Source organism: Desulfovibrio psychrotolerans, assembly GCF_013340305.1.
In the GTDB taxonomy this organism is placed as follows: domain Bacteria; phylum Desulfobacterota; class Desulfovibrionia; order Desulfovibrionales; family Desulfovibrionaceae; genus Halodesulfovibrio; species Halodesulfovibrio psychrotolerans.
The window spans coordinates 57,290-172,632 of sequence record NZ_BLVP01000043.1; the positions used below are offsets into that span (position 1 = coordinate 57,290).

Below are 115,343 nucleotides of genomic sequence, written 5' to 3' on the forward strand. Positions count from 1 at the left end.
CCAGTACGCGTTTTTCCATTACGGCAAGCGCCGCCGCAAGGTTGATGGAGGTGGTGGTTTTTCCCACCCCGCCCTTCTGGTTGGCTACAGCGATGATTCTGGCCACATCGACCTCGTTGTTAACGTTTGGGGGTGCACACCTGTTTCATGTGAAACATGAACGCCGGATTTCATTCTGCCGGAAAACACGTCAAAACGATTGTACCTGTTTGTGCTAGATAATGGTCCCGGTTGTGTCAACCAGGGGCGGGTGACCGATGCAGTGAGGTTTTGCAGAAAACCCTTTACAGGTAAGGGCTGAGCGGTGGATGCACGGCAAAAACTTTTTTATGAGTTTTTTGCGTTTTCCTGACGGGAAGACCTCATGTTTCACGTGAAACATTTCAAACGTTAACTTGAAGTCGATTTGTATTACGTTTTCCTGACAGGATAGGTGTGCCTGCGGCAACCGATACGGCTACAGATGGGCCGCGTATGGAAACACCATGAGAGCCTGATAAGGACACGACGAAAAACTGCCCTGCCCTATCTCGTTACGATAGGGCAGGGCAGTTTGTGGTGTGAGCAGGCGGAAAAAGGGCAGGCAGGCCCGGAACCGGCAGATGCGGACGAGGTGCACCAGCCATGTTGCAAAGCGTATTACGCCTTGTAGTATTCGCGGTACCAATCCACAAAGCGGCTGATGCCCTCTTCTATGGACGTGTTAGGCTTGAAGCCTGTGTCTGCAATGAGATCATCCACATTGGCATAGGTGGCAGCCACATCACCGGGTTGCATGGGCAGCATGTTGCGGGTGGCCTTTTTGCCCAGCTTTTCTTCCAGCACCTCTATGAAGCGCCCGAGTTCCACGGTGTTGTTATTGCCGATGTTGTAGAGGCGGTACGGGGCGGGGCTGGTGCAGGGGTCCGGCGACATTCCCGACCAGTTGGGGTTTGGTTCCGGGGTGCGCTTGGTGACGCGGATTACGCCTTCTACAATATCATCTATGTAGGTAAAATCGCGCTGCATTTTGCCGTGGTTGAACACGTTTATGGGCTTGCCTTCCAGTATGGCCTTGGTGAACAGGAAGAGAGCCATGTCGGGCCTGCCCCACGGTCCGTAAACGGTGAAGAAGCGCAGGCCCGTGGTGGGAAGGCGGTACAAGTGGCTGTAAGTGTGGGCCATAAGCTCATTGGCCTTTTTGCTGGCGGCATAGAGGCTGATGGGATGGTCTACGTTATCATGCACGCTGAAGGGCATGGTGGTGTTCAGCCCGTACACGGAACTGGAAGAAGCATAGACGAGATGCTGAACCTTATTATGACGGCAGCCTTCCAGCACGTTGCAGAAGCCCACGAGGTTGGAATCTACATAGGAATGCGGATTTTCGATGGAGTAGCGCACGCCTGCCTGAGCAGCGAGGTTGACCACGTGGGTGAACTGCTCTTTGGCGAACAGGTCCGCCATGGCGGGCCGGTCTGCAAGATCGATATAGGCGTGCGAGAATCCGGGTTGCTGTTGCAGGATGGCGAGGCGCGTTTTTTTGAGATCGACACTGTAGTAGTCGTTGAGATTATCCAGACCGACCACGGTGTGCCCTTCCGCAAGAAAGCGGCGGGAAAGACTGAATCCTATGAACCCGGCTGCTCCGGTTACGAGAATATGCATCTATGCGTCCTTTGCGTTTTCAGGATGGGCGGCATGTGCCGCTGAAGACTTGCGGAAGCGGATGCCCGCGTGCCGCGAAAGACTGTGTAGCATCATCGGGGACAGGATGCCAGCATCGGGAACGATGACGCCGGAATGAAACGGAACGGTATGACGCAGAAAAGCAGGGGACGGGAAACGGTGCTGCGTCCGAAGAAAATGGAGGAAGAATACTCCCCTGCCCTTCCCGGAAGCGGAAAAACCACAGATTGAGAATATGTCGATGGTCTTACAAAGGCAGGTGGCCCGAAATGGGCTGGAAACGGGGTTTTGCGCGCAAGAGAGACGCTGCGCGGACATTGAGCCGGAAAAGAAGAAAAAATGGCTCAGAACGGCGGATACGGGAGGGCTGAAACCAGAGTTTGGAGCGGAATAATTCGGGTAAAAAAATCGGGGGGGAAAATTCGGGCAGAAAAAAAACCGTGGATAAGGAGATGGACGATGAGAGGTCAGTCCCGCGATGCCGGAGTGATGAGGGCATTGAGATTGACCGGCGGTGGCGGGTTGGCGATGAACATGCGCAGGGCGCGTTCGATGGCTTCTTCCGCCACGAGGGTATCGAGGCAGGGACCGTTGGGACGTTCGTTCAGCACGCCGTAAACAGGCAGGGGGTAGGTATCCTGAATGCCGGAGGTGAGGTCGCGTTCGCAGGCAACCGCAATGATCATGCGCGGACGTTTTTGCACCACAATGCGGCGTGCGATGGTGCCTCCCGTGGCAATGGCGAACTGAACACCGTAATGATCGCGCAACCGCAACAACATGCTTACGGGACATTTGCCGCACCGGGCACAGTGGTCCACATCGTAGGACAGGCGGAGCGTGCAGGTGCTCGATTGCAGGCAGTGGGGGGTGAGGATGAGGATATCTTCCGGGGCGAAGGTATCGTTTTCTGACCGGACGAGCTCGTTGTTCACCTTGATGAAGGAATGGCGCACGTTTTCTTTGGGGATGCCCAGAAAACGGGCGAGCAGCACCATGAGGGGCAGAAAAAGCTTGATGGTGAGCCCGCGGATGCGCTGTGTGCCCAGCACCGGCCTGCCCTTGAGGATATGCAGCACAAGCCCGAGAGATGCCCACGCAATGACCACAATAAGGACAAAGAGGAAGGCCCCGCTCACATAGGGGAGGATGGGATGGATATTGCCGAGGCCGATGTACGGAACCACCCAGAAGAGAAGCAGAATGGTGCAGATGAGAAAAGACGTGCCGGTGATAAGACCTATGAACAGGCGTTTGCGCGCGCCGTAGTAGGATTCTGCCTCTGCCGCGCGGGGGGTGGCAGGGCCCTGAGATGGAGTGCCGGAAGCGCTGTTGGGTGAGGTATCCATAAATGGTTCCGGGCTATGCTTCCTGAGAGAGTGCAGCGGCAGCGGAGACGTATCCGGCAGGGGAATGCATCGGGGGGTGCCGCAAGCGCATGCCTACAATCCTTCGCCGGAGCAGGTGGCCTCTTCGCAGGCGCACAGGTAGCCGCAATGAAAGGCTGCTGCGGACATGGGCTTTTTGCTGGCGGGACGCAGGGTCGAAATATAGTACACCCTGTCGCGGGTGGCGATGGCCAGCTTGTCGTCCACGAGGCCGAGCACCGTGCCGGGAGCGGGGGTGCCTTCCAGCGCGGGGCCGATTTCGCCGGGTTCAATGGACACGCGGACAGGCTTGTGCCCTGCCCTGTGCATCATGAAATAGGCACCGGGCCACGGCGTTACGCCACGGATGCGCGCATGCACGGAAATGGCGGACTGGTTCCAATCCACAACGCCTTCCGGTTTGGTGAGCTTGGGGGCGTGGGTGGCCAGGGCATTGTCCTGCGGTTTGGGGCGCAGGCCGCCAACGGGGAGCAGTTCCAGTGCCTGAACAAGCATACGGCCGCCAAGGTCGGCAAGCTGGTCATGAAGGGTGCCTGCGGTGTCGAAAATGCCGATGGCAAGGGCCTTCTGCAGGAGGACGGGGCCGGTATCCAGCCCCTGCTCCATCTGCATGATGGAAATGCCGGTAACGGGGTCACCGTTCATGATAGCCCGCTGGATGGGGGCGGCACCACGGTACCGAGGCAGGAGAGACGCATGGACGTTTATGGCGCCGTGCACGGGAATGTTCAGGACAGCGGGCGGAAGAATGAGGCCGTAGGCGGCGACGAGGAGCACATCGGGCCTTAAGGCGCGCAGCTGCTCCACATCGTCGGGATTGCGGAAATTGACGGGCTGGTACACGGGCAGGCCAAGCTCCAGCGCCAATTCCTTGACTTCGGAAAGCTTGCAGGTTTGGCCGCGTCCGCAGGGGCGGTCCGGCTGGGTGTAGACGCCCACGATTTCGCAGCCGCCCCACTCTGCCACATGCCGCAGGATGGTGGCGGCAAATTCCGGTGTTCCCATGTACACGGCGCGCATAGGTGCAGAGCCTCCCGCTATTTCCTGAGCCATTTTTTGACCTTGCCGTCGTACATGGTGCGCTTGAGGCGGCTGATCTTGTCGATGAACAGGGTGCCGTCCAGGTGGTCGATTTCATGCTGCAGGCAGATGGCGAGAAGGCCGTCCGCATCCATGCAGACTTCCTTGCCGTCGACATCTTTGGCAAGGAGGCGAACCTTTTCGGCGCGTTTGACCTTGGAGCGGTAATTGAGAACGGAGAGGCAGCCTTCTTCGGTTTCCACTTCGCCCTCGTGGTTGACGAGGCGGGGATTAACCAGCTTCATCAGTCCCTTGCGCTCTTCCGGGCCGGTAACATCCACCACAATAAGGCGGCAGTGCTCGCCGACCTGCGGGGCGGCAAGACCTATGCCCTCTTCCTTGTACATGGTTTCGGCCATGTCTTCGGCAAGCTGGCGTATTTCTTCCGTAATCTCGCATACCTCTGTGCATTCAACGGCAAGGCGGGCATCCGGGTATTTCAGAATCTCACGAATCATGTTTCATCACCAAATAGATTGAAAACAACGAAAATTGAGGGAAAACGCGCTGTTTTCCCCTGCGTGCGGAGAACATAAGCACTTTGCGGGGATATGAAAAGGGGAAAGGCTCAGGGCTTTGGGCCCGCAGGATGCCTTTGCTGAACGGGACAGCGGGATACGGGGGACACTGCGAAGCGTACACCGAACAGTGCCGGAGAACGAAGCCGCCCGGAGACGCAGTGGCTCAGATGCCGGAATAGGGATCATTATCCTTGGAGGATTCCGGCACGTGCTGCTGTTCCGTTTCCAGAATCGGGTCGTTGCGTTCAATATCCGAATCCTTTACCGGCGCAGTCCGTTTGACAACCACCCCTAGGCGCTGCCCAAGATATTCCAGCCGCTTTTCCACCACCATGGGATTGGGGTATTCATCGCGGATGCCCTGCAATAATGAAACAGCCTTTTCGGGCATATCCAGATGGTCGAAGACATCTGCAAGCAGGAGGGTGGCGATCATGCGCAGGTCCTGCTCTATGCCGGAAGATGCGAGCACCCCTTCCAGCATGGATTCGGCCTTGTCGTAGTTTTCCAGAAAGAAATGCGTCTGAGCGAGCCCGTACAGACACAGGGCATGTTCCGCGGGCGGGGCATCGGTCTCCACACAGGAACGCAAGGCATCCAGTGCAAGGTCGTAGTCGCCGGTGGCAATATAGGCTTCACCTATGTTGCGGTAGGCAACGGCATGGTCGAGAGAAGTGGTATCCGGGGCGGTGAGGAGCCGTTGCCAGACCTCCACTGCCTTGTCGAGCACGCGGTTTTCCATGGCAAGGGTTCCGAGGCGGTGGAGAATGGACCGGGCCTTGTCTTCATCATCGGCGTATTCCAGATACATGGCTTCCAGAAGGTCGATGGCATCGTGCGGATTGTTGCGCACGGCAAGGGCCATTTCCACAAGGCGGTTCCAGACCTCCCAGCGCGCTTCTCCGTCCTGATGGGCTTTGAGATAGCGCTCGTAGAGGCGTTCGGCTTCCAGATACTGCCTATCAACATAGGCCCTGCGGGCCTGTGCAAGATCATCCTCGGCCTCCGGCATGCCGGAGCAGCCGGAGGCGAGGATGATTATAAGCACCAGTACCAGAACGGTTGCGCGGGTCATCTATTCCTGTTCGTCCTGTATCAGTATCACATCGCGTTCCTGGACACGGTCGAACCCGACAACGCTGCCGCCCTCGTTGAGGGCAACCAGCCGCACGCCCTGCGTTGCACGGCCGACGCTGCGGACTTCGCTGATGTTCATGCGGATGATCTTGTTGTCTGAGGTAAGAAGGATGAGCTCATCCTCCAGCTGCACAGGAATGGCACCAAGCACGGGGCCGGTTTTGGGCGTGACCTTGAAGTTGATGATGCCCTTGCCGCCACGAGACTGGACACGGTACAGCTCAAGCCGGGTACGTTTGCCGTAACCGCCCTGAGAAACGGTCATAATCTCGTTGGTCGTATCCTGCGCCAGAGTGACGCAGGCCACTACCTCATCATTGCTGCGCAGGGCAATGCCCTTTACACCCGTGGCACCACGGCCCATGGGACGCACATCGTTGCAATGGAAGCGGATGGCTATGCCGTCCTGCGTGGTGAGCACCACATGGCAGTGTTCGTTTACCTCGCGCACCATGATGAGTTCGTCATCTTCACGCATGCCCACGGCAATGATGCCTGTGCGGCGTGCCTTGCCGTAGAGGTCTGCGCTGGACCGTTTGACCATGCCGCGCTTGGTGGCGAAGAGGAAGTACTTGTCTTCGTCAAAGGCACGCACAGAGAGCACGGTGGTAACAAATTCGCTCTCTTCCAGCGGAAGCAGGTTTGCGATGTGCATGCCACGGGCCGTGCGGCCGCCCTCCGGCACCTGGTAGACCTTGAGCTGGAACATGCGGCCCTTGTTGGTGAAGAGCAGCAGGAACTGATGGTTGGTGGTGGTAAGGAAGTCCTGCACGAAGTCGCCGTCGCCGGTGTGCAGTCCGGCAATACCCTTCCCTCCCCTCTTCTGAGCCCGGTAGGATTCCAGCGTGGTGCGCTTGATGTAGCCACGGCGGGAAAGGGTGATAACCACGTCTTCATCCGGGATGAGGTCTTCTATGTCTATGCCGTCCAGTTCCGCCTCTATGTCCGTGCGGCGCTGGGTGGCGAACATGGACTTAAGTTCCGTGAGTTCATCGCGGATAACGCCCTGCAGCACGTCTCTGTTATCCAGAATGGAATTGAGCCACGTGATCTGCTTGAGCAGTTCTGTGTACTCGTCCACCAGTTTTTCGTGCTCAAGGTTGGTGAGGCGTTGCAGGCGCATATCCAGAATGGCCTGAGCCTGAATTTCGGAAAGACCGAACCGGTCCATGAGACCGTCCCGTGCGTCCTGCGGGGTGCCGGATGCACGGATGATGCGCACTACCTCATCGATATTATCCAGTGCGATGCGCAGGCCTTCCAGAATATGGGCACGGGCTTCGGCCTTACGCAGGTCGTAGCGGGTGCGCCGTATGATGACCTCGCGGCGGTGATCGATGAAGTAGGACAGGGCACTCTTGAGGGTAAGCGTCTGCGGGCGGTTGCCCACAACGGCAAGCATATTAATGCCGAAGGAACTTTCCAGCGGCGTATACTTGTACAGGGCGTTGATGACGATATCCGGTATGGTTCCGCGCTTAAGGTCTATGACCACGCGGATGCCCTTGCGGTCTGATTCGTCGCGCAGGTCGGTTACGCCGTCTATCTTGCGGTCATTGACCAGCGCCGCGATCTTTTCCACAAGGCTGGCCTTGTTCAGGGCGTAAGGAATCTCGCGGATGACAATGGACTGGAAGCCCTTTTTGCGTTCCTCCACCTCCACCTTGCCGCGTATCTTCACGGTGCCGCGTCCGGTGGTATACGCATCGCGCAGTCCCTGCCCGGCGTAGCAAATACCGCCGGTGGGGAAATCCGGTCCCTTGACGTGACGCATAAGCTCTTCAATGCTGCAGTCGCGGTCGTCCAGAAGGACCAGAAGAGCGTCCACCAGTTCGCCCAGATTGTGGGGCGGAATATTGGTGGCCATGCCCACCGCAATACCGGACGAGCCGTTAAGCAGCAGGTTGGGCACCTTGGTGGGCAGAACCGAAGGTTCCAGGAGCGTGTTGTCGTAGTTGGCTTTGAATTCGACGGTTTCTTTGTCGATATCGCTGAGGAATTCCCCTGCGAGGCGGGACATGCGTACTTCCGTGTAACGCATGGCTGCCGCGGCGTCGCCGTCTATGGAACCGAAGTTACCCTGACCGTCCACGAGCAGGTCGCGCATGGAAAAGGGCTGGGCCATGCGGACAATGGCATCGTACACGGCGGAATCACCATGGGGGTGATATTTACCGATGACGTCACCGACCACGCGGGCGGATTTTTTTGGCGCCCGGTTCCAGCCGTTGCCGAGTTCATGCTGGGCAAACAGTATGCGCCTGTGCACGGGCTTGAGCCCGTCGCGTACGTCCGGAATGGCGCGACCTATGATAACACTCAGAGAATACTCAAGATATGACTTCTTGAGTTCCTTTTCTATGCTTATTTGATTGGACACGTTCAGCCTCGCGTTAAATATCCAGATCCTGCACACTCAGGGCGTTACGCTCTATGAATTCGCGGCGGGGTTCCACCCTGTCACCCATGAGCTGCTCGAATATGTCGTTGGCTTCCTGCGCATCGTCCACGGTTACCTGCAGGAAGACGCGGTTTTCCGGGTTCATGGTGGTTACCCACAGCTGTTCCGGGTTCATTTCACCCAGACCTTTGTAACGCTGTACGCTGATGCCCTTGCGGGCTTCCAGCAATACATGCTCAAGCACGCTGAAGATGGTGGGCAACTGCACCTGCGCATCCTTACGCACGGCAGTAAATTCCAGCCCGCCGAACATCTTGCGGATGTCGTCCATGGCGATGAAGGGCTGCTTGTAGAGCTTGGAATTGAAGAATTCGTTGCCAATGCGGGTGCGGCTGCCGTTCTGGTCTTCAAAGACCAGCCATACGCGGCGTTCCACCTCGTCCACTTCTTCCTCAGTGCGCACGTCATAGCCGCGCTCTGAAAGGAAGCTGCCGAAACCGTTGAGCCGCTCTTCCTCAAAGTTTTCCGGGAACAGGCGCACGGGATAATCCAGCAGGGTGAGGAACAGATCGCGGCTGACGTTGATGTTGTCCACCTCTGCCACCTTGTTCTGGATATTCTCTATGACCTTGAGCAACTGCTTGAGCTGTTCGCCAGTGGAGGTGACACCGTTGTTCCCATGCAGGACAATATCGTCCGCTATGCGGTTCATGAGGAAGGCGTTGAGTTCCGCATCGTCCTTGATGAACTTTTCGAACTTGGAAGAATGCGCCCGGTACAGAGGCGGCTGGGCAATATACAGGTGCCCCCGGTCTATCAATCCGGGATACTGACGGAAGAAGAACGTGAGGAGCAGCGTGCGGATGTGCGCGCCGTCCACGTCGGCGTCTGTCATGATGACGATCTTGTGGTAGCGCAGCTTTTCGTAATCCGTATCTTCTTCCCCTACTCCCGCGCCCATGGCGGTGATGAGGGCCTTTACTTCCTTGTTGGCAAGCATCTTGTCGAAACGGGTACGCTCCACGTTCAGAATCTTGCCGCGCAGGGGAAGAATGGCCTGTGTGGAAGGATTGCGGCCCTGCTTGGCGGAACCGCCTGCGGAATCACCTTCCACGATGTAAAGTTCGGATTCGCCAGGGTCTTTGGACTGGCAGTCCGCCAGCTTGCCGGGAAGAGAATTATCGCCCAGCGCGCCCTTGCGGCGGACAAGTTCTTTTGCCTTGCGGGCGGCATCACGGGCACGGGCGGCATCAACCGCCTTTTCGATGACCATCTTGGCGTCCTTGGGATTCTCGCCGAAGAAGGTCATGAGGTGATCGTAGCACAGGGTGGCCACAAGGCCTGCCACTTCGCTGTTGCCGAGCTTGGTCTTGGTCTGCCCTTCAAACTGGGGCTGGGGAATCTTGACGCTTATGACGCCGGTGAGTCCTTCGCGCACATCATCGCCCGAAAGCTTGATCTTAAGCTTCTTGGGCAGGTCTGAGGCCTGAATGTAGGTATTTATGGCCCGGGTGAGCGCGGTTTTGAATCCCTGAAGATGGGTGCCGCCTTCTTTGGTGCGGATGTTGTTGGCAAAGGTGAGGAAGTTTTCTTTGTATCCGGCGTTATACTGGATGGCGTATTCCACAAAGATGTTTTCCTGATCTCCGGTGCCGCTGCCGCTGCCGTAAATGATGGCGTGAATGCCGCCCTCACCGGAATTGAGATCACGCACGAACTGCTTGATGCCGCCTTCTGCGAAGAAGGTTTCGGAATCGCCGCTGCGCTCGTCGGTGAATTCTATGGTCAGGCCGGAATTGAGATAGGACAGTTCTTCAAAGCGCTTTTTAAGCACATCGTAGATGAACTGGTTAGTTTCGAATATCTCTTCATCCGGACGGAAACGTACGGTAGTGCCGCGTCTGTCGCTTTCGCACAGGGTTTCCACGCCCTTGACCGGAACACCGCGTTCATAGCGCTGATGATAGCGGTAGCCGTCGCGGTCTATGGTGACTTCCAGATATTCGGACAGGGCGTTCACGCAGGAAACGCCCACGCCGTGCAGACCCCCGGATACCTTATAGGTGTCGCTGTCGAACTTGCCGCCGGCGTGCAGCACGGTCATGACCACTTCTACAGCGGGACGACCTTCCTTGGGGTGGATGTCCACGGGAATGCCACGGCCGTTATCACGCACGGTGACGCTGTTATCCAGATGGATCTTGATCGTGATGCGGTCGCAGAAGCCTGCCATGGCCTCGTCGATGGAGTTATCCACCACCTCGTAGACAAGATGGTGCAGGCCGCGCACGTCTGTGCTGCCGATATACATGGCGGGGCGCTTGCGGACAGCGGAAAGCCCCTCAAGAACGGTTATGCTGTCCGCAGTGTACTGCTGTTTGCTTGCAGCGCTGGTCATTAAACTTCTTCCTCGCTGTAGTACGTCTCTTCCACTATCTTCATGGGCATGATGATGACCGTGTATTCGGGGTCATCTTTACCCTGCAGGCCGCACGGGCCTTCCGTTCCGGTGAGCAGGAAACGCAGGGTTTCGGACTGGTAGTGGTTGAGAATTTCGATCAGGTTGCGCGTGGGGAACGCGATGCGCTTGATTTCGCCCTTGTACTGCGCTTCCAGAGCTTCGTTGGCGGTGCCTACTTCCTGTCCCTGCGACGAAAGTTCGACATCTCCCCCGTTGAAGGTAAAATAGGTGCAGCGGTTGTTTTCCGTGTTGAAGATGTTCAGGCGGTCAAGGGCATCTATCATCTCCCTGCGGTCCACATCAAGCGTTGCCACGTCCGGAGCAGTGAGCTTGGAGAGGAAATTGTTGTATTCCGGGTACTGGTAGTAGGAAAGCGGCAGGCTGAAGGTTTCGCGCTTGTCGCCACGGCGGAAGAAGAGCCGCTTGTTGCTCATGTTCAGCTCAATCTCGTCGCCACCGAGCCACTTCTTAAGCTCGCCGAGATATTTTTTCTGTACCAGCATGCCTTCCTGCGGCAGCAGTGCGTGCAGTTCATCGTTCATGAACCGCTGCATGGAAAACTGATGACCGTTCAGACCGCAGGCTTCTATGGTGCCGTCGGGCATGGGCTTCATGCTCAGGCAGGCAATGGCTTCCATGGAGTCTTCATCGGAAATGCAGTAGGCGAGCTTGTCGATGAGTTCCTGAACAAAGTCGCCTGACCAGTAGACGGAGCCTTCTTCCGGAAAGTCCGAGAAGTTCTGGAACCAGCTGGTATCGTTCACGGGCAGTTTATATTTTCTTCTGCCCTGCTCGATCATGAGGTTGCCTGTGGCTGTATCCAGCCGGAGGGTGATTTCGCCGGAAGGGAGCTTGCGAAGAAGATCAACGAAGGCCCTGCCCTGAACACCCACGAGACCGTTTTCGGAGACTTCGCCGGGATAACGTCCCCGGAATTCTATGTTGGAGTCTGTGGAGAGGACATGGAGAGCACCCTCTTCGGCTTTAAGCCATAGAGACCGCAGATAGGCGGCACCTGTCTTGGCAGGGATGATGCTTGCGGCTTTCTGGAGACCGTCGATGACGTCTTCTTTAAATACTCTTAAATTCATAATGATCTCCTTGTAGTAGCAGTATAGGGTGTGCCTTTGTTGCTAGTGAAGGTATGTTGCTGATATTGTTTTAAAAATGTGGTGACAAATTGGAAGCATTTTAGGAACGCAAAATGCGTAACTTTATGGGTGCGGCTTATCCGTCTCTGGTAAGGCACTTTTTCTTCAGCTCGGTCACTAAAAGTTTCGTATCTTTGTTACTTTCCTGTAATTCTTTGACTTTTTTAACTGCATACATGGCTGTGGAGTGGTCTTTTCCTCCGAACAGGCGACCCAGCGAGGGGTAAGAGCTGCCCAGCAGTTGCCTGCATATGAACATGGCCAGCTGGCGTGCCTGAACGACCTTTTGGTGCCTTTTTGAGCCGGTGATGTCTTTGGCGGTAAGGCTGAAATGTTCCGCTATGATGGTGATGACCGTTTCGGGCGTAATGGAACTGCCCTGCCGGTGGTCGGTATGGGCAAGGATGTGCTCGAAGTCTTTGTCGGTGACATCTTTGCTCATGAGGTCGCGGAAGGCGGCCAGTTTGGTGAGCACCCCTTGCAGGTGGCGGAAATCCGGGAACCGCTGGCAGAGCATGAAAACCTGTTCTTTGGAAAGGCGCAGACGATCCTGCTTAAGCCGCTGCATGACAAAACGCACACGGATATCCAGATCTTGCGGTTTGATCTGGGCGATGAGGCCCCATTCCAGCCGGGAGCGTAGTTTCTGATCCATGAATTCGAATCCGGATATGGGACCGGACGAAGTGAAGACCATCTGGCGTCCGGCATCGTGCAGCATGTTGAACAGAAAAATCATCTCTTCCTGCAGCGCAGGGAAATCTTTGAACCGCTGGATATCGTCCAGAAGAAAATAGGCATGCCGGGCAAGGTGCCGCCGGGCGGCGTGGGTATCTGCCTGATAATCCGCCCCGTAGATGGCGGCAAGGTCTTCCACCGTGCCGAGGAAAATATATTCGGGATCGGTATGCCGGGCTATTTCATTGCCCATGGCGCGCAGCAGGTGGGTTTTTCCCGTGCCGCTGGCACCACAGAGGACAAAAGGGTTATAGCGGATAAGGCACCCGGGTTTGGATACTTCGCGCGCGCTGAGGACCGGGAATTCGTTCTTCCGGTTGTGGAGAAACGTGTCGAAGATGAAGTCCTTGCCGTAGGGGAGATCGAGATTCTTCAGCCGCTGCAAGGGCAGGGAGCCGAACCTGTTGTTCTGGCTGCGCTGCGCGCACTGGGTGGAATAATCGAGCCTGTATCCTTCGCCCAGATAATCTCTGAGGGAATGTTCGAACATGTTCTGTGCGTTCTGCTGGAACCAGTGGGCGAAAAAAGGGTGCGGGAAAAAAATGGACAGCCGTTTTTCGACGCTGCTCATGACAATGGACAGCGGGTCGAACCACTGGCGCAGGGCCTGCTCCGGAAAGCTGGCCGAAAGATGATCTCTGAGAGCCTTTTTTAGCACGTAACGTTCTTTTATGACAGCAGGTTCAAAATAGCGACACCGGATAGAAACAGGCGGAGCCGATGGGCGGCGACCGGTGTTTTCCACAGGCCGGACAGCGAGAACGGCAACCTCACATGCATAGCAGAAAAGGTCTGGCAAGCCAAGCGGAGAACCGATGACGCCGTGAATTGCCGGAAGCGGGCGCAGGTAAGGGATTGATGGATTTGTGAAAAAGTCTAGACTTTTTTAACAGAGCCGGATACCCTGACCGAGAGTGCCGGTTTTCTTTTGCCTGTTTCTGTGGTAGCGCAGAACGCGGCTTATCACACGCCGCAACCCGGCATTCGGCTGGCGATGCTTTCGCCAGAGGAAACGGCAGAACCTTCTGTCTGCAAGTAAAACATTGATAAGTGCATACGGTAGTTGAAAATATACTTTTCGACGGCCAGTTCTACGATGTGGCGTTTTTTTGGTCCATGCCACCGAGTAATCCGTTTAACCGCCTTTCCGGCGCATGGAACAGATGATGAGCAGATTGAACCGCAGAAGAATTTCCGGCATTGGCAAGAAACCCCTTATGGCGGCAGGTTTGTGCATTGCCGCAGCATTGATTGCCGGAATATGGGGTTTTTCAGGATCCGGGACGGATGTGCCCGCCGAACAGCCGGTAGCCATGGAAAAATCTGCGGCGCCTGTACCGGAGGAACCCAAGGGACCGTTGCTGGAAGTGGTGGCTGCCTCGGTAAACAACGGACAGACCGCTTCTACCATTCTTTCTGATTGGCTGGGTACTTCGGATATTCACAATCTGGCGGAAGCCTGCAAGCCTGTGTTTGATCTGTGCCGTATACGCGCCGGACAGCCCTACAGGGTGCATACGGAAGACGGTGCCCTGACCCGGTGGGAATATGAGATAGATAACGACAAGTTTCTTGTGGTGGACATAGCCGCAGACGCGGAGAATGGCTCAAAAAGCTATGTGCCGCAGGTGCATGATATACACTATGATATGGAAACCGTGAGTGTTTCCGGCATTATCAACTCCAACCTGTTTGAAGCGGTGGAAAAGACAGGCGAAAATGCCGCTCTGGCCATTACGCTGGCGGATATTTTCGGGTGGGAAGTGGACTTTATCCGCGACCTGCGGCAGGGAGACAGTTTTTCTGCCGTGGTGGAAAAGCGGTTTCGTGACGGGGAATTCAAGGGCTACAGACGGGTGCTTGCCGCATCGTTCACCAACCAGGGAACGAGACATGAAGGCTACCGCATGGAAGACGAGCACGGCGTGGTGCAGTATTATAACGCGGAAGGCGGCAACCTGCGCAGGGCCTTCCTTAAGGCACCGCTCTCGTTCACACGTATTTCTTCCAATTTTTCCCACAGCCGTCTGCACCCGGTGCTAAAGACCTACCGCCCGCACCACGGTGTGGATTATGCCGCCCCCACGGGCACACCTGTGCTGGCCATTGGTGACGGCACCGTGACCAAGGTGGCCAGCGACCACGCCGCAGGCAAGTATGTGATGCTGCGCCATACCAACGGCTATGAGAGCGGGTATCTGCACTTTTCCAGCTTTGCCAAAGGGATGAAGGTGGGCAAGCGCGTGCGGCAGGGAGAGGTGATAGGCTATGTGGGGGCAACGGGATATGCAACCGGACCGCACCTGGATTTTCGCATGAAGAAGAACGGTGCGTATGTGAATCCCACCAAGGTGATAAGCCCGCGTTCCGAGCCTGTGAGCAAGAAGAAGATGGAAGAGTTTGCGAAACTTGTGGAGGCAATGCGGCTCAAGCTTGACGCTGAGACCGTGGCAGCCGGAACCGAGACTGTTCCAAACAACGTTAATTAGCTGAAAGTAAAATGAAAAATGGAAAAGCCTGCCCCGTAACGGAGCAGGCTTTTTTTATAGGTAATTGTGCGCAGGCTTATCGGTAGCTTTTTGGTATGCTGTGAGAAGTGCCCGGCAGGCCGCCCTACTCCAGTCCGGCATCGTTAAATGCCCGGGCAATGGATTCTGCGTAAGGGGGGCGCAGGATGCCTACCTCGGTGATGATGCCCGCGATGAGGGCGGCGGGGGTGGCATCGAAGGCGAAATTGAATACGGGGACACCGTCGGGCGTGATCTGCGTATCGCCCACGTGGGTGACTTCACGCGGGGTGCGGTCTTCTATGGGGGTGTGGTCGCCGGTGGGGGTGTTGCGGTCTATGGTGGAAAGCGGGGCTGCCACATAGAAGGGGACGCCGTGTTCCCGCGCAAGCAACGCCACGGAATAGGTGCCTATCTTGTTCACGGCATCGCCGTTGGCGGCGATGCGGTCTGCACCGACAACCACCTTTTGCACCATGCCGCGGCGCATGAGCAGACCGCAGGCGTTGTCGCAGGCGACGGTGACGGGGATGCCGTCTTCCTTGAGTTCATAGGCGGTGAGGCGGGCACCCTGCAGGAAGGGGCGGGTTTCGTTGGCGATGACGGAGATGTTCTTTTTGCCCGCGTCTATGGCGCCGCGGATGACGCCGAGGGCGGTGCCGTATCCTGCTGTGGCAAGGGCACCGGCGTTGCAGTGGGTCATGACGGTGTCGTCATCGTCTATGACCGCCGCACCGTGGGCACCCATGCGGGTGTTTATGGCGATATCTTCCTTGTGGATGCGGGTGGCTTCCTGCAACCAGAGTTCGGCGAGGGTTTGCCTGTCTGCGGTGCTGTTGGCAGCCCAGAGCTTTTTCATGCGCTCCACACCCCAGCGCAGGTTCACGGCGGTGGGGCGCGCTTCTGCGATGCTCTCCAGCCTGTGGGAGAGGGCGGTTTTCCAGTCTGCCTCGGCTGCCACCTCACGCGCGGCAAGGGCGCATCCGTAGGCTGCGGTGACGCCTATGGCGGGCGCGCCGCGGACGACCATGGTTTGCAGGGCGTAGATGATATCCTGCGTGGTGCGGCACGGGAAGTCGTCTTCGCGGGCGGGCAGGTAGCGCTGGTCCAGCAGGATGAGGGCATTGTCTTGATGGGAATAGCGGATATGGCGTTCCATGGGGTTCCTCTTGGGGGTTGGCATGTGGGCGCCGGAGCGCAGGCAGTGCACGCCTTGGATAGCGTCTTGGCGGGGGTCAGGCAAGGGGGAGATGTGTGTGAATGTGGAATGAAAAGTGCATAAAAGGCTGATACCGGCTGTGCATAGAGAACGGCGAGAAGATGGTAGGCGCAACGGGGTTGCGATACGGACGGACAATGCTGGCTGCGTGCTCGGGAAAGACATTTCATCAAGCAGGGGCAGTACTGTTTACGATAGTGTGTTCAGGCAAGGAATGACGATGAAGATAGTTTATATTGCTTTTATTGAGCCGAACTATGCGCAGATATTTAAAAAATTTGCAGCGCAGGTTAATGGTCTTGAAAAGGCGGGATATAACATAACGGGGGTTGTGCTCGGATCTAAAGGAGCTGACTACTCCAGAGATAATATTATACACATTGTACATGAGTATGATAAAAAATATTATTTTTCCGCTTGTATAAGTATGTTGGAGGAGTTGTCTCCGGATGTTGTGCTGTTCAGATATCCAGTTGCAGATAAAATGCTTTATGATTTTATGTGCAGTGTGCGATGTAAGGTTGTTTTTGAGCATAATACTATTGAGGTTAACGAAGTTTCCGGCGCATCGCTTGAAGGTGAGTTGGTGTGGGGGGAGAAGTGTTTGAAGCGTGCTTCCGGCATTGTTGGAGTAACCCATCAGATTTTATCACATCAGATTGAACGTAGCGGGGGGGATACGCCTGGGGTTGTTATCCCGAATGGTTGTTCCCCTGAAGGATATTCCCTGTGCCATGGACCGGGAAAACGTGATGAAATACACATCTTTTGTGCGGCCCGGTTTTCCAAGTGGCATGGAATTGACAGGGTTATCCGGGGATTGGCTCACTATCAGTCTGACCCCCGAGTTGTTTTACATATTGCGGGGGACGGTGAAGAGATTTCGTCTTTGCTGCATCTTGCAGAGGATGTGGGGGTGTCGGCCAATGTTGTGTATCATGGCAAGCTTGCCAAAGAAGAGCTTGAGGCGTTGTCCGCAGGGTGCCAGCTGGGGATAGGCAGTCTGGCGTATCATCGGCTTGGTCTTACGGAGATATGCGCCCTTAAGCATCGTGAATATGCGATACAGGGGATTCCGTTTGTGTATGCCGGCAGTGACCCGGATTTTTCCGCTGAGCTGCCATTTGTGCTGAGAACACCGCTGGATGAATCGCCCATTGATATTGCCACGTTGGCAAAATTTGCTGAAAAGGTGAGCATCGCTGCGGGGATACGGGAGCAGGAGAGGGAGTATGCCCTGCATGTTCTCAGCTGGGATAGAAAAGCCGTAAAGCTAGGGGCGTTTTTACAGTCTGTTGCGCACGGCAGCAGTGTTGTCGGGGAGGCGTCTCCCATGGTTTCTGTTGTGCTATCATGCCAAAATGAAAGTATTCATTTTGCTGATGCATACAAAAGTGTTGCTCACCAGACATGGAAAGATTTAGAGATTATTGTTGTTCATGATGGAAACAATGATGAATTGCTGGATACCTATAAAAGTTTGCTTGAAAGATATCCTGATGTCGCATCGCGTATTATTCAGCAAAATGAACCGGGACTTGCCGGGTCATATAATTCAGGAATAGAATCTGCAAAAGGAAAGTGGATTGTACCTTTACAGGCAGATAATTTGATCAGGCCGTTTTTTGTCAGTCTGGCTATGGAACATGTAGTCAGGCGTCCTGAGCTTAATGTGGTCTCCTGTGCGGTGCAGATGTTCGGGCATGAAACTGGTGTGTGGACTCCCAAGCGCTACTCCCCTGATGTTCTTAAAGAGGAAAATACGTTTCCCGGCGCATCATTATTCAGGAAGAGTTTGTGGCAGAGAGCCGGAGGGTATGCATCTGGGCATCCGTGGGGGCTGGAGGAGTGGAATTTCTGGCTCCGGTGCATGCGTGTGGGGCTGGTAGCCAAGCAGCTGCCTGAGCCTGCCGCGCTGGTGCGTACGCATGCCGGCGAGAGCAGGACTGCCCGTCCGGACGTTCGCAGGGAAGAAAGCAGAGCCATGCATCAGACGATGCTGGCGGATATTTACGGCATTTTGCCGGTTATTGATGCCCACACCGTGCTGGCGCGTCTGTCTAAGGAATCCGAGGAGCGCATACGGGAACGGACAGAAGCATGTCCGGACCTGCCTTATCCTTATTTCTGGCTGGGGCTTGCCCACGAAGGGCGTGGCGAACTGCCTGAGGCATTGGGGTATTACCTGAAAGCGGCAGGCGTATCTTCTTTTGAAGAATGGCAGCCATATATGCGGCTTGTTCTGGTGAACCGGCATCTTGGGCGGAAAAAGGCGGAGGAAGCATCTCTTCAGGCACTCATGGAGCGATGCCCTGAGGTGGGAAGGCTGCTTGCCATGGTCGGAAAGACAGTTGACCGTCCCGGAAATGCATAAAGACGCCAGGGGGCAGAGGTGAAGATAGTATCGCTGGTCGGTGCACGGCCACAATTTATCAAAGAAGCCATTCTCAATGCTGAGGTAGTGGCAACGCATGCGTGGACGCATGTTCTTGTGCATTCAGGGCAGCATTACGATGCGCGAATGTCGGATGTTTTTTTTGATGAGCTGGGAATTCCCCCTCCGCAGTATCATCTTGGTGTGGGGTCGGGAAGCCATGCGGAAATGACCGCGGCAATGTTGCTTGGAGCGGAAAGAGTGCTCAAGGCAGAAGCGCCGGATGCCCTGCTTGTCTACGGAGACACGAATACCACGCTGGCCGGGGCGTTGGCCGCTGCCAAGCTGAATATTCCGATTATCCATGTTGAGGCGGGTATCCGGCAGCAGCCGGAAAGCATGCCCGAAGAAATTAACCGGGTGGTTACGGACAGGCTTTCTGCATTGTTATGCTGCTGTTCAACGCTGGCGGCGGAGAATTTGGCGCGGGAGGGCTGTAAGGCGGCGGTTGCGGTGACGGGCGATATAATGTGCGACCTGTATAAACGCATGGAGCCGCGCATTGCTGTTCTGGAACCGTGGCTTCCGCTGGGCGTGTCGCCAGAGAAGTTTATTGTGGCAACCATCCACAGGGATTTTAATACAAACCGCGCAGAACCGCTCAGGGAGATACTGGCAGGACTGAACCGGCTGAGCCGAGAGGCTGCATTGCCCGTTCTGCTCCCGTTGCACCCCGGCACAAGGAAGTGCATTGCCCGGTTTGATCTGGATGGACATGTAGGGGCACTGCAGGTGCTGCCGCCCCTTGGCTATGTGGAACTTATGGCACTGGTCAGGGCATCTGCCTGTGTTGTGACAGACAGTGGCGGATTGCAGAAGGAGGCGTATTACGCCGGACGGCGTGCGGTTGTGATCATGCCCGACACCGGCTGGCGTGAGCTGACGGACTGCGGGTGGAACATTTTGTCAAAACCCGACGCGGGCGAGATTGCTCTTGCAGGGGCAGCGGCTATGCTGCAGGCGCAGTACCCGGAAAACATGTACGGGGCTGGCGATGCTGCACGGAATATTGTGGGTTTTGTGAAAGACAGACTGGGCGGGAAACGATGAACGCGGAACTTCTTGAACAGGCTGTGAAGGGGCTGGAAAGCACCGGGAAGCGGCCGAAGAACCTGCATGCAGCAGTTATTGATTACCTGACAAATACGGGGGAATCGGCTGTTCTTGTTGATTGGCTTATGCAGTCACACCGTTCAGAAGGCTCTGTTAAGGCTCCTGAGCTTGATAAGCCCTTAATCTCTGTTGTTATTCCGTGCTACAACCATGCTGAGTATCTGCCTGATTGCATAAGAAGCGTTGTGAGCCAGTCTTTTTCAGAGCTGGAGATTATTGTCATAAACGACGGGAGTTCTGATAATACGGAGAGTGTGGCAAAGGCGTGCATAGATGCGTATCCGCAGCACAGAATACGGTATTATGCACAGCCCAACTCCGGGCTTGTTGCCTCGCGGAACAAAGGGATAACGCGGGCAAAAGGAGAGTTTATTCTCCCCCTGGACGCCGACGACCTGATTGCTCCGTCGTTTCTGGCACAGACGGTTCCCGTGCTCATGGCGCATGCTCATTTCGGGTATGTGAGCACCAAAGCGCTCTTTTTTGGGGATGTGAACAAGATCTGGCCGGCTCAGGAATTTAATCCGCTGTCGTTTTTCTTCATGAACCAGCAGACGTGCACGACATTATTCAGAAAAAGCATGTGGAGAGAACTGCACGGCTACCGTTCGGAAATGGTGCATGGGTATGAGGATTGGGAGTTTTGGATTCGTGCCACGCAACAGGGCTGGGCAGGAGCACAGATTGCTGAGCCGCTGTTTTTTTACCGCCGGAAGAAACAGTCTATGCTGATGGATTCCCGCAGCAAAGACGTTATGATCAAGGAACAGATCGTTCGCCTGAACCCCGCTGTCTATGATGCGTCTATTCTGCCGCAGGTACAGGACGAACTGACGCGTCCCAACTGGATTCCGCCCCGGCTCATCCGTGAGAATATTGCCATTCGCAGGCGGCAGGCAGCGGGAGAAGAACCGCTGAACCACAATGGGATTGCGGCGCAGCAGGAAGCATTGGCTGAGAGGGTGCGCAAGGCGATAGCCTACATTGTTCCGGAGATTGCCCCGTACATAGCGCAGGCAAAGCCGGCGGGGGCTGCTGATGCTTTTGCCGCACTTGCCCGGCAGATTATTGCCCGCACCCATAAGTTTTTTGAGCTTCAGAGTCCTGAGCGTGCCGTTGAAATGGCGGCAATACTGCTTGCCCAGTATCCGCTGGAAAAACTGGCGGTAACACATGCCATGCAAACGCTTGCCCGGGCAGGGAACATTGCGCCGGCACACGCACTGGGCGGCTTTTACCTGTCACTGTGGCACTGGGACAGGGATATCCTTGAGTTTTTTTCGCAACTGTTCAGCATTCAGGCAAGTATTGCAGAATCCCCGGCTCAGAAGCTGGGGCTGTATGAAGGGGCGGCCCTGTTTGCGCCCCACTCCTCACGGGCGTTCGGTGAACTGTATGCGTTTGAAGTGCAGGCGGGCATGCTGTCTGTTGCAGAGCGGACGCTGTGTCAGGCCATGGGCTTTTCTCATACCCTTACCGACCTTGCTGCCCCTTCTGCACCTGCCCCATGTTCCGCCACCCGGAATACGGCCCGCGAGCGGAAGCACATATGGTACGTCGCAGACGGATTTGGTGCCTCGAACAGCGGAGTGAACGGCGTGACTCAGGCAAGGTTTATGACCTTGGCTTCCCTGCTCTACAACGATGATCTTTGCGATATAACAATTATCACCCCCATGGATCTGGGGCTGCCCGGCGCCATTGCCGAATTTGCCCGTCATTGCCACGCCCTGAGAGACAAGCAGAATCCGCCATGGCCCGAATGGATACCCACGGTGCGCAGAAATGCTCATTCTGCTATGGGGATTACCGAGCAGTCCTTCATGCAGGGGGAATGGCTTCCCTGCAGGCTGCCCGGCAGCAAGCCGGACCTGATCATCATTGAAGGAGTGAGGAGGCTGCCCCATGATTATCTGCAGGAGCTGGGGCTGCCCTTTGCGTGTCCGACAGTCTATATGAACCACAACTCCCCGTTCCACTTCGCCGCCGATATTACGGACGACAGTTCTCTTGCCGCGATGGTGGATGCCTTGCGAAACTACACCGTGAATATCTGTGTGGCTGAAAACGTGACAAAGGAGTGGCAGGCTATTCCGGAGCTTGCACACAACAAGTCGCTGACCATTCACAATTGCATCCGGGAAGATGAGGCGGCCGAGGTTGCCGCCAAGTCTGCAGCGCAAACCCGTGCAAAGCTTGGCCTGCCGGAGAATGCCTTTTTGATCATATGTCTTGCGAGCATTCAGGTGCGCAAGGGGCAAGATATTCTTCTTGATGCCATGGGCGCAATAGTTGCGGAAATTCCTGACGCGCAGCTTCTTCTGGTGGGGCCGGTGCTTCCCGGTTTCGGAGGGGAGGGCATTGTGCAGCAGGCGCAGCGTTCACCGCATGCAGACCGGATTCATATTCTGGGCCCCCGTGACAATGCGCTGGAGTATCTCTACGCCGCTGACCTGTCTGTGCTCCCTTCACGGGGAGAGGCCCTGCCGCTCTCCATACTTGAAGGAATGGTGCTTGGCACTCCGTGTGTGGCTTCTGATGTAAACGGGATCCCTGAGCTTGTTGTCCATGGAGAGACGGGCTACATGTTCCCGCTTGCTCAGCCCCATATGCTCGCGGAGTATGTGATTGCCCTTGCAAGAGATTCTGCAAGCCTTGCATCTATGGCTGAAAAAGGGCGGGAGCGGTATTGGAAGCATTTTTCACGCGAAAAGCATGTGCAAAGATGGCGTGAAGTGCTCATGGAGATCTTTGCTTGTCATAGTTCCGACGCAGAATCCCATCAGAGGGATTGTGCGCAGCCGGATGCAAAGGATTTTTCTGCGCGTTTGCATCGCTGACGGGCGGGTGCGGGCGTACTACATACTTTTTGATCTCATGGCGTGTACTGCATGCAGGTGCAGTCTGAAGGACAAAGAACGCGATACGACAGAGAGGCTCACATGATTTCTATTCACCCCACTGCCTGCGTTGATGAGGATGTGACTATCGGCGAAGGCTGCCGCGTCTGGCATTTTTCGCACATCCTTTCAGGAAGCCGCATCGGAGAGAACTGCAATATAGGGCAGAATGTGGTTATCGGCCCGCGGGTGCAGATAGGCAGCGGGTGTAAGATTCAGAATAATGTGAGTGTTTACAGCGGAGTGACGCTGGAAGATGATGTTTTTTGCGGACCAAGCATGGTGTTTACCAATGTCTGGAATCCGCGGGCGCATATCCGCCGGATGGACGAGATGCGGCCCACCCTTGTGCGCAAAGGGGCGAGTCTGGGAGCCAACTGCACCATTGTCTGCGGGGTGACCATTGGGCGATACGCATTGGTGGGGGCAGGGGCGGTGATAACAAAAGATATTCCTGACCATGCGCTTGTGTATGGGAATCCCGGCCGGCACAAGGGATGGGTTTGCGAGTGCGGGGAAAAACTGGACACTAAGCTTGTTTGCCCGGTATGTAACTTGCATTTTAGAATGCGTGAAGCTGGGGAACATCATGGTCTGGAGGGTATTTGAGTATGGAGTTCATCGATCTTAGTCGCCAGCAGAAGCGCATTGCAGAAGCCATACGGCTCCGGACAGAGGCGGTGTTTTCCCATGGGCATTATATCATGGGGCCTGAGGTGAAGGAGCTTGAGTCCCGATTGGCAGAGTATGCGGGAAGCAGGCACTGCCTGTCGTGTTCATCCGGCAGTGACGCGCTGCTCATGCTGCTTATGGCGTGGGAAGTGGGGCCCGGAGACGCGGTTTTTGTTCCGGCATTTACTTTTTTTGCCACGGCGGAGATGCCCGCCCTGCTGGGCGCAACCCCCATTTTTGTGGACATAGACCCGGTAACGTTCAACATGGACCCTGCCTGCCTTGCCCGCGCGGTGCAGGCGGTGAAATTACAGGATGTGTCATTGCATCCGCTGCCCCCTGCGGCATTGGAAGCGGCGCCGTTGCGTGCCCGGTGTGTTATTCCCGTTGACCTGTTCGGGCAGGCTGCCGCGTATGAGCAGATTCTGCCCCTTGCCGAATCAGAAGGTCTGCTGGTGCTGGAAGACGGCGCACAGGCATTTGGCGGAACATGGATGGGGAAGCGCGTGTGCGGTCTTGGTTGTCACGGCGCGGCCACATCGTTCTTTCCGGCAAAGCCGCTGGGGTGCTATGGGGACGGAGGGGCCATTTTCACCGATGACGATGCCCTTGCCGCTGAACTTGCTTCTGTGCGCGTTCATGGCAAGGGAACGGATAAGTATGACAATCGCCGTATAGGCATCAATGGCAGGCTGGACACGATGCAGGCTGCCATTTTGCTGCCCAAGCTGGATATTTTTGCAGAAGAGCTGGAGCGCAGGGAACAGGTTGCGGCGTGGTATGCCCGGGGGCTTTCGGACGCTTGCGGCGTAACTGTGCCACGATTGGCAGGCGGGAGGACAAGCGTGTTCGCCCAGTATACCATACGTGTGCCACAGGGGCGGAGTGATCTGGCCAGTGCTTTGAAAGAGCAGGGTATTCCTACCAATATCTATTATCCCAAGCCGTTGCATGTGCAGGGAGCCTTTGCGGAGCACGGACTTGCCGCCGATGCGTTTCCTGTGGCGGCGCAAAGTTGCGAAGAGGTGCTCTCGCTGCCTTTCCATCCCTACATGGAAAGGGACGAGGTGGAGCGTGTGTGTGCTGTTATTTCGGACCATTGTAGTTAGCTGGAGGGGCGTATGCTGTACCAGAATATCAAGAACCGGAAGATCAAGGTGGCGCTGGTGGGCTGTGGGCGCATTGCGGGTAAGCACTTTGAAGCAATTGCGGCGCACTCTGAAGATTTGGAATTGGTGGCCGTGTGCGACGACAATCTGGAAACGCTTGAGGCCTATGCCCGGAAGTATCAGGCCCGGCCTTATGGCAGCTACGCCAGATTGGTGGCGGAATGTGACTGCGATATGGTGATCTTGTGCACGCCTTCCGGTTTGCATTCGCAGCAGACCATAGAGGCGGCGAGGCACAGGAAGCATGTCATGAGCGAAAAGCCCATGGCGACACGCTGGAAAGATGGTCTTGCCATGGTGCAGGCCTGCGATGAGGCGCGCGTGCGGCTTTTCATCGTGAAACAGAACCGCCGGAACGCCACAATTCAGTTGCTCAAGCGGGCAATAGACGAAAAGCGTTTCGGGCGCATTTATATGGTGCAGGTAAACGTGTTCTGGACACGGCCGCAGGCATATTATGATTCTGCCAAGTGGCGCGGCACGTGGGAAATGGACGGCGGGGCCTTTATGAATCAGGCCAGCCACTATATTGATCTGCTGGACTGGCTTATCGGGCCGGTGGCGGATGTGCAGGCCATGACCGGATCGCTTGCGCGGGACATTGAAGTGGAAGATTCCGGGGTAATTAACGTGCGCTGGCGTACCGGAGCACTGGGCTCCGTGGCCGTTTCCATGCTGACCTATCCCAAGAACCTTGAAGGCTCCATCACCATTATCGGGGAGAAGGGCACGGCGCGCATAGGCGGCGTGGCTGTGAACGAGGTGCAGCTGTGGGATTTTGCCGAACCCCGTGACTATGATGCCGACCTGTCCAGTGCCTCGTATGAGACGACATCTGTGTACGGCTTCGGACACCCTTTGTACTACAAGAATGTTGTTGATACGCTGCGCGGGAATGCGGAACCGGAAACCGACGGCAGAGAAGGCCTGAAGTCGCTGGAAGTGCTTATTGCCGCCTACATATCCGCCCGTGACAGAAGAACGATTTCTCTGCCGCTGGAGTATTGATTCTGCGAGTGTGGCCCGGACATGGGGGAAGTGTAAAAACCCCCACGTTGGTCTTGGATGAACAGAGAGATGTTCAGGGATATATTGCCAAGTGCTCAGTCGAAGGAACGTTTGCCATGATATATTGGTTTAATCCACAGTCCATACAGCTTGGAATGCGTGTTGAGCTGCCGATAGGCAGACGGGAAGAGCTTATACTCGATGGAGACTGGGATAAGGATGTGATGCCCTTTGAGAAATCTGTTAATTTTTATGGATCGTTCAAGCAGCGTCTTTCAGGAGTCCCCTGGGAGGAAACGGAATATTTTAAGAAAAATGTGGATCAGATTGAATCCGGAATGACCAAATGGGGCTGTAAAGACAGAGAGGAGTTTCTTACCAGGTGCTACAGTCTGGAAAAGGTATACGTTTCCATAAAAGACAATGGGTATATTCAAATAGGAGACGTAGATTGCATATCCATTGCATTGGATAGATATGGGAGGCCACTTTTCTGCAATGGCCGGCACAGGCTTTCGATTGCCAAATTGCTCAACTTGCCCTCCGTTCCGGTACGAATACTTGCTCGTCACCGGAATTGGGTTGATTTTTGTAACAAGGTGGATGCGTACGCCCAGAGTACGGTTGGAAAGGTTTATGCCCCTTTGGCCCATCCGGATTTGATAGACAGGGGCGCCCTGCACAAGGCGCGAACGCAGCATATCATTGAGAACATGCTTCCGTCCTCGCAGACGGTGATGGATATAGGCTCACACTGGGGCTATCTTCCGACTCTCATTGAGCAGACGGGAAGGCACTGTGTGGCTGTGGAGCAAAGCCAGCGGTTTCTCTATTTCATGAACGGGTTGCGTAAGGCGAATGGTCTTTCTTTTGATGTGGTTTCTGAAGATGTGTTTCGCTACGTGGGCACGGGGAAAAAGTTTGATACCGTGCTGGCCCTTGCCATTTTTCATCACTTTTTGAAAACCGAAGAGCAGCACGAAGCCCTGCGGACGATGCTGCGCAACCTTGAAATGGAAGAACTCTTCCTTTTAACACACGCCCATAATGAAGCGCAAATGCGCGGTGCTTACGTAAATTATGCCCCGGAAGAGTTTGCTCAGTTCATTGTGGACAATTCCTGTCTGGACTGGATTGTACCACTGGCCTCATTTGACGGGCGAGTTCTGTATCGCATAGGAAAGAAGGCGAATGAACATACCTATCTTAAGTATGATGATGATTTTAAGATTGTTTTTTTTGCGTTTGCCAATGGAAATACGCCGCATATATTAGACAAGGTAAACGGACAGTTTAAAGGACTTCGATCCTGCCATCCCAACAGCATGTGCGTGGTTATGGGAGAAGGAAGCGATGACGTGGATGTCTCGCGCTACGACTTTAATTATATAGATTTGCGTCATATTCCAGACGGCTGTCAGAATAAGGGGTCCATTGCGGTGACTCTTTTGCGCAAGCTCGCGCCGGATGTGGTGTATATGCGTTATTCCGTTGCAGATGAGCACCTTGTTTTACTATGCCGTTCCATTCCTAACATAATTCTTGAGCATCAGACAAAAGAGCTGGACGAGTTGATTCATCTCGACAAAGATCTGTACCTTCGCGAGCTTGCAATGGGAACGCCTTGCCTGCACCGTGCGGCGGGAATTGTTGGGGTGACACCGGAAATTGCCCGCTATGAGCGGGCACGTTCTGGAGGACGAGTCACTACACGGGCGATGGGCAACGGTATCGCCCCGGATGCGCATCCCCTTTCCAAGCGCCCCAAGCCTGCCGGACGGATAGAGGGGCTTGTGGTGGCCGAATTCCGTTACTGGCACGGGCTTGACAGGCTAATCGCCGGATTTGCAGCCGCCCCCTCTGTCGCACGGAAGATGCTGATTCATGTTGTCGGGTCTGGAGCCGCTCTGGAAGGATACCGAGACCAGATATGTGCCTGCGGACTTGAAGATTGCTTTGTGTTTCATGGCGCACTGACGCCGGAGCAGGTTGATCCTTTGGCAGACAGGTGCGCCTTTGCTGTTGGGGTGCTGGCTCCGGGACGCAAGCGACTTACGGAGACTGCGGCGTTGCAGCATCGGGAATACGCCTTGAGGGGGCTGCCTTTTCTATTCGCCGGGAGCGATGTTGATTTTTTAGCCCGACAGCCATTTTGTCATGTAATTCCCGATGATGAAAGTCCTGTCGACATGTTGGCTATGCTTGGCTTCGCAAAGCAAGCATTACAGAAGCCCGCATTGCGGCTGCATGCCAGAGAGTACGCTCTGCAAAATTTGGATTGGGCGGTGAAGATGCAAATTCCGGTCTCCTTGTGCCGATACGTTATGGCAAAGAATCATTCCCCAAGGCAGAGCGTTGCCGACGGTACAACAGGAAACCGCCTGCAAGATTCCTAGCGGTTGCGGTTAGGGTGATGATACCGCGCATCAGGGGCGGGGGTCATCCTCGCATGCGCGCAAAAGAACCGTGCACACGTGGTCTATCTGCTCTTCGCTCATGCCGTGGAAGACAGGAAGCGTTATCGACAGATCCTCGCTGCGCATGGCAACCGGAAAAGCCGCTGCGGACAAGCCGTATTTGTTTGCATAGTAGGTAAGCCTGGGTATGGCCTGTGTTCCCGGGCGGCTTTCTATGGACGCCTGTTGCAGGGTATCCATGATTCTGTTGCGTTTTTCCACTGTTGCGTCCTTAAGGCACACGACGTAGGACTGCCAGGTGTGCGCTGCCAATGGCGCGGCCTGTGGCAACCGCAGGCTTTGGCAGGAGCACAGGCGCTTGCTGTAACACAGGGCAATGCGTTGCCGTTCCTGAAGAATATTTTTCATCTTGCGCAGCTGGGCTACGCCCACGGCAGCCTGAATGTCTGACATGCGGTAATTGTAGCCGCATTCTGCTATTTCGGGCATTTGCCAACTGTGGGACATGTGGGACAGCGGCTGAGGAGTGATGCCGTGATTTCGCAGCACCTTGATTTTGTAAGCGATTTCTTCTGAGTTGGTGGTTACCATCCCACCTTCGCCGGTGGTGATGACTTTGCGGGGATGGAACGAAAAGCAGCCCACGTCTCCCGCTGCTCCTGCATTTTCCCCTGCCCGGCTGGCACCGGCAGCGCAGGCGGCATCTTCGATGACGCACAGGGTATGCCGCGCCGCTATCTCGCGTATACGAGGCATGTCTGCCATTGCTCCGAAGAGATGCACCGCTATGACAGCCTTTGTTCTGTGGGTAATCAGATCGCCGAGCAGGTCTGCGTTGATGTTGAAATCGTGGGGGGCAATATCAGCAAAAACCGGTTTTGCCCCGACATATTCCACGGCATTGGCGGTGGAAACCCAGCTGAAGGCGGGCACGATGACTTCATCCCCTGCGGAAACGCCGGCCGCCACAAGGGCAAGGTGCAGAGCCGTGGTGCACGAGGTGACGGCGAAGGCGTGACGGACACCGTGCATCTGTGCAAAAGACTCCTCGAATTCGCGCACAAAGGGCCCCTGAGTCACATGCCCGGACCGCAGGCACTGTTCGACGCAGGCGAGTTCGTTTTCGTCGAAGACGGGGCGTATAAGCGGAAAATCTGCCATGGCTATTTCATCTTGCTGTAATGTTCTGCCGTGCGCAAAATGCCTTCTTCCAGATCAACCTGCGCTTCAAATCCCAGAATATCCCGCGCCTTGTCCACGCAAGGGATGCGGAGTTCGATATCCACGCTGGGGGCGGGGGCGAACTGAATATTTGACTTGGAGTTAAGGACGCGGATGACCGTGTTGGCCAGACCGTAGATGGTCTGGATACTGCGCGCGTTGCCGATGTTGAAGGATTCGCCTACGGCGGCATCGTTTTCTATGCAGCGCATGGTGCCTTCCACCATGTCGTCCAGATAGCACCATGCGCGGATCTGGGTGCCTTCTCCGAAGACGGTGATGGGTTCGTTGGCTAGAGCCTTTTGAACGAAGATTTTCAGGGCGCCCTCGCCAATCTGGCCGGGACCGTAGATATTAAACGGCCTTACCACGCAGGTTGGGACGTTGAACTCCCTGTAGTAGGCAACCGCAAGATGCTCTTCCGCGAGCTTGCTGACGGCATATGTCCAGCGCGCCTGACCGGAGGCACCTATGACGCTCTGGTCATTTTCTTTGGACGTAAGGGCGCAGGAGCCGAAGACCTCGCTTGTTGAGAAGCACACTACCCGCTTGCAGCCGGGGTTTTCTACTGCCGCCTTGAGCACGTTGGCGGAGCCGATGAAGTTGACCTCCATGGTGCGGGTGGGCTTGAGGCAGACGGTGCGTATACCGGCTATGCCGGCGCAGTGGATGATGTAGTCCGCATCCTGCGCTGCCCGGGCCACGTCTTCGTAATTCAGTACGTCGCCTTTGACCACAGTGATGTTAGGGTGCTGCGAATACTCTTTCTGCCCCAGAGAGTCTCTTGAAAAGTTATCCAGAACAACAACCTGGTTGTCTTTTACCAGACGACCGACCAGAGATGATCCGATAAAGCCTGCACCGCCAGTAATGCATATTCTTTTGCCTGTGATCATAATAGTCCTACACTGTTCTGCCGTACGTTGCTTTTTTTCCCGTGAGAACCCAAGGTCCTTCTTCCTGCAAGGAGTTGTTGTCCCATCGGGGCACCTCTGTATTCTCCGTCGGTGATACCAAACCGGCGGCGACCAATCGTGTTACGTCCGTGGACTCGTGCGTTCCATGGTTCAAAAATATTAGCCTTGTCATTTCACGAAGATATTCAGGGCAAGGCTCGTGGGCAATGGCATCTGCATTGGCGGTGAAAAGGACGGGGTATAGGTCGCAGTCGTTTTTTCCCGCTCTTTCAATGCTTTGCAGCATGTATTCCGCGACACTTGCCGGGCTGCCATACCCATCGTTTATATATTCCCGCGCGGAGGCGGCAAGCCGTATCCGTAACGGCAGGTCTTGTATGACCTGCCGCACCGTCTCTTTGATGGTGGATACGGAAATATGGGTAACGGGCCTGTTGCGGGGCAGAGGCGATGCCGCATCTTTGTGGCCCCCCAGCACAACACACCCGCTGGCCATGCCTTCATAAGCCAGCGTGCCGCACCCGCAGGACAACTGATCAATTAAAATATCTGCTTCTGCAAGCTCCGCGCGAATGACTTCATGCGGCATATTCCTGAGCACCTTGAGATGGAAATGTACCCCGTCATCCCGCAGTTGCTGCAGGCAGTCCAGAATAATGTCTGACCGCTTGAAGCGCATGTTGGAAGGGGCGTGAACGATGACAGGAGCTTGTCTGCGCGGTACCTTGAAAGAGAAATCGCGCACATCGAAAATCGGCCCGGTCTGAAAGTAGGGACGTATTCCCAGTGTCTGGCTGGGCGGCCCGCTGATTATGGAATCGGCATACATTTCTGCCATACGGGTTGTATGCAGCTTGTTTGCAAACGTGGGGTGATATCTGTCCAGGCCGAAGACGTTATATTCGGAGGAGCAGTCTGCGGGCGGAGTTTGCCTGTCCTGTTCGTAGTTCGGATATTCGCTGCCGTGGGCCTGCCAGAAAATCTGTGCAAGTTCCGTATCTCTGACCTCGGACCCGCACTGCCTTGCAATGACGGTTTTTCCCAGCGATTTGAGAACGGGAAGGTCTACCATTCTCGGGAACAGTGATGTACCGGCCATAAATATGAAAATGTCGTACCGCTTAACAAAATTTGCAAACGCTTTTGTTGTTTTTATCCCAACCCGACCGTTTGATTTTGGGAAGAAGGATGTCTGTTCAAGAAATGGCAGATCATCATAGGTGTATTCCATTTCCCTGTAAAACGCGTTTCTGCCGTTGCGCAGGACAACACTGTCTGCCTCGTAGCCGAGCTCCCGGAATCCCCTAGTGAGATTGTAGGTGTATTTTGCTATTTCGGCACAGCCGATGAGTATTTTGGGGGGCATATCGTGTTATCTGCCGTATGGCCGTTTATTTGATGAGCAGGGCAACCCACGTCTTAAGCAGGCCTTCTTCGTAGTCGGGAGCGGGGTCTGCGGCCTCCGGCCGACCGAAAAAGCTTTGGAGCCGCCACAGGCAATTGCTGTATCCGGCATGTTTTGCGGTTTCGAGAAATTCTTCCGGATAATGGCAGGACCATTTATTGGTTTCCGGCATGATGGCGGCCTGTGCTGCCGCCTGCTGCTGCCGGGACAGGTCCAGTCCGAGCTGGCTGGCACAGAGGCAGAGGTGGCGCAGGCAATGCGTGCCCACCAGCTGCTTTAATTCCGGCGAATAGGCGCGCACAACCTCTGCCATTCGGGTGGGAACAGTTTCCATGATGCGGTCAAGAATTTCTGCCCGATCTGTGCGTAGGATGTTCTGATGGTCCTCTGCGGACGTAAGATAGTTCTGTAGTACCTGCGTGCCCCCTACCCTTCTGTGGAAGGTGTTCCAGAGCAGGCGGGAATAATTTTCTGCGTTCATGCCTTTTTTGATTATGGCATGTTGATAGAAGCCGTCTCCGTTCACAGTGATAAGCACGGTCGCGTTTTTTTGTGCATACCGATTGAACAGCACCAGCACCCTGTCGTGCTCCACAAGATGGATGACGCCACGGGCGCAGATAACATTGAAGAGTTCTTTTTCAAAAAGTTTATCCTCAAGACTGCCCGGCACAAACGAGATGTTGTCTATCTGAAGTGCATGGGCCACACGGATTCCTGTATCCAGAGCTTTCTGGTTTGTGTCCATGCAGACCGCATGGGTAAACCGCTCACTCGCGGGAAAGCACAGGTTCCCTGCGCCGCCGCCAGCATCCAGCAGTGTGCCTCCTGTGAGGCCCAGCGCGTGTATTACATCGGAAAAATAGGAAATCTTTTCTCTGTCGAACTGGGTCTTGTAGTAATTGTCCAGATCCAGAGATTCTGTTTGTACGCAGGTTTTGCCGATTCTCCGAACCTCCTGCTCAAGGGGCTTGTTTGCCTCCTCATCAAGAAGTTCCGTCAGGGGAACCACCGCAACCTGTCCCGCAGTCTGCATTTCTGCCAGCAGAGCCAGTGCAGCCATGCCGTCGCGGCGGAGTAATGGAGCGGTCGCGCCATCGTTCTCCTTGCCTCTGGTGCCCCAATGCGTGAAGAATACTACGTTCTGCTCGTTGGCAATTGCCTGCTCAAGAGACCGGCGGGTGATGAGCTCATGCATGGTCCATGCATTTGTCGTCCATGATGGTGCATATCGGGTGAAGGTTTGAATCGCATCTCCTGAAGGCGTCCGCTCCGGTACGATGGTGCGGTACGGCTCCTGAAGGGTGTGGCGCAGACGGTGGGAGAGCCAGAAATATTCCACGCCGTAGTCTTTTATCGCATCCAGAATGTAGTGCTCGGAGTAGGGCAGGTCGCCTTGCTGGTAGGTGCGCGACCCCTGCCCGGCAATATTGTGAACGTGGTTGCTGCTTCCGTGATTGGACCAGATGCGTATGTGTATGCCGTGCGAGTCCAGATAATCCAGAGCCCGTTTTATGTCGTCGATTGCGGGGTAGAGTGGGGTGCGTCCATAGGCACCTATGCCATGGAGCGTATCTATGCGCCCTTCTTTAAGCGCACCGAGAAGGTTGTCGTGGTTTGTCCCTTTCCGGGCTGTGGATTCCCTGAACAGAGCCATATCCGAATCTTCAGGGGAGAACAGCCAGAACGAATCCCCTGCAGGCAGACCCAGAGTCTCCAGCACGCCATGCACATACTGGTAGCCAGCCCATGTCATCTGGTCACAATCGTTCGCGAACGCAATCTTTATCATTCTGCTCTCCCAAAAAGCGTTACTCCGGGTAACGGTGCTCCGGTTGACCCGGTTAATCAGGTTGGCCCGGTTGATTCGGGACATGCACAGCAACCGCGTAGGCCTTCATTTTTTCTTGAACGGCTTGCCAGTAGACAGGGCTGATTGCCAGAGCGAGGTCTGTGACGTTCATCTTCTTCATATCTTCCGGGCCGATGACCGGAATCGTATCAATATCTCTTCCCCACACGTTTGGATTCTCATCCACGAAACAAGCAATGTCTGGTTTGCAATCGAGCAGTAGATGCGCCATGGACCCTATGGGGGATGTGCCGAAGACAGCAGCTCTGCCTCCCTTTTTCCGGGCGGAGAAGACCGCCTGCCGCACGCATTCTATGGTGCTGATGGCTGTCTGCTCGCATGCTTCAGCCACTCGCAGGGCTTGTGCCACGCATTCGGCAGAGGGCATCTGGCTTCGTTCCTGAAGCGACTGTGCCTGATAGAACATGACTCCGTCATTGTTTTCCGCAAATGTTCCGAAACCGGCTGCGGCGCTTAATGCTTTAAGCAGAGAAGGTGTCAGCTTGTTGATGTGGTCGGCGCAGAAGAGATCGCCCGGCAATTTTTCGAAGTTCGGGTGCTGCATCAGCAGCACACCGTCTTCTGTAAGGTGGCTGCGTATCCATTCCAGCGCATGCAGGGGGTTGGCGACGTGTTCCAGCACGGATGTGACCACGATCATATCGAACGTGGCATCGGTATCTACAAGATAATACGGAGTGTTGTACGCGGCGTGCAGCGTAACTTGCTGCCGGAGGGATGAGAAGCCGTCTCCGGGTTCTATGGCGGTTATCTCCCAGCGGGGATACCGCGCCTGAAAACAGGCAAGAAAGGCTCCGGTTCCCGCGCCGAAATCCAGCAGGCGTCCGAATTCCGGGGGCTGGTACAGATCGAGGAAGGTATCAAGGGCCTTTTGATGGCTGCTTACCACCGTTCCGGAAGAAAAGTTAAGCAGCTGGGGTTTGGGTTTCCATGTGGCGTTGCTGTATACCTGCTCTTCAATGCCCCTGACGCCCCGGGCGTTGAAAATGCACCCGCAGGCGGTGCAGACCCGGTTGTCCAGCACCACGTCGTCTAGGAAGAACATTTGTGACGTTATGCACCGCCCGGCATACTCCGGATACAGCTTCCGGTATTGGAAAGCGCCGCACACCGGACAGGCAACAGGGGTTTCTGCCTTAAGGTTCATGGTTAAACCTACTTCGCTGCAGTTTTGGAGTTATCTACCCAACTGCCCTGAATATCTTCGATATTGCTGTAGATGGACCAGCAACGCATGCAGCCGTAGTACGCGCCGTGTTTGCGCAGAGTGATCCGTTGCTCCCGCATGGTTTTGCCGTTCCAGATATCAAGCAGAGAATGCTCCATGACGTTGCCCAAGGAAGGGAGGATGCACTGCGGAAGCGGCTTGATATGCCCTTCAGGATTAATAAACAGGGTATGCCAGTGGGTTTCGCACCGGCTGGACGGATAGACGCCCGCCTCGTCCGAGAGACAGAAGTCCAGATTGGGGGCTGTAAAATCCGGGCGGAAGTTGATACGCGCGCCCCGAGAGATGTAGCGATCTTCAATATATGCCTTTTGCTTGAGGAGAACGGCGGGTTCGATCTTGCTCAGGTCTACATACTGGGCGCTGGTTTCTTCTACGGTTGCTCCGCTTATCTCCGCGTGATGTTCATTGTGCATCTGCACCATTTTTTTGGAAATGTAGTTGAACATGTAGACCCCGATGAACATCTCATCAAGAAGGCCAAGCCGGTCAAGATCATCGATAAAGGCACCGAGATGCTGGTAGTTTTTATCGTTGACCGTGAAGTAGCACCCGAGTTGCATATCAAGGCCGCGTTCCCGGCGCATGTCTGCAAGCATTCTCAGGCCGGTGGTGATCTGTTTGTACGCTCCCTTCACGCCGCACAGGGAATCGTGCACGGCTTCCGGGCCGTCCAGAGAAACACGCAGGGCATCAATTTCCAGCGCTGCCAGACGGTCTGCAAACTTGGGAAGCAACAGGCCATTGGTGAGCATGGAGAAGGGCAGATTCTTCTCTTTGGTGTACTCGATAAAGGGGATTAGCTGGGAATAGAGCAGGGACTCCATCCAGGGGATGCGGATGGTGGGCCTGTACCATGCGGATTCGTCAATAACCCTTTTGCACACGTCGAGCGGCAGCTCCAGCTTGGCGCGTGGGTTGATGACGTTATGCAGCACCTTGGTGTTGCTGCTTCCTTCTTCTTCTGCTCTGCCGTGGCTTAAGTCGCAATACGAGCACTTAAGGTTGCAGCGGTTGTTTACGCAGAAATTGATCGTGTGCGGAGGGAGAGAATACCCGTCTTCGCTGGTCTCGTACACGGAGGATTGAAGAAGGTGCAGTGCCCTGCTTGTTTTGTAAAGAGGGACGCCAAGACCGTGCATATAGTTCACATAATTAGCATAGGCGTTCCGGGCGCGGGTTCCGCTCTCGGTCAATCCGGAATCTGTGAGCCATTCTTGGGGAGACGTACTTTGAAACATCCTCTTCTCCTGCTTCAGCAACTGTTACCTAGGTTCTGCTCTTCCGGAAGAAAGGTTTCCTCCAGCCGGCGCATAACTATTCCCTGATTGTACGCAAAGCGGACAGGTATATCCTCATTCAACACGTGCCGCCTGATCAGGCAGTCCGGCTCGTTGAAGCCGACCAGTGCCCTGAGCGAGGTGGTGCCGGAAAAGCGGGGGTTAATTTCAAACACCCACACTTTGTTGTCAAAATAACGACACTGAATGTTCAGTGGTCCAGCAGAGCCGATTGACGTTGCAATCTCTTCACATGTGGCGGTCACTTCAGGATAGGGGCCGATAGCTCCCTGGGAAATGCCGCTGCTGATAACCAGCATGTCTCCAAGCTCTCTGCGTTCTGTTCTGTTCGGCACCCTCAGCCTGCGGCTCAGCGCTAAATTCAGGTTTCTGTGCACCGCAATGGAGTTCAGAAATGTGCCGTTCATATCGCTGAGTATGCCCACGGTGTACTCGCCTGCCGCCGTGCCTACATACTCCTGCGCGATGAACTCCGGATAAGTCTTTAGCAAAAAACGTGCAAAAAGACTCGCTTCTTCTTTGTTCTGGACGATTACGGTGTCAACTGATCCTCCTCCGCCCGTAGAGGGCTTGAACACCACAGGATAGCTAGCAAAACTTGCCGCCTGTTCTTCGCTGCGCACGCGCACGTACCATGGCACGCAAAAACCCTTGCCGGAAAGCATTTCAAATGTGGCCACCTTGTCCAGACAGGCGGTGATGACCCCGGAAGGGTTTATGGGCAGGAAAATGCCCATGTCGCGGAACACGTTCCTGTTCCGGCTTATTTCCACCAGCTCCGCTTCCGACCCCGGAAACAGGGCCTGAACCCTATGTTTTTTGCACAGGCTCACCAATTGTTCGATGTAGTCCGCCGCCCTGGCCGGCGGGAGCGTTGCGGGTACGTTTACCAGTCCGAATCCCGTACTGTGTGGGCACGAGTCTGTGCCGATGATATGATACGGAGTTTGTGCAGCGCGCAGTGCCTTGACAATCTGCTCGCCGATGGAGGCACCGCCGACTCCGGTGACGCAAACGGGGATAGGGGAGATCATGGAAACTCCTTTATTGTGCCAGCAAAGGCTGGGGGGCGTCTGTCAAGGCATGCCCGGACGAGCGGGTGTGCCTGTTGTCGTAACCGATCGGAACAGGCAAACGGAAGGCGGATAATCTCTGCCGACAGAGAGGGCAGGTCCAGAATAGCCAGCGAGAGCAGGTCGCCCCTGTCTCTGGGAAGACCGCAGGAGCCCGGATTAAGCAGCAGGGCGCGTTCCGTATGGTGCAAATGCGGCCTGTGCGTGTGTCCTGTCAGAATGCAATCCACATCCTTGTCGGAGACCAAGTCGCCAATGTCATGTCCGTAGCCTTCCAGCGGGGCACCTGGGGTGCCGTGCACGAGCAGCAGGCGGACCCCCGCAATCTCCAGCGTGCGTTCCGGACCGACCCGTTCTATATGCCGCTGCCACGACCCGGAAACAGGTGTGCCAATGCGTTTCAGTCCATAGAGGGCATCCTTATCGGGAGGAAGAGGAAGTCTGCCCAGAAGCATGGCGTCGTGATTGCCCATGACGCATTGGGCATTGTGACGCATAAGCAGGCGGGTTACGGCACCGGCATGAGGGAAGTAGCCTACGGCATCTCCCAGAAAGAGCACGCTGTCGACAGAGCGGGTCTGCATATAGCGCAGGCACTGCATCAGCGCGGCAATGTTGCCGTGCGCATCGCTGATAACTCCTAACCTGATGGCCTGCACCATACGAGCAACCGTGCCTTGTTGACGGACTGTATCCTGTTTACGGCATGACGGGTAAATTTCTATGGCCGAACGTCTGCGATAAAGGATTGGACGGGAGAGGTACCGCCTGAGCTGGCGGTGTTATTCCGCTTACTGCCCCGCGATGCCTGAAGAGCGCACGCGGCAATCCGGTTCATGGCGTTCATCCGGTCAATCCGCTACGCCGTCTGGAAGGTGCGGCGTGCGGAGAGCCAGTCTTCTTCGAAATCCACCTCTATGCATTTATGCACGGAGATGTCCACGGGTCTGAAGAGGACGTTTTCGCCGATGATGATTTCCATGCCCTTTTCAAAGTAGTCGTTATCATCGCAGCGGCGCAGGGCTTCCACAAACCGGGGGAGGTCGTGCCTGCCGATGACGTTTATGCCTACTGCTTCGCCTGCCGCATCGGGCACCTGTTTGGAGATGGTGGCCACGAAGCCCTGTGCGTTGAGGGTGTATTTCACCTCTTCTTCTCCGCATTTCTTGGTGTCCACGCAGATGAGGTTGCAGATGCGGTTGTTGTCCTTCTGCGCCAGCACATCATGCAGGACGGCTTTTTCGAACACCACATCTCCGTTTACCCAGAGAATGTCGTCATCCAGATCCTGCAGGGCACAGAGCAGGCTCTTGGACGTGTTGGTGATGTAGTAGTTGGGATTGTAACGATAGTAGACATCGGGGAACTGCTCCATGATCAGCGTCATCTTGAAGCCCACGACGATGATGATTTCCCGGATGCCTGCCTCTTTGAGCAGCCGAATCTGGCGGCCCATGATGCTCTCCCCGTAGGGCAGCACGGAAAGCGACTTGGGGTAGGGGCGGCTGAGCCTGCTTCCTATGCCTGCGGCCAGTATGACAGCTTTCATGCGGTTTCTCCCTGCTTAGAGTCAGCGTAAAGCCAGTTTAGAGCCAGTTTAGAGCCAATTTATAGGTAATTGGAAACGATATGCGCGCCCAGCCGTTCTGCGGCGCGGCCGTCGTGGTGCGTGAACGCCTTGTCCCGCAGTGCACGGCGGGGGCCTGAAAAATCGTCTCTGCCCTGCACCAGAACCTCTTCAAGGGCGGTGTAGAGATCATCTTCGCTTACAGCCTTGCGCCCGGGGGTCATGGAATCGTAATCGAACAGCAGTTCCCTGTTTCTGGTGGTATATGCTTCGTAATCGTACGGGTAGAAGATGAGGGGGCGGTCCAGCAGCAGGAAGTCGAAATAGATGGAAGAGTAGTCGGTAAGCAGGGCATCGCACAGGCTCAGAAGGGGGTAGGCGTCGCTCTTGGGGGCCACGAGGCGCAGGTTGGGGTGCACGTAGGCGCCGGTTCCTTCCACATAGGGGTGGAACTTGCACAGGAACAGGATGTTGTGCCTGTGGCAGAAGGCTGCGAGGCGGCCGGGGTGTATGGCACCGTCTGCAAAAGGATCGCCGCCGATGTCGCGGAACGTGGGCATGAAGAACAGGGTTTTTCCCCCCTGCTTGCGGAATTTGACCAGTTCTGCGTAGAGGTCGCTGTCTGCGTTGATCATGTCGTATTTGGAGGGGCGTCGCTGCAACATGTCGTTGCGGGGGTAGCCGCATTCCACGAAATGGCGGGCGCGGAACGCCTTGGAAAAGGCGTGTTCCGTGAAATAGGGCGAGGTGGACACCACCGCCTCGTATCCCGAATAGGCTTTGGTGAGTTTTTCTGCCTTTTCCGGGGTCATGTTCACTGAGGAGCGGATTTCCGGAAAGCCGATGGCCTTGAGCGGAATGCCGTGCCACAGCTGGATGACCTTGGCGTTTTCGAGCAGGGCGCAGAGGGATTCGTGCTGCTTCCACTCGAAGTCGTCGCATATGACGAGACTGGCCATGGCCATGACCGGGCCTGCATCCGGGGAAAAGGCCCACATGACGGGAAGGCCGCTTGTGGCCAGCTGGGCTGCGTCTTCCCTTTCAAAGGCCATATAGACGCACTGCAACTGGGGCTGCTTCTGCACGCAGTGCAGGAAGAAGTATTTCACGTTGTCGATGAACGTGTTGCCGGATTTGCCGAAGAAGACGACCAGATTATTCTGCTTGGGGATGGCGGCCGCCATTCTGGCGATATGTTCAAGTTCTGGATTCTGCATGGTTCGTGAGTGTGCTGCTGGCTTAGGGTTGCTGTCTGCCGTCCGGTGTCAATAATTCAGCCGGAGCGGCGGGCCTGCCATGACTATGCAATATTCGGGCAAATGTTGTGTGCCATGTGGCGGCGTTGTGTGCAAGCCGTACGGCTGAGCCGCGTGTAATAGGGACGGCGTGCCGTGTGCAATGAGAACGGCGGTGCCGTGTGCGGGCATCTCTCCCGCAGGGTTGCAAAGCCGTTGCCCGTTGTGCGGCTTCGCGCTATTCTTGTCGGCATGCCCGTATATACTGCCGCACACGTCCGTTTTCGGCTCTGCTCCGCCCCGTATGAGGAGCATGCCGCATGAATGCCGTATTCAAGCTGCTCATGGCGCTGGTGGTTCCCGTGCTTCTGCTGGCGGGGGCCTTCTTTCTGGCCGCAGACCTTGCCCGTCTGCCCGATGCTTTGCGGCCGCTTTTGCCCTGGCTGCCCTACATTTTCTGCTTTTCCGGCGCGGCACTGGCGTGGAGGTTCAAGCGCAGCCGCAGTGTGTTTCTGCTTCTGCTGCTGGCCGGGGGCTGCTGGATAACCACCAGCTTTCTGCCGGAAGCCACGGCGGCGGTGCTGAACGTGCAGCTGGGATATGCGGCCACCTGTTTTCTGCTGCCGCTGAACTTCGGGATTCTGCAATTTCTGGAAGACAGGGGCGTGCTCACGGGCTGGGGCATGCTACACTTCGGGGCCATTTTCGCGCAGGCCGTGGGTGTGCTGGTGCTTATGGCATCCGCAAGCCTGTTTGCTCCGCAGTTTGCGGCAACGGTGCTGGGCAGGGCGCAGGACATTGTTTACCTGCGCCTGCTGCCGGAATGGTTTGATGCGTGGACCTTTATTCCGCAGGCGGCACTGCTGCTGGCCCTTGTGGTGGTTCTGGGCCTGCTGGTGCATCTGGCTTTGGCACCCATGGCCCGGGATGCCATGCACGGGGCGCTTATCACCACCATTGTCTGCGCCATGGCGGGGCTGCACCATGTGGCGCAGAGCGGGCAGGCTGCCGTGTTCTTCAGCGCCGGGGCCATTATCGTAACGCTTTCGCTGTTTCAGGAGTCTTACTCCATGGCCTTTGCGGACGAGCTGACGGGCCTGCCCGCCAGACGCGCGCTTATGGCGGACTGCAAGAAGCTGGGCCGCAAGTACGCCATTGCCATGTGTGACATAGACCACTTTAAGAAATTTAACGACACCTACGGGCATGACGTGGGAGACGATGTGCTGCGCATGGTGGCGGGGCATCTTGCGCGGGTGACGGGTGGGGGCCGGGCCTACCGTTACGGGGGCGAGGAGTTTACGGTGCTGTTTCCCAAAGCCACGGCGGCGGAGGCGGTGCCGCATCTGGATGCCCTGCGGCAGTCCATTGCCGGTGCCGAGTTCCGCATCCGCGGCCCGTTGCCCAAGAAGGCACGGGGAAAGAGCGTGGTTTCCGTGACCATGTCCGTAGGAGTGGCGGAACGCACGGACGAGGCGGCCACGACAGAAGCGGTGATAAAACGCGCCGACAACGCCCTGTACAAGGCCAAGAAGGCAGGAAGGAACAAGGTGGTGGCGGGGTGAGGTTTTTTCTGTTTTGAGGATGGTCCGGCAGAAGCCCGAAAGAAACACCCCCGCACGGTATTCATGCGGGGGTGTGTTGTTTGTACTGCGTGCAGCCTGGCCCGGCCGTATGGACCAAAACGTATGGCCAAAGTCAGGTGGCCAGCGCGCGGAACGGGAATGCCGCCCGTTCTTATTTCATCAAACCTGCCACGTGGTCTGCGCCTGCCTGCAGGGCGTCTGCGTTTTTGGCGATGAGGTGGCTGTAGTGGGCGCTGATGACGGAGGAAAGGGAGGCCTTTACCACGTCCAGCGGCACCACGCCCGTGGCCTGCACGTAGGCACCGAGGGCTACCATGTTGGCCATACGGGTGTTGCCCAGCGTGTCTGCTATTTCATTGGCGGGCACGGCGAAGCTCTTTACGCGGGGGTCGGCCTGCGCCGCGTCCACCAGCGAGGAGTTCAGAATCTGCACGCCGCCGTCCAGCATGCGGGGCTGGAACTTGTCCATGGAGGGCTGGTTCATCACGATGAGCGATTTGGGCCGCTGGATGATGGGTGAACCTATGTCTTCCGAAGAGATGACCACGGTGCAGTTGGCGGTGCCGCCGCGCATTTCCGGGCCGTATACGGGGATGTAGGTTACTTCCAGTCCCGCTTCCATGCCCGCGTACGCGAGCAGGTTGCCGATGAGCATGACGCCCTGTCCGCCGAATCCGGCGATGATAACGTCCTGATAGAGGCTCATTATTTGACCTCCTTAGCGGATTTTCCGGCGGATTCGGAAAGGTCGGCTTCCGGCATGCATTCGCGTGCGCCTTCTGCCGTTACATCCTTGAATACGGCCAGCGGGAAGTAGGGGATCATTTCCTCGGTGATGCGCTTGTTGGCGGCAACGGCGTCCATGCGCCAGTTGGTGGGGCAGCCGGAGAGCAGCTCCACGAAACCGAAGCCGATGCCCTGCTGCTGCACCTCGAACGCCTTGCGGATGGCCTTTTTGGCGCGGCGGATGTTCTTTACGCTGTCCAGCGAGGCGCGTTCGCAGTAGGCGGTGCCGCCCAGACCGCCGATGATCTCACTCATGCGGATGGGCGCGCCTTCGCGGTCTGCGCAGCGTCCGCCGGGACAGGTGGTGGTCTTCTGCCCGATGAGGGTGGTGGGAGCCATCTGCCCGCCGGTCATGCCGTAGACGGTGTTGTTGACGAACACCACGGAGATGCGCTCGCCCCGGTTGGCAGCGTGCACTATCTCTGCCATGCCGATGGAGGCGAGGTCGCCGTCGCCCTGATAGGTGAACACGAACTTATCCTTGCGGGCGCGCTTGAGCCCCGTGGCAACGGCGGGGGCGCGTCCGTGGGGCGCTTCCACCGCGTCTACGTTCAGGTAGTTGTAGATGAACACGGAACAGCCGATGGAGCCCACGCACAGCGTGTCATCCACAAGGCCCATTTCCGTCAGCACCTCGCCCACAAGGCGGTGCGCAATGCCGTGATGGCAGCCGGGGCAGTAATGGGTTGCCCGGTCTATCATGATTTCGGGAGCCTGAAAGACTATCTGTTCTGCTGACATGGCCTACCTCCCCAACCGCGCGAGAATGGGGTCTGTGAAGTCGTCTGAACCGGGAAGGTTGCCCGGCATGTGTCCGTGGAAGTCTGAGTCGCCGTATTTGCGGATGGAAAGGCGCACATCTTCCACCATCTGGCCGCAGTTATGCTCTATGGTGAGGAACTTTTTGCCCTGACGGGCAAGATCTTCCAGCACGGCGGCGGGGAAGGGGTAGAGCGTGAGCGGGCGCACAAGGCCGACCTTGTGGCCTTCTGCCCGCAGCCTGCGGATGGAGGATTTGACGATGCGACCGATGGAGCCGTAGGCCACCACCACCAGTTCCGCGTCGTCGCAGGCGAACACATCTGCACGGGCTTCTGCCTGCATGGCGGTGTACTTTTCCTGCAGGCGTATGTTCTGGCCCGCCAGTGCGCCCTCTTCCAGAAACAGGGATTTGAGCAGGCGTTTTTCGCGGCCCCTGGCCCCTGAGAGGCACCAGTCTTCCGCGCCGTAGTTGTTGATGGTTTCCGGCACCCACGGCGTGACGGGTTCCTTCATCTGGCCCACAATGGCATCACCCAGCACCAGAACCGGGTTGCGGTATTTGAAGGCCAGATCAAAGGCTTCTATCATCATGTCGTAGGCTTCCTGACAGGTGCCGGGAGCCAGCACGAGGGTGCGGTAGTCGCCGTGACCGCCGCCGCGCGTGGACTGGAAATAGTCGCCCTGCGAGGTGCCGATGTCGCCGAGGCCGGGACCGCCGCGGTTGATGTTCACGATCACGGCGGGCAGGTCGGAACCGGCAAGATAGGAGATGGCCTCCTGCATGAGCGAGATGCCCGGCGAGGAAGAGGTGGTCATGGCGCGCGCACCGCCCGCCGCCGCGCCCAGCAGCATGTTTGCGGAGGCTACCTCTGACTCGGCCTGCACGAACTGGCCACCCACGGCGGGAAGCTCTGTGGAAAGAAATTCCGGGATGTCGTTCTGGGGGGTGATGGGATAGCCGAAGTAGCAGGTAAGCCCTGCCGCCAGCGCGCCGCGGGCGATGGCTTCGTTGCCCTTGATGAAGATGCGTTTTGTCTGAGTTGCGGACATGTTACTTCTTCTCCTTCTTCTCGCGGTAGACGGTTATCGCAAGATCAGGGCATATGAGCGCGCACGAGGCGCAGCCCGTACACTTTTCCATGTCCTCGGCCTTGACCTCTGCCACCTTGTAGCCCTGCTTGTTGAAGCGGGAAGACTGGCAGATGATCTCCACAGGGCATACGGTCGTACAGAGAAGGCAGCCTTTGCACCTCTCATCGCGAAATTCTACCCGTGCCATTCATAACACCTCTAGGTTAAGGATGTCGCCTTGCCCGGCAGGAAGAAAAGGCCGCCCGGCGGCGTACGCGGGCCGCACGCCTGCTCTGGGAAGCACGCTGCGGCCGGAACGTTTCCGTGACACGGGAGCATTGCCCGCGCACGGCACAAAAAAAACGGTTACCCCCCGCCACGCCCTTGCGGGACCTCCATGCGGGGTGCCCGCCATGTCAGGCCGATTCCCTCTGCTACAGAATGAGCATGGAATCGCCGTAGCTGAACACCCGAAAACCGCTGCCTATGGCCTCTGCGTACGCCTGAAGCATGCGTTCGCGCCCGGCAAGGGCGCTGACCATCATGAGCAGGGACGATTCCGGCAGATGGAAGTTGGTTATCACGTGGTCCGTCACCTTAAACGTAAATCCGGGATAAATAAAGATGTCGGTCCACCCGGAAAACGGGCCTATGGTGCCGGTCTGGGCGAACGCGCCTTCCAGCACGCGGGTGGAGGTGGTGCCCACCGTGACCACGGGGCGGCCTTCCGCCTTGGCTGTGCGGATGGCGAGTGCCGTTTCCGGTGAAATTTCCATGTATTCGCGGTGCATGACATGCTGGCGGATATCTGCGCTGCGCACGGGGCTGAAGGTACCGTAGCCCACGTAAAGCGTGACCTCTGCCCAGCCGAAGCCCTGCCGGGCAAGGTCTGCCCGCTGGGCATCGGTGAAGTGCAGGCCTGCGGTGGGTGCGGCAACGGACCCCAGCCGTTCTTCTCTGGCGTAGACGGTCTGGTAGCGTTCGCGGTCTTCTGCGCTGTCCGGTGTGTCGGGTGTGTCGGGTGAGCCGGGGTTACCTGCCGGGCGCTTGATGTAGGGCGGCAGCGGCAGGTGGCCCTGCGCCAGAAAGAGCGCCTTGAGGTCGCCGCGCCAGAAGAGGCGCACGGCGCAGCGGCCGAATTCGCCGGGGGCGGTTACCACCAGCCGCAGGTTTGGCCCGAAGGTGACCTGTTCGCCGGGTTTGACCCGCTTGGACATGCGCAGCAGGCCTTCTGCGGGTGCGCTGTGCCAGCCGTGGGCATGGGGGGCCTTGTCCGGCATATTTTGGGCAGGCACAGCCTGTTCCGCGGCAGCCTGCTCCGTTACAAAGGGCAGGGGCGTGAGCAGGAGAAATTCCACCCTGCCGCCCGAAGGACGGGTGCCGTACAGCCGTGCGGGCAGCACCTTGGAGTTGTTTGCCACAAGCAGCGCGCCGGTAGGGAGCCAGTCCGCAAGGTCTGCGAAACGGGAACAGGTGTTCCGCCCGGTTGTGCGGTCCACCACGAACAGGCGGGAGGCACCGCGGCGGTCTGCGGGGTGCTGGGCGATCTGTTCTTCCGGCAGGGGGTAAGTGTAGGCCTGCAGCCGGAAGTCTGCCGGTATGTGCGCGTCCGTCATATGTGTGTCCGTCATATCTGCTTCTGGCATATGTGCATCGGGCATGTGCGTGGCGGGTGCGGTATCCGTTACAGCCGTGGTATCCCTGATGTCTCCGCTATTCGCGATATTGCGGGGGGGCGGGGTGCGCGGAGCGGATGCGGCGGACAAGGTGACCGTGGAAGCGGTGGAAGCCGTGGAATCTGGGGAAGCCGTGGTCGCCGGGGCGTCCGAGCAAGCCGCCGTCGTCGCCGGGGAGCCAGTGGAATCGGTGGGCTTTGGGGCTTTTCCGAAAATCGCTGTTGTATCGGTGGTATGCGGGCTCATGGAACTCGTATGTGGGTAGTGCGCCGTGGTGGCGCGGTCATGTGTAAGGGTGCTGTGCGGCTTTACGTAATGCAAGTGGAACCATAGAGCATTCTTCGGACAGGAAAAATTGCAGTTTACGCCGCAATCCGTTATGGGAGGATAGCGATGTTGCTGTGCCGCGGGTAAGCCCGTGCGTACACCCTATTCGTTCAAGACTCAATCCCCAAGGAGTTACGAATGCGAACCAGACTGATTTTGCTGTTCATGATGCTGTGCGTTGCCCTTGCCGGGTGCTCCGGCTCGGCTGCCTCGCGCAGCGCAGGCGCAGACCCCGTGGAAGGAACCAGTTCCACGTCCAACCAGTACCGCTATGTGGACTATGACGACATCTCCATTCCCACGCAGATGACCTACAGGGCCAATGATTCGTTTTTCATCGGCACCGGGTCGGACAAGCTGGGACTGATGTTCTTTACCGGGCGTGTGGAGTTCCGCTCTCTTGCCAACACGTTGATCGTCAATATGTCCAATGACGGCTGGACGCTGAACTTCAACTTTGTTTCCTCGCCGCGCAGCGTGCTCATCTTCAGCAAGGCCAACCGGTTCTGCGTTATGAAGATAACCGACGGCACCACCCGCACGGAGCTTTCTGTGGACGTGTATCCCATCAACGGGCAGGAGCGGGTGATGCGGCCCGTTGTCGCGCCGCCCGCGCAGAACAGCGGCGGGTTTTTTAACAGCGCGCCCCCGTCTTCATCGGGCGATTCCGCCCCTCTGCGGGAACAAGGACTGAGCCAGTAGTGCTTACTCATCTTGCGTTCAAGGGCTATCTGGGACGGCGTATGCACCTTGGTGTGTGCGGGTCCATTGCCGCGTACAAGGCGCTGGATCTGGTGCGCATGTTCCGCGACACGGGCGCGGACGTGGGTGCCACGCTGACCGATGCCGCCCGGAAGTTTGTGACCCCCCTGAGCTTTGAGGCTCTGGGGGCGTCACCCGTTCATGGGGCCATGTTCCCGGCGGAAGACGGGGGGAGCGAGCACGTGTTCGGGCATCTTATGCCGGGAGAATCGTGCCACGCCTTTCTCATCGCCCCGGCAACGGCGTCCACGCTGGCGCGGCTGGCGTGCGGGCTGGCGGACGACATGCTCTCGTGTCAGGCACTGGCGTTTCCCGCGCCGCTGGTCATTGCGCCTGCCATGAACCCGCGCATGTGGCACAACGCCGCCACGCAGGAAAACTGGGCGCGGCTGAAGGCGCGCGGGCACGTGTGCATTGAGCCGGGCTGCGGGCGCACCGCCTGCATGGAAGAGGGACAGGGGCGGCTTGCGGACCTGAACGAGATATATCTGTACGGGCTGCGCGCCATGACCCCGCAGGATCTTGCGGGAAAGAGGGTGATGATAACCCTTGGCCCCACGCGGGAGAAGTGGGACGGGGTGCGTTTCTGGTCCAATCCCTCCACGGGTACCATGGGAGCGTGTTTTGCCGTGGCCGCGTGGCTGCGCGGGGCAACGGTGCACGCGGTGGCCGGTCCCGGCGTGCCGTGGCTGCCTGCCATGGTGCAGCGGCATGATGTGGCCTCTGCCCGTCAGATGTTCGAGGCGGCGGAAGGGTTGTGGCCCGCCATGGACATAGGTGTGTTTACGGCGGCTGTGGCCGATTACAGCCCCGTGCCCTACGGTGATGAGAAGTTCAAGAAGGGCGGGGCGGAAGAACTGGTGGTGCGGTTTACCCCCACCACGGATATTCTGAAGACGCTGGGCGCGGCCAAGGGCGCGCATCAGCGCATTGTGGGCTTTGCGGCGGAAACGAGCGCCATGCCGGAGAACGCGCGCAAGAAGCTGCGCGCCAAGAACGCGGACATGGTGGTGGGCAATATTGTGGGCAGGCCCGATTCCGGTTTTCAGTCGCCCACCAATGAGGTATTTGTCACCGACCGCAACGGGCGGCAGGAAGAATGGCCTGTGCAGCCCAAAACCGAGGTGGCGTGGAGAGTGCTGGATTGGCTGTTGCAACTGTGATGCTGCGCGAGTCGCTGCGACCGTGGTTTAATGCGGGGCTTGAGTTTGTGCTGGACGAGCACGGACTCTTTGCTGCTGCCCGTGCTCAGGCTGCCGCAGGGCAGGGCCCGGTGCTACCTGCAACGTCTCCAGTTGCGTCTCCTGCTCCGTACCCTGGTGCGCATGCGGGACAGCAAACCGGATCGCAGCCGGGATCGCCGGGATCGCAAGAAAAACCGCAACCTGTTGCAGCACGGGGCGCACAGCCCAAGGGGGCGTCCAATGTTACGCCCACCGGACAGGCTGGCGCGCAGGCGGGAGCGCGGCGGCAGCCGCCTTCTTCCGTGCGGCCCCCGGCGCAGGATGGCCCGGCCATACATCCCACCGCCGTGCCCCCGGAGGAATGGCCCGCCCAATGGCAGCAGATATGGGGCAAGGTGCGCGTGCCCAGCCCTGTGGTGTGGACTTACTGGAGCCTTGGCGAAGACCTGTGCGGCACGGCCAACCCGGAGCGGGGCGCGTTGCTGCGCCGGATAATAGGCGCACTGCAACTGCCTGCCGGGTCCAGCGTGTTCTGGCCCGTGGCGTTGCCTGAACGTTCCTCTGGCACCCCTGACACGCCCAATACCCCTGGCACGCCAAATACGCAGGGGGCTGCGGAGGCATCCGGCGCTGCGGGAACGGGGACACCCGCCGGAGTCACTCCCGTGCGGGAAGGAACCCTTGCGGCCACGCCGGAACTGATTGCCGCCCCGGAAATATTCCTTGCCGGGCTGCGCCGCATTCGCCCGCGCTACTGCATTACCTTTGGTTCACGGGCGCTGAAATCCTTTGCCCCTGCAACCGGACTTGCCCCCTATACCTTTACACAATTTTTGGGGCACAGGCTGCTTGCCCTGCCGGATATTGACATTCTGCTCAAGAATCCGGCCCCGCTGCCCGCCGTTACCGCGTTTTTACGCGAAGCGGTGAAGCTGCGGGCGTAGGTGCCCGCGTTACGCCCTGCCCGACTCGGAGTTTGAAATGTGTACCGAGCTGAAGAAAAGCGCGCAGAAGGTGCAGCAGGTGCTGGACAGCTTTGGCCTTGCGCTGCAGGTGAAGGAATTTTCCGCATCCACCCGCACCTCGCAGGAGGCGGCGGACGCCATAGGCTGCCAGGTGGGGCAGATTGCCAAATCACTGGTATTCCGGGGCAAGGAGAGCGGCAGGCCCATTCTGGTAATAGCCAGCGGTGCCAACCGTGTGGATGAAAAGGCCGTGCGGGCGCACATAGGGGAAAAGCCGGACAAGGCCGATGCCGCCTTTGTGCTGGAGCATACGGGGTATGCCATCGGGGGGATTCCGCCTGTGGGTCATGCCGGGGAGATGGTGACCGTGGTGGATGAGGACCTGCTGCAGTATGACGAGATATGGGCCGCAGCAGGAACCCCCAATGCCGTGTTCCGCCTGACGCCGCAGATGCTGCTGGAAATGACCAAGGGGACAGTGCTGGCTGTGCGGAAGTAGTGTCTGCCAGTGGGGTTGCTGTCGGACGAGTTGTCGGGTGACCTGACGGTAGGGCTTGGGAAAGAAGAGTATTACAGCCGGTTCGGATTGTTCCGGCGTATGAACAGCTTCGGGCCGCACGGCAATGCCGTGCGGCCCGTTATGCGTATGGTGCGCTGAGAATATGGCCGGAGTACAGGTTAGCCGTGGGGGTGGTCGTGCCCGTTGCCGCTACTGTGGGCATGGGCTTCGTCCGCATTGTGCGATTCGTGGCTGTGGCTATGCTGGTGTTCGTGGTCTGTATCATGGTAGTGCGAATGGTCGTGCCCGTGCCGGTGCTCATGACTGTGCATATGCGTATGCTCATGGCTGTGCCGGGTGCCGTCTGCATGGGTGTGTTCGTGCACATGGGAGTGCTCATGCTCGTGGGCATGTGCGTGGTCTTCTGCCGCGCCGTGGGGGTGAACGTGGCTGTGTACGCGGAATTCACCCTTGGTTCCGCATCCGCAATTGGTGCACATGGGTGCCTCCTTCTGTTGTGTCTGCCGGTATTTGCCGGTACTTGGCGGTAAATATCGTGAGTGGTTGTATTCTGCTGTACGCGTGTCTGGGGCTGCCGGTTGCCGCTTCCGGCATGGGCGGCGGCGCAAACTACCCGCCATGCCCATGCCCGGAATGGGGCAGAAAAAGTGACCGGACGTGCGCCCGCTCTCCATATTCATAAGCATAGGCGTTGCGTGCAAACAGTCAATTCCGCACGCAAAAGTATTCCGTGCTGATACCGTGGCATGACGTGGTGGTGCGTGTTACCGGGGAAGCGGAGACGGGCAGGGAATATGTGCCGTCAGGCGTGTTGTCAGGGAGTATGCGCGGCCACGCATATACTTCCATCGCTTTTGGGAGGTGCGCAGGTTGGCCCGGAAAAGGGTTCCCGTTGCCGGGAAGGCAGGTATAACGCTGTGTTAAAGGTGAAAGCAGGCCGCAGTCTGTCGTCTGTTGTCTGGCATCAGGTTCCGCTTTTGCCGCCCGTTTCCACTTGATTCTACCCGGTTCCACCATTGCCATCCGTTATCTGGTGTCGTGCGCACCGTATGCCCCACGAAGGGATGCTGCCCCACGAAGGGTGGTACCGTACGAAGGGTACTGCCAGACGAAGGGGGCAGCCGGATGAGGTTAACCGGGCGGAGAGGCATCAATCGTTGTCTGCCACCTTGCCGCGCGTGCGCTTGATGCCGCTGCGGCGTTTTTTGGAATCCACGCGGCGGACCTTGGAGGCAAGGGTGGGGCGGGTGGGTTTGCGTGGAATGCGCGGCTTGAGCGCCCGCTGCAGCAGGGAGATGAGACGTGCAAGGGCCTCCCGCCGGTTGGCGTGCTGGCTGCGTTGCGTTTCGCACGAAACCGCAACAATGCCTTCCTTGTCGGCATATCCGGAAAGTTTTTCCAGTATTTTAGCGCGTTGCCATTCGTTGAGCGAAGGGGAGGCTGCTGCGTTGAAGCGGACCGTAATGCGGGAGCTTGTGGTGTTTACATGCTGCCCGCCGGGCCCGGAGGCACGCGAGGCGGTATAGGTGAATTCTTCTTCCGGTATGGTCAGGTCCGGAAGAATGATGATGGGTTCCATATGCTGATTCCTCTGTCATGCCGCAGGCAACACGATACCGGGCGACGTTTTTCGGGTCGCCTGCGGTGCGCCTGCTCCATTAATTTGCTCTATCAATCGGGCACGTCAAAATGGCGCATCTAATGGGCGTTTCAATCTGCCCGATCAGTATCGCTGATCAGTAAGGCTGCCTGCTATGCCTGCCCCAAGACACTCTGCCGACAGGCTGCCCCAAGACAGTCTGTTAAAGACCGCGTTGCCGGGCGCGTGCAGCCTCTGCCTGCCGTGCAGGTGACACAGGCAACACACAGAGGGCAGTGGGGCAGGGCGCATTGCCGCTACGCAGCAGAGTGCTTTCTTGCAGGTGCTGTTACGGATTATCCTGCACGGCCTTGTTGATGAGGCGTTGCAGGGCCGACTGGGTGTCGGAGTCTATGTCCAGAAAACGCAGGCCGATGACGTAGCTGCCGCCGGAACGGTCTACCCACGCCACCTCTGCGATGGCGTTCAGGTGCTGGTCCACATCATTTTCATAATGCTTGTAGAAGCCGCCGGAGTATTTGTTCAGGGTGGGTATGTGCACCCGCACCTGCACCTTGGCTCCCTGCTCGAAGAGATAGGGCGACTCCAGGCACAGCCCGCCGGTGCTTATGTCCACGCAGGTGGTGTCCACTCTTGGCTGCGAGGCCATGGGAAACTTGAATTCAAAGGCCTGTACGGAAAACGGCTTGGGGAGCCGGATAAAATCACGTCGATCATCGGTGGTCAAGCGTGTCATTGCTGCTCCTCGGTACGTCGGATGGTTGCAAAGGGCAGGACCGGTTGCCTGCGGCGTTCTTTGTCGTGCCGGTTCTGCCGATAAGGTCATTTGGGCTACGTGGGCCACGCAGGCCACGCAGGTCCTTCAGGCCGCTCAGGCCAGCCATGTCGGCCCGTCTGCCGGTCTGAAGGAGAGTATGGCAGGAACGGTGGCTGACGGGCCCGTTTCGCATGCAGCATACCAAAGGGGGCGGGCTTCTGACAACCGCCGGGTTGTTTCGGGCAGGAGAAGAGTTGCGTTGCCGTGCAGTGAAAGGAGGAAGCCACAGCCGCAGGTGGCTGACACAGGCGGGCTGCGGAGCGTATGGCGATGGCGGCAGGAGGCGAAGAAAGAAAATCAGGCATGTAAGTGACCATTGACTTATAGGCGGGGAGGACTATATCTGCATTCGCGGCGCGTGAAACAGCGCGCGTCCTTTCTGCGTTCTGCCGCGTTAACACCGTGCGGCGGACGCCTTCATACTCCAACGGAACCGCTACAGACAGGAGAACGCACATGAAGATTGCCATTCCCTCCCGGCAGGGCCTTGTGGACGAACACTTCGGGCACTGCGAGGCATTCACCATTCTGACGCTGGACGAAACCAGACAAATTGTGAAAGAAGAATTTCTCACGCCGCCTCCCGGTTGCGGCTGCAAGTCTAACATTGTGCCCGTTCTTGCCGACCTGGGCGTAAAGGTGCTGCTTGCAGGCAACATGGGGCAGGGGGCTGTTAACAAGCTTGAGGAATCGGGTATTGCCGTCTTCCGTGGCGCAAGCGGCACGGTGCGTACCGTGGCCGAGCAGTGGATTGCCGGCACCCTGACAACCAATAACGAAATATGCGCGGCACACCACGGACACGAGGGGTGCGGCAACCATTAACAGGATACATGCATGAGTAACTGCCCCTGCGGCTCCGGCCAGACACTGGAAACCTGCTGCGGTCCCCTTATACGGGAAGGAAAACCCGCAACCTCGGCTGTGGCGCTGATGCGCTCGCGCTATACGGCGCATGTGCTGGGAGAGTATCAATACCTGAATACCTCCATGTATGCGCCGGAACGGTCGGAAGATTCCATTGAGGACATTAAGGAATGGTCTTCCAAGCTGGAGTGGAAGGGGTTGGATATTCTTTCCACCTCGGGCGGCAACGAGAACGATACGGAAGGCGAGGTGGAGTTTGTGGCCCACTACGCCCTTTCCGGTGTTCCGCAGCAGCTGCATGAGCATAGCACCTTCCGCAAGGAAGGCGAACGCTGGCTCTATGTGGACGGCAAGGTGCGCGGGCACGAGACCTACCGGCGCGAAGCCCCCAAGGTGGGACGGAACGAACCGTGCCCGTGCGGCTCGGGCAAGAAATTCAAGAAGTGCTGCGGCTAGTACGGGCAGGGGCATTGCAGGCCGTATACGACCGATAGGAGCGTATACGTTCTGACGAATCTAGGCGCGGGCCGCGAACCGGCCCGGGACAGGATTGCGGCTGCCCGCCAAAGCACCCCGTGCGCATGAACAAGGCCCCCCGGAACCGTGCCTTTGGCCGGACGGGGGGCCTGTCCCGTCCTGATATCCCGATGTTCTGATGTCCCGCAGGACGCGTGCGCGTGGATCGGTATGTGTCGGCACGTGTCGGTACGTGCCGGGGCGTGACAGGCGCACACGAAACAGGCTACACACCCATACCATGAGTAAAGGCACCCCCAGCAAGGCCATCCGCCGCTTCTGTCTCGCCTGTCAGGGCGCGTCGGTCCAGCGTGTTACCGCGTGCGAGGACTGCGACTGCGTGCTCTACCCCTATCGTTCCGGAGAGGACACCCCGGAGGCGCAGACGCCCCCTGTGCGGGTCATACGCCGTTTTTGCCTGATCTGCTGCGGCAACACGTACGGTGAGGCAAGGGCGGAGGTGCGGGGCTGCGCTGCGCGCGAATCGTGCGCGCTGTGGTCTTTTCGCTTCGGCTGTACGCCGCAGGTATGGCACCGTATGCGGCTGCGCCGCACCGCTCCGCAACCGTTGCTGCTGCCGGGGTTCAGGAAGAAATAGGGACGCCGCGCCGCCTTTGTTCCGCCTGTCGCGCGGGCGGTCATTCCGGCGGCTGTGATGCACGTCACAGCACGGCGGGCTGCCCCGTGCTACACCAGCCCTGCACGTACAACACAAGGCTGGGCATCACTTTGCAATATTTCAGAAAAATGTGCGGCTGCGGCTGCAACCCCTGCACCATAAGCCTTACGGAAACCCTGTGGTCCTTTTTGGGCGCGCTGCTGGGCATGGGGGCGGTGGGTTATGTACAGTATGTCATGCTGGCGGGTACGGACGGGGTGCTGCTCATAGGCTCGTTCGGCGCGTCTGCCGTGCTGCTGTTCGGTGTGCCCAATGCGCCACTCTCGCAGCCGCGCAACCTTGTGGGCGGGCATGTGCTCTCTGCGCTGGTGGGGGTGTTTTTTGCCGCGCACGTGCCCCTGCCGTGGCTTGCGGCGGCGCTGGCGGTGGCAACGGCCATTGCGGTTATGCATCTCACCGCCACCCTGCATCCGCCCGGAGGCGCCACGGCCCTTATTGCGGTTATCGGCAGCGGCGATATTCATGCTCTGGGCTATGCCTACGCGCTGATGCCCGCGCTCAGCGGGGCACTTATCCTGCTGGTGGCGGCGCTGCTGGTGAACAATATTCCGGCCACGCGCAGGTATCCGCAATACTGGAACTAGCGGGCGGCAGGCGGTGTACGACCTGTTCTGTGTGGTTTTGCCTGCTCATTTTCGGGCGCATTGCGTATGGCTTGCCCCCGTCGGCCCGGTTGCGTGGAAACAGGCGCTACGCGGTTCTGTGCGGGGTCTGCCCGGCTTTGGTTCTGTGCGGTCCTGCCCAGTCCTGTAGGCTCTGTACGGGCAAATTACATTTGAATGATCGGGCGATTCGGATTACACCCCTTGCCGTAGGTGCGGTTTTACGCACGCGGCAGCACCGCAGGCCAAGGCAGGACGGCAGCGCCGTATCCGCCGCACTGCGGCAGTGCCGCATCCGATACCGAATCCGCACCGTAACCGGTTAAGCAAAGGAGACTTTCATGCGCGGAATGAACGATATGCTGCGTCAGGCGCAGCAGATGCAGCGCAAGATGACGGAATTGCAGGATCAGCTCGGCACCCGCACCGTGGAGGCCACCAGCGGAGGCGGCATGGTGGCCGTGGTGTGCAACGGCAAGCAGGACATTCTGTCCATAAAGATTGACCCCGCCGCCGTGGACCCCAGCGATGTGGACATGTTGCAGGATCTGGTGCTGACCGCCATCAACGAAGCCATTCGGCAGTCCAAGGCCATGGTGGAGAAAGAGATGGGGGCCATTACCGGCGGGATGAAGATTCCCGGCCTGTTCTAGCCGGTTCCCGGAAGACAGTACGTGCAAAGACTGCCCGAACCGCTCAAGCTTCTTGTGGAGCAACTTTCCCGGCTGCCGGGGCTTGGTCCCAAGTCTGCCCTGCGGCTGGCCATGACCCTGCTCAAATGGCCGGAGAACAATACCCGCAGCCTTGGCAAGGCCATTTACGAACTGCGCGACAAGCTGCACCTGTGCTCGCTGTGCGGGTCGCTGACCGATGTTGACCCCTGCGCCATCTGCACCGATACGGGACGCAGCCGGGATACCCTGTGCCTTGTCTCGGAATGGGATTCGCTGCTGGCGCTGGAAGACGGCGGATTTTACAAGGGACAGTACATGATTCTGGGCGGGCTTATTGCCCCGCTGGACAATGTGACTCCCGAGCAGCTTGAACTGAACAGGTTACAACGCCGTCTTGCCGAAGGCGAGATAACCGAGCTTATCTTTGCGCTGGGCACCACCATGGAGGCGGAAAACACCGCCGCCTACGTGAAGCAGCTTGTGGCGGCACGGTTTCCGCACATCCGCGTGACCCGCCTTGCACAGGGGATTCCCCTGGGTTCGGAGGTGAAGTTTGTGGACAAGGAAACCCTGCGCCAGTCGCTCAACTACAGGCAGGATGTGTAAGCGCAGCTTCCCCGCAAGGAATGTTCAACCTCCGGTACACCAGTGTGTGCCGGGGGTTTGAAGTATGAAGGCAAAGAGTTTTTGTTTTTCTGCCTCCGGCGGGCAGGGACCAGGCGGCCCCTGCACCCCGCATAAGCGAGGTACATCCGTTTCCTGACTTCAGACCCGGCTTTACGGAAATACATTTTCGAAAACAAGGTTTGTCGGCTAGTTGCAGCCCCGGTACACCAGTGTGTGCCGGGGGTTTTGTTTTGTGGTGCATCGGCAGAAGGCGAAGATGAGCCGGAGAATCGTTAAAACAGGAGGGAAGGCAGGTACAGGCTGAGCGGAGGATAGAGGCTTACCAGCGCCAGATTCAGCAGCAGCGCCAGCAGGAAGGGGAGCACGGCGCGGCTTATGGCTTCCAGCCGGACGGAGGCGATGGAGCAGGAGACAATGAGGCACACCCCCATGGGCGGGGTGAGCATGCCGATGGCAAGGTTCATCACCACGATGACGCCAAGGTGGATGACATCTATGCCCAGAGCGGGCAGCACGGGCAGCAGTACGGGCACAAAGAGGATGAGGGCGGCCGTGGTTTCCAGAATGATGCCCGCGCAGAGGAGCATGCCGTTTATGATGAGGAGCAGCAGGAGCGGGTTTTCGGTGATGCCCAGCAGACCTTGCGCAATGGCGGCGGGGAGATCGCGGATGGCCATGAACCATGAAAAGACCGATGCCGTGCAGATGATGAACAGGATGATGGCTGAGGTGATGCCAGACTGCAGCACCAGCCCCGGCAGGGAGGAGAGCGGCAGTTCCCGGTAGACAAACAGGCCGATGAACAGGGCGTAGAACACGGCAATGGCGGCGGATTCTGTGGCGGTGAACATGCCCCCGGCAATGCCGCCCAGAATGATGAGCGGCGCACCCAGCGCCCATGTGGCCTTTGTCAGCGCGATGCGCAGGGCGCGGCTGCTGAACGGGCGTTCGGAACGCCAGCCGTTACGGCGGGCATGCCACACGCACACGGCCATGAGCGATGCCCCGATGAGCAGTCCCGGCAGTACGCCCGCCGCAAAAAGCCTGCCGATGGAGGCTCCGGTAAGCACGCCGAAGATGATCATGGGGATGGAGGGCGGGATGACCACGCCCACCGAACCTGCCGCCGCCTGCACCGCGCCGGAGAAGGCGGGGGAGTAGCCCCGCCGCACCATGGCCGGGATGAGGATGGTGCCCACGGCGGCGGTATCTGCCGCTGCGGAACCGGAGATGCCCGCGAAGAACATGGCGGACAGCACGGAAACCGCCGCGAGTCCGCCGGGGAGGTGCCCCACCAGCGCGTCTGCCACGGCCACTATGCGCCGGGATATGCCCCCCGCGCCCATGAGGTTGCCCGCGATGATGAACAGCGGCACGGCCATGAGGGGAAAGGAATCTGCCCCGGCATACAGCCGCTGGACCACCAGCATGAGGTTCATGTCGCCCTGCACCATGAAGGCGGCCACCGCGCTAACTCCCACGGCCACGGCAATGGGCGTGTTCAGGAGGAACAGGGGCACCAGCAGGCCGAACAGGACCCACGCGGCATCGGGCATGGAAAAGAGGCCGGTCACAGTGCGCCTCCGGGTGATTTTCCGGTTGTTTCGCCAGTTATTTCACCAGTTGTTTTTGAAGCTGCGTCTCTTCTTGTCTCACAGGTATGGGGCCGGGGGGATGCAAGGGGGCACAGCAGGAAGACCAGACTGTGCACCGCCATGACGCAGCCGCTGAGGGGGATGGCAAGAAAGGGCAGGCTGCGTGAAATGCCGAGGGAGGCTGTGGTCTGCGGGGCCAGAAACGCCGAAAACCGGAAGCCGTATATGGCCATGACGCAGAAAAGGAACAGGCACGCGGCATGTGCCAGTGCGGCGCAGGCCATTCTGCCCCGGCCGGAAAGGCGTGCGGTGAGCGTATCCATGCCGATATGCGCACCGGTGCGGTAGGCCACGGCAGCGCCGAAAAAGGTGGTCTGCACCAGCAGCACCCTGCCCAGTTCCTCTGACCAGAACAGGGAATGATTGAGCGCGTAGCGGAAGAACACCTGCGCGCCGATGACCGCCACCATGCCTGCGCAGCTCAGGAACAGCAGGCTGCGGCACAGGGTGTCGAGCAGGGTTGCCACCTGTTGCAGCGCGGCAAAGGGGCGCGCCAGTGCACGTTGTGCGGCGGTACGCACCGGCCCTGCCGGGGTGGTTTGTGCGCGGTTGTTCTGCCGTGTGGTGTTTGCGGGTGATTCCGGCGTGTTCACTGCCTGTTCCCTGTATGTTCCTGAAGTGTTCAGAAAAATACGTGTGATATCGGCGCATTGATACAATTATGAACATTCCGGAAACGTGTTGCGGGGTGTGCCTGTTGCCATTGTTCCCACTGTTCTCAATGTTCCTGATGTTACTAATGTTCCCAATGTCACCAGTGTTCCTATTGTTCCTAACTCGTTTAGCTGCCCGCCGGAACAAGGAAAAAGAGCCGGGCGCGACGGACGGTGCGGCGTAGCGGCGTTTATCCAGCACCTGCGCAGCGTTAGCGCGGCATATGCGCTGCGTATACCCGGCGTATGGCTGGTATGCTCAACTATCCGGAAAGACGCATTGCCGGGGTTACTGCGCGATGGCTTCCCGTAAGCCGCGCAGCAGTTCGCGGATGCGCGGCGCGGCGAAGATGTCCATCTCTTCCAGACGGGCCGACCGTTCGCGGAAGGATGCCATGTCCGGCTGCTCCACTACCTGCATGCCCTGAGCGCGCATTTCTTCCAGATAGGCGGCCTCCTGCGAGCGGTTCCACGCCCGCTGGTACTGTGCCGCCTCGCGCATGCATTCCACGATGAGGGTTTTGTCCGCATCTGCAAGGCGGTTGAACCAGCCGAGGTTGGCAACAGCGATGTGGGCGGAGTAGACGTGCCCGGTGAGAGAGAGGTGTTTTTGCACCTCAAACAGCTTGTACACGGAGAGCACCCACAGCGGGTTTTCCTGCGCGTCCAGCGTGCCCTGTTGCAGTTCGGAATAGATGGGCCAGCCCATGGGGGTGGGGTTGGCACCCAGCGCGCGCCAGAGTTCGCGGTGGAAGGTGGATTCCATGACCCGGATTTTCAGTCCCGCCACATCGTTGGCGGCGGTGACGGGGCGCACGGAGTTGGAAAGGTGGCGGAAACCGTTTTCTGAAAAGGCAAGGCCCTTGAAACCGGCCTTTTCCAGCTCGTTCAGCACGGCGGTGCCCATCTGCCCGTCCAGCACACGGTCTGCGGTGGCGTGGTCCGGGAACAGGAAGGGAAAGGAGAGCACGCGCACCTCCGGAACCATGGTGTCGAAGGGGCCTTCTGTAATGATGCCCATCTGCACCGCGCCGAGCTGAATCTGCTGCAGCATTTCGGTTTCCGTCCCCAGTGCCCCGGAATGGAAAATCTTGACGCTCCATGCGCCGCCGGAACGCTGCTCCAGCAGCCGGGCGAACTGTTCCGCTGCCACATGCTGCGCGGAGCCGGGCTTGGTCACCACGGTAAGGCCTATCTGCGCGGCTGCGGCTGGCAGGGCCATGAGCATGAGCGCCAGACAGCAGGCAAGGGTGCGGAAAAAGGCAGTCATGGTGTCTCCTGAAAAGGCTGAGTGTTGCCTGAAAGGTTGGGCGGCGGTGCCTGAACAGCTTACCGCGCCTTGGCAGTGCTAACAAGTGCTGCGTATTGTCTGGTCTGATGACCGTATGCCGCGCGGGCGCGGTTGACGCCGGAGCCATAAAAGCTTACCGATAGGTTACGATAGAGCGTGTACTTATACCATATTGGAAAGAAAGGGTGCCATGAGCGAAAAGACCTTTACCCACAAAGAGCTTGGCAGGCTGCTGGGCGTTTCTGAAACCACGGTGAAAAGCTACCGCCGCAAGTTTCCTGACTGCATTCCCGTGGCCAACGAGGGCAAGCCCATCCGGTTTACGGAGCAGGCGGGCGCGGTGTGCCTGCGCATCCGCGAGCTCTTTGGCCGGGGTATGGCCGTGCCGGAGGTGCGGGCCCGGCTGGAAAAGGATTTTCCGTGGATAGGCCCCGCGCCTGAACCGGAACAGGAGCAGGCCCCCGTCATGCCTGCGGGCGGCCCCATGGAAGTGGAGCTGCCGCAGGACTATACGCAGGCCATGAGCAATCTGGCAAAGAGCATGGTGAACCTGACCATGAAGCAGGACGCCATTGTCCGGCGCATGGATGCCATGGAAGGCACGCTGGAGAGGCTGGCGCAGGTTCTTGCCCCGAAGGCGGCCGCAGGGACGTCAGGCGGGACGTTTGCCGGGACTGCAGACGGAGCCGGGAACGGAGCCACCGGTCCGAACATGTACTCCCTGCCCGGTGCCGAGGCGTGGATGGCCCGTGCCAACGCCCTGCTGGAGCGTCTGGAGGGGGCAGCCCTTGCCGCCGCACCCTTTGCCGGAACTGCGGATTCGCCTGCTGTGTCATCTGAGCGGGCTCCGGAGCAGCGTTCTTCCGCGTCCGGGGAACGTGCAGAGGCTTCCGGGAACAGCACAGAGGCATCTGCTGTGCCCGGTGAGTCCGTTGGTGAGTCCGGTGGCGAGTCCGGCCTTGGGGCAACGCCGTCTGACCTTGCGCAGAACGCATCCGTCCAAACATCCGGCCAAACATCCGCTTCGCCATCCGGCCAATCGTCTGATCAGTCTTCTGGCCAATCTTCTGATCGGGCATCCGCTCCGGCGCAGGCACCGTCGGAACGTCCTCTCGGCAAGGTGGTGCGTATACGAAATGCGTACGGAGATGTAAACGAATATACGCTGGAAACAGCGGACGCCGTGTCTGACCCGGCACAGGCAGAGCCTGAGAGCGGTGCGCGGCCTGTTGTGGCTGCCGGTCCGCAGGAGCCGCCGCGTTCCCTGCTCACCATGCCGCTGGTCATACAGTCACCGGAAGGCGAGTTTCTGGGAGTGGCGGGCAGGACGAGGGGCAGGTTCTCCATAAACGACCTGAAGGCCATGCTCATGAGTCATTATACCGGCCTGTTACGGTACACTTCTAATTGGCAACTTACCGATAACGGATGGCTCATGACGCTGGAACAGAAGGATGCGCCGGAGTCGCATACCCTTGCCCTGCTGGTGGAACAGACCACGACGCCGCGGGGAAACAATGTGGCGCTTATCGAACACTTGATGATTAACGGCCGGGACGAGAATCCTGTGGAGATGTATAATTTCATCAACAGGATATACGAGCAGTAGCAAGGCGGTGCGCCGCACGGGCTGTTGCAAAATGCGGTCGGCGGTGCTGCCGCGAGGTGCCCGGTGGCAGTGGGTGCTAGGATGCGCCCCGCGCCCTTTTGAAAACCGGCCTGAACGGCGCGTGGTGCTTGCCCGCAACGCCATAAGGCCTGACCTGTTCCGGCAAAGCCCGGCTGCTTGCGGGCGGGTGCCTTAATTCTTCCCGCCGCCGTGAATGCCGGACGGAGCCATGCCCCGCCGGTACTGCACGCTCTGGCCCGCCCCTTCCCATACAATGGTACGATGGTACGATAATGCGATGGTACGATGGTACAGTGATGCGGTGGTGCGGTGATGGGGGGGCTGTTGCGGACCTTGACGAACGGGGCGCGGCATGGAAGAAGGACGCGCCTGCACAGGCATTGCCGTGCGGTACTGCGCCCGTATTCCCGCATTTCCGTATCCCGCAGACAATTTTTCCGGTCAGACTCAGAGGATAGTGATGAACCTTCGCGCGGATTCCGCCATGCTGCCCTCCGTGGCGTTGTTTACGGCCATGATGCTGTGGGCCAGTTCCTACATTGCCATGAAGGTTGCCGTGGGCGGGTATGATCCCATTGTGGTGGTGTTTTTCCGTATGCTGCTGGGCACCTGCACCTTCGGTCTTGCGTGGCGGCAACTCAGGCGGGTGCGGCTGCGCAAAGGAGACTGGAAGCCCCTGCTGCTCATGGCGTTGTGCGAACCGTGCATCTATTTCATCTTGGAAGCCTACGCCTTGCGCTACACCTCTGCCTCGCAGGCAGGGATGATTGCCTCGTCCATGCCTATCTTCGTGGCGCTGGGAGCCTTCTTTTTTCTTGGGGAGCGGCTTTCCCGCAGGGTCTGGGGCGGCTTTCTGCTCGCCAGCAGCGGCGTGGTGTGGCTCTCTCTTGCCGGGGAATCCACGGAAAGCGCGCCCAATCCGCTGCTCGGCAATACGCTGGAAACTCTGGCCATGGCGTCTGCCGCCGTCTATGTGGTCATAGCCAAGCGGCTTTCTGCCTATTATCCTCCCCTGTTCATCACCGCCGCCCAGTGCACGGCGGGGACTGTGTTCTTCTTTCCCCTGCTCTTTCTGCCCACCACGCAGATGCCTGCGGAGTTTCCGCCGGATGCCACGCTCAGCGTGGTCTATCTGGGCACGGTCATCACCATCGGGGCATACGGCCTGTATAACTACGGGGTGAGCAAGATTCCGGCGGGACAGGCAGGGGCATGGATTAACCTCATTCCCGTGGCGACCCTTGTGATGGGGTGGCTCATTCTGGGCGAAACGCTTACGCCTACCCAGTATCTGGCGTCCGTTCTGGTGTTGCTGGGTGTGTATCTTACCCAGCGATAGACGGTTCTGTGCAGCGTTGCGGCTGCGTCGGCATTCCATGTCTTCATGATATGCATGTACACGTATGCATTTTCATAAGCGGAAACGGTGTTTCTGCCGTTTCTTTCGTGCGATGGGAACGGATTTCCGTGACAAAATGCGGAAGGCTGGTGTATACTGACGTCTATGTATTGCAACCGCCTGTAACAATTCCCCTTGCAACGGAGATTGCATATGGCCAACCTGCATGCCGCCATTCTGACATCGCTTGCCGCAGATTCGCTGGCAATGGGCGCGCACTGGGAGTACGACCAGAAACGCATTGAAGACGCGCTGGGGCGGGTATCCACGCTGCTGCCGCCCACGCTGACCCAGTACCACCCCAACCGGGGAGCGGGCGACCTTTCCCACTACGGGGATCAGGTGCTGGTGCTGCTGGATACCGTAACCGCCGCCGGGCGGTTTGACCTGCATGCTTTCTGCACCGCATGGCAGGCGCGGATGAAGGATTATGACGGGTATCTGGACCGCGCCACCCGCGAAACCCTGCGTAATCTTGACGAGGGGCTGCCTCCCGAGCGGTCCGGTGCGCTTTCTTCCGATTTTTCCGCGGCCGCACGCATTGCCCCGCTGTTCACCGTGCACGGGGATGATGCGGCGGCCCTTGTGGCTGCCGCCCGTGCCCAGACCCTGATGACGCATAATTCTCCACTGGTGGCGGACGGGGCGGAGTTTTTTGCCCGCACCGTGCTCGGGGTGCTGGGCGGTGCCACCGTGCGCGAGGCACTGGACGCGGCGGCAGAGGCCGGATACGCGCACCTGCCCGCCGAAGACTGGCTGGCCTTTACCTACCTTTCTGCCGACGAGGACGCCCGCATGGCCATTGCCCGGTTCGGGCAGTCGTGCGGCATGAAGGCTGCCTTTCACGGGGTGGTGCATCTGGTGACCCGCTACGAGGACACCCCGCAGGATGCGCTGGTGGAGAACGTGATGGCGGGGGGCGACTCCTGCGCCCGTGGGCTTATGGCGGGCCTTATTCTGGGGGCGCGCCACGGTGAACTGGCCTGTGCGCCCGCGTGGTGCAACGGGCTGACCTGCCTGCCGTTCCTGCGGCAGTGCCTTGGCCGGGTTCTCTAGGGTGCGTCTCCGGGCAGATCCCCTGTCACGGGTTGCTGCTCTGCGTTCCGGCGGATGTTGGTTTACGCATCGTTTGGGTAGCCTCCTCTCTTGCCCGGTTCTTTCTGGCATCTTGGGTATTCTCTGACACGTCTTTGGATCGGGGCGCCGCGTCTTCCTTCCTTCTGGCCTTGCCTGAAGCAACCACACTGCAGTCTGCCGCATGGCGTTTCTGCTGACATTTCAGGCGGGCTGCCTGCCTGTGCCGGTTCCGGCGCGGTGTCCGGCGGGGCAGGGCGAACTCCGCGTGACATGCGGCTGTTTATGGGTAACAATTCCGCCACGCCGAAGGAGTAAGGCTGCCGGGAAGAAACATGATACCGCCCGATACGGACAACCGCGCTCTGCGCACATATGGATGCCAGCATGTGGAATGACAAGGACACCGTCCGCCGCTACGAAGAATGGTATGATACGCCGGAGGGCGCGTTTGCCCTGCGTGCGGAGAGGCGGCTGCTGGAGTTTCTTATTTCCGGCTGGCCTCGGCGGGGGCATTCGTTTCTGGATGTGGGCTGCGGGCCGGGACTGGCGCTTGAAACCCTGTATGAGACAGGGTTTGACGTGACCGGGCTTGATGCCTCGCCCGCCATGCTGGCTGCGGCACGCAGGCGCATGGGACAGCGGGCGGACCTGCACGTGGGCAATGCCGAGCATCTGCCCTTTGCGGACAGTCAGTTCGACTATGTGTGCCTGCTCACCGTGCTGGAATTTGCAGAGAATCCGCAACGCGTGCTGGAAGAGGCCTTTCGCGTGGCGGCACGCGGGGTGGTGGTGACCATGCTGAATAAATGGTCGCTGTATTATCTCACCCGTGGCCTGTGCCCCTGCAATGATGCCTCCATGCTCTGCAAGGCCACATGGTTCACGCCGGTGCGCATGCGTTCCATGGTGCGCAGGGCGGCAGGCGCAAAAATGCCGCTGACCATGCGCTCTGTGCTGCCCGGCCCGCCGCTGACATGGCGCAGGAGCATGCCGTGGCGTTATTTGAACACCATGCTGCTGCCTTACGGACTGGGTTCCTACGCGGGCATTCGCGTGGATTTGTGCAATGTGGAGACCTTTACCCCGATAGGCGCGCGCACCAAGCCCGTGGCCGTTAAGCCTGTTCCCAGCCCGTAGCGGTTTTCTGCCGCGTCTCTTCCGACATAGGTTTTTCTTCCGCCGGTTTGCGTCCGCCGGGGCCGGATGCGTTTACACTTTTGACAATTCCGCACCATTGGACTATGCAGTGCTGTTTCTGCGCCTTCTGCGCGGAACGGCGCGCCGGGCGCGCGATGCAACGCATAAGATTCCGGGATAGGTTCATATGAGCACCGTACAGAAAATCAAGGGTTTCGCGGACATGTTCTCGCCGGAGAGCGATGCCTTTACCTTTATGGAAGGCGTGGGGCGCGAGGTGTTCGGCAGCTACGGCTACACCGAGCTGCGTACGCCCATTCTGGAGCGCACCGAGCTGTTCAAGCGCTCCATAGGCGATGAAACCGACGTGGTGCAGAAGGAAATGTATACCTTCGACGACCGCAAGGGGCGCTCGCTGACCATGCGGCCCGAGGCCACGGCGGGAGTTATGCGGGCATACATAGAAGCCAATGTGCATGCGCAGGAACAGGTTGCCAAGCTGTTTACCTTTGGTCCCATGTTCCGGTACGAGCGGCCGCAGAAGGGGCGCATGCGCCAGTTCCACCAGATAAACTGCGAATGTCTGGGGCCTGACGAGCCGTATGCCGATGCGGAAGTCATTCTTATGCTCATGACCTTTCTTACCCGCATAGGCCTGACAGAGCTTTCGCTGGAGATAAATTCCCTTGGCTGCCGCGAATGCCGCCCGCAGTATAATGCCGCGCTCAAGGCGTTTTTTGCGGGGCTGGATGCTGGTGCCCTGTGCGAGGACTGCCGCCGCCGCATGGAAACCAACCCCCTGCGCGTGCTGGACTGCAAGGTGCCGGGCTGCAAGGCGCTGACCAAGGATGCGCCCACCATTGTGGAGCACACCTGCGCCGTCTGCACGGACCACCACGCCAAGGTGCTGGCCGTGCTGGACCGGGCCGCCATTCCCTATGTGCAGAACGTGCGGCTGGTGCGCGGGCTGGATTACTACAACCGTACCACCTTTGAGGTGGTTTCCGGTTCCATAGGCGCGCAGGCGTCGGTGGCCGGTGGCGGGCGGTATGACGGCCTTATCCGCCAGCTTGGCGGGCCGGACGTGCCGGGTGTGGGATTTGCCTGTGGCATGGAGCGTCTGGCGCTTATGCTCGGAGAGCGCACGGTTGCGCAGCCGGACTTTTTCATCGCCATTCTGGACCCTGCGGGGCTGGAAACCGCGCTTATGCTGGCGCAGACCCTGCGCACGGCGGGCAGGACCGGCGAGACAGCCTTTGCGGCCAAATCCATGAAGGCCCAGATGCGGCAGGCAGGGCGCAAGAACGCCCGCAAGGTGCTTATCATAGGCGGCGACGAGCTGGCGAACGGCACGGTTGTGGTCAAGGACATGGCCTCCGGTGAACAGGCCGTGGTGCCCGTGGCGGATATTGCCGCGCACGTGTAAGCCGCCTCGCCTGACCGGCTGGATTGTAAAGATTATACAGGGTCTGCATAGCGGACCATCCGGATAGTTGAGAAACCCAGTGTTTCGAATTTCCCCATTCACGGTAAGCCGGGGCAGAAGTCAAAAAACGGTTTTTCTCGCTTACGTGGGGTGCAGGGGGCTCAGCTCCCTGCCCGCCGGCGGCAAAAGAAACACAAAATGCTTTGTTATCAGCCTGAGCGGCCCGCAGAACGGGTTGCCTTAACAAACGATACAACAAACTTAACAGGACAAGACTGTCCGCAGGTCATGAGGAAATGACAATGAGCGACCAGATCGTGGATATTCAGCAGGATCACCAGCAGTACGTTGAGCCCCTTGGTAACTGGGTTCGCACCCACAATTGCTGCGAGCTGAATGCCAATAATATCGGCGCGGAAGTCTGCCTTATGGGCTGGGTGCAGTTTCGCCGTGACCATGGCGGGCTTATCTTCATTGACCTGCGCGACCGCGCGGGGCTTACACAGGTGGTCTTCAGCCCGGATTTTAACGCCGCCGCCCATGAGAACGCCTATATTCTGCGTACGGAATACGTGCTTGCCGTAAAGGGCGTGGTGCGCCACCGCCCGGAAGGCATGACCAACCCCAACATGGTGACGGGCGAGGTGGAAGTGTATGTTTCTGAATGGAAGCTGCTGAACACCGCGCGTACCACGCCTTTTCAGATTGAAGACCGGGTGGATGCCTCCGAAAACCTGCGTCTGGAATACCGCTATCTTGACCTGCGCCGTCCCAAGCTGGCCCGCAACTTCATCCTGCGCAACCGCGCCGCGCAGGCGGTGCGCCGGTATCTGGACGAACTGAATTTCCTTGAGGTGGAAACGCCGTGCCTTACCAAGTCCACGCCGGAAGGTGCGCGCGACTTTCTGGTGCCCAGCCGCGTCAATCAGGGCATGTTCTACGCGTTGCCGCAGTCGCCCCAGATTTTCAAGCAGTTGCTGATGGTGGCGGGCATGGACCGCTATTATCAGATTGTGCGCTGCTTCCGCGATGAAGACCTGCGTGCGGACCGCCAGCCGGAATTCACCCAGATTGATATCGAAATGAGCTTTGTGGACGAGGCGCAGGTGCAGACCATGGCCGAAGGGCTGGTTGCCCGCGTGTTCAAGGAGTGTCTGGACGTGGAGCTTACGGCTCCCTTCCCGCGTATGACCTATGAAGACGCCATGCGCGACTACGGCGTGGACAAGCCGGATACCCGGTTTGACCTGAAGCTGAAGGAAGTGAGCGGCATCTTCCGTGAGTCCGAGTTCAAGGTGTTTGCCAAGGCTGAGATGGTGAAGGCCATGCGCATTCCGGGCGGGGGAGAGCTTTCCCGCAAGGAAATTGATGTGTTCACCGACTTTGTGAAGATATACGGCGCACAGGGGCTTGCGTGGATCAAGATCAAGGCGGACGAGTGGCAGTCGCCCTTTGCCAAGTTCCTTTCCGACGGCGAAAAGCAGAACCTGACCGAGGCACTGGGGCTTGAGGTGGGTGATATTGTGTTCTTTCAGGCGGGTGCGCCGGATATGTGCAACAGCGCGCTGGGCAATCTGCGGCTGGAAGTGGCGCGCCGGTTCGGGCTTATTCCGGAGAACACCTTCAATTTCCTGTGGGTGACAGATTTCCCGCTGTTTGAGTACGATGCGGAAGAAAAGCGCTATGTGGCCTGCCACCATCCCTTCACCGCCGTGCAGGTGGGACAGGAGGAGCTGATGGTTTCTGACCCCGGCAAGGCCAAAGCCCGCGCCTATGACCTTGTGCTGAACGGCAGCGAGGTGGGCGGCGGTTCCATACGCATACACAACCGGGCGCAGCAGGAACACATGTTTGACGCGCTGGGCTTCAGCCGCGAGGAAGCGCAGAAGCAGTTCGGGTTCCTTATGGACGCCTTTGAATTTGGCGCGCCGCCCCACGGCGGTATTGCCTTTGGCATGGACCGGCTGGTGATGCTGCTCACGGGGTCGCCGTCCATACGCGATGTTATTGCCTTCCCCAAGACGCAGAAGGCCACCTGCCTGATGACGGACGCGCCTTCTGAGGTTTCCGCACGTCAGTTGCGCGAGCTTGGTCTGCGGCTGCGTGAGGCCAAGACGGAGTAAGGTTTTCTAAACCACCGTCCGGGACGGAACAATTCGGGAAGACGGCCGCGCCGCCACGGGGGAGTCCGGGCGGAAGACCGTCTTCTCGCATATGCACGGGAGGATGGGATGCTTGTTATTCTGGTCAGTTTTGCCTTTGCCTTCGGGCTTGTGCTCTCGCGGGTGGGGCTGCCGCCCATGGTGGGCTTTTTGGTGGCCGGTTTCGCCTATAACATGGCGGGGCTGACCCCGCCCCCCGGGCTGGACTTTGTGGCGGATCTGGGCATTACGCTGCTCCTGTTCTCCATAGGGCTGAAGCTGGATGTGCGCGGGCTGCTGAAGGCGGAAATATGGGCAAGCACGACGGTCCAGATGATCGTCACCACCGTGTTTATGTGCGGCGTTCTGCTGCTGCTTCAGTTCGGGCTGGGCGCGCCGTTCATGGAAATGTCGCTGGCCACGGTGGTCATACTCGGCTTTGCGCTGTCCTTTTCCAGCACGGTGTTCGCGGTGAAGGTGCTGGAAGACAAGGGCGACCTGACCGCCTTTTACGGGCGCATCGCCATAGGCATTTTGATCATGCAGGACCTCTTTGCGGTGCTGTTTCTCAGTGCCTCGGAGGGCAAGATTCCCAGCCCGTGGGCGGTGTGCGTGCTTGCGCTGCCGCTGTTGCGGCCGGTGTTCTACAGGCTGCTGGACGTGGCGGGCAGGGGCGAGCTGTTTATACTGTGCGGACTGTTCATTGCGCTGGGCGTAGGGGCTGAAGGATTTTCGCTGGTGGGGCTGAAGCCCGACCTGGGAGCTCTGGTTGTAGGCGTGCTCATTGCCGGACACCGCAGGGCGTCTGAACTTTCCAAGGCACTGTTCGGGTTCAAGGAACTGATGCTGGTGGGCTTTTTCCTGTCTGTGGGCATGGGCGGGCTGCCCACAGGGGAGATGCTGCTGGTGGCGGTGCTGCTGTGCCTTGTGCTGCCCGTGAAGACGGGAATCTATCACGCCATTGTGAGCTGGTTCGGCATTCGTGCGCGTACCAGCCTGTTCTCTTCGCTCTCGCTGACCAACTATTCCGAATTCGGCCTCATCGTCACCGCCATTGCGGCAGGGCAGGGGATACTCTCGCAGGACTGGCTGCTGGTAATGGCCATGACCGTGAGCCTGAGTTTTGCGGTATCTTCTCCGCTCAGCACCCATTCCGAAAAAGTGTACCGCAGCATGTTCGGCTGGTTGCGCCGCTTTGAACGGGGCTTCTGCCATCCGCACGATGCCCCTATTGATCTGGGGTCCGTGCGCGCGGTTGTCTTCGGCATGGGACGCATAGGCGCGGGTGCCTACGACGGGCTGGTGCCCACCTTCGGGAAAAGCATCTGCGGCGTGGACCACACGCCGGAACGCGTGGACTTTAACCGCAGCCAGGGGCGCAACGTGCTGCTGGGCGATGCCTGCGACACAGAATTCTGGCTGAAGCTGCGCAGCGACACCGGGCTTGAACTGGTGATTCTGGCTATGCCCAACCATCAGGGCAACATGTACGCAGCCCATCAGCTGAAGAATCTGGGCTTTGAGTGTCAGGTTGCCGCCATAGCCCGCTATCCGGAAGAAGTGGAAGAACTTTCGGCAATAGGAGTGTGCACCGCCTTTAACATGTACGAGCAGGCGGGCGAGGGGCTTGCCCGCAAGGCTATGGAAGGCTGTTTCCTCACCGCATGACAGGCCGTTGAAAAAGGGCGGTCTGCTGCGTTGCCGCGAACGGTGCAGACCCTTACGTATGTCTGTATACGCAGCGGCCCTGCACCGTTCTTGCGCCTTACATCCCGCCCTTTTTGAACGGCCTGTGCATGTTGATGGATGTTGATGGATGTTACAGGATGTTGAAAAAGGGCGGTCTGCTGTGTTGCCGCGAACGGTGCAGACCCTTACGTATGTCTGTATAGGCAGCGGCCCTGCACCGTTCTTGCGCCTTACATCCCGCCCTTTTTGAACGGCCTGTGCATGTTGATGGATGTTGAGGGATGTTACAGGATGTTGAAAAAGGGCGGTCTGCTGTGTTGCCGCGAACGGTGCAGACCCTTCGTATGTCTGTATACGCAGCGGTCCTGCACCGTTCTTGCGCCTTGCAGACCCAGAACGGAAACGGCGGCTGTTGCCCTTCGTGTCATCAGGGACTATAGTCCCCCTGCGTAGAGACAACCCCGCGCCATTACGCGTGGAACAACCCGCCGCACCCGGCGCGCCGCCCTGCGGCAGCCGCCTGTGCAGGCATTCGGACCATAATGCAGCATCCATCATGCGCCCCCCGCACCGACTGGCTTGAACTGGGTCAGGACGTGCTGAATATTGAAATAGAAGGCCTGAAGGCTGTGCGCGACCGCCTGAACGGGCCGTTTGTGGACGCCGTGACCCTGCTGGCGCAGTGCGCCGGAAGGGTGGTGGTGACGGGCCTGGGCAAGTCCGGCCTTGTGGGACGCAAGCTTGCCGCCACCTTTTCTTCCACAGGCACGCCCTCGTTTTTTCTGCATCCGGTGGAAGGTGCCCACGGCGATCTGGGCATGATCCGCAATGAGGACGTGGTGCTCGCCATATCGAACAGCGGCGAGACGGACGAACTGAACGCCGTGCTGCCGACCATGCGGTCGCTGGGGGTTTCCATCGTCAGCCTGACAGGGAGGCCGGATTCCACCATGGGCAGGCTTTCCGATGTGGTGATAGACACCGGCGTGCCCCGCGAGGCGTGCCCTCTGGACCTTGCGCCCACGGCATCCACCACGGCGGCACTGGCAGTGGGCGATGCCCTTGCCGTGTGTCTTATCCACTGGAAGTCGTTCACGGCGGACGATTTTCGTAAGTATCATCCCGGCGGTTCGCTGGGGCAGCGGCTCTCACTGCGGGTGAGCAGCCTCATGCATGCCGATGCGCCCTGCGCCCCGGAGAGCGTTTCCATACGGCAGGCTCTTGAGGTGCTGGACGCGGGCAGGCTGGGCGCGGTGATTCTGACCGATGCTGCGGGCAGGCTCTCCGGCATTATTACCGACGGCGATGTGCGCCGCATGCTGTGCCGGGGAATCATGGACATGGATGCCCCCGCGCATACCCTGATGGTACGCAGCCCGCTGCATGCCACGCCCGCGCAGTCCGTGGCGGAGCTTCTGGACGTGATGGAGGCGCGGGCCATAACCGTGCTGCCCGTGGTGCAGCCGGATATGTCGCTTGCGGGCGTCATCCACCTGCACGACCTGCTGGGCAAGGGCGGCGTGAAGTTCAGCGGGCGGTAACGGCCCCTTTGCGGGGCAATTTCCGCGCCGCTACAGCACCTCCACGCCGTCTTCCGTGACCAGGACCATGTATTCCCAGCGGATGCCGCCCCATTGGGGGTAATAGAGGCCCGGTTCCACGGTGACCACCATGCCGGGGCGGAGTTCGGCATCCACGCGGGGGCTCAGGCCCGGTGCTTCATGCGTTTCCAGCCCTATGCCGTGGCCGAGGGAGTGGGTGAAGTGCGGTGCCTCGCCTGCATCGGCAAACACCTTGTGCGCGCAGGCATGGACTTCCGCCACCTTCATGCCGGGCCGCATGGCGCGTATGGCCGCGACTTGCGCCCTGCGTACGAGGTCCATGGTTCGGCGGAAGGCATCGGTGGGCCTGTCGCCCACCCAGAGGGTGCGGGTCTGGTCCGAGCAGTAGTCGTCCACGCGGCAGCCCACGTCTATGAGCACGGGGCAGTTGTCGGTGATGACGGTTGAACCGGGGATGGCGTGCGGCAGCGCGGCGTTGGGCCCCACGGCGACGATGGAATCGAAAGACAGGGCCGAGGCGCCGTTTTCGCGGAAGAATTTTTCTATATCCCACGCCACGGCAGCTTCCGTGCGTCCCGGGCGGCACACTGAGGGCACCCACTCCATGAGCTGGTGGTTCAGCGCGCAGGCGCGGCGCAGGCGTTCTATCTCTTCCGGTTCCTTGATGATGCGCAACTGCTCCGCAAGCCCGTCCGCCCGCGTCATGGAAAGCCCGTCCGAAAGCTGTTCGAAAAAGGCCACGCTCAGCGACTTGGCCTCGAATCCCACCACGCCCTCTGCCTTGGGAAGCGTTTCCCTGATGAGCTGGTTCATCTCTGCGGCGGTGCGCCCGGTGTAGATGAAGATGCGATCGCGGTCCCACAGGCGGGCGGCGGCGTCTTTGTAGCGGGCGTCTGTGCACAGCCAGTCTTTACCGTCTGCCGTGAGGAGAAGGTAGCCGCTGGTCTCATTCTTCTGCGGGTCGTGCAGTTCGAAACCGGAAAGATAGTATCTGTTTGCCTCGTGGCTTATGAGCAGGGCGTCCAGGTCTTTTTCGCGCATGAGGGCGCGCAGGCGTTCGCGGCGTTCTGTATAGCGGGCAGTGTTCATGGCGGCTCCTGTATGCAGCGGGCGCGTGGCCCGGAGGTTGCGATTAAGGACGAACCTTCCCCTATATTGGTCCGTCTTGCAAGAAGGATGGATTTTGTACCCGAATGCCGTTAGCATGGAGGCACAAATCTGGAAGGTGCACGGCGGGTTGCGTGTGCTTCCGGCAAACCCTGACGGGGCGATTTGGTACCCACGCATGAACACTTTGGTCTGGCTGCTCATACCCCTTACATTCATTATGGCTGCCGCCGTGGCAGGGCACGCGCTGGTGCACAAGCGCGAACCACGCGCCGCGCTGGGCTGGGTGGCGGTGTGCCTGACCTTTCCCATAGCCGGACCGCTGCTCTATTATGTGTTCGGCATAAACCGGGTGCGCCGCAGCGCGCTGAAGCTGCGGGAAGAGGCACTGGCACAGCATGTGGGCAGGGAATGGCTGCATGGCGGACCGGAACCGCTGGTGCCCGTGGGCGCGCTGGACGAGTTTCATATTCCCCCGCGTTACCGTGAATTTGAGCGGGTGGGCCGCTCGGCAACGGGCATGCCGCTGTGCGGGGGCAACTGCATGGAGCCGCTCTTTAACGGCGAACAGGCGTTTCCCCGCATGTTGCAGGCCATAGAACAGGCGCAGACATGCGTGTATCTTTCTACCTACATCATGGAAACAGGGCCGCAGGGCCGGGCGTTTGTGGATGCCCTTGCCCGCGCCGTGCGACGTGGCGTGGACGTGCGGGTGCTTATTGACGGCGTGGGCGAGAAATACAGTTGGCCCCGTGCCTCGACCCTGCTGCGGCGGCAGGGGGTTCCGGTGGCCATATTCCTGCCGCCGCGCCTCATCCCCCCGCAGTTAAGCATTAACCTGCGCAACCACCGCAAGGTGCTGGTGACGGACGGTTTGGTGGGCTTTACCGGGGGCATGAACATAGGCAGGCGACATCTGGCGGATAATGATAATCCCCGACGCGTTACGGATGTGCACTTCCGGTTCATGGGACCTGTTGTGGCGCAGTTGCAGGGCGCGTTTCTGGAAGACTGGGGGGTTGCCACCGGCAGATACACCGCCCCGCTGCCCATACACGAACAGTGCGAGGGCGACTGCCTGTGCAGAGTGATAACCGACGGGCCGGATAATCCGCTGGACCCGATGGCCTCTGTCATCATTGCGGTTATTTCCACGGCGCGGCGGTCTGTGCGCATAATGACGCCCTACTTCCTGCCCTCGCGCGACCTGATGAGCGCGCTGCAATCTGCCGTGCTGCGCGGGGTGGACGTGCGCATCGTGCTGCCCGGCAAGAACAATCTGCCCTTTGTGCACTGGGCCACGCGCAACATGCTCTGGGAACTGCTGCAACGCGGGGTGCGCGTGTTCTACCAGCCGCCGCCGTTCTGTCATACCAAGTTGCTCATCGTGGACGGCAGCTACCTGCATGTGGGGTCCGCCAACATGGACCCGCGCAGCCTGCGGCTGAATTTTGAGCTTACGGTGGAAGTGCTGGATGTGAACATGGGCCGCCAGATGAGCCGCCACTTTGACAGGATTCAGCGCGCATCCCGCGAGGTGACGCTGGAGGAGGTGGACAGTCGCTCTCTGCCTGTACGGTTGCGGGACGCCTTTTTCTGGCTTTTTTCTCCCTACATGTAGCCGCAACGATCCATTTTGTCCTTTTTTTGCCGACATACGGGAAAAGAGCGAGACAGGGGCTGCGGGCGCGGCAGGCGCAATCTGGCTTAACTATTGGTCTTTTTGCACGCCCGCGGGAGGCGGGCAGGCGTGTCTGCGTAACATGCTGAAATGTTGTATGTTGTGGCGTGCGGAATGGTGTTGACACGGCGCGCTGGAGTATTACTATCCTGCCTCGCGCACCGCATGATGGCTTGCGCAAACCACAGGGAACGCTACGCGGGTTCCCCGGAGAATGTTCAGAGATGACACACCCCTCCCGCGCACGAGGCCTGTTCTTCTGCGCCATTGCCTGCATGGCTGCCGTGCTTGCCCTTGTTCCCGCTGATGCCTTCGCATGGGGGCCGGGCGTGCATATGGCCACCGCCAACTGGCTGTTTGCCAACACCGGAGTGCTGCCCGCCCTGACGGGACAGCTCATCGCATCCCACAGGGAAGCCTTTTTGTACGGCTGCCTTTCTGCCGATATCTTCATCGGCAAGGGCTGCGCCTTTAAGCCGGGCCACAGCCACAACTGGGAAACGGGCCGCAAGCTGCTGGACAGCGCACGCGCACCGCGCCTGAAGGCGTATGCGCTGGGCTACCTTTCGCACCTTGCGGCAGACATTGTGGCGCATAACAACTATGTGCCCGCCATGCTCAGTGCCACGCCGGGCTCCGGCAAGCTGAGCCATGTGTACATTGAGGCACAGGCAGACCGGCTGGTGCGCTGGGATACCCGCATTGCCCTGCGTCTGTTTGAAAATGCCCACGCCAAGGATGCCGATACCACCCTGTGCAGCGCCACCAGCGCGGGCAGGGTGCCGTTTATGCTCAAGAAGCAGGTGTTCAAGCACAGCGTGGCACTGGCGGGCGGCATGCCGTGGCGCACCTCGCTGAGACTGTTCCGCCGCATTGCCCCGGAGGCGCAGGATACGGAACTGTTCGGTTCCATGATGGACGCCAGCCTGCGGGCAGTGGTCTCCGTGCTTTCCGACCCGTATGATTCGCCCGTTACCGGGCTGGACCCCATTGGGGAGCAGTCGCTGCGCGATGCCAAGGCCCTGTGCTGCGGGCGCGCCCCCCTTGCCTTTCGCAAACCGTTTCCGCTGCGGTTTCCCCTGCATCCCGCCCTTGCGGGACTGGCGGCGTTGCCGCGTTCGCCTCTGGGAATGCGCATCTAGCCGCACGGGGCCTTGCAAAACTGGGCAGTACTGAGCAGAACTGGGGAGAACTGGGCCGAGTTGGGGTGAGCCGGGGGGAGCCGACGCACCCGGAAGCACTCGGAAGCGCCCGGAAACACTCGGACGCACCCGGTTTGCATCTTCCGTTTTTGTAAAAAGACCTTGCTTTAGCCCGTGCTCTTTGGGTATGCAGACCCATGCCGGATGTACCGGCATGGGCCTTTGCCGTGCCCGTTTGCGCGAAAAGGCGGCAGGCGGCGCGTGGCCGCGAGGAACCTAGCACCAGAGGGAGAGCGAGGGAGAGCATGATGAAAGGACTGCGGGCGGGCATTGCTGCCCTTATGATGATTTTCGTGATGTCGTTCATGGCTGTTTCCGGGGCGCAGGCTTCTGAAATCGCCCTCAAGTATGCCAACTTCCCCCCGGCACCCACCTTCCCCTGTGTGCAGATGGAGCGCTGGGCACAGGAAGTGGCCACCCGCACGGGCGGCGTGGTGCAGGTGACCACCTATCCCGGTTCCACGCTGCTGGACGCCAAGAACATGCTGCGCGGCGTCATGCAGGGACAGGCGGACATAGGCTGTATAAGCCTTGCCTACCACCCCGGCGTGTTCCCGCTGCTCAGCGTCATGGAACTGCCCCACGGGTTCACCTCTGCGGAATCCGCCTCGCGCACGGCTTGGGACCTGTACGCCAAGCACCAGCCTGCGGAACTGGACAAGGTGAAGGTGCTGACCATGTTCACATCGGCCCCTTCTCAGTTCATGGCCAAGAAGCCCATCCGCACCCTTGCGGATCTGAAGGGTACGGAAATCCGCGGCGCGGGCCTTATTTCCTCCGTGCTGGAACGCCTGGGAGCCACTCCGGTATCCATGCCCATGCCCGAAGTGCCGGAAGCCGTGCAGAAGGGTATTATCCAAGGTCTGCTCACCTCCTTTGAGGTGCTGAAAGACATGAAGTTTGCCGAGATGTGCAAGTATGAAACCGTGGCAAACCTGCCTGTGTATCCCTTTGCGGTGATTATGAACAAGAAGCGCTGGGACAGCCTGCCCGAGGACGTGAAGAAGGTGTTTGACGACCTTTCCGCCGAGCAGGCCCAGTGGACCGGACAGTATATGGACACCCACGTGGAGACCGCCCTTGCGTGGTCCAAGGAAACCTACAACGTGGAAGTGTATACCTTTGATGATGCGGTGCAGGCCGAGATTGCCAGACTTACCGCTCCGCTCATTGACGAGTGGATTGCCGCAGCGGCCAAGGCCGGTATAGACGCGCAGGCCGTGCTGAACGATGTGGCGGCGCTGAAGGCCACCTACGAGCAATAACCCCGTGTGAAGACATATGCCGTCCGCCCCGGCGAACCCCCTGCGGTTGCGCCGGGGCGGACACGGCTTTTTATAACCCCGCGCCCGCTGGCGGCGCGCGCACCGTGCCACATTATGACCGCATGAGGCCCCCGACCCGAATCTGAACCGAACCTGAGCCAAACCGGGCAGAACCGGGCAGAACCGGGCAGAATTGGGCAGAATTGGGCAGGACTGGCTAAAACTGGACAGGAATGACCAGAGCTGGAAAGAAGTGGCCCACGCAATCAGATGCGGCGGGAAGAAAGCCGGAAGAATGCCGGAAGAAACCGGAAGACGAGAGTATGAAACATTCCCTGCTGGGTTTTATGGACAGGACAGGCGCGCGTATCTCGCACGTGCTGGCGATTTTTGCGGGGCTTACCCTTACCGCCATGATGCTGCTTGCCTGCTGGAACATGGTAGGCAGGGCCTTTGGCGCGCCCCTGAAGGGCACCTTTGAGCTCATAGGCTTTATGGGGGCGGTGGTGGCTGCTTTTTCACTGGCCTATGCGCAGCAGTCGCGCAGCCACATCTTTGTGGCCTTTTTCATAGCCCGGTTCAGCCGCAGGGTGCGGCTGGCCCTTGATGCCGCCGTGCATCTGGCCTCTGCGGCGTTTTTCCTCTATGCGGCTGTGGAATTGGAAGGGCTTGCGGCGTTTATTGTGGATATGGGTGAACTCTCGGAAACGCTCCAGATAGTCTATTATCCCTTTGTGCAGGCCGTGGCGCTGGGGTGCCTGGCCATGGGGTATGTGCTGGTGGTGGCCTTCTGCAAAACTGTTTTTCTTGCAGAGGAGGTGTAGGCTGTGGAGCCCGTAACCGCTGGCCTGCTTTCCGTTGTTGTTCTGCTGGGGGCTATTCTCATCTCGCGCATTCCTGTGGGCTTTGCCATGGCTGTTATCGGCCTTGGCGGCTACGCCATGGTCATGGGGCGCGGTCCCGCCATGAGCATGCTGGGCGGAGAGGTGTGGAGCGTTTTTTCCAGCTACGGCCTGACCGTGATTCCCTTCTTTATCCTCATGGGGCAGATATGCTTCCACTCCGGGGTGAACGAGCGGCTGTACAAGGCCGTGTATGCGTGGTTCGGGCATATTCAGGGCGGTATAGCCATTGCCACGGTGCTGGCCTGTGCGGGCTTTTCCGCCATTTGCGGGTCTAACACCGCAACAGCGGCGACCATGTCTACGGTGGCCCTGCCGGAAATGCGCAAGTATGGCTACAACGCCATCCTTTCCACAGGCACGGTGGCGGCCGGAGCAACGCTGGGGGTGCTTATTCCGCCCAGCGTGGTGCTTATTGTCATCGGGCTGCAGACGGGTGAATCCATTGCCAAGCTGTTCATGGGCGGGCTGCTGCCCGGTATGCTGCTCATGTGCCTGTTTGTGTTTACCATCATGTTTTTGTGCAAGCGTCATCCCTCGTGGGGGCCTGCCGGTCCGACCGCCACGTGGCGTGAACGATTTGCCTCGCTGCCCGGTTCCGCAGAAATAGTGGTGCTGTTTCTGCTGGTTATGGGCGGGCTGTTCTTCGGCCTGTTTACCCCCACGGAGGCGGGGGCGGCAGGGGCCGCGCTGGCCCTGCTCATAAGCGCCGTTTCCGGCCACATGAGCGTGCGCAAGTTCATCAACTCCGTGAGTGACACCCTGCGCATATCCTCCATGATCATGGTTATTCTGTTGGGCGCGGTCATCTACGGCAAGTTTCTGGCCGTTACGCATCTTCCGTTTGCCGTGGCGGAGTGGATTGCCGGACTTGCCCTGCCGCCTGTGGTCATCATCCTGCTTATCTGCGGCATCTATACGGTGGGCGGCATGATTATGGACGCCCTGGCCCTGCTGCTGGTGACCATTCCCATTTTCTTTCCCGTGGTGGAGGCCATGCAGTACGACCCCATATGGTTCAGCGTGCTTATCACCGTGGTGACGACCATGGGGGCCATTACGCCGCCCGTGGGCGTGACGGCTTTTGTGGTGGCGTCTGCCGCGCCGGAAGTGCCCATAGACCGCGTGTTCCGGGGCGTGGGATACTTTATCGCCGCCTATGTGTTCTGCGTGGCGTTGCTGCTGGTGTTCCCCGGTCTGGCCACGTGGCTGCCTTCCATGATGTAGGGGGGATACAGGAAGAAAACATCCTGCTCACGAATGAAGAAAGGCCCGCCGCGTGGTTGCGCAGCGGGCCTTTTCTGTTTGCAGGAGCGGTATACGACTAATCTTGCTGGGCCACGGCATCGCGGATGCGGCACACGCCGCAGACCTCTGCCGAGGTGGGGTAGCCGCAGGAGGTGCAGGGGGCGAGGGTGTCGCCTGTTACGGCTTCCTGCCGCACAAAGGGTGCCTTGCCGCGTTCCAGAAAGCCCAGATAGAAGGCCAGCTTGCGGCCGGGCATCTCTTCTTCCAGATCGGCCCACAGCTTTTTGTAGGAGGTGAAGCTGGCCCCCTGCGAATAGGGGCAGGGCGCGTAATGGTAGGGAATGCCCTGCAGGTAGGACCAGTTGGCCGTTTCATACTCCGAGAGGCGGAACAGGGGCTTGACCTTGCGGGCAAAGCCGCTGTCGGCTTCCAGCAGGGGACCCTGATCGCTGAGGTAGCCCACGTCCCAGCGCAGCACATTGGAGAAAAGGCGGGCTATTTCGTCATCCAGATTGTGTCCGGTGGCGAGCACGGTGAAGTTTTCGTCCAGCGCGGTTTTGTTGAAGTAGTAGCGTTTGATCTTGCCGCAGGCGGAACATATGGGCCGGTTCAGCCGCTTCTTCACATCGGGGATGGCAAGCCCTTCCTGCGCCATCTCTTTGACGATGAGGGGAATGCCGTTCTCCGAGCAGAAGCTCTCTACGGTGCCGCGCGCGGCCTGCGAGCTGTTGGGGATGGACAGGTCTATGTGCAGGCCGGTCACATTGTAGCCGAGCCTTTTGAGCACAAGGGCGCAGGCGAGCGAATCCTTGCCGCCGGAAAGGGCGATGAGGATGCGGTCTTCATGCGTGAAGAGTTTTTCGGAATGTATGCCCCGCTCCACCTGCCGGGTGAAGAACAGGTCGAAGCAGTCGGGGCAGAAGCCCGTGTTGTGGCTGGGCAGCGCGACCACGGCCGGGGCTTTGCAGCGTTTGCATTTCATGGGGGGTATCCTTGTTGCTTGTGTGCGGCTCCCGTTTTGAAGGGAAGCCGGGCCGGTGAAGGGGGTTAGCCGCTGGAAACCACGGTGCGCACGATGATGCTGTCGCCGTTTTTCAAGGCTGTGTCCGGGGTGAGCAGGCCGCCTTCACGGATGACCAGCACCGTGGTGGGGCGAATGTTCAGCTGCGCCAGCACCACATGCACGGGCTTGGGAGGCACCACGCAGGTTTTGCCTGAAGGCTGGAGGAGCACCGTTACGCCGCGCGGCGCAGGGGACTGGTGTTCTGGTGGATGGGTCATGCGAATTTCCGGTGAGTTTGAGGTTGTGCCATACCGCATTGCGAAGCGGGATGGGCTTTGCCGGTTTCTGCCTGAGGGGGAACTTACGCGAATCTGGGTGATTGGCAAGGCGGGTGATGCCGTGCCCTGCGGGGGAGAATTTCCCCTTTTCGCGTGCGGTTGCTTGTCACGCACGCGCTCCTGTAATACTATAAGGATATTACCTGAAAATAATTGCCCGGAGTATCTCCGGCGGGTGAGATATACTGTGCGCGCATCGCCCGTGAACCCCAAGAGCGCCGAGAACCCAGAGAGACGGCTTTCCCGTGGAGGTTTCCATGTCCAGCAATAAGATTCTCGTTGTCGATGACGAAAAGCACATCCGTATGCTCTATCAGGAAGAGTTGGAAGCGGACGGCTACGTCGTCGCCACGTCGGACGGGCAGGAGTCCATCCTTGCGGTGATAGAGCGGGAAAAGCCCCGCGTGGTCATACTGGACATCAAGCTCGGCCCCGACATTTCCGGGCTGGACCTGCTGCAGCAGATACGCGGCAAGGATCAGGAGCTGCCCGTCATACTCAGCACGGCATACGACAGTTTTCAGCACGATCTTAAATCCATTGCGGCGGACTATTATGTGGTTAAGTCTGTAGACCTTTCGGAGCTTAAGCTCAGGGTGGCGCAATCTGTGAAAAAGAACGGCATGTAAGGAATTTTGCGGCATTTAGAGGGGAGCCTGAACGCCGGCATCTGGCGGCATCCCGCAGCACTGCGGGGTGCCGTTCTTTTTTTTCCTGCGTGCGGCGCGGCTACGGCAGGGGAGGCGCGCCTGTGACCGTGGTGAGGCGCGGCGGGGGGGTATTCCCTTGTTGCGCGGAGTCTTTTCCGGCCAAATGTGCGGGCATGGTGTCCGCCTTTGCCTGCGTTTTTGCTTCCGGCTGTCCAGCGGGTGTTCCCGGTGGCAGGTTTGCAGTCTGTTCCCGCAGGGGCAGGGAGCCCGAAGGCCAGTGCACGCGGATTTGTCCGTGGCGGGCCGTATCGTACAGGGGGATGCCCATGTCCGCCAGAGCCGCACGTACCGCCGGGGAGGGGAAGTTCCACTGGTTAAGCTGCCCCGTGGAACTTATGGCGTAGTGCGGGCGCACTGCCGCGTAGAGTTCCGGCATGAGGCTGGAACGCGCCCCGTGATGCGGCAGCACCAGCACCTCGGCGGAGAGATCTGCCCCGGAGCCCAGCAGGGTCCGCAGGCCCTGCCGTTCAAGGTCGCCCATGAGCAGCGCAAGACCGCGCCCGTGATGCACAAGGCGCAGCACCAGTGCGGCGTTGTTGGCGGAGAGGGGTTTCTCCTGTCCGGCAGCGTTGCGCGCCTGCCCACTGCGGCGCGGGGGGTGCAGCACTTCCAGCCGCAAGCCGTTGTCTTCCCACAGCACATCGCCTGCATACAAGGCCTCATGCGACAACCCTGCCGAAGCCAGAGCGGAGCTGAGCAGGCCTTCATTGGCATGGGAGCCGGGCTGCCCGTTCCCTGCGTAACGCTGCACGCGGGCGTGGCGCAGCGGATAGATGAGGCCTTGCAGGTGGTCGGTATCCGGATGGGAGTTGGCGATGCCATGCAGCGCGGGTGGCATGCGCCATGTAAGCGTGGGTACCACCAGTGATTTGCCTGTGTCGAACCCGGAAAGGCCGAAGCCGCCGCCGTCTACGAGGATGCGTTGTTCATGGGGCAGGGTGATGAGGGCGGCCTGCCCCTGGCCCACGTCCAGCAGGGTAAGGGAGACGCCGCCCGTGCCGCCGTTCAGGGGGCCGGTGGCGTCTGAAAGGCGCGTTGCAAGCGGGGCGCAGAGCAGGCACAGGCCCAGCAGCATGCCCGCTGCCGCAGTCCGGCTGTGGCGGGTGAAGGCCGTAGCCACAAAGAGCAGCACGCACCAGTAGCCGGTTATGGAAAGCCAGTGCGGGCGCAGGGACAGATGCGGGCGCAGCCATCCGGCCTGCTGGAGCGCATCCAGCCCGTCAAAGAGCAGGGTGACGGGCTGGGCGGCGAGCCGGAAGCTCCATGCCGCCATGGCCTGCGTGGCATCTGCCAGCGGCAGGGCAGCCATCTGGCTGAAGGCGAACCCCGCGAGGCTGGCGGGAAGCGTGATCATGCCCAGCACGGGCAGCCAGAGCAGGTTGAGCAGGAACCATGGGCTGACGGTGTTGAAATTCCAGACCACCACGGGCAGCATGCCGAGCTGTATGCACAGGTTGGCGGCCAGCAGCCCGGCTGTGCCGTTGCGCAGCAGGTGGCCAAGCCCCGAAACGCGGCCTGAAATGCTTGCTGAAGTATGGAACAGCCCCCGTTGTGCGCCGGAAAGGGAGCCTGCGGGAAGACCGTGCGGGGCCTGTACCCTTTTGTCAGTGTGTATAGTGCGGAACGGGGGCAGGCGGCGCAGCGCTGCGTTGACGGGGTTGAGAAGCAGGGCCAGCGAGAGCACGGCAAGGGCGGAAAGCTGCAACCGCAGGTCGAACAGAGCGAGGGGGTTGTGCAGGGTGATGAGGGCCACGGCCATGAACACGCCGTCCAGCAGCACGCGCGGGCGGTTGCGCCACAGCAGCAGGCCCCAGCACGCAAACATGAGGGCGGCACGCAGGAGCGAGGGGGTTGCGCCGCCGAGCCATACGTATCCCGCCACAAGCGGTGCCGCAAAGAGCACCGCGAGTTTGGGGCGGGGCAGGCGCAGCAGAATGGCGGGGCAAAGGCGGCCCGCAAGCCACGCAAGGCACCAGCCCAGACCGGAGAGTACGCCGAGGTGCATTCCCGAAAGGGCGAGGGAGTGGGACACGGAGGCCAGCGAGAGCTGTTCCATGCGGTCATAGGTGATGTGGAAGCGGTCGCCGAACAGCAGGGCGGGCACAACGCTCAGGGGGGTGTCGGTCAGTTGCTTGTCTGCCGTAAGGTGCGGCGCGAGGTCCGGTGCCATATCCGGTTCAGGTGCCGGGTTATGTGTCGGTCCAGGCGTCGGGCCTGATGTCATGTCAGACGTCACGCCAGATTTTACGTCAGAGATCGGGCCAGGCGTCGCGCCAGATGCCAAGTCAGATGCCTTACCGGATACCTGACCAGTTACCAGACCGGACACCAGTCCGGATGCCATATCAGATTCCGGGGCCGCTGCCGCACCGGAGATTGGTTTATGCGGGCCTGCGCCCTGCGCCAGAACATTCAGGGTACGCGTACGCAGGGTTTCGCGCAGTTGCCACAGGGCGGAAGGCGTGCAGGAGATGGCAAGATCATAGCCGCTGCCCCGCGACCATACCCGCCAGAGCACGCCCTGATCGCGCCAGTATTGGCCGCTGTCCCACGTGCCGGGGTTCAGGAAGCCGCGCACGGGCTTGATGCGCTGGGTAAGCGAGACCTGCTGTCCCGGCCCTATGCGCGGCATGGTGGCGGGCATGGGCGAATCCCATGTCCACACGGTGCGGCCCGGCAGGGAAACGGTTTCTCCGTTGTCGCGCTGGCAGCGCACATCATCCAGAATAACCTGCAAACGCTCCGCCATGGCAGGCTGCACGGCATACACGGTGCCGGTGATGCGTACCTTTTCGCGCGCGTCCATGAAACCGGGCGTGGGGAGTGGGGCGTTCAGGGCAAGGTGTGCCGCGCCTATACCTGTGCACAGTGCCAGAAGCATGGCGGCAGCCGTGGGGAGGACGGTGCGGGGGGATGCAGGGGCTGGCGGAGGGGCGGGCAGGAGGCGGCTGACCCGGTGGAGCCGGTGGAAAAGATGCTGGCGGAGAGCGGACGTGCCATACCGGGGCCGCAGGCAGGCTCCGAAAAGCAGCGTGCCCGCCACAAGGGCGGGCACGGGAAATCGCACGGACCATATGCCGCACAGCCATGCCAGCACTGCGAACTGCCACGGAAGCAGGGACGGCAGGTTTGGCGTGGCGTCCGGTGTGGCGTCCGGCATGACATCCGGCATGACATCCGGTTTGACATCCGGCCGGATTGCCGGACGGTGCCGGGGGGTATCTGCTGGCTGCACGGGGCGGCCCGGATTATTCTTCCGTTTCCTGCATGCGCTCTATGCGGGCACCCACGGGGTTGAGCTTTTCTTCAATGCGCTCATAGCCGCGGTCCAGATGGTAGATGCGCTGCACATGGGTTTCGCCGGAGGCGGCAAGGCCCGCCAGCACAAGCGAGGCACTGGCGCGAAGGTCGGATGCCATGACCGGGGCTCCGGTGAGTGCCCGACCGCCCTTGATGCGGGCGGTGCGGCCCACAAGGCGCACGTCCGCACCCATGCGCACCAGTTCCAGCACGTGCATGAAGCGGTTTTCGAAAATGGTTTCCTCTACCATGCCGGCACCTTCTGCAACGCACATCAGGGCCATGAACTGGGCCTGCATATCCGTGGGAAAACCGGGGTAGGGCTGGGTGGTTATATCCACCGAGCGCAGGTCGCCTGTGTGGCGCACGCGCAGTCCGCCTTCTTCGCGGCTGACGTGAACGCCCATCTCGCGCAGTTTGGAAATAACGGCGTCCAGCGCCTCCACGGGGCAGTTTTCCAGCAGCAGGTCGCCGCGGGTGATGGCGGCGGCAACCATGAAGGTGCCTGCCTCGATACGGTCGGGCATGATGGGGTATTCGCAGCCGTGCAGCCGCTGCACGCCCTGAATGCGGATGACGTTGGTGCCGTGGCCTTCTATCTTTGCGCCGCAGGCGATGAGGAAGTTGGCAAGGTCCACCACTTCCGGTTCGCGGGCGGAGTTTTCGAGAACGGTTTCGCCTTCGGCAAGGGCGGCGGCCATGAGCAGGTTTTCTGTGCCGCCCACGGTGATCTTGTCGAACACGATGTGCGCGCCGCGCAGTTTGTCCACCTTGCCGATGATGTAGCCGGAATCAAGGTCGAAGGTAACGCCCATCTGTTCCAGCGCCGCGAGGTGCAGGTTTACGGGGCGCGCGCCTATGGCGCAGCCGCCGGGGTAGGCAACCTTGGCGTAGCCCAGCCGTGCCAGCAGCGGGCCGAGGCACAGCACCGAGGCGCGCATGGTCTTGACCAGATCGTAAGGCGCCTCCGGCTTGGGTTCGCAGGGGCGGGTGCGTACCACGCCGTCCGTGAAGGTGGCGGGGCAGCCAAGGATTTCCAGCAGCTTGATGGTGGTGCGGATATCCTTGAGGTTGGGCACGTTGGTGAAGACGGTGGGGTCCTCCAGCAGGATGGAGGCCATGAGGATGGGTAGTGCGGCGTTTTTTGCACCGCTTATGCGGATCGTACCCTTGAGCGGCACGCCGCCCTTGATGACGAGTTTTTCCATGTTGCTCCCTTGTGGGTAGAAGTAGGTATGTCTGCGGCAGATTGCACGCGGGCTGCACCGGGGTGTATCCGACATCCGTCGGGGGGGGGCGTTCCGGGCGGCAATCCCTTGTACGCCGCCGTTTGACAGGGAGCAAATCATTTTTAGGCGCGGGGAAAATGTACTTGACCACGGCATGCGCTCCATGTATAAGCCCCTTCTTGTCTGTGGCGGATGTAGCTCAGTTGGCAGAGCACACGGTTGTGGCCCGTGTTGTCGTGGGTTCAATCCCCATCATTCGCCCCATTCAGATGAAAATGCCCCGCGCGAGCGGGGCTTTTTTTTGTGGTTATGCGTTCTGCCAGTTCTGAACTGTTCTGAAAAGTTCCTCAGTGCTCTTTAGGCGCGGCCTGCGGGCATAGTTCCAGCAGGTGGCGCATGGAATCGCAAGCGATGCGCAGTTCGCTTTCCAGCTCGTCCAGCAGGGGGGGGACGGCGTCAAAGTTTTTACGTGTGGTCTGCTCCACATCCAGCGCAACCAGACGCAGGGCATTGGCGGAAACATTGCCTGCCGCACCCGCCACGGTGTGCGCCTTGCGGCTGAGGGATTCTGCATCGCCCTGTCTGTGGAGGGCGCGCATGTCTTCTGCCGCATGGGCATAGGCACCCAAAAATCCTTCCAGAATTTTCATGTACAGCCATTCCTTGCCGCTTACCCGCTGCACGCCTTCTGTCACATCCAGACCGGGCATGAGGTCGGGCAGGGGGTGGGTGCAGGCAGTATCTTCCGGAACTTGCTGCCGGTCGGGGGACGGGAGCGGTTGCGGGGGAACGCCAGCCTGGGGCGGAGAAGGAAAAACGGAGCGTTCTCGGGCCGGAGTGCCCGGATTGCTGCCCTGACTATTCTGATTGCCCTGATTGTCCTGATTGTTCGGGTGGGATGTGTGGCCCGCATTGTCCGGGAACGTCACGTTGTCCAGAAAGTTTTTGTTGCCCGCGTTGCCCGTTTCAGCGTTGCCGTCCGTACCTCCCGCCCCGTTCTGCCTGACCGTTGCGTCGGCGTTCTGCTGGCTGCTGCCCGCGCCGAGCCATTTGCGCAGAACGCTGAACAGCACCCGGCGCTCTATGGGCTTGGTAACGTAGTCGTTCATGCCCGTTTTCAGGGCAAGGTGCCTGTCCTCATCCATGACGTGCGCGGTCATGGCGATAATGGGCAGATGGTCGTATTCAGGCGATTTGCGGATGATGCGCGTGGCTTCGAATCCATCCATCTCCGGCATCTGCAGGTCCATGAGCACCACATCGAAGGTGGCAGAGGCAAGGTGCTCCAGCGCCTTGCGCCCATTATCCGCAATGGTGACGTGTATTCCTTCGCTGGCGAGTACCTCGCGCGCCACATGCTGGTTGATGAGGTTGTCTTCTACCAGCAGGGCGCGCACACCCACGAAGTTGCCTTCCGGCACGGCGGCTTCCTCTACGGGAGGCTGCACGGCGTGGCCGAAGGTTTCCAGTATTACGCGGTGCAGCGAGGCAATTTTGACAGGCTTGAGCAAGAAGGCGCGGATGCCCAGTTTTTCTGCCCGTTCCACCTCGTTTTCCCGCCCGAAGGCTGTCATGAGCATAACGGGGGGCAGTGCAACCTTGCGCGCCAGCAAGGTTTCCACCAACTGCAGCCCGTCCATGCCGGGGAGCCGCCAGTCCAGCAGCAGCAGGCCGAAATCGCCCGCCCGGTGTTCCAGCACTTCCAGCGCGGCAGGACCGTCCGCAAGGGACTGGCACCGCATGCCCATGGAAGAAAGCATTTTTTCTATGACGTTGCGGTTGCTGACGTTGTCTTCCACAAGCAGCACGGGGCGCGCGCACACGTCTTGCGGGAGTGCATACTGCCCCCGCAACTGGTTTTCTGCCAACGGCAACTCCACCGAGAACCGGAACGTGCTGCCCTTGCCCTCTTCGCTCTCCACGGAAATGCTGCCGCCCATGAGCTGAACCAGTTCGCGGGCAATGGCCAGCCCAAGGCCCGTGCCGCCGTATTTGCGGGTGGTGGAGCCATCTGCCTGCGTGAACATGTCGAACACATGGGCCTGCCGGTCTGCACGGATGCCGATGCCCGTGTCGCGTACCGAAATGTCAAGCCGGGCATGCTGGCCTGTCTGCTGCCGGGAGGAGATGGCGATGCACACCTCGCCCTGCTCCGTAAACTTGAAGGCGTTTGTTACCAGATTGATGAGCACCTGCTTTATGCGCAAAGGATCGCCCAGAAAGCAGAAGGGCACGTCTGCATCGACATCTGCCACCAGTTCCACGCCTTTTTCCGCCACCCGGTCGCCGAAGAGGTCTGTTACCTCTTCCAGCACGGTGCGCAGGTCGAAGGGGATGATTTCCAGCTCGAGCCGCTGAGCCTCTATTTTGGAAAAATCCAGAATGTCGTTGACAATGCCCAGCAGCGACCGCGAGGAGGTCTTGATAATTTTAAGGTATTCCAGTTGTTTGGCGGATAGTCCGGAGCGCTCTGCAATATCTGCCATGCCGATGATGGAGTTCATGGGGGTGCGCAGTTCATGGCTCATGTTGGCCACAAATTCGCTTTTTGCCCTGTTGGCATCTTCTGCCCGCTGCCGGGCTTCTTCCAGTTCCACCGTGCGCTCTGTCACGAGGGCTTCCAGATGCTTGCGGCGGTTGTTCAGCATCTGGTCGCGCGCTTCTATACGCTCCAGCATGTCGTTAAAGCTGTCGATGAGCGAGCCTATCTCGTCATCGTGCACCTTTTCTGCCCGTACGGAGTATATTTTATCTTCGGTTATGGAGCGGGCGGTGTCTGAGAGGTGCTGCAAGGGGCGGATTACCACGCGCCGTGCCGCAAGCAGGATGATACAGCCCAGCAGGGAAACAAGGGCAATGGTGCGTGCCCCGGTGGCAACCAGCTGGTCGTAAAGCTCCTTGCGCACGGTGTCTGACGACACCATGACCAGCACGCTGCCCACGAAGCGGTCTTCCATGCGCAGTTCTTCGGAATAGAGCAGCATGTTTCCGGTATGCTGCGCCGGAACGGTGAACAGGCGGGTGCCATCGTTCTGCATGCCGAAGAAGACGTTGCGGCCATCCTCTTCCAGCACCAGCAGGGCATGGATGCGCGGGTCTGTCAGTTCTGAGAGCATGATGGATTCTACCGCGCGCACGTCCACGTTCCATACCGGGCGCAGCAGAATGCTGGCACTGCGCTCTGCCAGCCGCCGGGTGAACTCTTCCAGTTCACTGTATTTCTGCCTGCTGACGGAGAGGTAGTCCCACGCGCTGAACAGCAGCAGAACCAGCGTGGAGGATGCGACCACAAGAAAGGCCAGTTTTGCCTGCAGGCTGCTCAGTCCGTAATGTCGGGTGTTCTTCATGCGTAAGCCCCGTTCGGGCGGTTTGCCGGAATACGTGGCTTTCCGGCGGTGGAGTGGTGTGCACCGCGACAGAGTGTCTTCAGCGTGTTCATATCACGAAAGAAAGCCCGGCGCACCATGTGACATGCTTTTTTTTATGCATGCCCGCGCGTCTGGCGTTTCGGATTATCCGTTACGTCCCCGCAGGGCCTGACGCAGGAAAAAGATATCAGGACTATGGAACCATAGTGCCGTAACCATGTAGCATGCAATGATAATCGGAATGGCGGCCAAGGCCCACGATCCGGCGAGCAGGACGCATGCCCGGGAGAGGACGAACACTCCCGCGCTCATGGCGGCGTAGAGGCATGGCAGGCGGTATTCCATAGAGCGGTAGGTGGGGGGCGCGTTGTCCGGGAAGGGCGCCGTGGCAGCGTTATCCGGGGAGGGTGCCGTGGCAACGTTATCTCGAAAGGGCACGGGGGCAGGGGGTGTGTGCGCGGGGTTTGCCAACGCGCTGTCTGCTCTTGCGTCTGCGGCGGCGAACAGGGCTTGTTCCCGCCTTGCAAGCAAGTGGTGAAGCAGGAGTACATTGGCCCAGGACCCCAGTGTTACCGCCACGGCAAGGCCTGTGTGCCCCATGGGCTGCATGAGCGCAAGGCCGGAAGCGGTGGTGACAAACAGGCCGCCCACGGCGGCGGCAACGGGGGTGCGGGCATCGCGCCGGGCGTGGAAGGCCGCAAGCAGCGGGCGCGCGGCGGCAAAGGCCGGCAGCCCCGCCGCATAGCCCCACAGCGCAAGCACCGTGCCGTGCACATCTGCCGGGCCGAAGGCACCGCGGCCGAACAGCACGTTTACGATGGGTTCTGCCATGCCCGCCAGTCCCGCAGCGGCGGGAAGGCTGATGAACAGGGTCAGGCGCATTGAGGTGGCAAGGGTGGACCGGAAGGCCGCATGGTCGCCCTTGGCTGCCAGCGAGGCAAGGGCGGGCAGGGCTGCTGTGCCCACGGCAAGGCCGAACACGCCGAGGGGAAACTGCACAAGCCTGTCTGCGTAGTACAGATGCGAGATGCTGCCTTCCGGCAGCAGTGAGGCGAGCATGGTGGTGACCACGATGCTGACCTGATAGACTGCCGCGCCGAACACGGCGGGGAGCATGCGGCTGCCCACCCTGCGCGCGCCTTCATCGCTCAGGGAGCAGGTGCCGCGCGGGGAAAAGCCCCTGCGGCGCAACGCGGGCAGTTGCATGGCCACCTGCAGGACACCCGCCGCAAGCAGGCAGACGCCCAGTGTTTCCGGTACGGGCAGGTCTGCCGCCAGCGCCGTGAACGCCCCGGCGATGAGGGCCACATTCAGCACGCAGGGCACAAGGGCGGGCACAAGAAAATGCCCCTGCGCCTGCAGTATGCCGGAAAACACGGCAGCGACGCAGATGAGCGGGGCATAGGGAAAGCACAGGCGTACAAGGTCTGCCGTGCGGGCGAACAGCTCCGGCGCGGCAAGGAAGCCGGGGGCGAGAACGGCGGTTATGGAGGCGGCTCCCGCATGGGCGGCAAGGCTTACGGCACCGAGGATGAGCACCAGCCACGCAAGGCAGGCGCGCACCATGGCGTAGGCCCGGTCTGTGCCCGATGCCTGGCGTACGTGGGAAAATTCGCTGACCAGCGAAAGGGAGAGCGAGCCTTCTCCGAACAGGCGGCGCATGAGGTTGGGGAGCCGCAGGGCGATGAAAAAGGCATCTGCAAGGGGGCCTGCGCCCAGCACGGCGGCCACGGCGCAGTCGCGCGCGAATCCCAGCACGCGGGAAACGAGGGTGGCTCCGCCCACAATGGCGGCATTGCGTGCCAGGGTCTGCTCGTGCGTCATCAGTACAGATATTTGGGTTTGAGCGTGCTCTCCGCCGCCGTTGCCGTCTCCTGCGCCATGGATTCCTGCGCCTGCCGTTCGCGCAGGCGTTCCTCCTGCCGCAGGGCGCGGCGGCGTTTGGCTTCCTCGTTGCGGCGGGCGTGGGTGGGAGTTTCCAGAATCAGCGGCGGCGCGGGCGTGGGTTTGCGTTGTTCGTCCATGGAAACGAAGGTGAGATAGGCCGAGGCGATATGGCGCACGTCGCCGGTGAGCAGGTTTTCCGCCTCCACGCGTACGCCTACTTCCATGGATTTGGAGCTTACCATGTTTACGCTTGCCCGCAGAATGAGCAGTTCGCCCACATGGGCGGGGGCCTTGAACTCCATGCGGTCTATGGAGGCCGTGACCACCGTGCAGCCACGGGCGTGACGCATGGCGCAGACGGCTCCGGCAAGGTCTATCTGCTTGAGAATGACACCGCCGTGCACGTTGCCCGCCGGGTTGGCATCTTCCGGCAGTGCCCGGTGCGTGGTGGTGGTTTCGCTTTCGCTGACTTTGCGTCCTTCCATGGTGTCTCCGTTCTTGGCGATTCGCGGCAAAATTTCCGGAAACAACGCTCCGGCAGGCAACGATACTGCGCTTTTGGCACTGCGGCAAGCCGGGGTTGCGGTGCGATGCGGGAGGGTGACGGCGGCAGCCGTTCCGAGTATACAGGGCGGGGGGGGCGGCAGCATGGATGGTCCGGATGCGGATTGTCATGGGCATGCGCTTCTTGACGATGTGGTACCTGCGGCGTAGCACGATAATACGAAAGAAGGGCAAGGTGCATGGACAGCCAGACCGGCACGGTGAAGACAGGCAGAGAGAGCCGTTTACGCGAAGGAACAGGGTTTCTGCGGGTACGCATAGCCGTGCGGGACATTGCCGGACGGCTGAGTAACCACCCTGTGCTGCTTTCCATGCAGCGGGGGCTTGCTCTTGTGCTGCCGCTGGTCATGGTGGGCGCCCTTGCGCTGACCATTCGGGATTTTCCTGCCGCAGCCCTTCCCCGGCTGCTTGATTCCCTGTTCGGCGGCGTGTGGCGCGAAGTGTGCGATGCAATTATCGCCGGGTCGTTCGGCATAGCCGCGCTGGGGGTGTTATGCGCCTACAGCGCCGCCACCGCAGCTATTCACAACCAGCGGCGGGCCGACCTTGCGGTGAGCCCGGCCATGACCACGGTGGTTGTGCTCTCCTGTTTTTTTGTGCTGGCCGCGCCTCCGAGTGATGTGGCGTGGAATGCGCTGTTGTCCATGAATCCCGGCCTGCCGCTTGCCATCATCGTGGCTGCGGCGGGCAGTGCTGTTTTTCTGCGCCTGTGCCGGGTGCGCGGCCTGCAACTGCCCATGGGCACGGTGGGCAGCGATCCCGTTGTGCGCGACGTGCTGACGCTTACTCCCGCAGCCATGCTGACCATTCTGCTGTTTGCCGCAGGGCGTGTACTGTTTGCGTCCGCCGGGGTGACTGATCCGGGCACGTCGCTGGGGTTGCTGTTTGTGGACGTGTTCCGCAACGCAGGCGACGGTCTGGGCTACGGGCTGGCCTATGTGGGCTTTACTCAGGTCTTGTGGCTGTTCGGGGCGCACGGGCCGAACATGCTTCCTTCTCTGGAGGCAGGTCTGCACATTCCTGCCGCGCTGGCCAATGTGCAAGCCCTTGCCATGGGGCAGGAGCCTGCCTTCGTTTTTACCAAATCCTTTTTTGACGCCTTTACCCGCATGGGCGGGTCCGGCTGCACGTTGTGCCTTATCGCGGCGATTCTGCTGCGGGGCAAGAACAGCGGCAACGCACGGCTGTGCCTCTTTGCCCTGCTGCCTGCGCTGTGCAATGTGAACGAGCCGGTTCTGTTCGGCATTCCGCTGGTGCTGAACCCGGTATACGCCATTCCGTTTGTGGTTACGCCGCTGGCGCAGACCCTGCTGGCGTATTGGGGGACGATACTGGGTCTTGTGCCGCACACGGTGCCGGGGGGCGCGTGGACAACGCCTGTCTTTTTCAGCGGCTTCATGGCCACAGGCTCATGGGCGGGTGTAGCCATGCAGGCGGTTAACCTTGTGCTGGGCGTGCTGCTGTATCTGCCCTTTGTGCGGTTTGCGGACGCGCTGTGCGAGAGGCAGGGCAGGCGGGTGATGCACGAGTTGGCGGAGGCGGCGGAAAGCCGCGTGCCCGGTCCCAACGGGTATAAGTGCCTTGACCGCCCCGGAGATGCGGGGCGCGTTGCCAAGGTGCTTGCCAACGATCTGGAGCGGGCGCTGGCGACCAACACCCAGCTCTTTCTGGAATATCAGCCGCAGGTGGACAGCAAGAACATTCGAGTGGTCGGGGTGGAGGCACTGCTGCGCTGGCGGCATCCCGTGTACGGCATGATTCCGCCCTGCATAACCGTTGCGCTGGCAGAAGATACCGCAACCATAGGCAGGTTGGGGCTGTTTGTGCTGAGTGAAGCCTGCGCGCAACGGCAGGCGTGGCTCGGGTGGGTTCCCGAAGGGCTTGTCATGTCTGTGAACGTGAGCCCGCCGCAGCTCAGGGACCCGGAATTTGCCCGCAGGGTGCTGGCTGTGCTGGCAACACATGACCTGCCGACAGAGCTTCTGGAACTGGAGATAACGGAGACATCGATTCTCTCGCCTGGGTCCGGGGAGATGGAACGGCTGCGCCTTTTGCGTAGTAAGGGGGTGCGCGTGGCCATTGACGACTTTGGCATGGGGCACACTTCGCTGCGGTATTTACAGGAGTTTCCCGTGGATACGGTGAAGATTGACCGTTCCCTGACCGTTTCCGGGCCGGACGGGGTGAGCGGCCATATTGTGCACAGCATTGTGGATTTGGCAGGCAGGCTGAATATTGCCACCGTGGTGGAAGGGGTGGAAACGCTGGAGCAGCTGGAGCGGTTCGGTGCGTTGGGGTGCACGCTTTTTCAGGGCTACCTGTTCAGCCGCCCGCTTTCCGGCGAGGAGTGCCTGAGCTTTATCCGTAGGCAGCAGAAGCCGCGCAAATAAGCGTCTCCTCCGCGTCAGCCCGTTTTCTCCCCTGCCGGTACCCGCCGATATCTGCCGATACCTGTCAGTACATTCCCCGTTTGCGGTAGGCGCGGGTGACAGAGATTTCCACCACCACGAAGAGCAGCACCGGAACCGCCAGAAAGAGCAGCGTGAGCAGGCTTGCCACGGAGCGGTTGGCATCGCCCAGATGGGGAAACAGGTAGCCCGTGTACGAGGGCACCACCCCGCCGCCGATGAGAAAGACCAGAAAATACTCGGAAAAGGCCACCAGAAACACCACGCTGCCGCCTGCAATGATGGCGGGCACCAGCAGGGGCAGTTCCACCCGCACCAGCCGTATCCACCAGTTGGCACCCAGGTGCTGCGCATACTGCCCGTATTCCGGCCCGAAGGACTGGAACCCCGTTATCAGCGCGCGCAGCATGTAGGGATAGCTGAAGGTGGCAAGGGCAAGTACCACGCCGGGCAGCGAATCTGCAAGGCCCACCCGGATGAAAAGATAATGGATGCCCATGGAAAAGGTCATGGCGGGCACCAGCGCGGGGGCGAGGAGCAGGCCTTCCAGCAGGGTTTTACCCCTGAACGTGTGGCGGGCGAAGTGGTGGGCGGGGGCAAGGCACAGGACAAGGGTGAGAGCGGTGGTGAGCAGCGAATAGAGCACGGAAAAGCCCAGATGCCGCGCGATGTCTGCCTGCCTGTGCGTGAGGAAGGCCGCCCCCTGCCCGGACCATTGCGCGGGAAGCAGGTCCGGCCATTGCCAGCCGGGAGCGGCGGCGTAGAGTATGAGCACCACCAGCGGCCCCGCGAACAGGACAAAGAAAAGGCACAGCAGCAGTGCCTTGGCGGGCAGGTTGACTGTGCGGCTCACAGTTTGCGCTCCGTGAGGGGGATGTGCGGTGCGGCATTATGGACGGAAGGCGGGCCACCCTTGGCGGCAGCCGGAGCATAGGGTCTTCCCCGGACGGAAAACCGCCGGGCGGCGCGGGTGTAGAAGACGATGAAGGCCAGCGAGAACAGGAACATGCACACCAGAATGGCCATGGCGGCGGGGCGGTGGCTGAGGTCGCGCTGGAAGTAGAGGGAGTATGCCTCTATGCCGGGCATGGCGGGGCGGCTTTCGCCCAGCATGAACGGGATTTCAAACGCCCCGAAGGCGTGCAGGAACAGTATGATGAACGAGGTGTGCAGCACCGGTGCAAGGTGCGGCAGCAGGACGCGCCGCCACTGCATGCCCATGCCTGCACCCAGCATGCGCGCGGTTTCCAGCATGCGCGGGTCCAGCCGCTTGAGCGAGGCGTAGGCCATGAGGATGACGAACGGCGTCTGCTTGTACACATAGGCCATGATCATGCCCGAACCGCTGCCCCCGAAAAGTATGGAAGGAAACTCCTCCTGCCCGGAAATAAGCCCTGCATGGTAGGCGGCGGCGGAAAGCACGCCGGACCGGGCGAAGAACACCAGCACGATAAAGGCCACGGCAATGTGCGGCAGGATGAGCGGAATTTTGTATACCACGCCCATCTGCTGCATGCGGGACGGCATGCGCCAGAGTCCCACGGCAAGCAGGGTGCCCAGTGCCACCGATGCGGCGGCGGACACAAAGCCTACCCGCAGCGAGAGAAGGAATGAGGCCGCCATGTGCGGGGTGAGCAACTGCCGATAGGCATCGCCCGCAGAACCCTGATGGGGGAAGGGCAGCCACCACCCCAGCGATTGTGCCACAGCCAGTGCGAGTCCTCCGGCAAAGAGCAGCAGGAAGGGCAGCAGGACCGGAGCGAGCTTGAGGATGGTGTGCAGGGCGGGGCGCATGGTGCTCCTTGGGGCGTGGGCTGTAGGCCAGCAATGTCGCGACGGAAAGGTCGCCGGGGCCGCTGCCGGGGCATTGAAGGCCGCTAAAGGCCATTAACGGCCTGTCCGGGCTGGTAAATGGCGGCAGCCGCATGCCATGATAGCCTTGCGGCGGGACAATGGCAACGCCGTACGCTGGCAACGCTGTACGCTGGCAACGCCGCGCGCTTGCCAGCCGCTCCCGCGTGGGGTACAGGCAGGGCGCGCCGCCCGCTTACGGGCGCGCCGGAGGATGGCACCATGCAGCTGGAAGGAACCACCATATATCTTGCTCCGCGCGGATTTGAGGAAGATCTGGGCAGGGAACTGCGCAACGTTGTCGAGCAGCGGGGCAGACTGTTCATTGCTGAGGGACCGCCGCAGAACCCGGTGTGGGCGCAGAACACGTGGCTTGCCCCCGTGTCTGTTCCCGTGGAATCCATTGCGGACGGTGCGCGCAGGCTTAAAGCCATGCAGCGCAACTGGTGGCTGCACAGCACGGGGTTTCATCGCCGCGCGCGGCTCATACAGGACAAGCTGCCACATGTTTCCGCCAAGCCTCTGGTCTTTGGGACCCGACCGCCGGAGGCACCGCTGGGGTCGTGGACCCTGTGGGAAGAGAATCTCATCATCGCCTCGCCCGCCTGCACCAGCACCTTTCCCGACGGCGAGGTGGTGTTTGAGGAAAATAAAACCGTGCCGCCCACCCGTGCCTATCTGAAGTTGTGGGAGCTGTTCACCCTGCTGACCGTGCGCCCGCAGCCGGGAGAATTGTGCCTTGATCTGGGCAGCAGCCCCGGCGGCTGGTCATGGGTGCTGGCGGAAATGGGTGCGCGGGTGTTCAGCATAGACAAATCTCCGCTTGCGGACCACATTGCCGCTCATCCCAACATCAACTGGTGCGCGGGCAGTGCCTTCGGGCTGGACCCGCGCCATGCCGGGGCGGTGGACTGGTTGTTCTCTGATGTCATCTGCTACCCGGAACGGCTGCTGGAAATGGTGCGCCGATGGCTGGAGCACGGCACCTGCCGTAACTTTGTCTGCACCATCAAGCTGCAGGGTCAGGGGGATATGGAGGTGGTGCGCCAGTTTGCCGCCATTGCCGGTTCCCGGGTGATGCACCTTTCTGCCAACAAGCATGAGCTTACGTGGGTGAAGCTGGGCTAGCCGGTCTGCGTGAACGGGGCGACAGCGGGTTCCGCGACTGTTGACCCGTTGCCCGGCCCTATGCCCGGCCCGTTACCCCCGTTACCCCCGTTACCTGTTGATAAGACGTTCGCCGGGCAGTTGCCTGAAGGTCTGATGCCTGCTGATCAGGTGGTTGCCCGTCAGGAGTTCGTCAGGTGCCCGCCAGTCAGGAGTTCATTGGCCGGGAACGGACGGGATATGCGCGTGCTGCCGCCATGGGAGTGCGCCGCCTTTCGTGATTTGTTGCGCCATCCTATTGTACCATAACGCAATCGTTGCTATATTTATCCCAAACAGTGTGGAATGAGAGCCGTTCCGCACCCCCTTTGCGTCCCGGACGGGCAGACATCCTTTTCGCTGCCAGATGTTATTATCACCGGACGCTACGGTCCCGGACGCCATTGTCGCCGGACGCGGGGGAAGGAGCGGCACACGCGGCGCAGCGGATGCGCAACGGGGTGGCGGAACGAACGCAGGCAGCGCACATGTCCAGCAGACGGAGGTATCTCATGATGAACTTCAAGAAGATTCTCGTACCGGTTGACGGCTCCAAGTATTCGCAGCTTGCGAAACGCAAAGCCATGGGCATGGCTTCCTCCACGGGAGCCGAGATCATTCTGCTGTATGCCATGGGCAAGGTGCCCAGCCTTATCGGTGGGCTTGCCCGCGAGGAACTGGTCACCGAGCTGACGCGGCAGGGCAAGGCGTTGCTGGAGCCCTACCGCAAGGTGCTGGACGAAAAGGGCATCCGTTATCAGGAGATGCTGGAGCCCGGCGACCCCGGCGATGTGATCTGCGAAGTGGCAAAGCGTGAAGGGTGCGACCTTATTGTCATCGGCTCGCGCGGGCTGAACGATCTGGGCAGCATGGTGCTGGGCAGCGTGACCCACCGTGTGCTGCATATGTCGGACCTGCCCGTGCTGGTGGTGCGGTAGCGGCATCCGCTGCGACAGACAGAGCCATTGGCGGAACAATTGATGGAACAACTGGCGGGAGTGACCGTGTCATTCCCATCCGGAAATAGAAACAACCCCGGCGGTTTGTTCCGCCGGGGTCTTGTTATTCCATGCCGTAGCGTCTGAGTTTGTTGTGCAGGGTGGCGCGGGTTATGCCCAGCCTGCGCGCGGCCTCGCTCTTGTTGTCTCCGCATTCCTTAAGGGTGGCCATGATGGCCCGCCGTTCCAGTTCGTCCAGTGAAAGACCCGCAAGGGCAGGCTCGCCCGTGGCGGAAATGGGCACATCGGTAAGGGGGGCATCGCTGAGATTGCGGGGCAGTTCGCGCAGGGTGATGTATTCTCCGGTGGTCATGATCACGGCGCGCTCCATGGCGTTTTCCAGTTCGCGCACGTTGCCGGGCCAGTCGTGCCGCACTAGGGCGTCCATGGCCTGCGGGGTGGCTCCCTTGACCATCTTGCGGTTCTTTTCCGCGAACCGGCGCAGGAAGAAATCTGCCAGCAGGGGGATGTCGTCCCGCCGTTCGCGCAGGGGCGGCACACGCAGACCGATGACGTTGAGCCGGTAGTAGAGGTCTTCACGGAAAGTACCCGCCTGCACTTCTTCGAACAGGTCGCGGTTGGTGGCGGCAATGACCCGCACGTTTACATTGAGCACGGTATCGCTGCCCACCCGCTGCACCTCGCCCTGCTGCAGGGCCCGCAGCAGCTTGGATTGCAGCAGCAGGGGAATTTCTCCTATCTCGTCCAGAAACAGGGTGCCGCCGTCGGCCTGCATGAAGCGGCCCTCGCGTCGCTTGTCCGCGCCGGTAAACGCGCCGCGCTCGTGGCCGAAGAGTTCCGATTCCAGCAGGGTATCCGTCAGTGCCGCGCAGTTTACGGCCACAAAGGGCTTTTCTGCCCGCGCGCTTGCCGCGTGGATGGCGTGGGCCACCAGCTCCTTGCCGGTGCCCGATTCGCCGCTGATGAGCACGGTGGCGTCTGTGGGGGCCACGGTGTGGATCATTTCCGCCAGTTCCAGCATGGCTGCGCTTTTGCCCACAATATCCGTGTGCCCGCGCCCTTCCAGACGTTCGCGCAGGGTGCGGTTTTCGCTGGCAAGGCGGGTATGGTCCAGCATTCTTTCCAGCGTTAGGCGCAGCACGTCAAAGTCCAGCGGCTTGGTCAGGTAGTCGTAGGCCCCTATTTTCAGAGCCTCCACGGCGGTTTCCACAGAGGAAAAGGCGGTCATGATGAGCACGGGGATGGCGGGGTTGAATGCCTTCATGCCCCGTAACGCCTCTATGCCGCCCATGCGTACCATGCGGATGTCCATGAGCACGGCGTCATAGGGGCGGGTGTGCACCTTTTCCACGGCCACCGAGCCGTCATCTGCCTCGTCAACCTCGTACGTCCAGCCCTTGAGCAGGGTGCGCAGCATGGTTCTGTGGGCGGTGTCGTCATCCACAACCAGAATGATGCTCATATCCGTATCTCCTTGCACGGGGGCGGCACAGGGACACCGTATTCCGTGCGGCGGTTCATGGGGTTGTTTCCGGCTGCGCGGGGGGCAGCAGGATGGTGAAGGTGGTTCCCCTGCCTTCCGTGCCGTCTGCGGGCACTTCGCCTTGAGGCTGTTGCGGGCCGGGTGCCGCATGCACCGTTCCCCCGTGGGCTTCCACTATCTTGTGTACGATGGCCAGCCCCAGCCCGGTGCCCTGACTCTTGGTGGTGAAGTAGGGGTCGAAGATGCGGTCGCGCGCCTCCGGCGAGATGCCGTGCCCCGTATCGGAGACGCGCACCCGGAGCATGCCTGCCTCGTCCGTATCTATGCGCAGGGAAAGGCTGCCACCGTCGGGCATTGCTTCCATGCCGTTGAGGCAGACATTCAGCAGTGCCTGCGCGAAACGGTCCGGGTCCAGATTCACGAAGGGAAGGTGCGGTGCGTTTTCCAGCGAAAGGGAAACTCCCTGCGCTGCCGCGTCCGGGCCGAGCAGCCGCAGGCAATGGTTGGCCAGCCCTGCCACGTCTGTGGGGACGCGGTTCAGGTCAGAGGGGCGGGCAAGGCCGATAAGGTCGGTGATGACGCGGTTCAGGCGGTCCACCTCCTGCACCAGAATGCCTGCGGCGGCGCGGTCTTCGCTGTCTTCCGGGAAGCGGGTGCCGAAATAGGTGGCGTAGCCTTTGATGGAGCTGAGCGGATTGCGTATTTCGTGCGCCACGCCTGCCGCCAGTGAGCCGATGGCGGCCAGCTTTTCCTTGCGGCGGACCTCTTGCTGCAGGCGGCGTACCTCGCTGAGGTCGCGCAGGATGATGATATCGCCCACATGACCTACCATGGAGCCGTTGCGGGCGGTTTCTCCCGGCGCATCGTCCGTCAGCACCCGTGCTCCGCTTATGCCCACGGGCACGTCCGAGCCGCCCGCAAGCCTGCATTCCGCCTCGGTTTCATGCAGGCGTCCGTGGGTGTTCAGCGCGGCCAACGCCCCGGTGACGGCGGCGGGCAGCACGTCCTGCGGACGCTTGCCCCGCACGGAATCCAGCGTTACGCCGAGCAGCCCTTCTGCCTTGTCATTCAGAAAGGCGATGCGGCCTGTTGCATCCACCAGCACCAGCCCGTCCGGCAGGCTGGCGATGATTTCTGCGGAAAAAGCCTGAGAATCCTTGAGCATGCGGCGTGAGCGGCGCACATTCTGCGCCCAGATGAGCGAGGTGAAGCCCGCGAATCCGAGCAGCAGCAGAATGGCAGCCATGACAATGGTGTGCCGCCTGTCATCGGCGCGTGCCTGTTCAAAGGGGGTGACGTCCATGCCCACATAGATGACCGGGGGCGGGCTGTCCGGCGAGGTGAAGAAGCTCATCAGCCCGCGCTGGGCATTGCGCATGGGGCCCATGCCGCCCTGTCCCGGAAGAGGGGCATCTCCCAAAAGGTCAGGGAAAGCATCATCCCCGTGCCTGTTCCCGCCGTTTCTGCCCCGCAGGGATTCGCGTCCCTGAAGGGGGGTGAACCGGCGGTAGACCACAAACGCCCGGGTGTTTTCCTTTGCCATGATGCGCCACGAAACAGCCTCGTCCGGCTGCAGTTGGGACATATCTTCCGGCGAGAAGACCACCGCCCCCTGCTTGTCCGGCTCGCTGTGCGCCAGCACCCTTCCGGCGTGGTCTGTGACCATGATGAAAAGGATATCGGGCTGTGCCGCCATCTCTTCCACCAGTACCTGCATGCGCATCTCTGTTCCCAGCCGGTGGCGCATGCCTGTGCGTGCGCCCGCTTCCAGAGCCTTGATGAGCGCCGCCCCCTTTTCTTCCAGAATGCGGGCCATCTGCTTGCCGTCCCTGTCCAGATTGCGCAGCGTCATGGCAAGGATGATGACACCCAGTATTACGGCACCACCGATGACCAGCCATGGCGAGGCAAAGGGGCCGGGCAGGCGTTGTTCCCTGTGCAGTTTCATTGCGTTCAGTTCCATAGTGGCGGCGGCTCCGTTTGGGGGTGGACAACCCTTATACAGGTGTTCGTTTTTTATACACCCTGTTTCGGTGCGCTGTACAGTTCTTATACACTGCAGCATGCCCTGCAGGGCTGCGCGTTGCCGGCCACGTTGTTTTTTACATAGTGTTTCAGTGTGTTGCGACAGTGTTTGCGTGTTGGCACGCCCGTTGCTCTATACGAAGCAAGCAAAACGCGAACCACTGAAATTTTTCAGATACACTACAGTAGACAGAATTGGAGGATACTCATGAAAATCACTCACGTAATGATAGCCCTGATGACGGTTGCCCTGCTGGGCACGGCGGCTGTTTCTTTTGCGGGCATGCGCGGCGGCATGGGCTGCGGATGCGGCAGCATGATGGGCCAGTCTATGGATGGCGGTCACGCCGGCATGATGATGGGCAAGGGCCACGGCAAAGGACATGGCAAGATGCAGGGTGGAAAGGGCTTCATGCAGAACCTGACCCCGGAGCAGCAGGAGAAGTTTGGCGCACTGAGCGATGCCTTTGGCAAGAAGACCGAAGCCCTGCGCGCGGACATGTGGGCCAAGCACACCGAACTGCAGGCACTGACCAACAACCCCAAGGTTGAGCCCAAGTATATTACCAAGCTGGTGCAGGAACTCAAGGAACTGAACCTTGCCATGCAGGCGGAACGCACCGCGTTTCACGCACAGGTTGAAAAGGAAGTGGGCATAAAGAATTTTGGTCGCGGCTTCGGTGCCGGATGCATGCCTGCGGGTAATGCGGTTGACGCAGGCGCGGAAGGCGCGGACGCTCAGGCTCCCGCAGCAGGACATGACGGTCATTAAGATCAGTACAGGACGCAAATACCTCCTTCACGCCTCCTCATGATACACCCCCGGCCAGACGGTTTTACCGTCCGGCCGGGGGCGAATCATTTGTACCGGGCGGCGGGGTGAAGGTGCATCTATCCCCCGGAACAATAAGCATCTTCCTGCATCGGGCTTGCAACCTTGCAGAAAATGGGGCACTACTGTCCGCAGTTGCTGTGAGGACGCAGCCTCGCCTTTTTCCCGAATCAGGAGCATCCTTTGTGCTCTTTTTTCCGGCGCGGACGTCTGCCGAACAACCTGCAGGAGAAACCATGCCCACTTCTCCCCCCGTGAATTCCGCCTTGCAGCGCAAGCTTGCCGCCCTGCTGGAGCATCTGAAGGAGCGCGGTGTTTCCGGCACTGCGGTTCTTGAGGCCACCTGCGACCTGCTGCGGGCAAAGAAGGGCAGCCGCCCCGGAGGCGGAGCAGAAAATATTGCCCGTACACCCGGCCTTTCCACCCGGCACTGCCCCGATGCGGGCACCCCCGGCACCGACTGATTCTGGTTCGGCCTTTCCCCTCTTTTTATCATTTATTTCAGTGTTGTGGCGCGTTGATTTGTGCGCAACATCCTCTGCTGCGCCGTGTACACCGAGGCTGATTCCTGTGCGGAACACTCTAAAGGACGCGGCGATCTTTGTTTTGGCACACCCTGTGCTTTCTTAAGAACCGTAAGGAAATCTTTGCCGCGCGCAAGGCTCTGTTCATGGAAACGGTTTCGGGCACCGTGTTTCCGTGAGGGCGGAGGTACATCGCGCGAGGAACACTCTGCGGGCTGGCGCCCGCGAGGGGGGCGATCATGGGTCTGACGGCACTGTATACCGGCGCAAACGGCATGAAGACGCTGTCCACGGGGATGCAGGTTGTGGGTAACAACCTTGCCAACGTGAACACGGTGGGCTTCAAGCAGCAGATGGCCATTTATCAGGATATGCTGAGTACCGGCGTGTCTTCTGCCTCGGTCAACGGGGCGGGGCGTGCGGACGGCGCGGCTGTGGGGTACGCCCAGCTGGGCATGGGTGTTTCCATGGCCGAGGTGCGCACCATACACAGGCAGGGCTCATTTGACATAGCCAACGAGGTGACTGACCTTGGCATTGGCGGTATAGGCTTTTTCGGCGTCAGCCGGAACGGTGTGACGCACTATACCCGTGCGGGGAACTTCCGGTTCGACAAGTCGGGCTACCTGACTGACCCTTCCGGCTTCCGGCTGCAGGGCAAACCCATTGTCAACGGCGTTGCCGGAGGCACAGGCGACCTGCGGCTGGATATAAACCAGAACGGCAAGGTGGTGCTGCCCGCCAGTCCCACCCAGAGCGTGCGGCTTATAAGCAATCTCGGCTCGGTGGATGACCTTGCGTCCGATACCTCTGATCCCTTCTTCTCGCTTGCAAAGACGTGGGACGGCACGCAGGAGCCCCCGCTGGGCAACGGCGCCTTCTCCCACAGTTCTACCATGCGCGTGTATGACGCGGACGGCAATGCCCGCGATCTGACCATATACTTTGACGCCGTGAACGGGGTGAGCAACGCCGGGGGGAACAGGTATTTCGAGTATATCGTCACCATGCCTCCCTCGGATGACGGGCGTTCTTTCTCCGGCGCGGGCAAGGGGCTGCTGCTGGCGGGCACGCTGACCTTCGGTTCCGGCAATACCCTGACCGACATGACAGCCTTTGTGCCGGGGCAGGATACGTCCAACCTGAGCAGCTGGGCACCTGCATCGTTCAGCGCGGGCGGGCTGCCGCAGTTTGACGTTTCGTTCCTGGGTCAGGGCGGGGGCGCAGGCGGAACGCAGACCATTTCTCTGGACTTGGGGGTGAGCAACCCCGGCGGCGCGTGGACCAGCACCGCCACCAGCGCGGGTGCCGTGGGCAATAACGCCGCCAATCTTCCCGGCATGGCGCAGGCTACCCCCGGTGCTTCCAACACCACTGCGTACAATGGCGCTTCTTCCACCCTGCTGCAGCGTCAGGATGGCTACGGAGAAGGGTATTTGCAGAATCTGTCCATCGGGCGCGATGGCGTGATGACCGGCAAGTTCAGCAACGGTGAAAGCGCGGACCTGTTCCAGATATCCATCTACCGTTTTACCAGCGAATTCGGGCTGAAGCGGGAGGGCGGCAACCATTTTTCCGCCACCAACGCCTCGGGCGCAGCGCAGGAAGGTGTGCCGGCTTCCGAGAACTACGGCTACATTGCTGCCAAATCCCTTGAGCAGTCCAATGTGGATATGGCCACCGAGTTTGTGAACATGATTGTCACCCAGCGCGGTTTCCAGTCCAACAGCAAGATCATTACCACACAGGACCAGATGATTCAGCACGCCTTGCAGATGAAGCGGTAGCCGCACTCCAGGGCAGCGGCATGCATGGCCTGTAATTCCGATCTATTATCCGGGTCGGATATGCCCCGGAACGGGGCCGGAATTTCATATTTCCAACCGGACGATTTCCGGCTATAGTCTCTCGATTTCGGGTCGGGAGTCTTTGGCGTGCCCTGTGGCTTCCGGCGCGGCGGCTCCGTAAGCAGCCCTTTTCCGTGTGCGCAGGCGGCCCATGGAGTGGCCGGCCGCAGAACCGCAGGCACGCGGCATATACTTTTTGGAGGGCGAACGCGCACAATGGCATCTGCCACCCCTGTTTTCGGCATTATTCCCGCCCGGTACGAGTCTTCCCGGTTTCCGGGCAAGCCCCTTGCAGACATTCTCGGCAAGCCCATGTTCTGGCATGTGTATACCCGTGCCCGGCAGTGCCCGCTGCTCACGCGCGTGGTACTTGCTACAGATGACCTGCGTATAGCCGATGCCGCGCGGGAGCACGGCGTGGAGTGCGTGATGACCCGGACGGATCATCCCAGCGGCACCGACCGTGTGTACGAGGCAGCCTGCCTGCTGGGCGTGCCGGAAGACGCTGTGGTGGTGAACATTCAGGGCGATGAGCCTGCGCTGAACCCGCAGATGCTCACCCAGCTAGTCAGCCCCTTTACGCAGGATGCGGCGGTGCAGGTGAGCACGCTGGCGCAGTCCGTCTCTGTACAGGGGGCGCACAGCCCGGATGTGGTGAAGGTGGTGTGCTCCGCCAACGGTGACGCCCTGTATTTTTCGCGCGCGCCCATTCCCTTCTGCCGCGATGCGGACGCGGAAGGTCAGGCTGCTGGAGCCTATCACGGCCATATCGGGCTGTATGCCTTCCGCCTTGCGGCCCTGCGGCGGTTCACCGAGCTTGCACCCTCGCGGCTGGAGCAGACGGAAAAGCTGGAGCAGCTGCGGCTTTTAGAAAACAACATTTCCATCCGGGTGGTCATGACACAGCACAAGACGCATGGCGTTGACCGGCCGGAAGATATTGCCACAATCCTCAACATGCTACGGGAGACACCCTGATGAAAGCCCTTTTGGCCCTTGAAGACGGCTTCGTACTGGAAGGCCGCTCGTTTACCGGGCCCGGTGAGGCGGGCGGCGAGGTTATCTTCAATACCGGCATGACCGGCTATCAGGAGATTCTGACCGACCCTTCCTACGCGGGACAGATGGTCTGCATGACGTATCCGCTCATCGGCAACTACGGCATCACCAAGGAAGATATGGAGTCGGGCAAGGTGCACTGCGCTGCGCTCATCGTCAAGGAGTGCTGCAAAACGCCCTCCAACTGGCGTTCTGTGGAGAGCCTGCCGGAGTATCTCAAACGCCACGGCGTGCTGGGTGTGGAAGGTATAGACACCCGCGCCCTGACCCGCCATATCCGCATTAACGGTGCCATGCGCGGGCTCATTTCCACGCAGGAACTGGACCCTGCCAAGCTGGTGGAACGCGCGCGCCAGCTGCCCTCCATGGAAGGGCAGAATCTGGTGGAGGGCGTGGCTCCCCAAAGCCCCTACGCGTGGGACGGCGAAAAGCCCGTGCCCGTGACGCTGACGGACGGAGAATACGCATGGCCCGGAACGGGGCCGCGCGTTGTTGTCTATGACTTCGGCATAAAGTGGAACATTCTGCGCCTGCTGAGCGAGCAGGGGTTTGACCTGCTGGTTGTGCCGCCCTTGTTTACGGCGGAACAGGTGGCCAAGGTCAAGGCGGACGGCGTGTTCCTTTCCAACGGTCCCGGCGACCCGGCCACGCTGAAGGAAGAAATTGCCCAGATAACCAAGCTGGTGGACATGCTGCCCGTGGCGGGCATCTGCCTTGGGCACCAGTTGCTCGGGCATGCCCTTGGCGGCACGACCAGCAAGCTGAAGTTCGGGCATCACGGGTGCAATCATCCGGTCAAGGACCTTACCACCGGGCGCATTGAGATTTCTTCGCAGAACCACGGATTCTGTGTGGAATTGCAGAGCGACGATGTGGAAATAACGCACATGAACCTGAATGATAATACGGTGGAAGGGATAGCGCACAAGACGAAAAAGGTCATTTCTGTGCAGCACCACCCGGAAGCCTGCCCCGGTCCCAACGATAGCCACTATTTCTTCCGCAGATTCCGTGATATGATGCAGGAAGGCGCGGGAGCCTAGCGACTGCCGGATTTTATTCCGCAGGCCGCTCAGAATGGTGGTGCAAGACGCGGGATATGTTCAGGTCCGGTTTATCCGGTTTTACCCTGTGGAGCAGAGATAACTGTGTGCAGGGGTGAACATTCCGCAGCAGTATGCCGCCGCTTCAGCGGTTCGTCAGCCCCGCCGTACTCGGGTGCCGCGCAGAAAGCCCGCGCGGTACCCGGAAGAACAGACCTTCTTGGAGCACCTATGTCCGCGCAACTGACCAAGGCCCGACAACAACTCAATCAGATACGCACGCTCCTCAAGCAGGGGAAATATCAGCCTGCGGCGCAGGCGTATCATGATGCGCTGCTGACTTTTCTTAAAAATCCCCTGATGAAGGCGGAGAAGGAAGAGTTTCAGCGGCTGCTGGAAGACAATGCGCATAACCTGAACAACGACAAGGAGCTGCGTAAGGTTTTTCCGCTTATGATCCAGTACGAACCGGGCAAGGAACGGGAAGTGCTGGAGATTTTGAAGGAACTGCTTCAGGAGCTCATGAACGCTGCCGCCTCCGAGGCGCAGCTGATGATGAGCATGATGGAACAGCGCAGGCAGGCGGAGCTTGAACGCGGGCAGAAACTGCTGGACGAACGGCAGTATGATCAGGCCAACGCGGTGTTCAAGACGCTGGTGAACGAGTTTTCCAAAGACCCGGAGCTGAAGGCTGACATAGGTGACAGGTTTATCAAGGCCGGCCGCTATGAAGAGGCGTACGAATACCTTGCTGCAGCCATTGATGAAAGCCCGGAATCCATACACTTTTACAACCGTATAGGCATAGCCCTGCGCAAGCTGGGCAAGTTTGACGTGGCGGAAAAGTATTTTGCGCGGGCCGTGAAGTTTGCGGGCAGGGACCCCCACCTGTTCTTCAACCTGGGCCGCCTGTACGTGGACTGGCAACGCTGGGACAAGTGTGCCAAGGCTGCGTCCATGGCACTGAAGCTGAACCCGGACTTTGAGGAAGCCCGCAAGATGCTTACCTTTGCCACCAAGCGCATAGGGAAGTAGGGATCACGAAACAACCCTGCTTTGCACCCGAAGAAAGCAAGGCCCCTGCCGGGAAATCCGGCAGGGGCCTTGTTTATGTGTTCCGGTTCAGTCGTGCGGGCTACTTGTACACCGCTCCGCTTGCGGCGCTGCTGACCATGCGGCTGTAGCGGCGTAGCAGCGGGGAGGTTATTTCCTTCTCCAGCGGCTTCCACCCGGCGCGGCGTCTGGCAAGCTCGTCTTCATCCACCAGCAGGTTCAGCGTGCGTTCCGGGATGTTAATTTCTATGCGGTCGCCCTCGCGCACAAAGGCAATGGGGCCGCCGTCTGCTGCTTCGGGCGAAACATGGCCTATGGCCGCGCCGCGCGTGCCGCCGGAGAAGCGGCCGTCGGTGATGAGCGCCACGTCCGCACCAAGGCCGATACCCGCAATGGCTGCGGTGGGCGAAAGCATCTCGCGCATGCCGGGGCCGCCGCGCGGGCCTTCGTAGCGGATGATGATGGCGTCGCCCTTATTGATTTTTCTGGCCATAATGGCGTCGAAGGCGTCCTTTTCAGACTCGAACACCCGTGCCGTGGCGGTGCGGACCATCATTTCGGGCGCAACGGCAGACTGCTTGACCACTGCCCCTTCCGGCGCAAGGCTGCCGCGCAGGATGGCAATGCCGCCCTTCGGCGAGTAGGGCGAATCCACAGGACGGATGACCGTGGGATCAAGGTTTGCGGCACGGCACTCCGCAAGGTTTTCTGCCACGGTTTTACCGGTCACGGTGAGCGCGTCCAGATGGATGTGGTCTGCACGGCTGAGTTCGGCCATAATGGCGGGAATGCCGCCCGCGCGGTGCAGGTCCTGTATGTGCTGGTCGCCTGCAGGCGAGAGCTTGCACAGGTTGGGGGTGCGCCCGCTCACCTCGTTGAACATGTCCAGAGAAATGGGCAGGCCCGCTTCGCGGAACACGGCGGGCAGGTGCAGCACAGTGTTGGTGGAGCAGCCAAGTGCCATGTCTACTGCCATGGCATTTGCCACGGCCTTTTCGGTAACGATGTCGCGGGGACGGATGTTGCGTTCCAGCAGTTCCATCACCTTCATGCCTGCTGTTTTGGCAAGGCGCACGCGCGCCGCACTGGTGGCGGGGGTGGTGCCGTTGCCCGGCAGGGCAAGGCCGATCGTCTCGGAAAGACAGTTCATGGAGTTGGCCGTGAACATGCCCGCGCAGGAGCCGCAGCCGGGGCAGGCGGTTTCTGTCAGGTCTTCCAGTTCTGCCTCGGACATGGTGCCCTGCTTGACGCGCCCCACGGCCTCGAAAACGGTGATAAGGTCTGAGCGCACGCCCGATTTTTCCCCCGCGTACATGGGGCCGCCGCTGACCATGATGGAAGGGATGTTCAGTCGCAGCATGGCCATGAGCATGCCGGGTACGGACTTGTCGCAGTTGGGGATGAAGACCAGCGCGTCAAAGGGATGGGCGGTGGCCATAATCTCTATGGAATCGGCGATGAGTTCGCGGCTGGGCAGCGAAAAATACATGCCCTCGTGGTTCATGGCCAGCCCGTCGCATACGGCAATGGCCGGAAACGCCACGGGGGTGCCGCCTGCCATGCGCACGCCGGCCTTTACCGCATCGGCAATGGTGTTCAGGTGGATGTGGCCTGGAACGATTTCGTTGGCCGAGTTCACCACGCCCACGAGGGGGCGGTTCATCTCTTCTCGGGTCATCCCCAGGGCGTAAAGCAGCGAGCGGTGCGGCGCTTTTTCCAGCCCGTGGGTCATTTTTTTGCTACGCATTCGCGGTGCCCCTGCGGTACCTATGTACCCTGTCTTGCGGCGTTGTGCCTGTTTGCATGCTGTTCACACGGGTGTGCTGTATGCCGCCGTATGCCGCAGCCCCATCGGTAAATCCGTTCCGGGCCTGCATGGCTTATGCATGCTGCGCTGTGCCGTGTATGAACAGCCTGCGGAAATAAACGTTCCTACATCTGTCTGCGTCAACCTAGTTCCGTACAGCCAGCCAACTGCTGACAAAGCCCACCAGCGCGGGCACCGCCACCAGCAGCACGCTCTGTTCGAAGGGCAGAAAACTCAGCTCCACGAACAACGGGGAAAAATTGAGTACATCTTTCAGGGCGTACCATGCAACCCACAGCAGGCACAGAGCGCATATGCCGCCCACAGCCCCCTGCAGCGCTCCGCTGATGAGCAGTGGCAGGCGTATGAACCAGTTGCGCGCGCCCACCAGTTGCAGGATGTCTATCTCGTCCCTGCGGCTGATGAGGGAAAGCTTGATGGTGTTGCCCACCACCAGTGCAAGGACGAACCCCAAAAAGCCGATAACCGGCCACATGATAACCCCTGCAAAGGCGTTCCATGCGCGGGCAAGGTCGTCGCGCAGCGGATTGGCGCGCACGTTTTCCACGCTGGGGAGGTTTTCCAGATATTCGCGTGTCTCGCGCATCCATGTTTCCGTGTCCGGGTCACGCGGGGCAAAACGCAGCATGGCGGTGGGGGGCAGGGGGTTGCGCTCCTTGAGCCAGCCGGAGTGGGAGGTAAGTTGCCTGCCGCCTTTGCCTTCTGCGGCGCGGGCGTGCTCCATGAGGGATTTGAGGGCTTCTTCCGGTGTGTAGGTGCGCATTTCCACCAGCCACGGCAGGTGGCGCATCTCATCCCAGCGCGAGCGCACAAGGTCCATGCCCGTGTCTGCACGCCAGAAGACCTGATAGACCACATCGCCGCGCACCACGTTCAGTTCCTTGTTCAGGTTGCTGAAGCCCAGCAGGAACAGGCCGGAAAGAAAGGTGACCAGCGTAACGGCTGCCAGCGTGAGCAACTGCGCCCACGGGTGCTGCCCGAAGTCGCGGAACCCGCGCCCGATGAGTTTGAGGATAACGGCCATCATCGCCTGCGCCTCCCGTGGGCTGTGCGGCCATCTGGCATGGTGAGCGGGCCTATGGCGCAGGTGTCATCGTCGTCCGTACAGTTTTCTATGATGGCGCCGGGCCAGTTGGCCTCGGTAATCTTGCCATCGTCCAGCCGCAGCAGCTTTGCCTTGGGGTGGCGTGCCAGCAGGTCGCGGCTGTGGGTGGCAAGCACCACGGTGGTGCCGTAGGAATGGAACTGTTTGAAGATATCCATCATGCGCATGGAAAGTTCGGGGTCCAGGTTGCCTGTGGGTTCATCCGCCAGCAGAATCTGCGGGTTGACCACGATGGACCGCGCCACGGCCACGCGCTGCTGTTCGCCGCCGGAAAGTTCACCGCAGGGGGTGTCTATGCGGTTTTCCAGCCCCAGCCCGCGCACCACGGCGCGCACTCTGCGGTCTATGTGCTGGGCGGGCAGGCAGCGCACTTCCAGCGCTATGGCAATGTTCTGGTACACGCTGCGGTGCGGCAGAATCTTGAAGTCCTGAAAGACCACGCTCACCTGCCGACGCAGCAGCGGCACTTGGCGGGGTTTGAGCTTGTTCAGGTTGAATCCCGCCACCTCCACGCTGCCGCGTTGCACGGGCAGCGAGGCATACAGCAGGCGCAGCAGTGTTGTCTTGCCCGCCCCGGAAGGGCCGGAAAGAAACAGAAAATCGCCCTTTTCCAGTTCAAAGGAGCAGTTCTTCAGCGCCCAGTGCGAACCGAAGTTGTGCGAGAGATGGTGTACCTTGAGCATGCTTTCCATGACATTCCGCTTGGGCAGTGGCCTTGTGGTCCGTTACGGTTGCTTTACGCAACGTGAAACGGGAGCCTGCACGGTACAGGCTCCCGGCCGGGATTTCAAGCAGAGTCGGCCATCTCTTTGCGGCAGCATGGCAACCTGCTGCGTCGCATCGGGGTGCCGTTATCAGTGACGGTCTGTTAGCCGCACTTGGTAAACCCGCAGGCATAGCACTTATGGCAGCCTTCCTCGAATACCAGTTCCTGCCCGCAGTCCGGGCAGAGCTGTTTGGAAAGCCCGTTGGCACTGTGCACCGGAACGCGGGATTTGAGGTAGCGGTTTTCCAGCACCCATGCAATGGCGTCCGGAATGGAGAGCAGCAGGCCTTTTTTCTGGAACACGGGGTGTTCGCCGCCAATGCCCTTAAGCTGCTGCACAATGTCTTCCGGCTCCACGCCCACCCGCAGGCACAACGAAACCAGCCTGCCTATGGCCTCCGCCTTGGCGGTGATGGACCTGCCGGATTTGCCGATGGTGGCGAACAGCTCAAAGGGTTTTCCTTCCACCTCGTTGACGGTGACATACAGCACGCCAAGGCCCGTGGGCACCTTTTGGGTGAAGCCGTAAACAATGTCCGGACGGTCGCGCTTGGGACCGCCGGGGGCATGCGGCTTGCCGTCTCTGGGTTCATCGTCCTTTTTGCTGGAATCGCCCGTGCACAGCACCTGCGAGGAGAGGCAGCCGTCGCGGTAGACGGTAACGCCCTTGCAGCCCTGCTCGTAGGCCATCCAGTAGATATTGCGGATATCGTCCACCGTGGCGTCGTGCGGCAGGTTCACGGTCTTGGAAACGGCGTTGTCCGTGTATTGTTGAAAGGCGGCCTGCATCTTGAGATGGTACACGGGTTCTATGTCCATGGCGGTGACAAAGACCTTGCGCAGGGAGTCGGGCAGTATGTCCGCCATCTGGCGAACAGACCCCTTGGCGGCAATGGATTCCATGAGCTTCTGCGACCAGCAGCCTTCTTCGCGCAGGGCGGCTTCGAAATAGGGGTTGGTTTCCACGAGCCGTTCGCCGTCCATGACGTTGCGCGCGAAGGAGAGCGCGAACAGCGGCTCAATGCCGGAGGAGCATCCGGCGATGATGGAAAGCGTTCCCGTGGGGGCTATGGTGGTGATGGTGGCGTTGCGGAAGGGCCCGAGGCCGCGTTCTGCGTAGACGGATTCTGCATAGGCGGGAAATTCGCCGCGCTCTTTGGCAAGCTGGCGGGAGGCCGCGCGGCCTTCTTCCAGCACAAATTCCATAACCCGTTCGGCAAGGTGCACGGCTTCCTGACTGTTGTAGGGAATGCGCAGCTGATACAACAGGTCGGCCCAGCCCATGACGCCGAGGCCGATCTTGCGGTTCATGCGCACCATTTCGGTGATGCGTTCCAGCGGGAACTGCGAGGCGTCGATGACGTTATCCAGAAACCGCACCGCGAGGTGGATGATGCGGCGCAGCTCGTCCCAGTCAACGCCTGCGTCCTTTTCCGGGGCAAAGACCTTGGCGAGGTTTACGGAGCCGAGGTTGCATGCCTCGTACGGGAGCAGCGGCTGTTCTCCGCAGGGGTTGGTGGATTCTATCTCGCCCAGCGTGGGGGTGGGGTTGTCGCGGTTTATGCGGTCCAGAAACACAATGCCGGGGTCGCCGCTTTCCCACGCCTTGCGCACCAGCAGTTCAAAGACCTCGCGGGCGTTCAGCCTGCCGCGTTCGCGCTTGGTATGCGGAGCGATGAGGGGGTATTCCTCGTTCTTCTCCACAGCCTTCATAAAGTCTTCGGTTAGTGCCACGGAAAAGTTGAAGTTGTTGAATTCGCCCTCGCGTTCTTTGGCGCGGATGAATTCCAGAATGTCCGGATGGTCCACGCGCAGAATGCCCATGTTGGCCCCGCGCCGGGTGCCGCCCTGTTTAATCTGTTCCGTGGCGGTGTTGAAAATGCGCAAAAAGGAGACGGGGCCGGAGGCAACGCCGCCCGTGGAGCCTACGCGGGCTTCCTTGGGGCGCAGGCGGGAAAAGGAGAATCCGGTGCCGCCGCCGGACTTGTGGATCATGGCGGCAAACTTTACGGCATCAAAAATCTCTTCGATGGAGTCGCCCACGGGCAGCACGAAGCAGGCGGAAAGCTGGCCCAGATCGGTGCCTGCGTTCATCAGCGTGGGAGAATTGGGCAGAAACTTCCATTCGGTCATCAGATCGTAGAACTGGCGGGCCAGAGTCTCTGCGGGCACAGTGCTCTTGGGGTATTTGTTCTCTTCCTCCGCAATGGAGGAGGCAACGCGCCAGAACATCTGCGTGGAGTTTTCCACGGGCTTGCCGTCTCCGCCCTTGCGGTAATAGCGCTTGGAAAGAACAATCTCCGCGTTGGTGTTTATTTCCACGGGTTTCAGATCTGCCGGAAGTGTCGGTTCTGCCATGGGGTGATATCCTAACATATTAAAATAGTTTATTATTATTTCAGGCCCTTGTGCCCTGTACTAGGAAACATTCTTATCCCAACCACACCTGAAAATCTACACTCTTTTTAGATAATGTGTATCTCCTGCCACGGCGGCGGGTTAGGTGAGCGAGCGCAGCCGCCCTGCGCGCTAGCGAGAGGACTCTGTTTTTTGACTTCAGTCCCGGCTTTGCAGGTATGCGGTTTGTCAGAAAGCGAGGGGGCAGCGGTCTGAGCCGTGCTAACGCGGTATTTTCAATCCCAGTAGGGAACCCTGAAGGCACAGCTTGACCAGACCATGTTTTATGCCTACTATTCTGGTCACAATAATAGTTACAGACAATAAAAGTTGGCGTTATGGCAAACAGACCCCCCATTTCAGTAAGGCGCGGACTCATTCGTTTGGGTGCAGACATTAAGGCAGCCCGCCTGAGGCGTGGCCTGAAAATGGAGATTGTTGCCGAACGGGCAGGGATAAGCCGCGAGACCTTGGCGAAGATTCAAAAGGGAGATCCGGGTGTGGCTATTGGGAACTACGCCTCGGTCATTTTTGCCCTTGGGCTCGGAACTTCGTGGATGAACTTGGCAAGTATAGGGGAAGATGCGGTGGGTCAAAGCCTGGACGAACAGCGCATCCCCAAACGCGCTCGTTCGAAAACCATCGGGCAGGTGACACGTGCCTAAGGAAGTTTTTGTCTACGTGGACCTTCAAGGAGCGCCGCATTTTGTTGGCCGTTTGTGGGCTCACGATGGTCGGAACGGGGAGACTGCCTCTTTTCAATACGCGGAAGAATGGCACAACTCGATGCTGAAGTTCAGCCTGGAACCCTATTTGAAGGTGGGAGAAGGGACATTTGCATCCCCTCAGGGCAAAGCTCTTTTCGGGTCCATTGGGGATTCCGCTCCGGACCGCTGGGGCCGTGTGCTCATGGAGCGCCGGGAGGCGCGTCAGGCCAGACTGGAAAACCGTGCTCCCCGGCATCTGCTCGACTCAGACTATCTGCTCTTGGTATCTGATACCGCCCGGCAGGGGGCGCTTCGCTTTTCGTTGACCAAGGAGGGACCCTTTTTAGCTTCAGATGCCGACACAGCCATTCCGCCTATCATCAACCTTGGCAGACTGCTAGAAGCATCAACACGAGTCCTGAATCGTCAGGAAGTGGATGAGGATATCCGGGATCTGGTCAACCCGGGCGCTTCGCTTGGAGGAGCACGCCCAAAGGCATCGGTATTTGGAACCGATGGACGTTTGCGCATCGCCAAATTTTCCAGTCCGCATGACAGGTGGAATGTTGTCGTATGGGAATATGTATGCCTGCAGATGGCGGCACAGGCTGGCATCACAACCTCTGGCCACCGGCTTGAAAAGGTAGGGGAGGCGAACGTGTTGATTCTTGAACGGTTTGACAGAACCGGCGGGGGGCATCGAATTCCTTATCTTTCAGCAATGAGCATGCTGAATTACTCGGATGGGGAGCATGGTTCCTATCTTGAACTTGCTGAAATACTGAGAGAGAACGGCGCTGCCGCAGAGGCGGATTTAAAGGAACTTTGGCGACGCCTTGTGTTCAACATCATGGTTTCCAACGTGGACGACCATCTGCGGAACCACGGATTCCTTTACGCTGGGTCTGACGGGTGGAGGCTTTCTCCCGTATTCGACCTTGAAGCAACTCCGACCAGCGAAAAAGCAAGAACTTTGCACACCACCATTGACATGTACGATGGAACGGCCTCGCTTGAGCTG

General features: G+C 59.6%; 92 protein-coding genes and 1 tRNA gene (2 of these 93 running past the window's edge). 45 read left to right on the forward strand and 48 right to left on the reverse strand.

Annotated elements, in window-relative coordinates; translation table 11 throughout:
- From HUV26_RS15960 to HUV26_RS16005, 10 genes are all read right to left on the reverse strand, one after another.
- Nucleotides 1-106, reverse strand: partial view of a ParA family protein gene (locus tag HUV26_RS15960; RefSeq protein ID WP_174411136.1) — the beginning only. It extends 668 nt beyond the left edge of the window; the window shows 106 of its 774 coding nt (coding positions 1-106); it begins with the start codon at nucleotides 104-106; its stop codon lies off the left edge, out of view.
- Between the two features lie 533 nt (nucleotides 107-639).
- Nucleotides 640-1,647 carry an NAD-dependent epimerase gene (locus HUV26_RS15965; protein ID WP_174411137.1) on the reverse strand — a complete coding sequence of 336 codons (1,008 nt, stop codon included), beginning with the start codon at nucleotides 1,645-1,647 and terminating at the stop codon, nucleotides 640-642.
- A 488-nt stretch (nucleotides 1,648-2,135) separates the two neighbouring features.
- The gene (locus tag HUV26_RS15970) at nucleotides 2,136-3,017 is read right to left on the reverse strand and encodes a DUF116 domain-containing protein (RefSeq protein WP_174411138.1); all 882 of its coding nucleotides are present in this window, start codon (nucleotides 3,015-3,017) and stop codon (nucleotides 2,136-2,138) included.
- Nucleotides 3,018-3,110: 93 nt separating this feature from the next.
- On the reverse strand, nucleotides 3,111-4,109 hold the full coding sequence (gene fmt, locus HUV26_RS15975; protein ID WP_243451421.1) for a methionyl-tRNA formyltransferase: 999 nt from the start codon (nucleotides 4,107-4,109) through the stop codon (nucleotides 3,111-3,113).
- Nucleotides 4,094-4,594, reverse strand: coding sequence for a peptide deformylase (gene def / locus HUV26_RS15980; protein WP_174411139.1), 501 nt, complete (start codon nucleotides 4,592-4,594; stop codon nucleotides 4,094-4,096). The genes fmt and def overlap by 16 nt, the downstream gene beginning before the upstream one ends.
- Nucleotides 4,595-4,820: 226 nt before the next feature.
- Nucleotides 4,821-5,732: a tetratricopeptide repeat protein gene (locus tag HUV26_RS15985; RefSeq protein WP_174411140.1), complete on the reverse strand. Its 912-nt coding sequence runs from the start codon at nucleotides 5,730-5,732 to the stop codon at nucleotides 4,821-4,823.
- A complete protein-coding gene (gene gyrA / locus HUV26_RS15990) occupies nucleotides 5,733-8,174 on the reverse strand; it encodes a DNA gyrase subunit A (protein ID WP_174411141.1) in 2,442 nt (813 codons plus the stop codon).
- Between the two features lie 13 nt (nucleotides 8,175-8,187).
- Nucleotides 8,188-10,593, reverse strand: a complete 2,406-nt coding sequence (gene gyrB, locus HUV26_RS15995) for a DNA topoisomerase (ATP-hydrolyzing) subunit B (RefSeq protein ID WP_174411142.1) — start codon at nucleotides 10,591-10,593, stop codon at nucleotides 8,188-8,190.
- A complete protein-coding gene (gene dnaN / locus HUV26_RS16000) occupies nucleotides 10,593-11,747 on the reverse strand; it encodes a DNA polymerase III subunit beta (protein ID WP_174411143.1) in 1,155 nt (384 codons plus the stop codon). Before dnaN ends, gyrB begins: the two co-directional genes overlap by 1 nt.
- A gap of 136 nt (nucleotides 11,748-11,883) precedes the next feature.
- Nucleotides 11,884-13,203 (reverse strand): DnaA ATPase domain-containing protein, encoded by a 1,320-nt coding sequence (locus HUV26_RS16005; protein WP_174411144.1) that lies wholly within the window; start codon nucleotides 13,201-13,203, stop codon nucleotides 11,884-11,886.
- Nucleotides 13,204-13,711: 508 nt separating this feature from the next.
- On the opposite strand from HUV26_RS16005, the gene HUV26_RS16010 reads away from it, so the two are divergent.
- On the forward strand, nucleotides 13,712-15,034 hold the full coding sequence (locus HUV26_RS16010) for a M23 family metallopeptidase (protein ID WP_174411145.1): 1,323 nt from the start codon (nucleotides 13,712-13,714) through the stop codon (nucleotides 15,032-15,034).
- Nucleotides 15,035-15,158: 124 nt separating this feature from the next.
- On the opposite strand, the gene mtnA is transcribed toward HUV26_RS16010, so the two are convergent.
- Nucleotides 15,159-16,211, reverse strand: coding sequence for an S-methyl-5-thioribose-1-phosphate isomerase (gene mtnA / locus HUV26_RS16015; RefSeq protein WP_174411146.1), 1,053 nt, complete (start codon nucleotides 16,209-16,211; stop codon nucleotides 15,159-15,161).
- A gap of 280 nt (nucleotides 16,212-16,491) precedes the next feature.
- On the opposite strand from mtnA, the gene HUV26_RS16020 reads away from it, so the two are divergent.
- From HUV26_RS16020 to HUV26_RS16050, 7 genes are all read left to right on the forward strand, one after another.
- Nucleotides 16,492-18,645, forward strand: a complete 2,154-nt coding sequence (locus HUV26_RS16020) for a glycosyltransferase (RefSeq protein ID WP_174411147.1) — start codon at nucleotides 16,492-16,494, stop codon at nucleotides 18,643-18,645.
- A gap of 18 nt (nucleotides 18,646-18,663) precedes the next feature.
- Nucleotides 18,664-19,755 (forward strand): non-hydrolyzing UDP-N-acetylglucosamine 2-epimerase, encoded by a 1,092-nt coding sequence (wecB, locus tag HUV26_RS16025; protein WP_174411148.1) that lies wholly within the window; start codon nucleotides 18,664-18,666, stop codon nucleotides 19,753-19,755.
- Nucleotides 19,752-22,658 (forward strand): glycosyltransferase, encoded by a 2,907-nt coding sequence (locus tag HUV26_RS16030; RefSeq protein WP_174411149.1) that lies wholly within the window; start codon nucleotides 19,752-19,754, stop codon nucleotides 22,656-22,658. The genes wecB and HUV26_RS16030 overlap by 4 nt, the downstream gene beginning before the upstream one ends.
- Before the next feature lie 102 nt (nucleotides 22,659-22,760).
- Nucleotides 22,761-23,327, forward strand: a complete 567-nt coding sequence (locus HUV26_RS16035) for an acyltransferase (protein ID WP_174411150.1) — start codon at nucleotides 22,761-22,763, stop codon at nucleotides 23,325-23,327.
- A gap of 2 nt (nucleotides 23,328-23,329) precedes the next feature.
- Nucleotides 23,330-24,499, forward strand: coding sequence for a DegT/DnrJ/EryC1/StrS family aminotransferase (locus HUV26_RS16040; RefSeq protein ID WP_174411151.1), 1,170 nt, complete (start codon nucleotides 23,330-23,332; stop codon nucleotides 24,497-24,499).
- Between the two features lie 12 nt (nucleotides 24,500-24,511).
- The gene (locus HUV26_RS16045; protein WP_205245167.1) at nucleotides 24,512-25,567 is read left to right on the forward strand and encodes a Gfo/Idh/MocA family protein; all 1,056 of its coding nucleotides are present in this window, start codon (nucleotides 24,512-24,514) and stop codon (nucleotides 25,565-25,567) included.
- Nucleotides 25,568-25,683: 116 nt separating this feature from the next.
- Nucleotides 25,684-27,963, forward strand: a complete 2,280-nt coding sequence (locus HUV26_RS16050) for a methyltransferase domain-containing protein (RefSeq protein WP_174411152.1) — start codon at nucleotides 25,684-25,686, stop codon at nucleotides 27,961-27,963.
- Nucleotides 27,964-27,993: 30 nt separating this feature from the next.
- Here HUV26_RS16050 and HUV26_RS16055 read toward each other — a convergent pair whose 3' ends face one another.
- From HUV26_RS16055 to HUV26_RS16100, 10 genes are all read right to left on the reverse strand, one after another.
- A complete protein-coding gene (locus tag HUV26_RS16055) occupies nucleotides 27,994-29,145 on the reverse strand; it encodes a DegT/DnrJ/EryC1/StrS family aminotransferase (protein ID WP_174411153.1) in 1,152 nt (383 codons plus the stop codon).
- Nucleotides 29,146-29,147: 2 nt separating this feature from the next.
- Complete coding sequence (locus HUV26_RS16060; RefSeq protein ID WP_174411154.1) at nucleotides 29,148-30,101, reverse strand: NAD-dependent epimerase/dehydratase family protein; 954 nt, start codon at nucleotides 30,099-30,101, stop codon at nucleotides 29,148-29,150.
- Between the two features lie 7 nt (nucleotides 30,102-30,108).
- Nucleotides 30,109-31,194: a glycosyltransferase gene (locus HUV26_RS16065; RefSeq protein WP_174411155.1), complete on the reverse strand. Its 1,086-nt coding sequence runs from the start codon at nucleotides 31,192-31,194 to the stop codon at nucleotides 30,109-30,111.
- A 319-nt stretch (nucleotides 31,195-31,513) separates the two neighbouring features.
- A complete protein-coding gene (locus HUV26_RS16070; protein ID WP_174411156.1) occupies nucleotides 31,514-33,319 on the reverse strand; it encodes a class I SAM-dependent methyltransferase in 1,806 nt (601 codons plus the stop codon).
- 52 nt (nucleotides 33,320-33,371) lie between these two features.
- Entirely contained in the window at nucleotides 33,372-34,547 is a 1,176-nt protein-coding gene (locus HUV26_RS16075) for a class I SAM-dependent methyltransferase (protein ID WP_205245168.1), read from the reverse strand.
- 8 nt (nucleotides 34,548-34,555) lie between these two features.
- Nucleotides 34,556-35,869: a radical SAM protein gene (locus HUV26_RS16080; protein WP_174411158.1), complete on the reverse strand. Its 1,314-nt coding sequence runs from the start codon at nucleotides 35,867-35,869 to the stop codon at nucleotides 34,556-34,558.
- Between the two features lie 14 nt (nucleotides 35,870-35,883).
- Nucleotides 35,884-36,963 carry an ATP-grasp domain-containing protein gene (locus tag HUV26_RS16085; protein ID WP_205245169.1) on the reverse strand — a complete coding sequence of 360 codons (1,080 nt, stop codon included), beginning with the start codon at nucleotides 36,961-36,963 and terminating at the stop codon, nucleotides 35,884-35,886.
- Nucleotides 36,960-37,664, reverse strand: a complete 705-nt coding sequence (locus HUV26_RS16090; protein ID WP_174411159.1) for a metallophosphoesterase family protein — start codon at nucleotides 37,662-37,664, stop codon at nucleotides 36,960-36,962. The genes HUV26_RS16085 and HUV26_RS16090 overlap by 4 nt, the downstream gene beginning before the upstream one ends.
- A 197-nt stretch (nucleotides 37,665-37,861) precedes the next feature.
- Nucleotides 37,862-38,551, reverse strand: coding sequence for a phosphocholine cytidylyltransferase family protein (locus HUV26_RS16095; RefSeq protein ID WP_174411160.1), 690 nt, complete (start codon nucleotides 38,549-38,551; stop codon nucleotides 37,862-37,864).
- A 59-nt stretch (nucleotides 38,552-38,610) separates the two neighbouring features.
- Nucleotides 38,611-39,786 (reverse strand): CDP-glycerol glycerophosphotransferase family protein, encoded by a 1,176-nt coding sequence (locus HUV26_RS16100; RefSeq protein ID WP_174411161.1) that lies wholly within the window; start codon nucleotides 39,784-39,786, stop codon nucleotides 38,611-38,613.
- A gap of 338 nt (nucleotides 39,787-40,124) precedes the next feature.
- Between HUV26_RS16100 and HUV26_RS16105 the strand changes: the two genes are divergently transcribed.
- Entirely contained in the window at nucleotides 40,125-41,369 is a 1,245-nt protein-coding gene (locus HUV26_RS16105; protein ID WP_174411162.1) for a GGDEF domain-containing protein, read from the forward strand.
- 172 nt (nucleotides 41,370-41,541) lie between these two features.
- Here HUV26_RS16105 and HUV26_RS16110 read toward each other — a convergent pair whose 3' ends face one another.
- The 5 genes from HUV26_RS16110 to queA form a co-directional block, all read right to left on the reverse strand.
- A complete protein-coding gene (locus HUV26_RS16110) occupies nucleotides 41,542-42,096 on the reverse strand; it encodes a 2-oxoacid:ferredoxin oxidoreductase subunit gamma family protein (protein ID WP_174411163.1) in 555 nt (184 codons plus the stop codon).
- Complete coding sequence (locus tag HUV26_RS16115) at nucleotides 42,096-42,917, reverse strand: thiamine pyrophosphate-dependent enzyme (RefSeq protein ID WP_174411164.1); 822 nt, start codon at nucleotides 42,915-42,917, stop codon at nucleotides 42,096-42,098. Before HUV26_RS16115 ends, HUV26_RS16110 begins: the two co-directional genes overlap by 1 nt.
- Before the next feature lie 3 nt (nucleotides 42,918-42,920).
- A complete protein-coding gene (locus tag HUV26_RS16120) occupies nucleotides 42,921-43,988 on the reverse strand; it encodes a 3-methyl-2-oxobutanoate dehydrogenase subunit VorB (RefSeq protein WP_174411165.1) in 1,068 nt (355 codons plus the stop codon).
- Nucleotide 43,989: 1 nt separating this feature from the next.
- Nucleotides 43,990-44,217: a 4Fe-4S dicluster domain-containing protein gene (locus HUV26_RS16125; protein ID WP_174411166.1), complete on the reverse strand. Its 228-nt coding sequence runs from the start codon at nucleotides 44,215-44,217 to the stop codon at nucleotides 43,990-43,992.
- A 226-nt stretch (nucleotides 44,218-44,443) separates the two neighbouring features.
- The gene (gene queA, locus HUV26_RS16130) at nucleotides 44,444-45,625 is read right to left on the reverse strand and encodes a tRNA preQ1(34) S-adenosylmethionine ribosyltransferase-isomerase QueA (RefSeq protein ID WP_174411256.1); all 1,182 of its coding nucleotides are present in this window, start codon (nucleotides 45,623-45,625) and stop codon (nucleotides 44,444-44,446) included.
- Nucleotides 45,626-45,713: 88 nt separating this feature from the next.
- Here queA and HUV26_RS16135 point away from each other — a divergent pair, with 88 nt between their 5' ends.
- The 5 genes from HUV26_RS16135 to HUV26_RS16155 all read left to right on the forward strand — a co-directional run bounded on the left by HUV26_RS16135 (nucleotide 45,714) and on the right by HUV26_RS16155 (nucleotide 49,422).
- A complete protein-coding gene (locus HUV26_RS16135) occupies nucleotides 45,714-45,950 on the forward strand; it encodes a hypothetical protein (protein ID WP_174411167.1) in 237 nt (78 codons plus the stop codon).
- A 200-nt stretch (nucleotides 45,951-46,150) separates the two neighbouring features.
- Nucleotides 46,151-46,714 carry a hypothetical protein gene (locus HUV26_RS16140; protein ID WP_174411168.1) on the forward strand — a complete coding sequence of 188 codons (564 nt, stop codon included), beginning with the start codon at nucleotides 46,151-46,153 and terminating at the stop codon, nucleotides 46,712-46,714.
- Nucleotides 46,714-47,937, forward strand: a complete 1,224-nt coding sequence (gene coaBC, locus HUV26_RS16145; RefSeq protein WP_174411169.1) for a bifunctional phosphopantothenoylcysteine decarboxylase/phosphopantothenate--cysteine ligase CoaBC — start codon at nucleotides 46,714-46,716, stop codon at nucleotides 47,935-47,937. Before HUV26_RS16140 ends, coaBC begins: the two co-directional genes overlap by 1 nt.
- Nucleotides 47,919-48,902 carry a hypothetical protein gene (locus HUV26_RS16150; protein ID WP_174411170.1) on the forward strand — a complete coding sequence of 328 codons (984 nt, stop codon included), beginning with the start codon at nucleotides 47,919-47,921 and terminating at the stop codon, nucleotides 48,900-48,902. The genes coaBC and HUV26_RS16150 overlap by 19 nt, the downstream gene beginning before the upstream one ends.
- 37 nt (nucleotides 48,903-48,939) lie before the next feature.
- Nucleotides 48,940-49,422, forward strand: coding sequence for a YbaK/EbsC family protein (locus tag HUV26_RS16155; protein WP_174411171.1), 483 nt, complete (start codon nucleotides 48,940-48,942; stop codon nucleotides 49,420-49,422).
- A 179-nt stretch (nucleotides 49,423-49,601) separates the two neighbouring features.
- On the opposite strand, the gene HUV26_RS16160 is transcribed toward HUV26_RS16155, so the two are convergent.
- The 3 genes from HUV26_RS16160 to HUV26_RS16170 all read right to left on the reverse strand — a co-directional run bounded on the left by HUV26_RS16160 (nucleotide 49,602) and on the right by HUV26_RS16170 (nucleotide 51,779).
- The gene (locus tag HUV26_RS16160) at nucleotides 49,602-49,922 is read right to left on the reverse strand and encodes a hypothetical protein (protein WP_174411172.1); all 321 of its coding nucleotides are present in this window, start codon (nucleotides 49,920-49,922) and stop codon (nucleotides 49,602-49,604) included.
- 671 nt (nucleotides 49,923-50,593) lie between these two features.
- Nucleotides 50,594-51,022, reverse strand: a complete 429-nt coding sequence (arfB, locus tag HUV26_RS16165; RefSeq protein WP_174411173.1) for an alternative ribosome rescue aminoacyl-tRNA hydrolase ArfB — start codon at nucleotides 51,020-51,022, stop codon at nucleotides 50,594-50,596.
- A 349-nt stretch (nucleotides 51,023-51,371) separates the two neighbouring features.
- On the reverse strand, nucleotides 51,372-51,779 hold the full coding sequence (locus HUV26_RS16170) for a PilZ domain-containing protein (RefSeq protein ID WP_174411174.1): 408 nt from the start codon (nucleotides 51,777-51,779) through the stop codon (nucleotides 51,372-51,374).
- 537 nt (nucleotides 51,780-52,316) lie between these two features.
- Here HUV26_RS16170 and HUV26_RS16175 point away from each other — a divergent pair.
- The 6 genes from HUV26_RS16175 (at nucleotide 52,317) to recR (ending at nucleotide 55,804) form a co-directional block, all read left to right on the forward strand.
- Nucleotides 52,317-52,685, forward strand: coding sequence for a NifB/NifX family molybdenum-iron cluster-binding protein (locus tag HUV26_RS16175; RefSeq protein ID WP_174411175.1), 369 nt, complete (start codon nucleotides 52,317-52,319; stop codon nucleotides 52,683-52,685).
- Nucleotides 52,686-52,697: 12 nt separating this feature from the next.
- Nucleotides 52,698-53,183, forward strand: coding sequence for a YchJ family protein (locus HUV26_RS16180; protein ID WP_174411176.1), 486 nt, complete (start codon nucleotides 52,698-52,700; stop codon nucleotides 53,181-53,183).
- Nucleotides 53,184-53,484: 301 nt separating this feature from the next.
- Nucleotides 53,485-53,841 carry a hypothetical protein gene (locus HUV26_RS16185; RefSeq protein ID WP_174411177.1) on the forward strand — a complete coding sequence of 119 codons (357 nt, stop codon included), beginning with the start codon at nucleotides 53,485-53,487 and terminating at the stop codon, nucleotides 53,839-53,841.
- Between the two features lie 131 nt (nucleotides 53,842-53,972).
- The gene (locus tag HUV26_RS16190; RefSeq protein ID WP_243451432.1) at nucleotides 53,973-54,506 is read left to right on the forward strand and encodes an HPP family protein; all 534 of its coding nucleotides are present in this window, start codon (nucleotides 53,973-53,975) and stop codon (nucleotides 54,504-54,506) included.
- A gap of 359 nt (nucleotides 54,507-54,865) precedes the next feature.
- Nucleotides 54,866-55,177 carry a YbaB/EbfC family nucleoid-associated protein gene (locus tag HUV26_RS16195; protein WP_174411178.1) on the forward strand — a complete coding sequence of 104 codons (312 nt, stop codon included), beginning with the start codon at nucleotides 54,866-54,868 and terminating at the stop codon, nucleotides 55,175-55,177.
- Between the two features lie 21 nt (nucleotides 55,178-55,198).
- Nucleotides 55,199-55,804, forward strand: coding sequence for a recombination mediator RecR (gene recR / locus HUV26_RS16200; RefSeq protein ID WP_174411179.1), 606 nt, complete (start codon nucleotides 55,199-55,201; stop codon nucleotides 55,802-55,804).
- A gap of 293 nt (nucleotides 55,805-56,097) precedes the next feature.
- Here recR and HUV26_RS16205 read toward each other — a convergent pair whose 3' ends face one another.
- The 3 genes from HUV26_RS16205 to HUV26_RS16215 form a co-directional block, all read right to left on the reverse strand.
- Nucleotides 56,098-57,399: a TRAP transporter large permease gene (locus HUV26_RS16205; protein WP_243451422.1), complete on the reverse strand. Its 1,302-nt coding sequence runs from the start codon at nucleotides 57,397-57,399 to the stop codon at nucleotides 56,098-56,100.
- Nucleotides 57,396-58,073, reverse strand: coding sequence for a TRAP transporter small permease (locus HUV26_RS16210; protein WP_174411180.1), 678 nt, complete (start codon nucleotides 58,071-58,073; stop codon nucleotides 57,396-57,398). The genes HUV26_RS16205 and HUV26_RS16210 overlap by 4 nt, the downstream gene beginning before the upstream one ends.
- A gap of 349 nt (nucleotides 58,074-58,422) precedes the next feature.
- On the reverse strand, nucleotides 58,423-59,403 hold the full coding sequence (locus HUV26_RS16215; protein WP_174411181.1) for a TRAP transporter substrate-binding protein: 981 nt from the start codon (nucleotides 59,401-59,403) through the stop codon (nucleotides 58,423-58,425).
- A gap of 211 nt (nucleotides 59,404-59,614) precedes the next feature.
- Here HUV26_RS16215 and HUV26_RS16220 point away from each other — a divergent pair, with 211 nt between their 5' ends.
- From HUV26_RS16220 to HUV26_RS16255, 8 genes are all read left to right on the forward strand, one after another.
- Nucleotides 59,615-61,033: a MerR family transcriptional regulator gene (locus HUV26_RS16220; RefSeq protein WP_174411182.1), complete on the forward strand. Its 1,419-nt coding sequence runs from the start codon at nucleotides 59,615-59,617 to the stop codon at nucleotides 61,031-61,033.
- A 373-nt stretch (nucleotides 61,034-61,406) separates the two neighbouring features.
- Nucleotides 61,407-62,393 (forward strand): DMT family transporter, encoded by a 987-nt coding sequence (locus HUV26_RS16225; RefSeq protein ID WP_308483166.1) that lies wholly within the window; start codon nucleotides 61,407-61,409, stop codon nucleotides 62,391-62,393.
- Nucleotides 62,394-62,606: 213 nt separating this feature from the next.
- A complete protein-coding gene (locus tag HUV26_RS16230; protein WP_174411183.1) occupies nucleotides 62,607-63,509 on the forward strand; it encodes an ADP-ribosylglycohydrolase family protein in 903 nt (300 codons plus the stop codon).
- 405 nt (nucleotides 63,510-63,914) lie between these two features.
- Nucleotides 63,915-64,667 (forward strand): class I SAM-dependent methyltransferase, encoded by a 753-nt coding sequence (locus tag HUV26_RS16235; RefSeq protein ID WP_174411184.1) that lies wholly within the window; start codon nucleotides 63,915-63,917, stop codon nucleotides 64,665-64,667.
- 187 nt (nucleotides 64,668-64,854) lie between these two features.
- Nucleotides 64,855-66,093, forward strand: a complete 1,239-nt coding sequence (gene hisS / locus HUV26_RS16240) for a histidine--tRNA ligase (RefSeq protein ID WP_174411185.1) — start codon at nucleotides 64,855-64,857, stop codon at nucleotides 66,091-66,093.
- 302 nt (nucleotides 66,094-66,395) lie between these two features.
- Nucleotides 66,396-68,216 carry an aspartate--tRNA ligase gene (gene aspS / locus HUV26_RS16245; RefSeq protein WP_174411186.1) on the forward strand — a complete coding sequence of 607 codons (1,821 nt, stop codon included), beginning with the start codon at nucleotides 66,396-66,398 and terminating at the stop codon, nucleotides 68,214-68,216.
- A 108-nt stretch (nucleotides 68,217-68,324) separates the two neighbouring features.
- Nucleotides 68,325-69,902 (forward strand): cation:proton antiporter domain-containing protein, encoded by a 1,578-nt coding sequence (locus HUV26_RS16250; RefSeq protein WP_174411187.1) that lies wholly within the window; start codon nucleotides 68,325-68,327, stop codon nucleotides 69,900-69,902.
- A gap of 563 nt (nucleotides 69,903-70,465) precedes the next feature.
- Complete coding sequence (locus HUV26_RS16255; RefSeq protein ID WP_174411188.1) at nucleotides 70,466-71,464, forward strand: KpsF/GutQ family sugar-phosphate isomerase; 999 nt, start codon at nucleotides 70,466-70,468, stop codon at nucleotides 71,462-71,464.
- A 30-nt stretch (nucleotides 71,465-71,494) separates the two neighbouring features.
- Here HUV26_RS16255 and HUV26_RS16260 read toward each other — a convergent pair whose 3' ends face one another.
- Nucleotides 71,495-72,574 (reverse strand): M24 family metallopeptidase, encoded by a 1,080-nt coding sequence (locus tag HUV26_RS16260; RefSeq protein ID WP_174411189.1) that lies wholly within the window; start codon nucleotides 72,572-72,574, stop codon nucleotides 71,495-71,497.
- A 196-nt stretch (nucleotides 72,575-72,770) separates the two neighbouring features.
- Between HUV26_RS16260 and cls the strand changes: the two genes are divergently transcribed.
- The 5 genes from cls (at nucleotide 72,771) to HUV26_RS16285 (ending at nucleotide 78,869) form a co-directional block, all read left to right on the forward strand.
- Complete coding sequence (cls, locus tag HUV26_RS16265) at nucleotides 72,771-74,213, forward strand: cardiolipin synthase (RefSeq protein WP_174411190.1); 1,443 nt, start codon at nucleotides 72,771-72,773, stop codon at nucleotides 74,211-74,213.
- A 284-nt stretch (nucleotides 74,214-74,497) separates the two neighbouring features.
- Nucleotides 74,498-75,415 carry a zinc dependent phospholipase C family protein gene (locus HUV26_RS16270; RefSeq protein ID WP_243451423.1) on the forward strand — a complete coding sequence of 306 codons (918 nt, stop codon included), beginning with the start codon at nucleotides 74,498-74,500 and terminating at the stop codon, nucleotides 75,413-75,415.
- 305 nt (nucleotides 75,416-75,720) lie between these two features.
- On the forward strand, nucleotides 75,721-76,740 hold the full coding sequence (locus HUV26_RS16275) for a TRAP transporter substrate-binding protein (protein ID WP_174411191.1): 1,020 nt from the start codon (nucleotides 75,721-75,723) through the stop codon (nucleotides 76,738-76,740).
- A 323-nt stretch (nucleotides 76,741-77,063) separates the two neighbouring features.
- Nucleotides 77,064-77,564 carry a TRAP transporter small permease gene (locus HUV26_RS16280; protein WP_174411192.1) on the forward strand — a complete coding sequence of 167 codons (501 nt, stop codon included), beginning with the start codon at nucleotides 77,064-77,066 and terminating at the stop codon, nucleotides 77,562-77,564.
- A gap of 3 nt (nucleotides 77,565-77,567) precedes the next feature.
- Nucleotides 77,568-78,869: a TRAP transporter large permease gene (locus tag HUV26_RS16285; protein ID WP_174411193.1), complete on the forward strand. Its 1,302-nt coding sequence runs from the start codon at nucleotides 77,568-77,570 to the stop codon at nucleotides 78,867-78,869.
- Between the two features lie 97 nt (nucleotides 78,870-78,966).
- Here the strand turns inward: HUV26_RS16285 and HUV26_RS16290 are convergent, their stop codons facing one another.
- Both HUV26_RS16290 and HUV26_RS16295 read right to left on the reverse strand, forming a co-directional pair.
- On the reverse strand, nucleotides 78,967-79,872 hold the full coding sequence (locus HUV26_RS16290) for a PP-loop family protein (RefSeq protein WP_174411194.1): 906 nt from the start codon (nucleotides 79,870-79,872) through the stop codon (nucleotides 78,967-78,969).
- 65 nt (nucleotides 79,873-79,937) lie between these two features.
- A complete protein-coding gene (locus tag HUV26_RS16295) occupies nucleotides 79,938-80,171 on the reverse strand; it encodes a ubiquitin family protein (RefSeq protein WP_174411195.1) in 234 nt (77 codons plus the stop codon).
- A 317-nt stretch (nucleotides 80,172-80,488) separates the two neighbouring features.
- On the opposite strand from HUV26_RS16295, the gene HUV26_RS16300 reads away from it, so the two are divergent.
- Nucleotides 80,489-80,860, forward strand: coding sequence for a response regulator (locus HUV26_RS16300; RefSeq protein WP_174411196.1), 372 nt, complete (start codon nucleotides 80,489-80,491; stop codon nucleotides 80,858-80,860).
- A 100-nt stretch (nucleotides 80,861-80,960) separates the two neighbouring features.
- Here HUV26_RS16300 and HUV26_RS16305 read toward each other — a convergent pair whose 3' ends face one another.
- Together HUV26_RS16305 and murA are read right to left on the reverse strand one after the other, a co-directional pair.
- Complete coding sequence (locus HUV26_RS16305) at nucleotides 80,961-84,113, reverse strand: ComEC/Rec2 family competence protein (protein WP_174411197.1); 3,153 nt, start codon at nucleotides 84,111-84,113, stop codon at nucleotides 80,961-80,963.
- Between the two features lie 76 nt (nucleotides 84,114-84,189).
- Nucleotides 84,190-85,449 (reverse strand): UDP-N-acetylglucosamine 1-carboxyvinyltransferase, encoded by a 1,260-nt coding sequence (gene murA, locus HUV26_RS16310; RefSeq protein ID WP_174411198.1) that lies wholly within the window; start codon nucleotides 85,447-85,449, stop codon nucleotides 84,190-84,192.
- 209 nt (nucleotides 85,450-85,658) lie between these two features.
- On the opposite strand from murA, the gene HUV26_RS16315 reads away from it, so the two are divergent.
- A tRNA-His gene (locus HUV26_RS16315) sits at nucleotides 85,659-85,734 on the forward strand.
- 83 nt (nucleotides 85,735-85,817) lie between these two features.
- On the opposite strand, the gene HUV26_RS16320 is transcribed toward HUV26_RS16315, so the two are convergent.
- The 3 genes from HUV26_RS16320 to HUV26_RS16330 form a co-directional block, all read right to left on the reverse strand.
- Nucleotides 85,818-88,817 (reverse strand): hybrid sensor histidine kinase/response regulator, encoded by a 3,000-nt coding sequence (locus tag HUV26_RS16320; protein ID WP_174411199.1) that lies wholly within the window; start codon nucleotides 88,815-88,817, stop codon nucleotides 85,818-85,820.
- A gap of 165 nt (nucleotides 88,818-88,982) precedes the next feature.
- A complete protein-coding gene (gene murJ / locus HUV26_RS16325) occupies nucleotides 88,983-90,662 on the reverse strand; it encodes a murein biosynthesis integral membrane protein MurJ (protein WP_174411200.1) in 1,680 nt (559 codons plus the stop codon).
- Nucleotides 90,662-91,210: an acyl-CoA thioesterase gene (locus HUV26_RS16330; protein ID WP_174411201.1), complete on the reverse strand. Its 549-nt coding sequence runs from the start codon at nucleotides 91,208-91,210 to the stop codon at nucleotides 90,662-90,664. The genes murJ and HUV26_RS16330 overlap by 1 nt, the downstream gene beginning before the upstream one ends.
- Before the next feature lie 258 nt (nucleotides 91,211-91,468).
- Between HUV26_RS16330 and HUV26_RS16335 the strand changes: the two genes are divergently transcribed.
- Nucleotides 91,469-93,679, forward strand: coding sequence for an EAL domain-containing protein (locus HUV26_RS16335; protein WP_174411202.1), 2,211 nt, complete (start codon nucleotides 91,469-91,471; stop codon nucleotides 93,677-93,679).
- Nucleotides 93,680-93,743: 64 nt separating this feature from the next.
- Here HUV26_RS16335 and HUV26_RS16875 read toward each other — a convergent pair whose 3' ends face one another.
- Both HUV26_RS16875 and HUV26_RS16880 read right to left on the reverse strand, forming a co-directional pair.
- A complete protein-coding gene (locus HUV26_RS16875) occupies nucleotides 93,744-94,550 on the reverse strand; it encodes an ABC transporter permease (RefSeq protein WP_243451424.1) in 807 nt (268 codons plus the stop codon).
- On the reverse strand, nucleotides 94,547-95,491 hold the full coding sequence (locus HUV26_RS16880; RefSeq protein WP_174411203.1) for an ABC transporter permease: 945 nt from the start codon (nucleotides 95,489-95,491) through the stop codon (nucleotides 94,547-94,549). Before HUV26_RS16880 ends, HUV26_RS16875 begins: the two co-directional genes overlap by 4 nt.
- A gap of 279 nt (nucleotides 95,492-95,770) precedes the next feature.
- Between HUV26_RS16880 and HUV26_RS16350 the strand changes: the two genes are divergently transcribed.
- Both HUV26_RS16350 and HUV26_RS16355 read left to right on the forward strand, forming a co-directional pair.
- Complete coding sequence (locus HUV26_RS16350) at nucleotides 95,771-96,676, forward strand: SAM-dependent methyltransferase (protein WP_174411204.1); 906 nt, start codon at nucleotides 95,771-95,773, stop codon at nucleotides 96,674-96,676.
- Between the two features lie 530 nt (nucleotides 96,677-97,206).
- A complete protein-coding gene (locus tag HUV26_RS16355) occupies nucleotides 97,207-97,632 on the forward strand; it encodes a universal stress protein (protein ID WP_243451425.1) in 426 nt (141 codons plus the stop codon).
- A 124-nt stretch (nucleotides 97,633-97,756) separates the two neighbouring features.
- Here HUV26_RS16355 and HUV26_RS16360 read toward each other — a convergent pair whose 3' ends face one another.
- Together HUV26_RS16360 and HUV26_RS16365 are read right to left on the reverse strand one after the other, a co-directional pair.
- Entirely contained in the window at nucleotides 97,757-99,115 is a 1,359-nt protein-coding gene (locus HUV26_RS16360; protein ID WP_174411205.1) for a sigma-54-dependent transcriptional regulator, read from the reverse strand.
- Between the two features lie 55 nt (nucleotides 99,116-99,170).
- Nucleotides 99,171-101,099: an ATP-binding protein gene (locus tag HUV26_RS16365; RefSeq protein WP_174411206.1), complete on the reverse strand. Its 1,929-nt coding sequence runs from the start codon at nucleotides 101,097-101,099 to the stop codon at nucleotides 99,171-99,173.
- A 270-nt stretch (nucleotides 101,100-101,369) separates the two neighbouring features.
- Here HUV26_RS16365 and HUV26_RS16370 point away from each other — a divergent pair, with 270 nt between their 5' ends.
- The 6 genes from HUV26_RS16370 to HUV26_RS16395 all read left to right on the forward strand — a co-directional run bounded on the left by HUV26_RS16370 (nucleotide 101,370) and on the right by HUV26_RS16395 (nucleotide 107,501).
- On the forward strand, nucleotides 101,370-101,933 hold the full coding sequence (locus HUV26_RS16370; protein WP_174411207.1) for a periplasmic heavy metal sensor: 564 nt from the start codon (nucleotides 101,370-101,372) through the stop codon (nucleotides 101,931-101,933).
- A gap of 296 nt (nucleotides 101,934-102,229) precedes the next feature.
- Complete coding sequence (locus tag HUV26_RS16375; RefSeq protein WP_174411208.1) at nucleotides 102,230-102,457, forward strand: hypothetical protein; 228 nt, start codon at nucleotides 102,230-102,232, stop codon at nucleotides 102,455-102,457.
- A gap of 299 nt (nucleotides 102,458-102,756) precedes the next feature.
- Nucleotides 102,757-104,304, forward strand: a complete 1,548-nt coding sequence (locus HUV26_RS16380) for a flagellar hook protein FlgE (RefSeq protein WP_174411209.1) — start codon at nucleotides 102,757-102,759, stop codon at nucleotides 104,302-104,304.
- Nucleotides 104,305-104,580: 276 nt separating this feature from the next.
- On the forward strand, nucleotides 104,581-105,342 hold the full coding sequence (gene kdsB, locus HUV26_RS16385; RefSeq protein WP_174411210.1) for a 3-deoxy-manno-octulosonate cytidylyltransferase: 762 nt from the start codon (nucleotides 104,581-104,583) through the stop codon (nucleotides 105,340-105,342).
- Nucleotides 105,342-106,466 (forward strand): glutamine-hydrolyzing carbamoyl-phosphate synthase small subunit, encoded by a 1,125-nt coding sequence (carA, locus tag HUV26_RS16390; protein ID WP_174411211.1) that lies wholly within the window; start codon nucleotides 105,342-105,344, stop codon nucleotides 106,464-106,466. The genes kdsB and carA overlap by 1 nt, the downstream gene beginning before the upstream one ends.
- Nucleotides 106,467-106,697: 231 nt before the next feature.
- Nucleotides 106,698-107,501: a tetratricopeptide repeat protein gene (locus tag HUV26_RS16395; RefSeq protein WP_174411212.1), complete on the forward strand. Its 804-nt coding sequence runs from the start codon at nucleotides 106,698-106,700 to the stop codon at nucleotides 107,499-107,501.
- A gap of 100 nt (nucleotides 107,502-107,601) precedes the next feature.
- Here HUV26_RS16395 and ilvD read toward each other — a convergent pair whose 3' ends face one another.
- The 4 genes from ilvD to HUV26_RS16415 all read right to left on the reverse strand — a co-directional run bounded on the left by ilvD (nucleotide 107,602) and on the right by HUV26_RS16415 (nucleotide 113,576).
- A complete protein-coding gene (gene ilvD, locus HUV26_RS16400) occupies nucleotides 107,602-109,266 on the reverse strand; it encodes a dihydroxy-acid dehydratase (RefSeq protein ID WP_174411213.1) in 1,665 nt (554 codons plus the stop codon).
- A gap of 205 nt (nucleotides 109,267-109,471) precedes the next feature.
- Nucleotides 109,472-110,374, reverse strand: coding sequence for a cell division protein FtsX (locus HUV26_RS16405; protein WP_174411214.1), 903 nt, complete (start codon nucleotides 110,372-110,374; stop codon nucleotides 109,472-109,474).
- Nucleotides 110,371-111,135 (reverse strand): cell division ATP-binding protein FtsE, encoded by a 765-nt coding sequence (gene ftsE, locus HUV26_RS16410; protein ID WP_174411263.1) that lies wholly within the window; start codon nucleotides 111,133-111,135, stop codon nucleotides 110,371-110,373. Before ftsE ends, HUV26_RS16405 begins: the two co-directional genes overlap by 4 nt.
- A gap of 185 nt (nucleotides 111,136-111,320) precedes the next feature.
- Nucleotides 111,321-113,576, reverse strand: a complete 2,256-nt coding sequence (locus HUV26_RS16415; RefSeq protein WP_174411215.1) for a vitamin B12-dependent ribonucleotide reductase — start codon at nucleotides 113,574-113,576, stop codon at nucleotides 111,321-111,323.
- Nucleotides 113,577-114,272: 696 nt separating this feature from the next.
- Here HUV26_RS16415 and HUV26_RS16420 point away from each other — a divergent pair.
- A protein-coding gene (locus HUV26_RS16420; protein ID WP_174411216.1) for a type II toxin-antitoxin system HipA family toxin crosses the window boundary here: on the forward strand, nucleotides 114,273-115,343 show its 5' portion. 228 nt of this gene lie beyond the right edge of the window; only the first 1,071 of its 1,299 coding nucleotides appear in the window; its start codon is at nucleotides 114,273-114,275; the stop codon falls past the right edge of the window.

Bases quoted from the DNA above. Each gene is read 5' to 3' on its own strand.
- HUV26_RS16160 (WP_174411172.1), bottom strand. From the start codon at position 49,922: ATGTGCACCAATTGCGGATGCGGAACCAAGGGTGAATTCCGCGTACAC.
- HUV26_RS16040 (WP_174411151.1), top strand. From the start codon at position 23,330: ATGGAGTTCATCGATCTTAGTCGCCAGCAGAAGCGCATTGCAGAAGCC.
- HUV26_RS16070 (WP_174411156.1), bottom strand. From the start codon at position 33,319: ATGATAAAGATTGCGTTCGCGAACGATTGTGACCAGATGACATGGGCT.
- HUV26_RS16365 (WP_174411206.1), bottom strand. From the start codon at position 101,099: ATGGAACTGAACGCAATGAAACTGCACAGGGAACAACGCCTGCCCGGC.
- HUV26_RS16075 (WP_205245168.1), bottom strand. From the start codon at position 34,547: ATGAACCTTAAGGCAGAAACCCCTGTTGCCTGTCCGGTGTGCGGCGCT.
- HUV26_RS16350 (WP_174411204.1), top strand. From the start codon at position 95,771: ATGCAGCTGGAAGGAACCACCATATATCTTGCTCCGCGCGGATTTGAG.
- HUV26_RS16880 (WP_174411203.1), bottom strand. From the start codon at position 95,491: ATGCGCCCCGCCCTGCACACCATCCTCAAGCTCGCTCCGGTCCTGCTG.
- queA (WP_174411256.1), bottom strand. From the start codon at position 45,625: ATGACGGACGCGCACATACCGGCAGACTTCCGGCTGCAGGCCTACACT.
- HUV26_RS16360 (WP_174411205.1), bottom strand. From the start codon at position 99,115: ATGAGCATCATTCTGGTTGTGGATGACGACACCGCCCACAGAACCATG.
- HUV26_RS16300 (WP_174411196.1), top strand. From the start codon at position 80,489: ATGTCCAGCAATAAGATTCTCGTTGTCGATGACGAAAAGCACATCCGT.
- HUV26_RS16095 (WP_174411160.1), bottom strand. From the start codon at position 38,551: ATGAAAGCTGTCATACTGGCCGCAGGCATAGGAAGCAGGCTCAGCCGC.
- kdsB (WP_174411210.1), top strand. From the start codon at position 104,581: ATGGCATCTGCCACCCCTGTTTTCGGCATTATTCCCGCCCGGTACGAG.
- HUV26_RS15970 (WP_174411138.1), bottom strand. From the start codon at position 3,017: ATGGATACCTCACCCAACAGCGCTTCCGGCACTCCATCTCAGGGCCCT.
- HUV26_RS16305 (WP_174411197.1), bottom strand. From the start codon at position 84,113: ATGCCGGATGTCATGCCGGACGCCACACCGGACGCCACGCCAAACCTG.
- HUV26_RS16125 (WP_174411166.1), bottom strand. From the start codon at position 44,217: ATGGCACGGGTAGAATTTCGCGATGAGAGGTGCAAAGGCTGCCTTCTC.
- HUV26_RS16035 (WP_174411150.1), top strand. From the start codon at position 22,761: ATGATTTCTATTCACCCCACTGCCTGCGTTGATGAGGATGTGACTATC.
- HUV26_RS16085 (WP_205245169.1), bottom strand. From the start codon at position 36,963: ATGATCTCCCCTATCCCCGTTTGCGTCACCGGAGTCGGCGGTGCCTCC.
- fmt (WP_243451421.1), bottom strand. From the start codon at position 4,109: ATGGCTCAGGAAATAGCGGGAGGCTCTGCACCTATGCGCGCCGTGTAC.
- HUV26_RS16355 (WP_243451425.1), top strand. From the start codon at position 97,207: ATGATGAACTTCAAGAAGATTCTCGTACCGGTTGACGGCTCCAAGTAT.
- dnaN (WP_174411143.1), bottom strand. From the start codon at position 11,747: ATGAATTTAAGAGTATTTAAAGAAGACGTCATCGACGGTCTCCAGAAA.
- HUV26_RS16270 (WP_243451423.1), top strand. From the start codon at position 74,498: ATGACACACCCCTCCCGCGCACGAGGCCTGTTCTTCTGCGCCATTGCC.
- murJ (WP_174411200.1), bottom strand. From the start codon at position 90,662: ATGACGCACGAGCAGACCCTGGCACGCAATGCCGCCATTGTGGGCGGA.
- HUV26_RS16335 (WP_174411202.1), top strand. From the start codon at position 91,469: ATGGACAGCCAGACCGGCACGGTGAAGACAGGCAGAGAGAGCCGTTTA.
- HUV26_RS16175 (WP_174411175.1), top strand. From the start codon at position 52,317: ATGAAGATTGCCATTCCCTCCCGGCAGGGCCTTGTGGACGAACACTTC.
- HUV26_RS16030 (WP_174411149.1), top strand. From the start codon at position 19,752: ATGAACGCGGAACTTCTTGAACAGGCTGTGAAGGGGCTGGAAAGCACC.
- HUV26_RS16100 (WP_174411161.1), bottom strand. From the start codon at position 39,786: ATGCAGAATCCAGAACTTGAACATATCGCCAGAATGGCGGCCGCCATC.
- HUV26_RS16135 (WP_174411167.1), top strand. From the start codon at position 45,714: ATGTCTCCGCTATTCGCGATATTGCGGGGGGGCGGGGTGCGCGGAGCG.
- HUV26_RS16280 (WP_174411192.1), top strand. From the start codon at position 77,064: ATGAAACATTCCCTGCTGGGTTTTATGGACAGGACAGGCGCGCGTATC.
- mtnA (WP_174411146.1), bottom strand. From the start codon at position 16,211: ATGGAACGCCATATCCGCTATTCCCATCAAGACAATGCCCTCATCCTG.
- HUV26_RS16415 (WP_174411215.1), bottom strand. From the start codon at position 113,576: ATGGCAGAACCGACACTTCCGGCAGATCTGAAACCCGTGGAAATAAAC.
- ftsE (WP_174411263.1), bottom strand. From the start codon at position 111,135: ATGCTCAAGGTACACCATCTCTCGCACAACTTCGGTTCGCACTGGGCG.
- gyrB (WP_174411142.1), bottom strand. From the start codon at position 10,593: ATGACCAGCGCTGCAAGCAAACAGCAGTACACTGCGGACAGCATAACC.
- HUV26_RS16010 (WP_174411145.1), top strand. From the start codon at position 13,712: ATGAGCAGATTGAACCGCAGAAGAATTTCCGGCATTGGCAAGAAACCC.
- HUV26_RS15985 (WP_174411140.1), bottom strand. From the start codon at position 5,732: ATGACCCGCGCAACCGTTCTGGTACTGGTGCTTATAATCATCCTCGCC.
- HUV26_RS16395 (WP_174411212.1), top strand. From the start codon at position 106,698: ATGTCCGCGCAACTGACCAAGGCCCGACAACAACTCAATCAGATACGC.
- HUV26_RS16110 (WP_174411163.1), bottom strand. From the start codon at position 42,096: ATGAGCCTCTATCAGGACGTTATCATCGCCGGATTCGGCGGACAGGGC.
- HUV26_RS16055 (WP_174411153.1), bottom strand. From the start codon at position 29,145: ATGGCAGATTTTCCGCTTATACGCCCCGTCTTCGACGAAAACGAACTC.
- HUV26_RS16330 (WP_174411201.1), bottom strand. From the start codon at position 91,210: ATGGAAGGACGCAAAGTCAGCGAAAGCGAAACCACCACCACGCACCGG.
- HUV26_RS16045 (WP_205245167.1), top strand. From the start codon at position 24,512: ATGCTGTACCAGAATATCAAGAACCGGAAGATCAAGGTGGCGCTGGTG.
- HUV26_RS16370 (WP_174411207.1), top strand. From the start codon at position 101,370: ATGAAAATCACTCACGTAATGATAGCCCTGATGACGGTTGCCCTGCTG.
- HUV26_RS16155 (WP_174411171.1), top strand. From the start codon at position 48,940: ATGTGTACCGAGCTGAAGAAAAGCGCGCAGAAGGTGCAGCAGGTGCTG.
- HUV26_RS16380 (WP_174411209.1), top strand. From the start codon at position 102,757: ATGGGTCTGACGGCACTGTATACCGGCGCAAACGGCATGAAGACGCTG.
- hisS (WP_174411185.1), top strand. From the start codon at position 64,855: ATGAGCACCGTACAGAAAATCAAGGGTTTCGCGGACATGTTCTCGCCG.
- def (WP_174411139.1), bottom strand. From the start codon at position 4,594: ATGATTCGTGAGATTCTGAAATACCCGGATGCCCGCCTTGCCGTTGAA.
- arfB (WP_174411173.1), bottom strand. From the start codon at position 51,022: ATGGAACCCATCATCATTCTTCCGGACCTGACCATACCGGAAGAAGAA.
- HUV26_RS16080 (WP_174411158.1), bottom strand. From the start codon at position 35,869: ATGTTTCAAAGTACGTCTCCCCAAGAATGGCTCACAGATTCCGGATTG.
- ilvD (WP_174411213.1), bottom strand. From the start codon at position 109,266: ATGCGTAGCAAAAAAATGACCCACGGGCTGGAAAAAGCGCCGCACCGC.
- carA (WP_174411211.1), top strand. From the start codon at position 105,342: ATGAAAGCCCTTTTGGCCCTTGAAGACGGCTTCGTACTGGAAGGCCGC.
- HUV26_RS16405 (WP_174411214.1), bottom strand. From the start codon at position 110,374: ATGATGGCCGTTATCCTCAAACTCATCGGGCGCGGGTTCCGCGACTTC.
- HUV26_RS16105 (WP_174411162.1), top strand. From the start codon at position 40,125: ATGAATGCCGTATTCAAGCTGCTCATGGCGCTGGTGGTTCCCGTGCTT.
- cls (WP_174411190.1), top strand. From the start codon at position 72,771: ATGAACACTTTGGTCTGGCTGCTCATACCCCTTACATTCATTATGGCT.
- HUV26_RS15965 (WP_174411137.1), bottom strand. From the start codon at position 1,647: ATGCATATTCTCGTAACCGGAGCAGCCGGGTTCATAGGATTCAGTCTT.
- HUV26_RS16090 (WP_174411159.1), bottom strand. From the start codon at position 37,664: ATGGTGCAGGCCATCAGGTTAGGAGTTATCAGCGATGCGCACGGCAAC.
- HUV26_RS16230 (WP_174411183.1), top strand. From the start codon at position 62,607: ATGGCCAACCTGCATGCCGCCATTCTGACATCGCTTGCCGCAGATTCG.
- HUV26_RS16120 (WP_174411165.1), bottom strand. From the start codon at position 43,988: ATGTCCGCAACTCAGACAAAACGCATCTTCATCAAGGGCAACGAAGCC.
- HUV26_RS16060 (WP_174411154.1), bottom strand. From the start codon at position 30,101: ATGATCACAGGCAAAAGAATATGCATTACTGGCGGTGCAGGCTTTATC.
- HUV26_RS16235 (WP_174411184.1), top strand. From the start codon at position 63,915: ATGTGGAATGACAAGGACACCGTCCGCCGCTACGAAGAATGGTATGAT.
- HUV26_RS16140 (WP_174411168.1), top strand. From the start codon at position 46,151: ATGCGAACCAGACTGATTTTGCTGTTCATGATGCTGTGCGTTGCCCTT.
- HUV26_RS16225 (WP_308483166.1), top strand. From the start codon at position 61,407: ATGGAAGAAGGACGCGCCTGCACAGGCATTGCCGTGCGGTACTGCGCC.
- HUV26_RS16260 (WP_174411189.1), bottom strand. From the start codon at position 72,574: ATGAACACTGCCCGCTATACAGAACGCCGCGAACGCCTGCGCGCCCTC.
- murA (WP_174411198.1), bottom strand. From the start codon at position 85,449: ATGGAAAAACTCGTCATCAAGGGCGGCGTGCCGCTCAAGGGTACGATC.
- HUV26_RS16050 (WP_174411152.1), top strand. From the start codon at position 25,684: ATGATATATTGGTTTAATCCACAGTCCATACAGCTTGGAATGCGTGTT.
- HUV26_RS16065 (WP_174411155.1), bottom strand. From the start codon at position 31,194: ATGGTAGACCTTCCCGTTCTCAAATCGCTGGGAAAAACCGTCATTGCA.
- HUV26_RS16250 (WP_174411187.1), top strand. From the start codon at position 68,325: ATGCTTGTTATTCTGGTCAGTTTTGCCTTTGCCTTCGGGCTTGTGCTC.
- HUV26_RS16220 (WP_174411182.1), top strand. From the start codon at position 59,615: ATGAGCGAAAAGACCTTTACCCACAAAGAGCTTGGCAGGCTGCTGGGC.
- HUV26_RS16295 (WP_174411195.1), bottom strand. From the start codon at position 80,171: ATGACCCATCCACCAGAACACCAGTCCCCTGCGCCGCGCGGCGTAACG.
- HUV26_RS16375 (WP_174411208.1), top strand. From the start codon at position 102,230: ATGCCCACTTCTCCCCCCGTGAATTCCGCCTTGCAGCGCAAGCTTGCC.
- aspS (WP_174411186.1), top strand. From the start codon at position 66,396: ATGAGCGACCAGATCGTGGATATTCAGCAGGATCACCAGCAGTACGTT.
- HUV26_RS16185 (WP_174411177.1), top strand. From the start codon at position 53,485: ATGAGTAAAGGCACCCCCAGCAAGGCCATCCGCCGCTTCTGTCTCGCC.
- HUV26_RS16275 (WP_174411191.1), top strand. From the start codon at position 75,721: ATGATGAAAGGACTGCGGGCGGGCATTGCTGCCCTTATGATGATTTTC.
- HUV26_RS16255 (WP_174411188.1), top strand. From the start codon at position 70,466: ATGCAGCATCCATCATGCGCCCCCCGCACCGACTGGCTTGAACTGGGT.
- HUV26_RS16215 (WP_174411181.1), bottom strand. From the start codon at position 59,403: ATGACTGCCTTTTTCCGCACCCTTGCCTGCTGTCTGGCGCTCATGCTC.
- HUV26_RS16195 (WP_174411178.1), top strand. From the start codon at position 54,866: ATGCGCGGAATGAACGATATGCTGCGTCAGGCGCAGCAGATGCAGCGC.
- HUV26_RS16290 (WP_174411194.1), bottom strand. From the start codon at position 79,872: ATGAAATGCAAACGCTGCAAAGCCCCGGCCGTGGTCGCGCTGCCCAGC.
- HUV26_RS16180 (WP_174411176.1), top strand. From the start codon at position 52,698: ATGAGTAACTGCCCCTGCGGCTCCGGCCAGACACTGGAAACCTGCTGC.
- HUV26_RS16320 (WP_174411199.1), bottom strand. From the start codon at position 88,817: ATGAAGAACACCCGACATTACGGACTGAGCAGCCTGCAGGCAAAACTG.
- HUV26_RS16170 (WP_174411174.1), bottom strand. From the start codon at position 51,779: ATGACACGCTTGACCACCGATGATCGACGTGATTTTATCCGGCTCCCC.
- HUV26_RS16020 (WP_174411147.1), top strand. From the start codon at position 16,492: ATGAAGATAGTTTATATTGCTTTTATTGAGCCGAACTATGCGCAGATA.
- HUV26_RS16115 (WP_174411164.1), bottom strand. From the start codon at position 42,917: ATGTCAGCAGAACAGATAGTCTTTCAGGCTCCCGAAATCATGATAGAC.